A 107,673-nucleotide genomic window follows, 5' to 3' on the forward strand; every position below is an offset into this window, starting at 1 on the left:
AGGTCGTCGAGCGGCACGTCGAGGGCCTGGCTGAGGCCGACGACGGTGCCGAACGCGGGTGCGGACAGCCGCCCCGCCTCGATCTTGCGCAGCGTCTCGGGTGAGATGCCGGCGGCCAGGGCCACCTCGACCAGGCTACGGCGGCCGCGTGCGGCCCGCAGGGCGGTGCCGAGGCGCTGGCCGGCGGCGATCTGCTCGGCGGTGAGGGGCTGGCGAACCATGGCAGCAGGATAGCCCTTTCGGCGGCGCCGGGGAGGTGCGTGGTATAAAAATACCGGTATAGAAATACCGGGGAGGGAGTCTGTCGTGATCGAGCTGAAGTCCGCCGAGGAGATCGGACGGATGGCGGTGACCGGCCAGTTCGTCGGCGAACTGCTCACCGAACTGAGCGAGGTGGCCGCGGCCGGAGTCAACCTGATGGACCTCGAACACCACGCCCGCCGCCGGGTCGAGGAGCGTGGCGCCGACTCCTGCTACTGGGACTACGCCCCGTCGTTCGGCCGCGGCCCGTTCCGCAACGTGCTGTGCCTGTCGGTCAACGACGCGGTGCTGCACGGCCTCCCGCACGACTACGTGCTGCGGGACGGTGACCTGGTCAGCATCGACATGGCGCTGGCCATCGACGGCTGGGCGGCCGACTCGGCGTACTCCTTCGTCGTCGGCACCCCCGACCCCGAGGACCTCGAACTGATCGAGGCGACCGAAGTTGCCCTCGAGGCCGGCATCGGCGCGGCCCGGGCCGGCGGCCGGATCGGCGACATCTCCGCCGCCATCGGCGGCGTCGCCCGCTCGTACGGTTACGGCGTCAACGGCGAGTTCGGCGGCCACGGCATCGGCCGGACCATGCACGAGGCCCCGCACGTGGCCAACGACGGCCGGGCCGGCCGGGGCATGAAGCTCGAAGCCGGCCTCACCCTGGCCATCGAGCCCTGGCTCTGCCGCACCACCGACAAGATCAGGTACGACGCCGACGGCTGGACCATCCGCTCCGCCGATGGTTCCCGCACCGCCCACTCCGAACACACGATCGCCGTCACCGCCGAGGGCCCGCGCGTCCTGACCCGCCGGGCCGGGAACTAGGCGAGTGATGACCGGTCTCAACTGTGTGAGTTGAGGCCAGGCGTCGGTAACTTTGACATGTCCTGCTGGCCGACGGGACCATCACGCCCGAGGTCACGACGCTGCCGCTGCTCGACGCGGCCGAGGCGCACCGCCGGCTCGAGAACCGCCGGGTCACCGGCAAGCTCGTCCTCATCCCCTGAGCGGCGCGCCCTGGTCGGACGGGCCGGCCAGGGCGTCGACCAGGCGGCGGGCCGAACCGGCCAGGTTCCAGCGTTCGGCCAGTTCGAGCAGCTTCTCGTCGTCCTGGGGGGCCTTGGGCAGGGTGGCGTCGAAGCCGGGGAGCTTCACGTCCAGGGCCACCTTGCACACCGGCAGCGCACGGCCCAGATACTCGGCCGAGTCCTTGAGTTTGCCGCGCAGGCCCGGGGCGAAGCCGTTGTCGGGGTCGTCCAGGGCGGCCAGGATGTGCTCGACCCCGCCGTACCGGTTGATCAGCCGCGCGGCCGTCTTCTCGCCGACGCCGGGTACGCCGGGCAGCCCGTCGCTCGGGTCGCCGCGCATCGCCGCGAAGTCCGCGTACCAGCGGGCCGGCACGCCGTACTTCTGCCGCACCAGTGTGTCGTCGGCGTCCTCGAGCTTGGCCACGCCCCGCCCGCAGTACAGCAGCCGGGTGCCGCGCTCGTCGTCGACCAGCTGGAACAGGTCGCGGTCGCCGGAGACGACCTCGACCGGGGCGGGCTGGGTCGCGGCCAGGGTGCCGAGCACGTCGTCGGCCTCGTACCCGTCGACGCCGAAGGCCGGAATGCCGACCGCGGCCAGCACGTCGAGCAGGACCGGGACCTGTTTCTCGAGCGCCGCCGGCACCTCCTCGACGTCGCCGTGGGCCACCCGGTGCTTCTTGTACGAGGGCACCAGCTCGACCCGCCAGGCCGGCCGCCACGACGCGTCCAGCGCGCAGATCAGGCGATCGGGCCGCCGGGTGCGGATCAGCTGGGCGATCATGTCCATGAAGCCCCGGATGGCGTTGACCGGCTCGCCCGCCTTGGTCTGGGCGGCCTTCTCGGGGATGCCGTGGAAGGCGCGGAAGTACAGGCTCGGCGCGTCCACGGCGAGCAACGGCGGTCGGCGTTCAGACATGGCGCCGAGCCTAGTGCCCCCGGAGCCTAACGTTCGTTAAGCTGTGCGGCATGACGGTGGACCGGTTGCTGCCGACGGACGACGCGTATCAACTGCTGGGCCTGGCCGAGGAGATCGCCGACGGGGAGTTGGCGCCACGGGTCGCCGACTTCGAGGAACGCGGCGAATTCCCCCGCGAGGTGGTGCGGACCCTCGGGCGGTCCGGGCTGCTCGGGCTGCCCTACGCCGAGGACGACGGCGGGGCGGGTCAGCCCTACGAGGTGTACCTGCAGGTGCTGGAGGTGCTGGCGGGGCGCTGGCTGGCCATCGGCGAGGCGGTCAGCGTGCACACGCTGTCCTGCTACCCGGTCGCCGTGTTCGGCTCCGAGCGTCAGCGCAAGATGCTGCCCGACCTGCTCGGCGGCGACCTGCTCGGCGCGTACTGCCTCTCCGAGCCGGCCGGCGGGTCGGACGCCGCGTCGCTGACCACCAAGGCCGTCCGCGACGGTGACGACTACGTGGTCAACGGCACCAAGGCCTGGATCACGCACGCCCGGCACGCCGACTTCTACAACATCTTCTGCCGTACGGGCGGGCCCGGCGCGACCGGCATCTCGTGCCTGCTGGCCGACCGTGGCACCCCCGGTCTCGTGCCGCAGGCGGCCGAGCGGACCATGGGCCTACGCTCGTCCGCGCCGGCCCAGATCGTCTTCGACGACTGCCGGGTGCCAGCCGACCGCCTGATCGGCGACGACGGCGCCGGGTTCCGCATCGCCATGCAGGCCCTCGACGCCGGCCGGCTCGGGATCGCCGCCTGCGCGGTCGGCCTGGCCCAGGCCGCGCTGGACCACGCCGTGGCCTACTCGCGGGAGAGAACCCAGTTCGGCCGTCCGATCGGTGACTTCCAGGGCATCGGGTTCACGCTGGCCGACCAGGCCACGCGGATCTCGGCCGCTCGGGCGCTGCTCCTGCACGCCGCCCGGCTCAAGGACCGGGGGCGGCCGTTCCGGATCGAGGCGGCCAAGGCCAAGCTGTTCGCCACCGACGTGGCGATGAAGGTGACCACCGAGGCGGTTCAGGTCCTCGGGGGCGCGGGGTACGTGCGGGACCATCCGGTCGAGCGCTGGTTCCGCGAGGCCAAGATGCTGCAGATCGTCGAGGGTACGAACCAGATCCAGCGCCTGGTGATAAGTCGCGCGCTGGCCAAGGGGGCCGCCCAGTAGGGTGTCGCCGTGGAAGAGATCGACCGGGCGATCGTGGGCGCCCTGACCGCGGACGGCCGCCTGTCGTACACCGACCTGGCCGAGCGGGTGGGCCTGAGCGTCTCGGCCGTGCACCAGCGGGTCCGCCGCCTCGAGCAACGCGGCGTGATCAGCGGCTACGCGGCCAAGGTGTCGTACGAAGCCTTGGAGCTGCCGCTGACCGCCTTCGTGGCGATCCGCCCGTTCGACCCGTCCCAGCCCGACGACGCCCCCGAGCGGCTGGCCCACCTGCCCGAGATCGACTCCTGCTACTCGGTGGCCGGCGAGGACTTCTACCTCCTGCTGGTCCGGGTGGCCGGCCCGGCCGACCTGGAACGCCTGCTGCAAGACATCCGCACGGCCGCCAACGTCACCACCCGCACCACGGTGGTCCTCTCCACGCCCTACGAGAACCGGCCGCCCCAGCTGTCCTGACCGCGGGGCCGTGAGCCGTCCCGGCCGGGACAACCCGGCGGTGGGGCACCGGGGGTGACCCACCGCACAGCCCGCGGGTGGGCCAGGTGCGCGTTCGGTCGTGCGTACCCCATCAAGGGGTTTCTGAGCTACCGTAAAAGAATGCTTCCATGGAATACATCTCGGCTGGCGGCGTTGTTCGATGACGTGGTCAGGGTGGAGATCGAGCTGTGGGACGCCGTCGACCGGCGGCTCCGGGAACGCTTCGGGCTGCCGGTCGGGCGGTTCCAGACGATGCGGGTGATCGCGGCCGGCCGCGACGACCTGCGGGTGCAGGACATCGCCGCGACCATGGCCGTCACCGTCGGCGGGATCAGCAAGCTCGTCGACCGGATCGAGGCGGCCGGGCACTGCGTCCGCACGGCCAACCCGGCCGACCGGCGGTCCTCGTTCATCGCGATCACGCCCGGCGGCCGCGAACTCGTCGATCAGGCCGAGCAGGTGCTGGCCGAGGAACTCACCCGGCTGCTGCCCGCCGACGGTCTCGACGAGCTCGCCACCACGATGGCCACGCTCCGCACCGTGCTGATCGAGAGGAACCCGAGATGAGTGACACCATGCGCGCGATCGTCCTGGACGCCCCCGGGCCACCGGAGGCCCTGGCCGAGCGCCGGTTGCCCATCCCCGAACCGCGACCGGGCCAGGTGCTGATCAAGGTCACCGCGTTCGGCCTCAACCGCTCCGAGCTGCACCTGCGGCTGGGCCTGGCCGAGAACGCCACCTTCCCCCGGGTGCCGGGCATCGAGGCCACGGGGGTGGTGGCGGCCGCGCCGGGCGGCGAGTTCGCCGCCGGGCAGCAGGTGATGGCCATGATGGGCGGGATGGGCCGCTCCTACGACGGTGGGTACGCCGAATACACGCTGGTGCCGGCCCGGCAGGTCGTCCCGTTCCACAGTGACCGCCCGGCGGCCGAACTCGGCGCCATCCCCGAGACGCTGCAGACGGCGTACGGGTCGCTGACCGTGGGACTGGACGCGCGGCGGGGGCAGTCGGTGCTCATCCGGGGCGGCACCTCGTCGGTCGGGCTGACCGCGGCCGTGCTGGCCAAGCACTGGGGGCTGACCGTGCTGGCCACCACGCGCAGTGCGGCCAAGGCCGACGCGCTGCGCGGAGCCGGCGTCGACCACGTGCTGTTCGACGACGGGCGGGTGGCCGACCAGGCGCGGGCGATCCTCCCGGACGGTGTGGACGGTGCGATCGAGCTGGTCGGGGCGCCCACGCTGCGGGACACGTTGCGGGCGGTGCGCGTACAGGGAACGGTCTGCTTCTCGGGGCTGCTCTCCGACGAGTGGATCGTGAAGGACTTCTATCCCATCGACTACCTGCCCACCGGCGTGCGGCTGACCTCCTACTCCGGCGACGCGCCCAACCTGCCCGCGGCCGCGCTGCAGGAGTTCCTGGACGCCGGGCTGCGGGTGCCGGTGGCCAAGGTCTACCCGTTCGAGCGGATCGCCGACGCGCACGACGACATGGAGAACAACCGGGTCGCCGGGAAGCTCGTCGTCACGGTTTGAAGCGGTAGCCGATGCCCGGCTCGGTGATCAGGTACCGCGGCCGGGACGGCTCCGGTTCGAGCTTGCGGCGCAGGTTGGCCAGGTGCACGCGCAGATAGTTGGTCTCGTTCTCGTAGCGCGGGCCCCACACCTCGCGGAGCAGATCGCGCTGGGTGACCAGCTTGTCCGGGTGACGGACCAGCACCTCCAGCATGTGCCACTCGGTCGGGGTCAGGCGCACCTCGGCCCCGGCCGCCGTGGTCAGGCGTTTGGCGCTGAGGTCGACGATGAAGTCGGGGGTGGTGACCACGGCGGCGCCGGGCGCCGGGGCGGCCCTGCGCATCGCCGCGCGCACCCGGGCCAGCAGCTCGTCCATCCCGAACGGCTTGGTCACGTAGTCGTCGGCGCCCGCGTCCAGGGCGGCCACCTTCACCGCCTGGGCGTCACGAGCCGACAGCACGATGATCGGCGTCGTCGTCCAGCCGCGCAGGCCGCGCACCACCTCGACACCGTCCAGGTCGGGCAGGCCCAGATCGACGATGGCCAGGTCCGGCGGCTGCCGGGAGGCCGTTTCGAGCGCGGTACGCCCGTCCACGGCCGTCGCCACCTGGTAGCCGCGCGCGTTCAGGTTGATCCGCAACGCCCGCCGCAGCTGGTCGTCGTCGTCGACCACCAGGATCCGCCCGCTCACCCGGTCGCCTCGCGCAGCACGATCGTCATGGTCAGGCCGCCGCCTTCCGTCCGGGTCGCGGCCAGAGTGCCGCCCTGAGCCTCGGTGAAGCCGCGCGCGATGGCCAGGCCGAGGCCCAGCCCGCCGCCGGTGTGGTCGTCCAGCCGCTGGAACGGCGCGAACGCCGCCTCGAGCCGCTCCGGCCGGATCCCCGGACCATGATCCTCCACCGCCAGGGTGATCCGGCCGCCGGCGGCCCGGCCCCGCACGGTCACCGGCCCGCCGGCGGCACGCGCGTTGGCGACGAGATTGGCCAGGACCCGCTCCAGCAGGCCGGCGTCGGCCAGGGCGGGCGGCAGATCGTCGGGTACGTCGACCAGCACCGGCCCGCCGTCGTCGAGGACCACCTGGGCCACCACCCCGTCCACGGCCACCGGGCGCACGTCGGCGGCGAGCGCCCCCGCCTGCAACCGGCTGACCGCCAGCAGGTTGTCCACGACCCCCGCCAGCCGGTCGGCCGACTCCTCCACGGTGGCCAGCAACTCACCCCGATCCTCGTCGCTGAACGTGACATCGGGCTGGCGCAGACTCGACACCGCGGCCTTGATCCCGGCCAACGGCGTACGCAGATCGTGCCCCACCGCCCCCAGCAACGCCGAACGCAGCCGATCCGTCTCGGCCAGCCGCGCGGCCTCCGCCGCCCGCGCCGCGGTCGCGTCCACGGCCAGCCCGGCGGCCACCGCCACCAGCAGATACACGACCAGCGCGACCAGGTTCTCACTGCCCTGCACGGCCAGCGTCCGATACGGCGGCACGAAGAACCAGTTCACCAGCAGCTCGGCCGCGACCGCCGCGCCGAGCGCCGGCCACAGCCCGCCGAAGGCCGCACCCACGAGCACCGGCACCAGAAACAGCAACACCACCACCGGCAGCGCCAGCGAGTCACGGAACGGCACCATCGCCCCGGTGGCCACACCGAGCGCGCCGACCGCGGCGATCACTCCACCGACCCGGGACCGCTTCACGGCCCGATTCTCTCCCGCCCACCCCGCATCCGGCCCTGTTCCCGCCCGGCCGGCCGGTTCAGGCCGCGGCGCGGTTCTTTTTCGACTCGTACATGGCCACGTCGGCGCGGGCCACCACGTCGTCGGTGGCGAACTCGCCCGGATCCGAGAGGGCGACGCCGATGCTGGCGCTGGGCTGGACCATTGTCTCGCCCACGTCGATCGGCTCGGCCATCGCCGCGGTGATCCGGCGGACCACCGCCCGGGCCTGGGCCTCGTCGGTCAGGTCGGGCAGGACTATCGCGAACTCGTCACCGCCGAGACGGGCGACCAGGTCGGAACCGAGCACGCAACGGCGCAGCAGGTGACCGAAGCCGACCAGCAGCTGGTCGCCGGCGCGGTGGCCCAGGGTGTCGTTGACCTGCTTGAAGCCGTTCATGTCGATGACCAGCACGCCGACATGGGTGCCGTTGCGGGAGGCCCGGGCCAGGGCGCGCGGCAGCTCCTCGTACAGCTGGAAGCGGTTGGCCAGGCCGGTCAGGCCGTCGGTCACGGCCAGGCGGCGGCTCTCCCGGGCGGCGACCATCTGCCGGGCGAAGACCAGCGACGACACGATGAACGCGCCGACGATCAGACCGCCCGACGGGAACGGGTCCCGGACGCCGACGGTCAGCATCAGCAGGGCGTAGCCGGGGATCACGGTCAGGTAGGGCCAGCGGGGCGGACGGGACGACGCGGTGCCCTCGCCGGACCAGCCCAGGCGGTCGGGGCGGCGGCAGTACCAGCACTGCACGTAGGGCGCGAGCATGAACAGGAACATGCCGCCGGTCCAGAGGCTGGTCTGCAGAGCGGACGGGATGAACGGTCCGCCCTGGTTGATCACGTACGCCCGGACGGTGTCGCCGACCAGCACCAGCAGCACCGAGGCGACCAGCACGAGCAGCGGTCGCCGGGCGGCGGGCGCGCCGGGACCGCGCATCAGGACCACGCTGATCCCGAACAGCAGGGCCGCCCCGAACAGCGGGTGCACCACGCTGGGCACGATCTCCCGCCAGGTCGTGGTCCGGTCGTCGACCAGCGCCGGGCTGACCACGTAGAACCACAGCACCATGGCCGAGCCGACGCCGACGAGCGCGGCGTCCAGGCGCAGCTTGGCGCGCTCGGCCGCCGACCCGGGCAGCCGCGCGAAGGCCAGAATGCCGATCAGGGTGGCCGGCTGGATGAGTAGCCGGCCCACGTCGGCCGGACCGGGGAAGGGGCGCCCCGGAAAGATCGCGTACAGCACGATGGTCAGCGGCCACAGGGCGAAGGCCGGCAGCATCAGCCGCCACGCCCGCTTCAGGTGCCGCGGCAGGGCGCGGCCGCGCCGGACGGTACGCAGGGCGAACACCAGCCCGAGCACGGCGAAGGCCAGTTGCGCGCCGCCGGCGACCAGGCCGAACAGCGCCGACTCCGACGACCCGGACAACTGGATCGCGACCAGGGCGAAGCCACCCAGCCCCACGAGCACCACCAGGCCGGCGGTGTCCCAGCCGCGCAGCGGGCTCCCCATGATCCCACTGTTCGGCGGGGCTCCACCGAAGCTGAGGGTCAGTTGCGGTCGAGCTCGTCGAGCAGTCGGTCGAGCTCGGCCAGGGCGGTGCGGGCCAGCTCGTTGTCGTCCTGCTCGGCGACCAGATCGGCCACCCGGGCCCGGGCCGCCCGCGCCTGGGCGGTGGCCACGGCCAGCCGGCGCCGGGCCGACTCCCGGGCCCGCCACTCGGTGACGAAGCCGCCCAGGCCCCAGCCGGCGGCCAGCAGCAGCGCGACGAACAGGAACGTCGGGAGCGACGCGCCCCGCAGGTGCAGGATCACGCCCGTCACGGCGTACCCCGTCAGGCTGAGCAGGACCACGACGGCCCGGCGGCGCCGCAGGTGCGCGCCCACCGAGTAGAGCGCGATCAGCACCCCCCACGTCGCCAGCGACGCCGGGTAGGCCATGGCCTGGCTGACCGCCCAGGCCGCGCCGACCGCCGCGAGCACCTGCGCCGGCCATCTGGTCCGGGCCAGCAGCGGCAACGTCTGGGCCAGGATCAGCAGCACGCCGAGCGCGTCCAGCGGCCGCGACGGCAGCTCGGCGAGCCGGATGCCCACGCCGTCCAGCGCCGGCACGAACGCCAGCGCGGCGAGCAGGAGTACCACGAGTGCCACAGCCGGTTGACATTAGCGTGTCCGAGCCCGCCGCGAGAGGCCCCCGTGTCCGATGATCGGACCCATGACCGCCACGAAGATCCTGCTCGACGAGTCGGAGATGCCGCGCCGCTGGTACAACCTGATCCCCGACCTGCCCTCGCCCCCGCCGCCGGTGCTGCACCCGGGCACGCTCCAGCCGATCGGTCCCGACGACCTCGCGCCGCTGTTCCCGATGGCGCTGATCGAGCAGGAGGTCACGACCGAGCGGTACGTGGACATCCCGCCCGAGGTCCTCGACGTGTACGCGCTGTGGCGGCCGTCCCCGCTCTATCGCGCGCACCGGCTGGAGAAGGCGCTCGGCACCCCGGCCCGCATCTACTACAAGTACGAGGGGGTGTCGCCGGCCGGCTCGCACAAGCCGAACACGGCCGTGCCGCAGGCCTACTACAACGCCTCCGCGGGCATCCGCCGGCTGACCACCGAGACCGGCGCCGGCCAGTGGGGGACGGCGCTGGCCTTCGCGGCCGGACAGTTCGGGCTGGAGTGCGAGGTGTGGCAGGTGCGTGCCTCGTACGACCAGAAGCCCTACCGCAAGATGATGATCGAGACCTTCGGCGGGACGATCCACCCGTCGCCGTCCGACCTGACCGCCGCAGGCCGGGCCGTGCTGGCCGAGCACCCGGACTCGCCCGGCTCGCTGGGCATCGCGATCAGCGAGGCGGTCGAGGTGGCGGCCCAGCACCCGGACACCAATTACGCCCTGGGCAGCGTGCTCAACCACGTGCTGCTGCACCAGACCATCATCGGTGAGGAGGCGCTGCTCCAACTGGCCAAGGCCGGCGACACCCCGGATGTGATCGTGGGCTGCACCGGCGGCGGCTCCAACTTCGGCGGGCTGGCGTTCCCGTTCCTGCGCGAGAAGCTGGCCGGGAACATGTCACCGGTCATCCGGGCGGTCGAGCCGGCCGCGTGCCCGTCGCTGACCAAAGGCACGTACGCCTACGACTTCGGTGACACCGCCGGCATGACCCCGCTGATGAAGATGCACACCCTGGGCCACGACTTCATTCCCGACCCGATCCACGCCGGCGGCCTGCGCTACCACGGGATGAGCCCGCTGCTCAGCCACGTCTACGAGCTCGGGCTGATCGAGGCGGTGGCCAAGACGCAGAAGGAGTGCTTCGAGGCCGGCGTCCGGTTCGCGCGCAGCGAGGGCATCGTGCCCGCCCCGGAGCCGACGCACGCACTCGCGGCCTGTGTCGAGGAGGCGCTGCGGTGCAAGGAGACCGGCGAGGAGAAGGTGATCCTGACCGCGCTGTGCGGGCACGGCCACCTCGACCTGCCCGCGTACGGCCGATTCCTGGCCGGCGACATGGTCGACCACGAGCTGTCGGCCGCGTCACTCGAGGCGTCTTTCGCCGGTCTTCCGGAAATTCCGGTCCGACGTTAAGAATGGGTTATGCGCAATGCCCTGGTGGTCCGCGGCGGCTGGGAGGGGCATCAGCCCGTCGAGGCCACCGAGCTGTTCATCCCGTTCCTCGAGGACAATGATTTCTCGGTACGCGTGTCCGACGCGACATCCGTGTACGCCGAATCCTCGTACCTGGCGACCGTCGATCTGATCGTGCAGTGCGTGACCATGTCGACGATCGAGAAGGACGAGCTCCAGGGCCTGATCGGCGCCGTGGCCGGGGGAGCCGGGTTCGCGGGCTGGCACGGCGGGATCTGCGACTCCTTCCGGGCCAGCTCGGACTACCTGCAGCTGGTCGGCGGGCAGTTCGCGACGCACGCCGCGCGCCTGCCCCCCGACGAGCGCACCGGCGACATGTCCGACAACTACGTCGGCCACCGCGTCAACGTCGTCGCCGGCGAACACCCGATCATGGCCGGGATCAGCGACTTCGACCTCCACACCGAGCAGTACTGGGTGCTCAGCGACGACTACAACGACGTGCTCGCGACCACGACCACCGCGACCCGGCCGTGGGGCGAGTGGTCCCGGCCGATCACCGCCCCGGCCGTCTGGACGCGTCAATGGGGCCGTGGCCGGGTGTTCGTCTGCACACCCGGCCACCGGGTCGAGGTGCTCGAGGACGGCAACGTCCGCACGATCGTCGAGCGCGGCCTGCTGTGGGCGGCCCGATGAGGGTCGGCATCGTCGGCGCCGGCAAGATCAGCGCCCAGTACAGCGAAACCCTGCGCCGCCTGCCGTCCCTGCCGGTCACCGCGGTCGCCGACCTGTCGGCCGAACGGGCCGCCGCCCTGGCCGCCGAACATCCCGGCGCCCGGGTCCTGACCCTGGACGACCTGTGTGCGTCCCCCGACGTCGACGTGGTCCTCAACCTGACCACGCCCGCCGGCCACGCGCCCGTCGCGCTCTCCGCGATCAAGGGCGGCAAGCACGTGTACGGGGAGAAGCCCCTCGCCCCGGCCCTGGACGCGGCCCGGTCCATGATCGCGGCCGCCGCGACCGCCGGCGTGCGGGTCGCCTGCGCTCCCGACACCGTCCTCGGTGCGGGCATCCAGACCGCGCTGGGCGTGCTCGACTCCGGTGTGATCGGCGCCCCGCACGCCGCGACCGCGTTCATGACCACCCCCGGCCACGAACGCTGGCACCCCGACCCCGAGTTCTACTACCAGCCCGGCGGCGGCCCCGTCCTCGACATGGGCCCCTACTACCTGACCACCCTGGTGCACCTGCTCGGCCCGGTCCGCCGGGTCAGCGGCCTCTCCGCCCGCCCCCAGCCGTCCCGCACCATCGGTTCCGGCCCGCGCGCCGGCGCCTCCTTCCCGGTGACGATCAACACCCACACGGCCGGCTTCCTCGAACACGCCAGCGGCGCCGTCACCACGGTCATGTTCAGCTTCGACACGTGGGCCGCCCGCCTGCCGCACATCGAGGTCTACGGCCGCGACGGCTCGCTGTCGGCCCCCGACCCGAACCGCTTCGACGGCGAGGTGCACGTCTACACCCGCGACACCCTGGCCTGGACGACGGTCCCGCAGACGGCCGGCCACACTCCCGGCGGCCGCGGCGTGGGCCTGGCCGACCTGGCCGCCGCGGTCGAGACCGGTACGCCGCACCGCACCGGCGCCGACGTGGCCCTGCACGTCCTCGAGGTGATGCTGGCCCTGGAGTCGAACACGGTCACCGACCTGACCACCACCTGCACCGTCCCCGCCCGCCTGCCCCCGGTCCGACGCTGATGCATATCTGTGCTCAGAGCGGTCAGGGCCGCTCTGAGCACAGATACGCATCACCCGGGCCGGCTCAGGCGTACGCGATCCCCGCGATCTGGGTGTTGAACGGCACGAACGGCGAGTGCAGCCGGTACGCCCGCACGTCGACCCGGCTGAACCCGGCGCCGCGCACCTGGGCGGCCAGGTCCCGTTCGCACGAGCACCCCTCGAACGTCCACGCCCACGGCCGGCGCAGCGCCCGCTGCAGCCCCCGGGTGAGGGTGCCGTCCGGTGCGGCGACATGCTCCACGAACCGGAACGTACCGCCCGGGCGCAGGATCCGCCGCACCTCGGCCAGCACCTCACCCGGGTCGGCCACCGTGCACAGCACCAGCGACGAGATCACCGCGTCGGCCGAGCCGCCGGGCAGGCCGGTCCTCTCGGCCACCCGCTCCCGCAGGTCGAGACGTACGCCGCGGCGCCCGGCCGCGGCCGCCAGCCGCCCGTGCATCGGCCGATTGGGCTCGATGGCGATCAGAGTCGTCCCCGGCGCCAGATACCTGAGGTTGGCGCCGACACCCGCCCCGATCTCGACGACCGTGGACGGCAGATCGGCGTACACCCGCTGCTTGTGCCGGCGCACGCTCCGGTCGATGTACGGCCCCAGCACGCCGAAGAACGCCGCGTTGAACGCCCCGCGCCCCCGGTGCACCTCGAAAGTGGAAACAGTCACGCGAACGACTCTGCCCGTGGCCCGGCCCGCCGGTCAGGCGTGGAACTACCCCACTTCGCGGCTGAACCAGGCCGCGATCTGCGCGCGAGACCGGAACCCGAGCCGCACCCGGATCCGTTCGACGTGCCCCTCGGCCGAGCGCTCGTCGATGCCCAGCCGGGCCGCGATCTCGCGGTTGGTACACCCCTGACTGACCAGCCCCGCCACCTCCCGCTGCCGGGCCGTCAGCCCGTCGGCGCCGCGCCGCCCGACTGGCAGCCCCAGGAACCGCCGCACCACCCGGACCAGCTCGTCCCGATCACCCGCGTACGGCAGGTGCGACCGCCCCGGCAACAGCTCCAGCCGGGCCCCGGCGATCCCTGCCGCGAGCGCCTCGGCCTGCGCCACCGGCGCCGCCCGGTCACCGGTCCGATGCACCACCAGCGTCGGCGCGCGCACGTCCCCGAGCCGATCCGCGACGTCCAGCTCGTAGCTCAGTGCCAGCAGCGCTCGCGCCGTGGCCGCCGTCGAGCAGGCCCGCTGATATCGGGCCAGCTCCGCCCGCGTCGACCGGTCGGCGTCCGGCGCGAAGATGTCGGTCAGCACATCCGACCCCAGCCCCCAGTGCGACTCGACCAGACCGAGCACATGATCGCGTACGCCCGGCGGCGACAACGCGTCGCCCCGGACCCACCCGCCGTACAACACCAGCCGCCGCACCGTCTCCGGATGCCGCGCCGCCCACGCCACCGCGACCGGCGCCCCCATCGACGTACCCATCAGGTCGAACGGCTCGCCCAGCACCCCGGCGACCGCCTCGAGCTGCTCGAGCTCGAACGCCAGCGACGGCGGCCTCGCCACGGCCGGCGACAGCCCGCTGCCGGCCCGGTCGTAGCGAATCAGCCGGCGCCCCTGGGCCAGCGCCTCGTAGAGCGCCCGCTCCGCCCCAGGCCCCCAGCTCAGCTCCAGGTGCGTGAGCCAGCCCATCACGTAGACCAGCGGCCGCCCGGCGCCGGCCGACGCGTACGCCACCGTGGTGCCGTCGGCCAGCCTCACCCGATCGAGTCGCTGCCGCACACCGCGATTGTCGCTCACCCTAGCCGGCGGGCCAGCTCCACGCGCTCGCGCCACCCGCGGCGGATCGCGTCGAGCCGGGTGCGGTGCTCCGCCTCCCAGGGGCCGAGCCGCTGGTCGACGATTCGCATCGCCAGCAGGTACGCGGGCCGCCGGCAGTCGGCGTCGGCGGCGTATCTCGCGTCCATGTCCACGCCCGGCATCAGGAAGTCCTCGCGTACCCCCACGGCGTAGCCGTACTTGACCTTCATACAGCCCGGATAGTCGCGCATGGCCGCGGCGACACCCGGATCCCGCACCACGGCCAGCAGGATGTCGCTGACATCGGGCACCGCGTTCCAGCCGCCGGGTGGTGGAACCGAGGTGTAGCCCTGGCCACCGAACCGGTCGGCGCAACCCTGGAAAACGGCCATGTCCTGGCGGCGGACCTTCGGGTGCGGCAGCCGCGCGTACGCCCGTTCGTTGAGCACGTAGCGACGCGGGCCCGCGGTGAGCGAGTCGATCAGGGACATCCGCCCGGTGCCGTAGCCCAGGTCGGCGTCGGTGAAGTCGCGGTAGAAACTGGCGAACGGCGGCATCCGGTACGGCCGGCTGTGCGCGCGCATGCAGGCCGCGATCCCGCCCTCGATGCGGTGGAAGTTGAGCCTCTCGGCCGCCCGGACCTCCTCGAGATCGCCATAGATCCGGCGGTGCAGGTCGTCGAGCCGCGCGGCGGCCACCGCCACGTCGAATGGCCGGGCGGGTGCGGGTGCCGGTGCCGAGGCCGCCGCGACCACGAGCAGCCATACCGGCAGTGTCCACCAGCGTCGGCCCATGCCCCGTGCAACGACGGGGCGGCGATTCCGGTGCGCGTCAGCGGGTGTAGCCGTGGCGGGCCAGGTGGGCGGCGCCGGGGAGGTAGGCCGCCGGGTCGGACGGCGCGAAGGCGCCGAGGCCGTCGACGTAGCGGTTGAACATGCTGAACGCGGCGGCGATGAGGACCGTGTCGTGGATCTCGGCGTCGGTGGCGCCGGCGTCGCGGGCGTCGGCCACCAGCTGCTCGGTGACCTGGTGGCCGTCCAGGCGGGTGGCCGCGGCCAGGTGCAGCAGGGCGCGGAGCCGGGGGCTGATCGGGGCGGTCGCCGGGTCGGCCAGGACGGCGTCGACTAGCGGGCGCCCCTCGGGGAGGTGTTCGGCGGCCACGGCCGCGTGGGACAGGTGGCAGAAGGTGCAGTCGTTCAGGGCCGACACGTACGCGGCGATCAACTCGCGGTCGCCGGCGTTGTCGCCGCGCAGCAGGGCGTCGGCCAGTTGCATCAGGGCCCGGCCGGTCTCGGGCCGGTAGCGGAGCAGTCCTCGGATGCCGGGTTCGGCGGCCGCGTCACCCAGATCGATGTACGCCATCACCCGACCCTGCCACAGAAACGGTCAGCTCACGCGGAACGTCGTCGTGGTCCAGCGGCCCACGTTGTCGACCATGATCTGGTAGCCGGGCTCGCGGACCTGGAAGCTCGGGAAGTGCCAGCCGTACGGTCCGGTGGTCGCCCCGCGGAGCACGGCCGCGACCCGGCCGGTCGTCGTTACCGTGAGGAGGCGGCCGCCCGGGTGGCGGAACGTGAGCGCCGGGCCGGGGCGGCGTACCCAGGCGGGGTCGAGATGCCAGTGCTGGCGCCAGCGGCCGGAGCCGGCGAAGGAGTCGGAGACGACCATCCGGGCGATCGTCGCGTTCGTCGTCACGCCCCGGGTGTGCGCCCGGCCGTACACGGTGTCCCGCACCACGAAGACGTGGCGGGTCGGCTCGAACGTGCTGGTGATCGTCGACCGGCCGCCGCGCACCACCGCGCCACCGGACGGCACCGCGACGTTCTGGCCGTCGGGGCGGGTCTGATAGAGGGTGTACGGCACGGTGCGGTCGTAGCTGTACCGCCCGGGACCGACCAGAACCCGCACGCCGCGCGTCGACCAGGTGACGCCGCCGGCCCGGTCCTCGTGGCCGTGCGCGCGCCGGGCCGGCCCGTACCGGATCGTGTAGTGCGGCGCGTCGCGGTCGGTCCAGCCCCACCGCCCGATCACCCAGCCCGCCTGGTCGTCGCGGATCGCGCGGTTCGCCTTCAGGTCGCGCGGCCGGCCACGGATCTCGTCCGCCTCGCCGACCTGCGAGATCTTCCCGTCCGGCTCGGTCATGAAGGCGAAGGCGCGGTAGGCCAGGTCGACCGTGGTGCGGATGCGCCGCTGCGCGGCCGGATAGCCGGTCAGCTCGGCGGCGGCCTGGTTCCACAGGGTGGCGTTGGTCAGCTGGTACATCGAGGACTGTTCGAGCGACACGCCCTGCCGGGAGAAGGCCTGTGGCGCCTCGGCCAGCAGCCGGTTCACCGCGGTGCGGGTCCAGGCCGGCCGGGGGAGGAGCCGGCCGGCCCGGATCATCTGCAGGTTGGCCATCAGGCCGTGGTTGTGCACCGGGTGGTCGGGCGGGCCGTAGTAGCGGCGGCCGGTGAGCACGCGTACGTCGGCGGTCATGCCGGGGATCAGCGCGGCCGAGCGGGTCAGGGCGAAGAGACAGTTCTCGGCCTCCAACCGGCGCAGGGCGGTGCCCTCGTCCCACCCGTACACGTCGGAGCCTGGGTCGGGGTTCTGCCGGTGGAAGAGCACGGCCTGGCGCACCAGCGCGGCCAGCGACTGCCGCTGTCCGTCGAGGGCGGCGCGGCGGGCGAGCGGGCGCATCCACATCAGGCCCTGGAAGTTCAGCCGCCACGTCGGGTCGGCCACCGGCGGCCGCCGCCATCTGGCCGCCGGGATCGCGCCGACGACGAACGCCCCGGCCGGCGGCAGTACCACCCGGATCGCCCGGCCGTCGGGTACCGGCGTGGCCGCGGCCGGCCCGCAGCGTGGATCGTCCGCGGCCGGAGGGGCGGCCGGTGCCGCCGGTACGGGTGTGACCAGAGCTACCAGCACGGCCACCAAGGCGACGAACATCCGTCCAGCACACCGCGCCGATGCGCCCCGCGCTGAACCTTCGCCGGATTGGGTAGGGGGCGGGGAACGTCGCTGGGCGGCCCGCTCGTTCTGGTCAACAATGCCGGCGGCTGACCTCGGAGGAGAGCGGGCGTCGACGCGGCAGCTGGTCCCGCCGGCCGCCATCGTGCGCGTGGTGCTCGACCTGGTCGCTTCCGGTGCGCCGGGCGCTGTTGTGGAGATGTGGGGCGGACCCTAGCTGATGCCCAGGACGGGGCGGCACTCGTCGGCCCCGGTGAGGGTGATGTCGGTGCGGCGGGTGGTTTCCCAGGTTTCGCGGGTGAGGCGCCACCGCTGGATCTGGGCCGGTTCGCCGCGGCGGGAGTCCCAGTCGACGCCGTTGGGTTCGTAGCCGAGGCCGCGGGAGATGCCGTTGGACGCGGCGTTGTCGGCGAAAGCGTCGCTGCCGGCCTCGCGGGCGCCCAGCCCGGCGAAGGCCAGGTGCAGGATGGCCGAGCGCATCTCCTGGCCGAGCCCGCGCCCGCGGTGGCCCGGCGCCAGCCACGAGAAGCTGGTGACCGTCCCGAACCGGTTGAAGTCGCGGCCGACCAGATCTTGCATGCCGATCGGTTCGCCGTCGACGAGGACGGCGAAGTACAGCCGCCACAGGTCGGGCTTGACCCGGCCGCGGCCGGTCCAGATGCCGCGCAGCCAGCGCCATTCGCGTTCCGGGTTGTCGGAGTACAGCGAGCTCGGGTCGTCGAACGGCCACGGCTCGGCGTCGGCGATCCCGGCCCGGACCAGGGGCACCAGGCGCTCCAGCAGGTCGTCGGAGGCGCCGGCCAGGGTCAGGCGGGGAGTGCGGACCTCGACGTTGAGCGGGGGATAGGTGTGCGTCACGCCCGGACGCTAGCCAGCCCGCCCACCCGGCGCACCCGGTTTCCGAATGATCTCGTCCCGGATGATCCGTCCACTCGGAGACCAGGGGCACCGTCAGGGCCAGGCCGGAGGCGGCTGCGGTCACGGTGGTCAGCCGGACCCCGGCCGGCCGGGGTCCGGCCGCAACCGGGACACGGTCGCGGTCAGGGGAGGTCGGCGCGGGCGCATTCGGTGACGTACGGGAGGTCGAAGCCGGTGTGGCCGACCAGGGCCGGATGGGTGGCGGTGAGCTGGCGGACCTGGGCCAGCAGGGCGGCCCGTTCGTCGGCGGGCAGCAGGATGACGCGGCTGCGGGAGGCGACCAGGTCGAGCAGGGCCTCGGGGCTGACGCGGTCGGTCCAGCGGAACTCGGCGGTCCGTACGGGACCGAAGGGCGGGCCCATGGCCGGGTCGCGGCTCTGGTCGGCGCTGTCGATGATGATGCCGAGGCGGTGTACCCATGCGGCGGCGGACTCGTCGCGGACGTTCCACAGAACGCCGAGGCGGCCGCCGGGGGCGAGCACGCGGGCGATCTCGGGGACGGCGCGGTCGACGTCGACCCAGTGCCAGGCCTGGGCGACCAGGACCACGTCGACGGCGTCGTCGGGGAGTGGGATGTTCTCGGCCGTGCCCTGGTGGGCGTGCACGGCGGGCAGGACCCGGCGCAGTTCCTCGATCATGCCCTGTGACGGTTCGACGGCGGTGACCGGCAGGCCGCGTCCGGCCAGGGCACGGGTCAGCTTGCCGGTGCCGGCGCCCAGGTCGAGCACGCGGGGGCGGCCGGGCGGCAGCAGCCAGTCGAGGGCTTCGGCGGGGTAGCCGGGGCGGCCGCGTTCATAGCTGCGGGCGGCGGGGCCGAAGGAGTTGGCATGGGCGGAACGGGTGAGATCATCCACGCCGCGATCATATATACCAGTATCCTAGGATGCTGTACACGACGTGCCCCAGATCCTTGCGTTTGGACAAGCACCGGACCGGGAACATTTTCGGCAGATCGAGGAGGTCGAAGAAGATGAGCTTCACGGACAAGGTCAAGAACAAGGCCGAGGAACTTGTCGGCAAGGGCAAGGAAGAGGCCGGCGACGCGACCGACAACCCGCGCCTGGAGGCCGAAGGCCGCGCCGATCAGAACGAGGCGCAGGTCAAGCAGGCCGGAGAGCACGTCAAGGACGCCGCCGACGACGTGAAGCGCGCGTTCAGCTGAGCATCGAACGAGAAACGGCCCCGCGGTTCGCGGGGCCGTTTCCTTATTGCGTGACCTGCTTGCGCCACCATTTCTGGCCGGACTCGGGCAGGGTGTCGATCGGGTCGTAATACTCGTAGAGCTTCCCGCTCACGTCGTCGGATTCGATGGACGTGCGGTAGTTCTTGGTCCAGTACGAGATGCCGTGCTCGCGGTCGTAGTCGGCGATCATGTGGACCCAGCGCTTGCCGACGAAAGGCACGTCACACACGATCCGCGGGGTGGCGTACCCGGGCAGGTAGCCCATCATGTCGTGCTGCAGCTGCTGGGCGTGCCAGACCGGGACCCGCCAGTGCTCGGCGTTGGGGATCATGTCGCACATGTAGAAGTAGTACGGCAGGATGCCGGCCTCGCCCTGCAGCGCGAAACACAGGTCGAGCAGGTCGGGGCTGGTGGCGTTCACGCCGCGCATGAGCACGCCCTGGTTGCGGACGTCGCGGACGCCGACCTCGAGCAGCATCCGGGCGGCCCGGGCGACCAGCGGCGTCAGCGAGTTGACGTGGTTGACGTGGGTGTGCACGGCCAGGTTGACGCCGCGGCGTTCGGCGGTGATGGCGACCCGGTTGAGGCCCTCGACGACGTCGCCCTGCAGCCAGTGCTGGGGCAGGCCCATCAGTGCCTTGGTGGCCAGCCGGATGTCGCGGACGGTGGGCACCGAGAGCAGGCCCATGAGGTACGCCTCGAGCTGCTTCCAGGGCACGTTGGCGACGTCGCCGCCGGAGACGACCACGTCGCGTACCCCGGGATGGTCTTTCAGGTATTTGAGGTGGGCGTCGTAGCGGTCGACCGGTTTGAGGGACAGCTTGAGTTTGTCGACGGTGGGGGTGCTGTTGCCGACCAGGTCCATGCGGGTGCAGTGGCCGCAGTACTGCGGGCAGGTGGAGAGCAGTTCGGCCAGCACCTTGGTGGGGTAGCGGTGGGTCAGGCCCTCGGCCACCCACATGTCGTGTTCGTGCAGGCTGTCGCGGGTGGCGTGCGGGTGTGACGGCCAGTCGAGGTGGCGGTCGGTGGCGACCGGGATCATGTAGCGGCGGATCGGGTCGGCGTAGAACGAGGCCGTGTCGGGCACCCGGCCGGGCACCATGGTGTTGATCATCTGGGGCGGGATCAGCATCGACATGGTGGCCAGGCGCTGCTGGTCGGTCTCGAGGTCGGTGTAGAAGCTCTCGTCGACCAGGTCGCCGAGGACGGCGCGTAGTTGCTTGACGTTCTTGACGCAGTGCACGCGCTGCCACTGCGCCGATTCCCACTCGGCCCGGGTGACGTCGCGCCAGCCGGGGAAGCGGGTCCAGTCCGGCTCGACGAGTTCGCGGCGCTGGTACTCGTACGGCTGCATGATCTCGACCGTACTGGAGAATCTCCGGTCTAGAAACTGGCCGGGCGAAGGATTTACGGTATGGAAGCTTGAACACCACATGTTTCGTAGGAGGCTGGGGATGTCGGTGGGTCTGGAACGGGTCGTTGAGCCGGCCGGGGTGCTGCCGCAGGCGGCCTGGCGGCTGGACGCGCGCCCGGAGATCGCCGCCGATGAGGTGCGGATCGGGCTGGAGCGGCTCAATCTGGACGCGGCCAGCTTCCGGCAGCTGTCGGTCAAGCACGGCGGTGACGGTGCGGCGGTGCGGGGCGAGGTTCTCGACATCATCGGTACGCGAGGAAAGATGCAGAACCCGGTGACGGGTTCGGGGGGCATGCTGATCGGCGTCGTCGAGGAGGTCGGCTCCGAGTCGCCGTTGCCGGTCGAGCCGGGCGACCGGGTGGCGACCCTGGTGTCGCTGACGTTGACTCCGCTGGCCGTGACCGATGACCTGCGCGACTGGGACGGGATGAGCGAGCAGGTGCCGGCGCGGGGTCACGCGATTCTGTTCGGCCGGTCGGTGGTCGCGGTGCTGCCTGGGGATCTGCCGGCTGAGCTGGCCCTGGCCGTGTTCGACGTGTGTGGTGCTCCGGCGCTGACCGATCGGGTGGTGCGGGGTTACGACCGGCCGTCGGTGGCGGTGCTGGGCGGGGCCGGGAAGTCCGGTTCGCTGGCGCTGGCCGCGGCGAGGCGGGCTGGTGCGCGTACCGCCGGAATCGTGGTCTCGGCGGCCGAGCGGGACGCGCTGACGAAAGCCGGCCTGGCCGATGTGGTCGCGGTCGCCGACGCCCGTGATCCGGTCGCGGTGTCGGCCGCGGTCGCGGAGGCGTTGGGCGGGCCGGCGACGGTGACGGTGGTGTGTGTGGACGTGCCGGGCTGTGAGCACGGTGCGATCCTGGCCACGGCCGCGGGCGGCACGGTGATCTTCTTTTCGATGGCGACGAGTTTCCCGGCCGCCGCGCTGGGTGCGGAGGGCCTGGCGGCCGATGTGACGATGCTGATCGGGAACGGGTACGTGCCGGGTCACGCGGCGTTCGCGATCGATCTGGTGAGGAGCGTCCCAGCCGTGCGGGAGTTGTTCGAGGCGCGGATCGCGGGACACTGACCGGCATGACTGCGCTCTACACCAACGGCCGTTTCTACTCCGCCGCCGACCCCCGGGCGACCGCGATGCTGGTCGATGGATCCCGGATCGCCTGGCTCGGGGATTCCGCTGATGTGCCCGCCGCCGATCAGGTCGTGGATCTGGACGGTGCGCTGGTGACGCCGGCGTTCGTCGACGCGCATGTGCACGCCACGGACAGCGGGCTGGCGTTCGACGGTCTGGATCTGTCGGGTACCCCGTCGGCTGCTTCGCTGCTGGATGCGGTGGCTGAGTTCGCGTCGTCGAAGCCGGCCGGCGCGGTGGTGCACGGGCACGGCTGGGACGAGTCGACGTGGCCGGTGATGGTGCCGCCGTCGGCTTCCGAGCTGGATCGGGCCGCGCAGGGGCGGCGGGTCTATCTGTCGCAGGCTTCGGTGCATTCGGCGCTGGTGTCGACGTCACTGCTGGGTGAGGCCGAGGGCGTTGACGGGTACGACGCGTCGGGCTGGGTGCGGGAGCATGCGCATCACGCGGTGCGTGCGGTGGCGTTGGGCGCGTTGACGCCGGAGCAGCGGACGGCGGCGCAGCGGACGGCGCTGGCCCGGGCGGCGTCACTGGGGATCGCGGCGGTGCACGAGTGCGGTGGTCCGGGGACGTCGAGCGAGGCCGATTTCCGGTCGGTGCTGGCGTTGTCCGGGCAGGGGTTGCCGCGGGTGTTCGGCTATTGGGGCGAGCTGGGTGGTGCGGCCAGGGCGCGGGAGCTGGGGGCGGTGGGTGCCGGTGGTGATCTGTACGCCGATGGTGCGCTCGGTTCGCGTACCGCCGCGGTCCGTTCTCCTTATGCCGACGGTGATGACTGCGGCCAGGCGTTCCTGACCGCGCAGCAGGTCGGCGAGCATCTGATCGACTGCGTGACGCTGGGGATGCAGGGCGGTTTCCACGCGATCGGTGACGCGGCGATCGACGAGGTGCTGGACGGCTTCGCGATCGCGGCCAAGGCGGTCGGGGTGGATCGGCTGCGCGAGGGCCGGCACCGGATCGAGCACGTGGAGCTGGCCGACAAGGCGATGATCGCCCGGATGGTGGAGTTCGGGGTGGTCGCCAGCGTGCAGCCGGTGTTCGACGCACTCTGGGGTGGCCCGGACCGGATGTACGCGCAGCGGCTGGGTGTGGGGCGGGCGATGGCGACGAATCCGATCGGGCAGTTGTACGCGACCGGGGTGGCGCTGGCGTTCGGGTCGGACTCGCCGGTGACGGCGCTGGATCCGTGGGCGGTGGTGGCGGCCGCGGTGGCGCCCCGCAATCCGGTCTACCGGATGAGTGTGCGGGCGGCGTTCGCGGCGTCGAGCCGGGGCGGGTGGCGGGCGGCCGGGCAGGACGGTGTCGGGGTGCTGGCGCCCGGGCAGGCGGCGACGTTCGCGGTGTGGGAGACGCCGGGCGGGCTGCGCGACGGGCTCCCGTCTCTGGATGCCACGCCGGTGTGTCTTCGTACGGTGCTGGACGGTTCGACGATTTTCGAGAGGTAGGCGTACGTGGCGGGGAAGCTGGATCTGGATCCGCGGCTGGTGCGTAAGGCGCGCCGGTTGGCCGCGCGGGCCGGTCAGCCGGTGGTGGACCTGGCGCGGTCGCACACCACGGTGTCGGTCGAGCGGGCGGTGTTGCGGCTGGCCGGGGTGCAGGGCGCGGATCCGGACGGCATTCCGTGGGTGAACCGGCTGGTCGACGCGGTGGCGGCGGATGTGGGCCTGTCTCACGGTGTGTCGTTGCCCGTCTTCCACGCGCTGCGCGATTTTCCGGACATCACGGTCCTGGCGCAGAAGGCGGCGGCGGGCGCGGTGCGGTTCACCGTTCCTTCTTCGCCTGGCGTCGCGCGCCGGTCGGCCTTGAAGTTCGCGCGGGCCGGTCTGGCGCGGGTCGACCGGCGGCGGGCCGAGCGGGAGCGGTTGATCGGGCGGCTGGGTGACGCGCCGCGCCGGCCGTGGGTGTACCTGATCGTGGCGACCGGTGACATCTACGAGGACATTCCGCAGGCGCAGGCGGCGGCGCGGGCCGGTGCGGACGTGATCGCGGTGATCCGGTCGACCGGTCAGTCGCTGCTCGACTATGTGCCGGAGGGGGCGACGCGGGAGGGTTTCGCCGGCACGTACGCGACGCAGGAGAACTTCCGGTTGATGCGGGCGGCGCTGGACGAGACGTCGAGGGAGCTGGGCCGGTACGTGCGCCTGACCAATTACGCGTCCGGTCTGTGCATGCCCGAGATGGCGGTGATGGCCGGCCTGGAGCGGCTGGACATGATGCTCAACGACTCGATGTACGGCATCCTGTTCCGCGACATCAACCCGATCCGCACGTTCGTCGACCAGCGCTTTTCCCGGCAGGTTCACGCCCGCGCCGGCATCATCATCAACACCGGCGAGGACAACTATCTGACCACCGCCGACGCGGTCGACGAGGCGCACACGGTGACGGTGTCGCAGCTGCTCAACGAGTTCTTCGCGCACGAGGCCGGCCTGCTGGACTGGCAGCTGGGCATCGGTCACGCCTTCGAGATCAACCCCGATGTGCCCGAGTCGTTCCGCCTGGAGCTGGCGCACGCCCTGCTGGCCCGCGAGCTGTTCCCCGACGCGCCGCTGAAGTGGATGCCGCCGACCAAGCACATGACCGGCGACGTCTTCCGCGGCAACCTGCTGGACGGTTTCTTCAATCTGGCCGGCACGATGACCGGCCAGGGCATTCTGCTGGTCGGCATGATGACCGAGGCGGTGGTGACGCCGTGGTTGTCCGACCGTGACATCGCCCTGCAGAACGTCCACTACGTCCTGAACGCCGCGGGCAACCTGCACGAGGATTTCGTGCCGGCCCGCAACGGTTTCATCCAGCGGCGTGCCCACCAGGTCCTGGCCGAGGCCATCGACCTGCTCGGCCGGATTGCCGACGACACCCTGCTCAACGCCATCGCCGACGGCACGTTCGGCATCATGCGCCGCCCCGCCGACCGCGGCAAAGGCCTCGACGGCGTGGCCGAGCACGCCGACGACTACTTCAACCCGGTCACCGAGCTCCTGGAGGCCGCCTCATGACGATCGTCCGGCCGTACGGGGACACCACCGGGGACGGGATGGTGCAGCTGTCGTTCACGCTGCCTATCGCGCAGGACAAGCGGGCTGAAGGGGCGGCTCTGCAGCTGGCGGGCAAGATGGGGATGGATCCGGCGATGCTGGTGCACAGCCGGCCGATGGGGGACGGGTTCACGTTCTTCGTGGTGTACGGGCGGGTGTCGCATCTGGTCGACACCGATCAGGTGCGGGTGGTGGAGCGGGACTTTCCGTTGTTGTCGGCCAAGGAGGTCAACGCGGCGATCAAGCGGCGGCTGCGGCGGCGGCTGTCGGTGGTGGGGGCGTGCATCGGGACCGACGCGCACACCGTGGGGATCGACGCGATTCTGAACCTCAAGGGGATCGCGGGGGAGAAGGGGCTGGAGTCGTACCGTGAGATGGTCGTGCTGAACCTGGGGGCGCAGGTGTCGGTGCCGGATCTGGTCGAGTCGGCTCGTGCGGCGAAGGCCGACGCGGTGCTGGTGTCGCAGGTGGTCACCCAGCGCGACGCCCATCTGCAGAACACGCGGGCCCTGTCGGCGGCGTTCCGTGAGGCGTTGCCGGTCGGGCGGCGGCCGCTGCTGATCGCCGGTGGGCCGAGGTTCGACGAGATGATGGCCGGTGAGCTGGGGGTGGATCGGATCTTCGGTCGCGGTACGACGCCCCGTGAGGTTGCTTCCTATCTGGTGCACGCCGTCGTGGAGGGCGCTCGATGATCACTGTGACGCATCGCCGGTACGTTCCTTACGCGCACGCGCACTATGCCGGGAATCTGGTCGACGGGGCGTACTCGCTGGGCCTGTTCGGTGATGTGGCGACCGAGGTGTGCATCCGGCTCGACGGCGACGAGGGGTTGTTCGCCTCCTACTCGGACGTGCAGTTCAAGGCGCCGGTCCAGGCGGGCGACGTGCTCGAGGTGACTGCGACGGTGCGGAGGATGGGTACGCGGTCCCGCACGATCGATTTCGTCTGCGCCGTGGTGTGCCGTGGCACCGGCGGCTCGGCGGCCGAGGTGTTGCCCGAGCCGATCGTGGCCGTGACGGCGAAGGGCACGGTCGTCGTTCCCCCGAAGGCGTGACCCGGGCCGTCTGCGTCGACGTCGGGTCGACGTACACCAAGGCCTGTCTTGTCGATCTCGGCGGTGGTGGCCTGATCAGCCGGGCCGAGGTGCCGACCACCGCGACCACCGACGTCCTGGCCGGCCTGAGCGCGGCGGTTGATCGACTCGGTGGTTCGGGTGAGACGTACGTCTGCTCGTCCGCCGGTGGTGGGCTGCGCCTGGCCGTCGTCGGGTACGAGGAACTGGTCACCGCCGCGGCCGGGCAGCGCGTCGGCCTGTCCGCCGGGGCCAAGGTGGTGCACGTGGCGGCGGGCCTGCTCGACGGCGCCGCGGTGGCCGCGTTGAAAGCCTCCCGCCCGGACGTGATCCTGCTGGTCGGCGGCACCGACGGCGGTGACGGGGAAGTCCTGGCCCACAACGCCCGGCGGCTGGCCACCGCCCGCCTGCGCCGGCCCGTCGTGGTCGCCGGCAACGCCGAGGTCGCCCCGGCCGCCGGCGACCTGCTGGCCGGGCGGGGCCTGCCGGTCACGGTCACCGCCAACGTGCTGCCCCGCATCGGTGTTCTCGAGCCGGGCCCGGCTCGGGCGGCGATCCGCGAGGTGTTCCTGCGGCACGTGATCGGCGGCAAGGGTTTGTCCCGCGGCCCCCGGTTCGCCGGGCTGGTGCGGGCGGCGACCCCGGACGCCGTGCTGGCCGGGGTGGAACTGCTGGCCGATCGGCTCGGTCAGGGTGTGCTGGTGGTCGACGTGGGCGGGGCGACCACCGACGTCTACTCGGCGCTGGTGCCGGACGCCGAGCTGGAGACCGGGCCGCGGCGGGATGTGGCCGGCACGATGTGGCGGCTGCGCACGGTCGAGGGTGATCTCGGGGTGGCGGTCTCGGCGCCCGGGACGGTGGCCGCGGCCACCGCGGAACGGCTCGCCGCTCCCGAGCCGGGCGATCCGGTCGCGCTGGCGTCGGCGGCGGCCACTGTGGGGGTACGTCGGCACGCGCGCGGCCGGGCGTTGCGTGACGTGCGTCTCGTCGTCGGATCGGGTGGAGTTCTGCGCCACGGCGGCGGCCAACGCGTTCTGGAATCGGTCTTAAGCGACATCGCGGGCGGCTGGGCTCCTCCGGATCGGGCCCGTCGGATGATCGACAGCGACTACGTGCTGGCCGCCGCGGGGCTTCTGGCCGCCGAACATCCGCAGGCCGCGGCCGGTCTGGTGAACGACTGGTGAACCGTACGGGTATGGATGCGTGACACGCCGAGGAACGCGACACGCCCAGGTGCGAGACGCGGTGTTGACAGGCGGGCGGGGGTCGGACGTACCGTCGTCAGGTCCCAACGCGGGACTCGGTTGTTGTTCGCTCCGTTCCTTCGCTCACTGGCCGCCGGGCCCTCCCTCAGGGGCCACGGTGCACGCCAGGTCCAGGGGGTGGGGGTCGGCGGGGCGGCGCGAACCAGCCGTTGTTCCGGCGTGGGCCAGGGGGTCGACCTGGGGGCCAGTAGACAACGGCGCGGCGCGGGCAGCCAGCTCGTCGGCACGTCGGTCCGAAGGTTGTTCAGTCGCCCGCTGCCACGTCGTCCGCGGCGGGGACCATTGGATCAATCGGGGCGTGGTCGTGGCGGCCACGCCCCGATTCGTGCCTGTAGCCTTCCGGCGTGGAGTTGACGCTGCAACCACCCGTTCCCCAGGCCCCGGTTCCGCCGGTGGCCGAGCCGCCCGCGGTGCCGCTGCGGCTGTGGATGTCGGTGGTGCTCGCGGTGCTGGCCGGGGCCTCGATCCTGCTCGCCCTGCCGCCCTACGGCCTGTGGCCACTCGCCCCCGCCGGGGTCGCCCTGCTCGCGGCGGCCACCCACCGGCGGCGGCTGCGCGGCGGTTTCGGCGTCGGCCTGCTCGCCGGGGCGGTGTTGTTCCTGCCGCTGCTGTGGTGGACCACGTTCGCCGGCGGCTGGCTGCCCTGGGTCATCCTGTGCACCTCACAGGCCGGCTTCGTCGGGCTGCTGGGCCTGGCGTCGGCCTGGACCAGCCCGCTGACCGACCGGTGGCGGGGCCTGTGGCCGGTGCTGACCGCGATCCTGTGGACGGCGATGGAGGCGTTGCGCGACCGGGCGCCGTTCGGCGGCTTCCCGTGGGGGCGGCTGGCGTTCAGCCAGGGCGACGCGCCCGCGCTGCGGCTGGCCGCCTACGGTGGCGCCCCACTTGTCACCTTCGCCGTCGCCGCGGCCGGCGGGGTGCTGGTGGCCCTGCTGTGGCGCCGCCGGCCGGCCGTGACACCCGTCCTCGCGTACCTCATCGCCGGGGTTGTCGTGGTCGGCGGCCCGGCGCTGCTGCCGGTGGCCGAACCCGGCGGCGCGACCAAGCTGGTGGCCGTCGTGCAGGGCAACGTGCCCCGCCTCGGCCTCGACTTCAACGCCCAGCGCCGCGCCGTGCTCGACAACCACGTCCGCGCCACCCTCGAGCTGGCCAACGAGGTGGCCGAGGGCAAGCAGCGCCGCCCCGAGCTGGTCGTCTGGCCCGAGAACTCCAGCGACATCGACCCGCTGCGCAACCAGGACGCGGCCCAGCAGATCGCCGGCGCCGCCCGGGCCATCGGGGTCCCCATCCTGGTCGGTGCGGTGCTGCGCGGCGACAAGCCGAACGAGGTGAAGAACGCCGGCATCCTGTGGGACCCGGTCACCGGGCCGGACAACGCGCAGACCTACATCAAACGGCACCCGGTCCCGTTCGCCGAGTACATGCCGTTGCGCCCGATCGCCCGGTTCGTCGCCGGCGACAAGGTCGACCTGGTCCGCGACATGGTCGCGGGGGATCACGCGGGGGTTATCGACAGCGGTTCGGTCACCGTCGGCGACGTGATCTGTTTCGAGGTGGCGTACGACGGGATCGTGCGCGACGTGGTCACCGGCGGCGGGCAGATCCTGGCCGTGCAGACCAACAACGCCACCTTCAACGAGGCCGAGGCCCGTCAGCAACTGGCCATGGTGCAGCTGCGCGCGGTCGAGCACGGCCGGCCCGCCCTGATGGTGTCCACCGTCGGGGTGTCCGCGTTCGTCGACACCGAGGGCCACGTGCGGGCCGACACCGGGTTCAACGTGCCCGCGGTGGTGCTGCGTGACATGCGCCTGAGCGCAACGACTACGCTAGCCACGCGCTCGGGTCACTGGCCCGAGATGGCGGTCTGCGCACTGGCCGTCATTGCCCTGGCCGGGGCGTTGCCGTTGCGCCGCCGACGACGGCGGGTGGCGGTCGCCTCGGCGACCAGCCCGGAGTCGACGAACGCGGAGGAACGGTGACCGAGGCGGCAGGATATCCGGGGATCGGACGGGTCCTCGTGATCATCCCGACCTACAACGAGGCGGAGAACATCCGGTTGATCGTCGACCGGGTGCGCAAGGCGGTCCCCTCGGTGGACATCCTCGTCGCCGACGACAACTCGCCCGACGGCACCGGCCGCCTGGCCGATGAGCTCGCCGCGGCCGACGACCACGTGTTCGTGCTGCACCGGGCGGGCAAGGAAGGGCTCGGCGCGGCCTACGTGGCCGGGTTCGCCTGGGCCAAGGACAAGGCCTACGACGTCGTCGTCGAGATGGACGCCGACGGGTCGCACGCCCCCGAGGAACTGCACAAGCTGCTCGACGCGCTGCTCGAGAACGACGCCGTGCTCGGCACCCGCTACATCCCCGGCGGCTCGGTGCACAACTGGCCGATGCACCGGCTGCTGCTGTCGCGTGGCGGCAACATCTACATCCGGATGGCGCTGGGCATGCCGTTCCGGGACGCGACCGGCGGCTACCGGGCGTACAAGATGAAGGTCCTCGACGCCATCGACGTGCCGTCGGTCGCCTCGCAGGGCTACTCGTTCCAGGTCGAGCTGGCCTGGCGGGCGTACCGGCACGGTTTCAAGCTCGTCGAGGTGCCGATCACGTTCACTGAACGCGAACGCGGCGACAGCAAGATGAGCTCCAATGTTTTCCGGGAACAGCTGCTCAGGGTCACCACGTGGGGCCTGCAGGCGCGCCGGGACGGGCTGATGGAACGTCTGGGCCGGCGCCCCAAGCAGGGTGCGAGCTGGCCGTGACCGCGCGCGGGCGTGTCATGCTTGGAGCATGAGACGCCCGGTGCTCACCTTTCTCCCGCTCGGCCTGTTCCTGCTCGCGATCGCCGAGATCGCCGTGTTCGTGGGCGTCGTCCACTGGGTCGGCGCGTTCTGGGCGATGGTGACGCTGGCCGCGACCAGCATCGCCGGTCTGTTGCTGCTGCGTCGCGAGGGCATCCGCGGGTGGCGGGCGTTCCGTTCGGCCGCCGAGGAGGGTCGCCCGCCGGGCGAGCAGGTCACCAACTCGCTGGTCGGGCTGCTGGGGGCGCTGCTGCTGGCGGTGCCCGGGTTCATCAGCTCGATCGCCGGTCTGCTGCTGGTGCTGCCGCCGTTCCGGGCGCTGGCCCGGCACGGGGTGCGCCGGCTGACCGAACGATACGTGTCGACAGCGGTCGCCGGTGACTTCTTCGGCCCGCGCCACGTCCGCGTCCGGCAGGGCGACCCGACCGACTCCCCGTCCACGCCGCCGCCGTCCTCGCCGGCCGGGGTGATCGAGGGCGAAGTCATCCGCTAGGCGCCCGTCTTTCCCGCCGCCCTCGTGCCGGGTCCTCCGCGCTCTCCCGTTCGGGCCTTCGCGCTGGCCTCGCGCTTCGCGCGCCCGCTCCTTCGCGCCGGACCCGCCCTCTGGCCTCGCGCACGGAAAAGCCCCCGTCGTCCTTGACGGGGGCTTTTGCTTGCCGTGCCCGCGGTTACCGGCCGCGCCGGGTGCGTACCTCTTCGAGCCGCTCGTTGAGGATGTCCTCCAGCTCGGAGATGGACCGCCGCTCCAGCAGCATGTCCCAGTGGGTACGCGGCGGCTTCGCCTTTTTCTGCTCCGGCTCGCTGCCGTCCACCAGGCGTGCGATGCTCCCGTCGAACTTGCACTCCCAGGTCGTCGGGACCTCGGCGTCGACGGCGAACGGCACCTCGAACTGGTGGCCCTTCACGCACAGGTATTCGCGGGTCTGCCGGGGAGCCAGTTCCGTATTACGGTCGGACTCGTAGCTGACTGCGCCAAGACGGCTGCCGCGCAGCATGCGTTCGCCCATGATCGGCATTCCCCTCGCTCGTGGTGCTGCTTCCGTTGGTGTAACGAAAGGGACGGTCGCGCGATTCCGCCCGACGCGCCCGTCAAGAGTCGTCGTGTGTCGGAGGTGTTAACGCTTACGAGCGTAGCGGCCCGCACCCCTTACCTGTCACTCAGCGACGACCCGGACGTGGACCTTGGTCCACTTTACGCCATAATGGGCGCTCTCCACATCTTGCGATATTGGTCACTCGGCGACCGGCCGTCCGCCCGTGAGTCACCCTCGCGGTGACCGTGACCTCGGACTTCCCGATCAAGGTCACGGCCGGCCGGATGGGCCACGACGGACACGCGTTGCGATCCGGATACGAAGATCAATTGCCGTCGATCCGACTCGCCGGCCGGTCTCGCGATACTGATCGCTGTGACGATCAAAGCGCTGATCCTCGACTTCGACGGCCTGCTCATGGACACCGAGACCACCCTGCTGCAGAGCTGGGTCTGGGAGTGGCGGCGGCACGGACTGACCCTCGACCCGGCCGGCTTCTTCGCCGATCACGGCGGCGACGCCAATGAGCCACGGTACGCCGCCCTGGCCGCCGCCGTCGGCCCCACCTACGACCGGGAGTCCAGCCACACGCTGCGAATGGCCCACCGCGCCGGGCTCAACGACCGGCTCCGCCCCGCGCCCGGCATCGTCGACTGGCTCGACCGCGCCGCCGGCCGAGGACTGCGGCTCGCCGTGGCCAGCAGTTCCGCCGCCGGCCACGTGATCTCGATGCTGGAGCGGGCCGGGCTGCGGTCGCGGTTCGAGGTGCTGGCCACCGGCGACGAGGTGGCCGCCGCCAAACCCGATCCGGCCGTCTACCTGCTGGCGTTGCGCCGGCTCGGGCTGCCGGGCCGGGAGGCGGTCGGATTCGAGGACAGCCCGCACGGCGTGGCGGCGGCTCAGGCGGCCGGCCTGCGGTGCGTCGCCGTGCCGAACGCGTACGCCGACCCGGCCCGCTTCACGGCCGCCGACCTGCTGCTGTCCAGCGCCGCGGATCGGTCGCTCGACGAGGTTCTGGCGGACCTTCCACCGGCCCCGGCTCAGGCTTGAGGCGACGGTGCCCGCCTTTCGGCCGGTCCGGGCTCGGGGCTGAGCCGGCTCTGGCCGCCCTCCCGCCGAACGGCACCTCCTTGCCGTCTGGCCCGATCCCTCGGCGCGGGAGCGGTGGGGGCGTCGGTGCTGGTGTCGTCGATCGGCGCGGTCCTCGGCCATGGTCAGCGGCGTTCGCCGGTCGCCGGGGAAGGCTCGCGAGGCGTCGCCGGCCGCTCCCGGCGGAGGCGGAACACGGCCAGCAGAAGGACCGGCGCCTCCAGGAACAGGGCGCCGGCCATCGCGGCGCCGATCGCGGCGCCGACGTCGTGGCCGGCTCGCCGGGCCGCGCCGAACAGGGCGACCAGCACCGCGACGCCGAAGGCGGTGCCGCTGTACTGCAGAGCCTGCAGGGCGCCGGAGGCGGAACCGGCCAAATCGCGCGGTACGGCGGTGAGGATCGAGCTCGACAGCGGCACGAAGGTCAGGCCGCCGCCCACGCCCAGCAGCATCAGCGGACCGAGGATGCCGCCGGCGTAGCTGGTGCCGGAGTCGAGGGCGGTCAGCCAGACCGCGCCGGCCAGAAACAGGATGGCTCCGGACAGAACCGCGCCACTGGGGCGCACGCGGGCGAGCAGCCGCGGCACGAGGCGGACGGTCAGCAGCATCGAACCCATGAGCGGGACGAGAGCCAGTCCGGCCCGCACCGGGCTGAGGTGCAGCACGCCTTGCAGGAACTGGGTGAGGAGGAAGAACGTGCCGAACATGGCGGCCGACGCCAAGGCGGCGGCCAGATAGCCGGTGCCGCGGCCCTGGTCGCGCAGCAGCGTCAACGGCAGCACCGGATCGGCCGCTGTCCGCTCCAGCATGACGAAGGCGGCCAGCAGCACGATCGCCGCGGCCAGCGGTGCGATCGCGGGGGCGGTCGCCCAGCCGTGTTCGGCGGCGTTGGTCAGGCCGAGCACCAGGGCGGCCACGCCGATGCCGGACGTCGCGATCCCGGGCAGGTCGAGGGCGCCGGTGGCGCGGGGAGTCTCCGGCAGGCGGCGCCGGGCCAGCAGGAGCAGCGCGACGCCGATCGGCACGTTGATCAGCAGGACGACGCGCCAGCCGGCGCCGGAGGTGAGCAGGCCGCCCAGGACCAGACCGAGGGTGCCGCCGGCCCCGAGGACGGCCGAGAAGACGGCGAGAGCACGGTTGCGGGCCGGACCGGCCGGGAAGGCGAGCATCAGCAACGCCATGGTGTTGGGGCCGGCCAGCGCCGCGCCCGCGCCCTGGGCGGCCCGCAACGCGATGAGCGTCCAGCCGTCGGCGGCCAGCCCTCCGCCCAGCGAGGTCACCGTGAACAGGGCGACGCCGATCAGCACCATCCGCCGCCGGCCGACCCTGTCGCCCAACCGTGCGCCGAGCAGCAGCAGGCCGCCGAACGCGACGACATAGCCGGACTGCACCCAGGACTGGCCGGCCACGTCGAGGCCGAGGTCACGCCCCGCACTCGGTAGCGCGACGGTCATCACGGTCGAGTCGATACCGAACATCAGTTGCACGGCGACTATCAGGATCAAGACCACGCGGCCCCTCCGGTACGCTATCCGGAGGAAGTCTCCGGTGACGCGAACGATACGGAGACTGTCTCCGCTAAGTCAAAGGAGATGTGGTGCGGGCCGACGCGCAACGCAACCGGGAACGCCTGATCGAGGCGGCCCAGGCGGTCTTCAGTGAGCAGGGCGCGGGCGCCTCGCTCGACGAGGTAGCCAAGCGCGCCGGGGTCGGGCCGGGCACCCTCTACCGGCATTTCCCCACGCGGGAGGCGGTGCAGGAGGCCGTCTACCGGGACGCGGTCGAACGGCTGTGCGCGGCCGGCGGCGCGCTCCGCGACGACACCGACGCCCGGCGAGCCCTCGTCGAGTGGATGCGCCTGCTGCTCGATCACATGATCGCCCGGCGGGGGCTGGCCGAGGCCCTGGTCAGCGCCCTGGGCAAGGAGGGCGAGGTCTTCGTGGACAGTCACCGCGCCCTGCACGAGGTCGGCGGCGACCTGGTCGACCGGGCCCGGCGGGCCGGGGTGGCGCGACCGGACATCGACCAGCGCGATCTGTTGTGGATGATCCACGGGATCGCGCAGGCCGGCGTCGGTCCGGATGGGGCGGCGCGCGCCCAGCGGCTGCTGGACATCATGGTCGCCGGCACTCTGTCCCCGGCCCGCGACGCCGACTGACGCCGGGGTGGCCCAAGCGGTCGGCGAGGCCCATGGGCTGAGCGCGGGTGTTGACGGAGGCCGGTGTGAGTGGGCGCGGGGTCCGTGATTGGACATCGGGAAGGGCACGATGAGCAGGTCGACCGGGCCGAGGAGGCGCAGGGCGAACACCGGGGGTGGGGTGGCGAGCCGGTTTCGGCTGGCCGAGGCCGCGGGCGGTGCGTTCCGGCGGCAGGGTCAGGTGTGGGCGGAGGCGCGCGGGGGCGGGGCGGTGCGCGGTTGACCGTTCAGTGCCGCCAGGGCGGAGGCCAGGTCGCTGAACTGGGTGGAGAGCTGGGCCGCGCGCTGGCCGGCGGCGTCAGCCTCGGCTCGGGTGGTAGCCAGGCGGCGTTCCAGGTCGGCGATGTCCTGGGCGGCGGTGCGGCGGTCGCGGTCGGCGGTGGCGGTGAGGTCGGCCAGGGCTCGTTTCGTGTCGTCGCGTTCGGCGGTGACCTGGGCCAGGGCCGTGGTGGCGCGGTCGGTTGCGGCGCGGGCCTCGGTGGCCTCGGAGCGGGCCGCTTCGGTGGCGCGGTGGGCGGTGGCCAGGTCGGCGACGGCGGCGCGGCGGGTGGTGGCGGCGTCCGCCTCGGCCGCGACGGCGGCCGCACGGGCGGTCTCGGCGTCGGATCGGGCGGCGGAAGCCTCGGCGCGGGCGGCGGCGATGTCGGCCTGGGCGGTGGTGAGGGCGCGGCGGGCCTCCGCGGCGTCTGACTCGGCGGTCGTCAAGGCGCGGCGAGCGTCGATGGCGTCTGACTCGGCGGCGGTCAGGGCGCGGCGGGCCTCGGCGGCTTCGGACTTGGCGGTGGCCAGTGCGGCGGTCAAGGCTTGCCGGGCCTCGGCGGCCTCGGAGCGGGCCTGGTCGGCGGCGTGGTGGAAGGACGTGGCGCGTTGGATGGCTTCGGCTAGCTCCGCGCGTACCCCATCGAGGGTCTGGCGGGTTTCGTCGTGGGCCGCGTCGGCCAATGTGGTGCGGTGGCGGGCCTCGTCGCGTTCCGTCTCGGCGGCCTCGGCGCGTTGGTGGGCGAGGGTCGCGCCGCTGGTGGCCTGTTCGAGGTCGCGGCGGGTCTCGTCGCGGTCGGCGTGTGCGGCGGCGATCTGGCGGGAGGTCTCAGCGCGGATCTCGGCGATCTGGCGTTCGACTCCGGCGGGGGACATCTCGGCGTGCAGCGCCTCGGTCAGGGTGCCGACCAGCTGGTCCAGGCGGTCGACGGCCTCCCAGGTGCGGGCCACCTCGCCGGCCAGGCCGGGGGAGGCGCGGTGTCGCATGCGGACGTTGCGGGAGGCGCGCTGGCACTCGCCGTCGTTGTCGCGGCAGTAACGGAACGGACGGCCGGCGGAGGCCCGCTGTGGCACCGGGCGCCCGCAATGGGCGCAGGGCCGGGTGTTCTCTTCCATCGCACCGGGACCCTACTGCCGGGCCGGGCGCTGTGATGGGAGCCGCGCCGACCAACCATTAACGTCCTAGGATGCTCTACACGATGTGCGCCGGGCCACCGCCTCCGTCACGGGTCAAAAACACGAACAAAAAGGAATCAACGACCGCCGCCTTTTGATTTGAGAAACTCCGGAGCCGGGTTCGCTCGCGGTGGAGGAGGGGCGCGTGGGCCGCACGAGGTCAGTCCGTCGGCGCGGTGGATCGTGCCGAGCGTGGTGCGGCGGACGTCGCGATTCCGCGAGGAAGCCGGTCGCGGCTCTCCGCCGTCATCTCCACCTCGCCAGTGAACTCGCCGGCGAGGTGGAGTCAGCGGTGGCGCGGGCTGGGGGCGGAGTGGACGGCGCGGCGTGGGTTCAGTGGTGGTGGTGTTCGTGGACTACGGCGTGGCCTTTGCCTCGGGCGATCATCCAGCGGTTGACGGGGGTGGTGAGGACGAAGGCGACGGCCAGGGACGCGATCAGGGTGATCCAGAAGAGGGTGCTGGTGAGACCGGCGTCCATGGCGCCGGGGATGGCGAGGATGAAGGCGTTGTCGACGAGTTCCATGACGGCGATGGAGACGGTGTCGGCGGCCAGGGCTATGCCGAGGGCGGCTTTGAGGGTGAGGCCGTGGCCGAGGATGCCGCGCATGGTCAGGGCGTAGCCGAAGACGAAGGCCAGGGCGATGGAGAGGATGACGGTGGCGGCGTTGTGCAGGCCGAGGGCGGTGCCGAGGACCATGCCGAGGATTTCGCCGATGGCGCAGCCGGTGAGGCAGTGCAGGGTGGCGGTGGCAGCGGTTTTCCACATGCCGACGAAGGTACCCCCTGGGGGTATCAGACGGGAAGGGTGAGGTGATCGGCGGCACGGTCGAGCTCGAGGCGGAGTGTGCGCAGGTCGTCGCCGACACCGGCGTGCAGGCGGCCGGCGCGGGCCTCGTTCTCGACGCGTTCGCAGACCTCGCTGACGGCGGCGGCGCCGATGTTGCCGGCGGCACCCCTGAGGCTGTGTGCCTCGTCCTCGACGGTTTGCCGGTCGCCGGTGCGGAAGGCTTCTTCGAGGGTGGCGAGGTGGCGTGGGGCGCGGTCGCGGAAGGAGGTGACGAGTCGTTCGACCAGGGCGAGTTCGCTTGCGGTGTGGTCGCCGGCGAGTTCGGTGAGGCGGTCGGCGATGGTGTCGCTCTTGGCGCGGGGCGGGCCGGGGCGGGTGGTGCTGCCGACCCAGCGGGCGAGGGCGGCGTCGAGTTCGGCTGGGTTGACGGGTTTGGCGAGGTAGTCGTCCATGCCGGCGGCGAGGCAGCGTTCGCGGTCGGCGTCCAGGGCGCTGGCGGTCATGGCGATGATCGGGGTGTGCCGGGCGGTGCCTTCCTCGCGGTGGCGGATTTCGGCGGTGGCGGTGAAGCCGTCCATGCGGGGCATGCGGCAGTCCATGAGGATGGCGTCGTAGTCGTGGTGGGCGGATTTGTCGTGGGCTTGGATGCCGTCGCCGGCGATGTCGGTGTCGTAGCCGAGGCTGGTGAGGATGCCGGTGGCGACCATCTGGTTGATGTCGTTGTCCTCGACGAGCAGGATTTTGCCCTTGCCCTTCTGGGTGGGCGGGGTTGGTGGGGAGATCACCGGGACGGGGACGACGGCGGCCATGCTTTGGGCGAGCAGGTCGTAGAGGGCGGAGCGGTGTACGGGTTTGGGCAGGTAGGTGGGTGTTGCGGGGCCGTGGTGGCCGGCGGGTGGGTGTTCGTTGAGGACGATGATGTGTACGGCGGGGATGTGGGGGTCGTCGGTGACGATGCGGGCGAGTCCGGTGGTGTCGACGTCGCCGGGGTCGGCGTCGAGGAGCAGCAGGTCGTAGGGGCGGCCGTGGTCGGCGGCGTCGCGTAGGGCGTGCAGGGTGTCGGTGGCGGTGGCCGCGGTGGCGACGGTCATGCCCCAGCGGCGCAGGTCGTCTTGGAGGGCTTCGCGGTCGGTGCCGGTGCCGCCGAGGAGGATGCGCAGGCCGGTGTTGCCGGTGAGGGTGTCGCGGGTGTCACCGGTGGCGGGTTCGAAGGGGATTTCGACCCAGAAGGTGCTGCCTTGGCCGGGTTCGCTGTCGACGCCGATGGTGCCGCCCATGGCTTCGGTGAGGCGGCGGCTGATGGCCAGGCCGAGGCCGGTGCCGCCGTAGGTGCGGGTGGTGGAGGCGTCGGCCTGGGTGAAGGGTTCGAAGAGGCGTTCGGCGTCGTGGGCGGGGATGCCGATGCCGGTGTCGGTGACTTCGATGCGGACGACGATGGCGTCGGCGCCGGGGTGGGTGGGTTGCCGGTCGGCGCGGATGGTGATGCTGCCTTGGCCGGTGAATTTGACGGCGTTGCCGGCGAGGTTGATGAGGATCTGGCGGAGGCGGCCGCCGTCGCCGCGGACGGCTGGGGGTAGGTGGGGTCCGCGGTGGGTGACCAGGGTGAGGCCTTTGTCGTCGGCGGCGGGGGTGATGAGGGCGGCGGTGTCGGCGAGGATGGCGCGCAGGTCGAAGTCGTGGTCGTCGAGGACGATTTTGCCGGCTTCGATTTTGGAGAAGTCGAGGATGTCGTTGATGACGCCGAGCAGGGCGTTGCCGGCGGTGTGGATGCCGGTGGCGTAGCGGCGCTGGGTGGGGTCGAGGTCGGTGGCGGTGAGGAGGCTGGCCAGGCCGAGGACGCCGTTCATGGGGGTGCGGATCTCGTGGCTCATGGTGGCGAGGAATTCGCTTTTGACGCGGGATTGGGCGAGGGCGTCGTCGCGGGCCTGTTCGGCGGCGTCGGTGGCTTCGCGCAGGCCGGTGACGTCGAGGCTGACTCCGCAGATGGCGTACAGGTCGCCGTGGTGGTCGTGGAGGGGGAATTTGTTGGTCTCGAAGTGGCGGCCGCGGCTGTCGGTTTCGTCGAGGTGGATGGGTCCGTGGTGGGCGCGGGCGTCGGCGGCGCGGAAGAGGGCGGCGTTGGCGGGGTCGATGAGTTCGTCGGTGTGGCCGATGATGGCGCCGGGCTGCAGGCCGAAGGATTGTTCGAAGGTGGTGTTGGCGAGCAGGTAGCGGCCGTCGAGGTCTTTGACGTAGATGAGGGATTGGCTGTTGGCGATGATGGCGCTGAGCATGGCGGCTTGGGCGTCGCGTTCGGCTTCGGCTTGGCTGCGGGCGTCGGCGTCGTGTTCGCGTAGTTCGATGTCGGTGCGGCGTTGTTCTTCGGCGGGTACGACGAACAGGCTGCCGGTGCCGCCGAGCAGGACGGCGTAGTTGCGGCGCAGGGTCCAGTAGTAGATGCCGACGCCGGCGGTGAAGGTGTCCCAGGCGGCGGTGGGCCACAGGCTCCAGCCGGCCATGTCGTGCATGGCGGTCGGCTGGGTCTGGTAGCTGGCCTGCCAGTAGATGGCGGCGTGCAGGGCGTGGCCGACGGCGCAGGAGAAGAAGATGAGGCTGGTGGCGACGGCGAGGCGGTTGGTGCGTAGCTGGCCGGCGCGGATGACCGGGACGAGGATGGCCATGCAGATGGCCGCGTAGGAGCTGGCGATGACGATGTTGCCGGCGAGTGCCCATTGCTGCGCCACGTATGCCTGTTCGGCTGCTGTGGCGCAGCCCTGAGGGTGTTATGTGGTTGCGGGTGGCCGGGTGCGGGTGGTGAGGGCGGCGAAGGTGAGGCCGAGGGTGGTCCACATGATGGCTTGCACGCCCAGGGAGGTGATCCGGAAGTTCCAGAGCAGGCTGGGCGGGAAGGTGGCGGGGACCTCGTCGATGTTGGGGAGCAGGGCGTAGCCGATGGTGACGATGAGCAGGAACGCGCCGAGGCCGGTGAGGAGCCGGAGCCATTCGGGGGTGTGGGGGCGTGGGGCTCGGAAGGCGAGCACGGCGGCGGCGACGGCGGTCACGCCGATGACGAGGATGGCGAGGTAGCTGCCGGTGCGCTGGTCGATGGTGGCGGGGTCGCCGACGGCGGGTGGGTTGGGCGGGTATTTGATCCAGGGTACGAGGACGACGCCGAGTAGTCCGGCGGCGGCGAGGCCGAGGGCGGCGCGGGTGTCGTGGTGGGTGTGCAGGCGGCGGCGGAGCAGGGCGTAGGCGACGGCGAAGAGGCCGCCGAGGGCGACGCCGTAGAGGCCGGTGGCCAGGAAGAGGCCGCCTTTCTGGCCGTCGCGGGAGACCAGGGGTTCTTCGGTGGGGGTGCCGGGGGCGGCCGGTGGTGCGGCGGCTTCCTCGATGGCGATGGCGGCGTCGACCTTGGGTTCGCCGATGGTGTAGGCGAAGACGCCGGCGAGCAGGCCGGCGATGAGGCCGGCGAGCAGGCCGCGTAGGAGGATGGTGCCGAAGCCGGTCGCCTTGGTGGTGGCGGTCAGTGGCACGGGACGCCCAGCAGGTGCCGGCCGTCGTGCATGAGCTCGTGCATGTACATGCCCGAGCGGGAGATGGCGCCCTGGTCGAAGGCGACGAGGTAGGCGAGCAGGAGGGCGCCGGCGACGACGGCGAGGGCGATCCAGAGCAGCCGCGGGGTGATCAGCGGAGCGGTGATCGGCGTGGGGGTCGGCTGTGACATGTGCAGTCTCCTCGCGGGATGACGCGTCCCGTTGAGCGGCCTGCTGACCCGTGAGTGTCCTGGCTCGCCGGTGGCCCGGCTGACAGTGGCGCGACCGCACCGGAATTTCACCGGTTTCCCTCACGTGCCGCAGTTGGTCTCTACAACCTATCGATGGACCCGGCCGGGCGCCAGGGTGGCGGGCGTCGCACCGTGGTGGAAGCCGGTAGCATCCACCCGGATCGTTGAACGGGGGTTCACAGGATGCGGGCTGGGCGGTGGTGGGCCGCGCTGGTGGCGCTGGTGGTGGTGCTGACCCCGGCTCCGGCTCAGGCGCGGGCGGCGCGGTGTGATCAGGTGCCGCGGCCGGGTGCGGTCAATCGTGAGCTTCCGTATGAGGATCAGCTGTACGACCTGCCCCGGCTGGCGTCGCTGGCGTCGGGTGCCGGGGTGCGGGTGGCGGTGGTGGATTCCGGGGTGGACGCGAGGCATCCGCAGCTTGAGGGGCGGGTGGCGGTGGGCCGGGATCTGTTGCACGGCAATCCGGACGGGCGGCAGGACTGTATCGGGCACGGCACGGCGGTGGCCAGCATCATCGCGGCGTCGCCGCAGGTGGGTGTGCCGTTTCATGGGCTGGCGCCGGGGGCGACGATCGTGCCGGTGCGGATCACCGAGAAGGAGACGATCGACGGCAGAGAGGTCGGCAAGGACGGTTCGCCGGCGCAGTTCGCGGAGGCGATCTCGTGGGCGGCGAGCCGTGGTGGCGGCAACGCGCGGGTGATCAATTTGTCGGTGGTGATGACGCGGGACAACGCGGCGGTGCGCCGGGCGGTGGAGCGGGCGGTGGCCGACGGTGTGGTGGTGGTGGCCGCGGCCGGTAATTCCGGTAGGCCGGGTGATCCGAATCTGACGCCGTATCCGGCGGCGTATTCCGGGGTGATCGGGGTGGGCGCGGTCGACGGTAACGGGGTGCGGGCGTCGTTCTCGCAGCACGGGGCGTATGTCGACATTGTGGCGGCGGGCACCGGGGTGACGGCGGCGACGCCGGGTTCGGGGCACGGCGGTTTCGAGGGTACGAGTTTCGCGACGCCGTTCGTGGCGGCGACGGCGGCGCTGATCCTGCAGCGGGAGCCGCAGCTGACGCCGGAGCAGGTGCAGCGGCGGCTGGTCGCGACGGCTGATCCGGCGCCGGGTGGTGGGCGTAGTGACGAGTACGGGTTCGGGTTGCTGAATCCGTACCGGGCGGTGACCGAGACGTTGGGTCCGGAGCGTGTTCCGTCGCCGGTGGCCGCGGCGGACACGGGTGAGGATCCGGCTTCGGTGGCGTTGCGTGCGCGGCGGGAGCGGTCGCAGCAGCGGGCGTTGGTGTTCGGGCTGGCCGGGCTCGGTCTGGTGGCGTTGGTGGCGTTGGTGGGTGCGGTGATCCGGCGGGGGCGGCGCCGCGACTGGCATCCGGCCTGAGGTTCAGGGCTTGGGCTGGATCTCGATCAGGGCGATGCCCGGGTTGGGCAGGTCGAGTTCGAGGGTGAGGGTTCCGTCGGGGCCGGCGGTGAGGGTGCGGGCGGGTTCGGCTTCGTCGAGGCGGTCGTCGGCGGTCAGGGTGTGCCATTGGTCGTCGTCGGGCCAGTCGGCGCCGCCGCCCAGGGCGGCCCAGCGGGCGGCGACGTTGTTGTGCCGTTGGTCGACCCGCCAGGTCCGGGCTTGGCAGTCTGTGCCGGGGGCGTGGCCGGGGACTTGTAGGCGGACGAGCCGGTCGAGGCCGGGCGTGCCGCCGGCCTTGCTCTGGTCGAGGGTGCCGTTCCAGATCAGCACGCTGGTGGTGCCGGGGGCGGAGGTGGCGGCCCAGGCCTGGATGAGGCTGCCGGCGCCGTCGCCGGTGGCCGTGACCGGGAGTTCGGTGTCGCCGAGCCGGTCGAGCAGGCGCAGCGCCCAGTATTTGGGTTTGGCCAGGTTCCCGACGGTGAGCAGCCCGAAGCCGCCGTGGATGAGGCGCTGGGGGCGGCCGAGTTCCTCGAAGTGGTCGGAGATGACCCAGGGGGCGAGGGCGTCAACGCGGCCGGCGGCCGAGCGCATGCCGCGCAGCAGGAACGTGGCCGCGAAGACGGAGTCGTTGATCGGGTGTCCGTGGGTGGCGGTGACGCCCCATTCGGTCCAGAGCAGTGGTTTGCCGCCGGCCAGGGGCCGCAGGTCGAGCGGGGCGGTGCCGTAGACGTGGGTGGACAGGAAGGCGACGTTGTCGCGGGTGGTCTGTTCGGTGATCCAGCCGGCGGCGGCGGTGGCCGGGCCGCCGACGGCCAGTGGGGCGAGGGCGGCGGCGGTGGTGTCGTAGAGGCGCCAGTATTCGTCGGGGGTGCCCGACCAGAACACCGACAGGTTGGCTTCGTTCCAGACCTCGAATTTCCAGTGGCTGATCTCGTCGTGGCCGTAGCGGTCGGCCAGGTGTGCGGCGAACGCGCGGAGGTGGCCGGCCCAGCGGTCCCAGTCGGCCGGGGGCGAGATGATCCCTTCGTACGCGAAGACGGTTTGTGTGGGGTCGCGGGCCAGGTCGGGGGGCATGAAGCCGAGTTCGACGACGGGCCGGTAGCCGAGGGCGAGGATTTGGTCGTAGACGGTGTCGACCTGGTCGAAGGGGGCGGACAGGATGCCGTGGGCGCGGACTTCGGCGATGTGGAGTTCGTGGTGGGCGCGGGCGAGGGCGTCGTGTAGTCCGGTGCCGATCGGGCGGCCGCCGGTGTGGTCGGTGGACAGCAGGTGGGTGAGGTGTTCGGAGCCGATCATGGCGCGCCAGAGGCGGTGGATGGGTGTGCCGGTGGCGCCGATGGTGATCTGGACCTGGGCCGAGGTGTCGCCGTCGGTGACCGGGGCCGGGGCCGACAGTGGGCCCAGGGCGGTGACGGTGGCCAGGGCGGCGACGGCGTAGCAGCCGCCGCGGGTGTCGGTGGTGTCGGCGAAGGGGCCGTGCGGTACGGCGAGGACGTCGCCGCCGCCGAAGTCGGCCACCGTGAACGGGCCGTCGGCGGTGTCCGCGCGGTAGACGGCGTAGCCGATGGCGCCGGGCACGGGATCCCAGGTGACGGTGACCTGGTCGCGGCCGGTGACCGCCCGCACGGAGGTGGGTGCGGGCAGGTCGGCGGTCCGGGTTTCGCCGGGGGTGCGGTCCTGTGCGCCGCCGGCGCCCATGAGCGCGGCCCAGGCCGCCTGTGCCGGTGACGGTGTCGTCATCGGCCGCCACCGAGCTGGGGGAGTCGTTGCCCGGCGGGCACGTTGAATGTCTCGGCGGCCAGCAGGGGCCGGATTCGTTGTTCGAAGGTGCGGTCGACGAAGGCGTGTTTGAGGACGTCGCCGCCGAGGTGGTTGCCGACCGCGCCCATGATCATGGATTGGTCGAGGGAGAGGTAGCGGTGGGCGACCTGGCCGGTGCCGACGTTGACGGCGTCGTAGAAGCCGCCCGGCCCGTAGGCGTCGAAGTGCGCCGCGAGTCTGGTCAGGTTGGCCACGGCGGGGTGTGGGGCGTACGGCAGGCCGAGGAACGCGGCGTGCGGCGTGACCACCGCGTCGCCGTAGGACGGGGTGGGGCCGGCGGGGCGGCAGGTGCCGAACCCGGCGTCGTAGTTGGTTTTTTGCACGTCGGAGGGGTATCCGCCGGTGTCCATGCCCATGGCGTCGACGCCGTAGACGTCGTAGCCGCCGGCCGGGTCGGAGGCGGGGGAGAAGCCCCAGTAGCCGTACCGGGCGTCGTTGAGGCCGTGTTCGATCTGCCCGGCGACGGTGGCGGGATGGTTGCGGCCCCAGGACCGGGGTCCCCATTGGGCCTCGGGCACGAACAGGTCGGGCATCAGGGCCTCGAACATGTCGCCGCCCCAGGACGGCACGAAGGTGATGCCGCGGTAGCGGTAGGAGCCTTCGTACACGCTGACGCCGCGGTGGGTGGTGGTGAAGCCGTGCGGTTGCATTTCCTGCCACGAGTAGTCGCAGTTGTCGGGCAGGGTGCGCATGGTGTCGTAGTAGGCCTGGGCCGGGATCTGCCCGGCGCCGATGCCCAGGTAGGTGGCGATGCGTGGTTCGGTGACGGTGATGTCGTAGTGGTTGCAGGTGAACCAGACGCCGTTCTGCGGCACCGAGCAGCTGGTGGTCTCGGGTGGCGGTTCGGTGTCCCAGAAGCCGCCGCGGATCAGGCCGCGCGGGCCGATCGGGGTGGTGGCGGCCGGGTTGTAGTAGTAGCCGAAGTTCATTCGCGACAGCACCCGGTCGGCCTTGCCCCGCAGGCTGGGGTAGGCGCCGCGGACCACGCGCAGGGCCGCCGCCAGCCAGCCGTTGTCGACGCTGGACAGGAACGGTGTCACCGGGTGGTGGTCCTCGATCGGCCAGGTCGTGATGACGGCGCCGGTGGCCGGGTCGTACCAGTTGTAGAACATTCCCGACGGTGTGTGGTGGCGCAGGGTGGCCAGGGTGTCGAGGGTTTGTGACACGCGGTGGCGGGCTTCGCGTGCGGAGATGACGCCCAGCCGGTCGGCGGCGACCGCGGACCACAGGTAGCCGCCGATGTTGGTGGGTGAGGTGTAGGGCGAGGGTGCCGACAGGTCGCCGGTGATGTTGTCGGAGACCAGGCCGGTCCGTGGGTCGGTCATCGCGGCCAGCGAGTGCCAGGTGTCCTTGGCCCAGGTTCGCAGTGGGTCGGGTTTGGCGGTGGCGGCGGTCGACGACCCCAAGATCAAGATCAGGGTCATCGCGGGTACGAGCAGACGTCTCATTGTCCGGCACCTCTCACTTGAGTCCGGTGGTGGCGATCCCGCGCATGAAGTGCCGTTGCAGGATCAGGAACACGACGAGCACGGGCAGCACCACCACGACCGCCCCGGCCAGCAGCAGCCCGAAGTCGGTGCGGTTCTGCCCCACGCTGTAGAGCGCAAGCGCGACCGGCAGCGTGTACTTGTCCTCGGTGGTGGCCACGACCAGCGGCCACAGGAAGTTGTTCCAGCTCGACAGGAACGTCAGGATGCCCAGGGTGGCCAGGGCCGGGCGGCACAGCGGCAGCACGATCCGGAAGAAGACGCGCCACTCGCCGGCGCCGTCGACCCGGGCCGCCTCGATCAGGTCGTCGGGGACGGTGGACAGGAACTGCCGCATCAGGAACACGCCGAACGGGCCGGCCAGCAACGGCAGGATCAGCCCGGCGTACGAGTCGGCCAGGCCCAGGTTCGACACCAGCACGAACTGGGGCACGAACAGCACCATCGCGGGCACCATCAGCATGCCCAGCACGATCAGGAACAGCGCCCGCCGGCCGGGGAAGCGCAGTTTGGCCAGGGCGTAGCCGAGCAGGGAGCAGAACAGCAGGTTCCCGGCGGTGACCGCGACCGCGACCAGCGCCGAGTTGGCGAAGTAGAGCGGGAAGTCGAGCCGGGTGAACAGCTGCCGGAAGTTGTCCAGGGTCCATGTGTCGGGCAGCCAGGTCGGCGGCACCCGCCGGATCTCGGCCTCCGGTTTCAGCGCGGCCAGGGCCATCCACAGGAACGGGCCGACGACCACCAGCAGCCCGGCCGACAGCACCCCGTAGAGCGTGGCCCGGGCGACGCGGTCCTGCGGACGCAGCATCGTCAGTCCCTCTCGCCGAGCAGCCGGAATTGCAGCACCGACAGCGCCACGATGGCCACGAACAGCACGTAGCTGGCCGCGGCGGCGTAGCCGTAGTTGCCGAACCCGAACTGGTTGTAGATGTGGTAGGACACCGACAGCGTCGCGTTGAGCGGCCCGCCCTGGGTCATCACGAACGGCTCCTCGAACAGCTGCAGGAACCCGATCGAGGTGATCACCGCGCCGAACAGCAGCGTCGGACGTAAAAGGGGCAGCGTGACGTGGCGGAACTGCTGCCGGCGGCCGGCGCCGTCGAGGGTGGCCGCCTCGTACAGATCTGCGGGGATGCCCTGCAGGCCGGCCAGGAACACCACCATCAGGAACCCGAAGTTGCGCCACACCGCCATCACGATCAGCGACGGCAGGGCGGTCGAGGTGCTGCCCAGCCAGTCCGGGCCGGCGACACCGGCCGCGCGCAGCAGGTTGTCGACCAGGCCGGCGTCGGGGTCGAGCAGGAAACGCCAGATCACCGCGATCGCCACGATCGAGGTGACCACGGGCAGGTAGAAGCCGACCCGGAAGGCCGCCCGGAACCGGATCAGTCCCGAGTTCAGCGCCGTCGCGGCGGCCAGGGCGACCACGATGTTCAGCGGCACACCGAACACCACGAAGATCAGCGTGTTCAGTGCCGCCCGGCCGAACAGGTCGTCGGAGAACAGGCGGGCGAAGTTGTCCAGGCCGACGAAGTTGACGGCCAGGGGGTGGCGCAGGTCGGTGGCGCGCAGGTCGGTCAGGCTCATCACCAGTGAGGCGAGCACCGGCAGGGCCATGAAGACGAGGAACAGGACGGTGAACGGGGCGGCGAAACCCCACCCGGTCCACGCGTTGCGCCGTTGACGCGGCGGCGCCGGGGCGGGGCGGGTCCGCGGGACGGTCACGTCAGCCGCCCGTACCGATGGAGTCAGCCTTGCCCTGCACCGCCTTGACCGCCTGGGCGGGGTCCTCGCCGGCCTTGGCGACCTTCTCCATCTCGGTGTCGAACGCGGCCGCGACCTGCTCCCAGGTCGGGAAGGTCGGCGGGGCCTTGGCGTCGGCGAGCTGCCGGCCGAACACCTTGAGGAACTTGTCGTCGGCCAGCGTCGGGTCCTGCCAGGCCGAACGCACCGCGGGCAGGTCGGTGGTCCGCTGGTACCAGCGGCTCTGCACCTCGGGGCGGGCCAGCCACTGCAGGAACTTCCAGGCGCCGTCGCGGTTCTTGGCGTCTTTGAACACGGCGAGGTTGGAACCGCCGATGAACGAGGTGGCCGACTTCTGTTTCGGCATCGGCGCCACCGCGAACTTGTCGTCGAAACCGGCCCCGCCCTGCTCCTTGATCAGCCCCACGTGCCACGGCCCGGACATGAACGCGCCGATCTCACCGGAGACGAACGCCGGTTCCAGGGCGCCTTCCGGTAGTTCCTTGGGGGCCAGGCCCTCGGTGTAGAACGACTGGTAGTACTTCATCGCGTCGGCCAGTTCCGGAGTGTCGAACGTGTATCTGCTGTCGTCGGCGATGCGGGCGCCGTTGGACCAGGCGAACGGCATCACGTACTGCCACGAGCCGGTCTCGCCGGGCTTGAGGTTGATGCCCCATTTCGCGCCGCCCGCCTTCAGGGCCTTGGCCATCGCCTTGAGGTCGTCCCAGGTGGCCGGCGGTTCCGTGATGCCGGCCGCGCGGGCCAGGTCGGTGCGGTAGTAGATCACCCGGGTCTCGACGTACCAGGGCACGCCGTACGAGGTGCCGTCGACGACCGTGGTGTCCCACGCGCCCGGGAAGTAGGTGTCCCGGCTGAACAGCTCGGCCGGCGCCGGGTCGAGCGCGCCGGTCGTGGCGAACTCGCCCTGCCAGGTGGTGCCGATCATCGAAGCGTCCGGGGTCTGCCGGGCCGCGATGGCCGAGGCGATCTTCTGGTGCGCGGCGTCCCACGGCACGGCGGTCACGTTGACGTGCGCGTCCGGGTTCTGCTTGGTGAACTCGCCGGCGAACGCGCTGAGTTTTTCGCCCTCGGTGCCCATCGCCCACACCGTGATCTCGCCGGTGGCCTTGCCCTCGGCCACCGACCGGGCCTGCTGCCGGCCGCCGCCGGAGTCGCGGCCGCAGCCGGCCAGCACGAGCGCCGCCGCGGCGGCCACGACCGCCGCCTTGCCTATGGGTGAGTTCATTGCTCCTCCGGAGGATGGGGGCCGCAGCTGCGCCGCACGACGAGCTGGGTGGGAAGGACCCGGCGCCGGGGCGCGGGCTGGTCGTCGTGGTGGCGTCCGGCGATGCGTTCGTGCAGCCAGCGCGCGGCGGTCGCGCCCAGCTGCCGCATCGGCTGCGCGACGGTGGTCAGCCCGGCGAACCGGGCCGCCATCAGGTCGTCCCAGCCGGTCAGGGCCACGTCGGCGGGAACGCGTACGCCGTGGTCGGCGGCGGCCAGGTGCACACCCAGGGCGACCTCGTCGTTGGCCGCGACGATCGCGTCCGGCCGGTCGCGCAGCACCGCGGCGGCGGCCCGGCGGCCACTGTCGAGATCGAGGGCGCACGCTACGGGCGCCGGCGCGTCGAGCCCGTGCGCGGCCAGCGCGGCCGACACCCCCGCGTAGCGGCCGGCCACGTCCGGCGCGCCCTCCGGGTCGCCGAGGAACACGAAACGGCGATGCCCGTGGGCCAGCAGATGCTCGGTCAGCGACGCGGCCGTGCCCTCGTTGCGGGTGCGGATCGTGTCCACCCCGGCGACGGGTTCGCGGGCCACCAGCACCAGCGGCAGTCCGGTGGCGGCGATCTGCTCGACGACGTCGTCGCCGGCCGACTGGCTGATGATGGCCAGGCCGTCGACCCGGCCGGCCAGCTCCCGCACGGCCGCGGTGGCGTCGGCGCGGCCGTTGGTGGTCAGGATCAGCACGCTGCTGCCGAACCCGGCGGCGGTCTCCTCGTAGCCCAGGACCACCTCGGCGTAGTACGGGCCGACCAGGTCCGGGAACACGATCCCGTTGGCCGCGTGCCGGCCCTCGGCCAGGGAGCGGCCCGACCGGTTGGGGGTGAACCGCAGCTCGGCCGCGGCGGCCCGCACCCGGGCCCGGGTCTGCTCGGTGACCAGCTCGGAGCCGCGCAACGCCCGCGACACGGTCGCGATCGACACGCCGGCGCGCTGCGCCACCTCGTAGATGGTCGCCGCCTTCGTACCTGTAAGCGCTTTCATCGCCACGCCGCGAACGTAACCCCGGCGACACGAGCCCGAAACCTGCGACGGCCCGCCTCGCGTGTTCTGCGGTTTCCGGCAGAACGTGCGAAGCGGGGCCGCTCTCTGCAAGCGCTTACATTGCTCCGATTCGACTCAGAAGCGCTGGTTGTACTTCGGCGACTTGAACGTCTGCCCGTTCTCCAGCAGCGTCAGCTGTGCGTAGATGTCGTCCTCGTCGTCCTCGAACGGCGGCTGGTCCTCGTTGAGCACCGCGCGGTCCACCGTCGCCTCGAAGTTCGCGCTCAGCCCCCACTCGTCCGACGCGCCGGCCTGACCCTGCTGGTTGAGCGTGTAGACCGAGTGCTCGCCCTCGAACGGCCACGTACTGATGTCGGAGGCGACGATCTCGGCCCGGAACGGCGTCGCGTTGTGGTCGATGTACTGCTGCGCCTGCGCCCGCGACATGTGCGCGTCGATGCCGATCCGCACGTGGTACCGGCCGTCGGGCAGGTGATCGATGGTCAGGCAGACGTTGCTGCCGGTCGCGCCGGTGCACTTCATGTCGGCGTGCGCCGGCGACGCCATCACCCCCAGGGTCACCGCGGCCGCGCCACCGACCGCCAGAACCTTCGCCAGCACACTCTTGCGTTTGTTCACAACCGAACTCCCCTTCGTCGCGGAGGACCCTCGCCTCCTGCCCGAAAGCCTGTCGGCCCCCACCGGCCCGGCCGCCGATCCCGGACGATCCCGGACGCCCACCGTCGGCTCGGCGACAGCGATGTCACGCCCACCCATGATCTGATCGATCGACCATGACCGATCAGCTCGAACCGCCCGACCCCGGCGGCGCACACACCCTCGACGACCTCGCCGCCCGGCTGCGCACCCTGAAGATCTGGGCCGGCGACCCCTCCTACGAGACCATCCGGGCCCGCGTCAGCACCGCCTGGCGCGCCGCCGGCCGACCAGCCGCCGAAGCCGCCGGCAAGAACACCGTCGCCGACTGCTTCCGCACCGGACGCCGCCGGATCAACGCCGACCTGGTCGTGGCCATCGTCGCCGCCCTGCACGACGACCCCGGCTACGTCAACCAGTGGCGCCAGGCGCTACGCGTGATCAGCGGCGAGACCGCCGGCGGCGGGCAGGTCCGGGTCCTCGGCACCCTGCCCCCGTCGGCCGGCGACTTCACCGGCCGGGCCGCCGACCTCACCCGGCTACGGGCCCGGCTGCGCGCCGGGCAGGTCGCGACCATCACCGGGCCGCCCGGCACCGGCAAGACCCGGCTGGCCGTACACACCGGACACGCCCTGCTGCACGCCGGCCACGTCGACCGGGCACTGTTCGTCAACCTGCGCGGCTACCACCCCGACGGTCCGCCGGCCGACCCCGCCGCGGTCCTCGACGGATTCCTGCGGGTGCTCGGCGTACCCGCCGCCCGGATCCCGCACACCCCGGCCGCCCGCCGCGCCGCCGTCCGCGCCGCCGCCGGCGACCGCACCCTGCTGATCCTCGACAACGCCGCCGACGCCGCCCAGATCCAGCCCCTGCTCACCGGCGGACCGGCCCTGATCACCAGCCGCCGACGCCCGGCCGGGCTGGCCGCCACCGTCGCCCTCGGCCCCTTCACCGCGCAGGAATCCGCGGCCTTCCTGGCCCGCGAACTCGCCGGCATCCCGGTCGGCGCCGACCCGCACGCCGCCGCGCGCATCGCCGAACGCTGCGGGCACCTGCCCCTGGCCCTGAGCGTGCTCGCCGCGCACGCCCGCGCCACACCCGGCTGGACCCTCACCGACCACGCCGAACGCCTCGACGAGGTCCGCCCGCACGACACCGTCCTGGCCGCCATCGGCCTGTCCTACCGGCGGCTCACCCCCGACCGGCAGACCCTGCTGCGGCTGGCCGCCCTGCACCCCGGCCCCGACACCGACGAACGCGCGCTGGCCGCCCTGACCGGCGCCGCCCTGCCCGCCACCCGCGCCGCCCTGCTCGACCTGCGCCGCGACCACCTGCTCGACGAACCGGCCCCCGGCCGGTACGCCCTGCACGACCTGATCCGCGCCTACGCCCGCGACCGCTCCGCCGACGAAGACCCGCCCCAGACCCGCCGCGACGCCACCACCCGCCTGCTCGACCACTACGTCACCGCCGCCGCCACGGCCGCCGCCCAACTCAATCCGGCCGAAGCCGACCTGCTGCCCGCCGCGCCACCCGGCCCGCTCACCCCGGCCCTGTCCAGCGTCGGAGCCGCCGTCGCGTGGCTGGACAGCGAACGCGTCACCCTGCTCGCCGCCATGGCCCTCACCGCCGCCCCCGCATGGCACACCCAGGCGATCCAGCTGTCCGCCGCCCTCTCCCGCTACCTCTACGGCGGACACGTGGCCGACGCGTGCACCGTCCACGAGACGGCCATGCACGCCGCCCGGGCCCTCGGCGACCGCCCGGCCGAGGCATGGTCGCGGATCCGGCTCGGCGTCGCCATGCTCACCGCCGGCCGCCTGACCCGGGCCACCGAGCACATCAACGCCGGACGGCGCCTGTTCGCACAGTTCTCCCCGGCCGGCGACGTCACCGGGCAGGCGGCCACGGCCTACCTCGCCGGCGTCGTGCACGCCGCCGAGGGCCGCCTCGAACCGGCCACCCACGACCTGCGCCTGTCCATCGGGTTGTTCCGCGCGACCGACCGCCCGGCGTCGCTGGCACGTTGCCTGACCGCCCTGGCCGGGGTCGAGCGGCGGCAGGGCGACCTCGACACCGCAGCGGCCCACCTGGCCGAATCGGCACGGCTGTCCGCGACCGCCCGCGACGCGCTCACCCTGGCCAAGACCCGGACCGTCCTCGGCGAGGTCGAGACCGGCCGGGGCAACCTCAGCGCCGCGGCCCGCCACCTCGGCGTCGCCACGCGCCTGTGCCGGGCCACCGGGCAACCCGCGTACGAGGCGTGGGCGCTGCACAGCCTGGCCCGGGTCCGGGAACACCAGGGCCGCACCGCCGAAGCCCTGCGGGCCTACCGCGACGCGCTGGACGGCTTCCGCCGGACCGGCCAGCAGGACGGCGAACGGGCGGCATCGCGGGGCCTGGCCGCGGTCGCTCAACCGAGCGCGGTCCCATCATGATCCACGGGGCCGCGCGGCGAGGCGCTCCGCGTCACCGGCCGGCGGCTGCGATCGTCTTGTAGAAGAAGCTGCAGTCGCGCGGCACGCCGGACGGGTCGGCGGCCATCGCCGGGACTATGCCGTAGCGGTGCCAGCCCGCCCGCTGGTAGAGCGACTCGGCGGCGCTCGCGGTCTCGGTGTCGAGCATCAGCAACCTCACCCCGGTGGCGGCGGCGGTGTGCTCAGCCGCGGCGAGCAGCCGGCGGGCCAGGCCACGGCCGCGGTGGGTACGCAGAACGGCGAGCTTGAGCACGTCGGCGCGGTGCCGCTGGTTGGGCTTGTCCGCGTAGGCCAGGGAGATCGTCCCGGCCACGACGCCGTCGTCACGGGCCACCCACACGGCCAGGCCGCCCGCGCCCACCGCGGGCGAGCGGGCCCGCCACCACGCCGTGGCCGCGGGCACGTCGAAACCGGCCAGGAAACCCACCGACGCGCCGTCGTCGACCGCGTCCACCAGCACCGCGGCCAGGGCGGGCAGCTGCTCCTCGAACGACGCCGCGTCCAGCCGCTCGATCACGGCAGCACCGGCCCGACCGCGCGGGTTCTCGATCATGGCAATACCGGCACGATCGGGTACCGCCCGACCGGATTCTCGATCACGGAAGCACCTGCACGATCGCGTACCGCACCGCACGCCCGCCCGGGTTGCGGAACCGGGTGGCGTGCCACAGACGGAACCGGAGGCAGTCACCGGCGGCCAGCTCGTGGGTCGCGTCGCCGTCGGTCAGCGACAGGACGCCGTCCAGGACCCAGACGTGCTGCTCCAGGCCGGGCACGGTCGGGCGGTCGTAGGCCACGTCGGCGCCCGGCTCGAGCACACCCTCGATCAGCTCGGCCCGCAGCCCGGCGTGCGGCGGCGACACCGCGCGGCGGGTGAACCCGGCCCCGCCGTCGCGCCACACCGGCTGCTCGGCCGCCCGCACCAGCGCCGCGGCCGGCGCGGACTCGACCTCGGCCAGCAGCCGCGACTGGGTCATCCCGTACGCCGCGCAGATCCGGCCCAGCAGCGCCGTCGTCGGGCTGACCTCGCCGCGCTCCAGCCGCGACAGCGTCGACCGGCTCACCCCGGACCGGTCGGCCAGAAATTCCAGCGACCAGCCGCGCCCGGCCCGCAAAGATGCGAGGCGGACGGCCAGCCGGTCCTCCACAGCGTCTCCCACATCCGGGATGCTATCCCATATGCGAGAGGACGGTCATGTTCGAGCCGGGACTGGCCCTGTGCGGGGCGTTCTACCGCGAAGTCGTACGGCCGCTGCTCGACCAGCCGCACACGGCCGCGCTGATCGGGCCCGGCTCGGAGGTCCTCGGGTTCGACTCGCCCCGGTCCACCGACCACGACTGGGGGCCGCGGCTGCAGCTGTTCGTGGCGCCGGAACTGGCCGGCGAGATCAGCGCGATGCTCGGCCGGCGGCTCCCAGCGAGCTTCCGCGGATACCCGGTCCGCTTCCCGGCGACCCACGGCACCGACGGGCACCAGGTGTGGGCCGGCCCGCTCGCCGAGTGGTGCGCCCAACGGCTCGGGTTCGACGCGACCCGCGGTGTCACCGACGCCGACTGGCTCGCCACGCCGACCCAGCGGCTGGCCGAGACCACCGCGGGCGCGGTCTACCACGACGGCGACGGCGAACTGACGGCCCTGCGCGACCGGCTCGCCTGGTACCCGGAACACCTGTGGCGCATCGTGCTGGCCGCGCAGTGGACACGGATCGCGCAGGAGGAGGCGTTCGTCGGGCGCACCGCCGAGGCCGGCGACGAGCTGGGCAGCCGGGTCGTCGCCGCGCGGCTGGCCCGCGACGTGATGCGGCTGTGCCTGCTGCTGGAACGGCGTTACCCGCCCTACAGCAAATGGCTGGGCTCGGCGTTCGCGGCGCTACCGGACATCACGGCCACGGCGGCGGCGCTCCGCACGGCGGTCGGCGCCGGCGACGCGGCGCTACGGCAGGAGGCGCTGTGTACGGCGTACGAGCTGACCGGCCACCGGCAGAACCGGCTCGGCCTCGCCCCGGCCGTGGACACGACCCGGCGCATGTATCACGACCGCCCGTACCCGGTCATCGACGCCGGCCGCTTCGCCGCCGCCCTGCACCCGGGGTGGACGCCCGGGGCCGTGGACACCTATGTGGACAGCACCGACGTGCTGGCGCGGCCGGCGCTGACCCGGGCCCTTTCCGGCGCGACCCACCGGGACAACCCGCAGCCGGGCGCGGGGAGGTCTCCCCGCAGCTAGGCCGGCGCCGGACAGCGGCGACTGATCGGCCCGGCGTACCCATCACAGCCGTTGACTTCAGATCTGGGCCGGCACCCGTCACAGCCGTTGGCTTCTGATCTGGGCCGGCACCCGTCACAGCCGTTGACTTCTGATCTGGGCCAGCACCGCCTCGGCCCGCCGGATCGTGCGCTCGACCTCCGCCTCGGTCCGGCCGATCTCGCCCAGCATCTCGGGCAGCCCAGCCGCCGCCAGCATGCCCTTCTCGTTGAGCAACCAGCGGCCCTGCCCGGCCAGCACCGCATGACACATCACGCCGACCGCCCGGAACAGGCAACCCGCCGCGTAGGTCGGATCGTGACCCTTGCGGGACTGCGCGAACAGGAACTCCGCCTCCCACAGCCGGTCGGTCAGCGCGGCCGCCAGCCGCGGCGGGAACACCCGGGTCTCGGCCTGCAACGCGGCCAGCTCACCGGTCGGGTCGGCCAGGATCCGGGCCAGGGCCAGTTCCCCGGCGTACGCGTACGACGCGAACCCCAGCGGATGACCCACCTGGAACCCGAACTCGTAACGCCCCTGCCGGCAGTCGTCCCACACCGCCCGCACCCGGTCCAGGTCGCGGTAGATCCAGTCGACCTTCTCACCGCCGACGCGCAGCCAGCCGCCGCCGTCGACCCACGGCCCCCACCCGCCCGGCCCGGTCAGCTCGGCCGGTTCGTCGGCGAGTTCGCCGGCCAGCGCCCGCAACGCGTCGACATCGAGCGCGCCGCGGTAGTAGATGCCGATGTCATGGTCGGAATCGGGCCGGTGGGTGCCCCGCGCCCGGCTGCCGCCGAGCACCACCCCGACGACCCCGCCGACCGTCGCGATCCTGTCGTGCATCGGCCTAGCATCGTCGATGTGAGCCTGGAAACGGCATTGATTATCCCGGTCCCGGCGGCCGAACCGATCGTCGGCGCGCACCGCGCCCGCTTCGACCGGGCCGCCACCTGGGGCATCCCGGCCCACGTCACCGTGCTGTACCCGTTCCTGCCGCTCTCCGAGATCCGCACCGCCGCGCTGGCCGCCCTGTTCCGCCGCTTCGCGCCGTTCACCGCCCGGTTCGACGAGATCCGCTGGTTCGAGCCACGGGTCGTATGGGCGGCGCCGACACCGGCCGCGGCGTTCCGGGAGCTGACCACGGCCGTCTGGGAGCAATACCCGGCGGCCCCGCCGTTCCGGGGCGAGTTCGCCGACATCGTGCCGCACCTGACCATCGGCCACGACGCGCCCCGCGAGGACCTGCACGCCGCCGGCCAGGATGTCGCGGCGCGGCTGCCGTTCACCGCCGAGATCACGTCGGTCGACCTGGTCGCCGGGCTGACCGGGAGCCGGCCCTGGCAGACCGTGGCCGGCTTCCGGCTGGGTTCCGTCTCTTGAGACGTTCTCGTGTGGCCGGTCGGGACACGGTGGCAGGTCTGGGCGGGTCAGGACATGCGGATGACCTGGCCGGTGAGGTAGCGGGCCCGATGGGTGGTGAGCAGGGTGATGACCTCGGCGACCTCCTCGGGCTGGGCCACGTGCCGCAGCGGGCCGGCCGCGACCGCCGCCGCCTCGACCTCGGGCGTCACCCAGCCGGTGTCGGTGGCCGGCGGATACACCATGTTGGCGGTGACACCGTACGGGCCGAGTTCCTGCGCCGCCGACATCGTGTAGTTCTCCTGGGCCGCCTTGGCCGCGCCGTACGAGACCTCCTGCGGGAAGCCGCCCGGCCCGCCGGAGGTCAGCCCGATGATGCGCCCCCAGCCGGCGCCGCGAGCGAGGTGCCGGCGCGCGAACTCGGCGATCAGCAGGGCCGGCGCGCGGACATCGACACCGAACTGCTGGTCGACGCCGGCGGCGGTGACCGGTCGCAGGGTACGCCCGAACCGGTCGCGCTCGGCCGGCAGGAAGGTGTCGGCGAGCCACCCGCTGGCGTTGTTGACCAGGATGTCGACCGGCCCGAGCTCGGCTTGCGCGCGGTCGAACAGCCGCCCGGGGACGGCGGGGTCGCGCAGGTCGGCCTCCACCGCCACGGCTGATCCGCCGGCGGCGCGGATCTCGTCGGCCACCGCGCCGGCCGAGCGGGCCCGCAGCTCGTGGTAGGTGGCGGGATGCGGGTCCGCGGGTTCCAGGCGCAGGTAGGTCAGCAGGACGGCCGCCCCCTGCGCGGCCAGGGCGCGGGCGGTGGCCGCGCCGATACCCTGGTTGGCGCCGGTGATCAGGGCGACGCGGCCGCGCAGTTCCGGTTCGGTCATGGTTCAGGGTAGATCGGTGATCCTCACCGCGGGTCTGGCCGCGCTGCGGCGAGCGCGCCCAGGTAGGTGTCGAGGGCGGCGGCGCCGGTGAGCATGGCTCGGGCCCGGGCGGTGAGCCGCTGCTGCCAGTCGTCCAGCATGGACTGGACCGGTTCGATGCCGCCGGCCGTGCGGACCTGGGCGATCAGCGGGGCGATCCGGTCCAGCCGGTAGCCGCCGCGGCGCAACTGGTGAACGAGCTGGGCGTCGCGGACGTCGGCCTCGCTGTACACGCGGTAGCCGGTGTGGCGGTCGCGGCGGGGCTGGAGCAGGCCGGCCCGTTCCCATTTGCGCAGCGTGGCGGGGCGCAGGCCGAGTCTGTGGGCGAGCGGCCCGACGAACGTGACGCCGGCGGCGACCGGGACCGGCGCCAGGTCGCGCAGGGCGGCGGCGACGGCGGTGAGGGTGCGGCGGTCGTCGAGCAGCTGCGCGTGGCTCTCGTCGACGATGCGCAGGGCGTCACCGACGATGCCTTGGTTGACGGCTCGCATGATCGTCGCGGCGGTGCGGTGGCCGTGGCCGGGGACGAGGGCCAGGAAGGCGCCCAGTGCGTACCCGTGCTGGGGTTGATAAAGGCGGTAGCCGGTGGGGCTGCGCGTGGCGGCGGGAAGGATGCCCTCGGCCTCGTAGTTGCGCACGGCCTGGGTCGACAGGCCGTGCGCGCGGGCCAGATCAACCGGCTTGAGGCGTACGCCCTCTTGAAGGTTTAGACCGGTCATCTCCAGCTCGCGCCGCGTCGAAGGTTCAACCGTCGGTTCAACGATAGCGTTCATGGTATGGATATCGGAATCAGCCGGCGACCGCGGATCCTAGGCCTGGGCGAGCCCACCCATCAGGAGGATGTGCTGCTGGAACTGCGCAACGACGTGTTCCGGCGGCTGGTCGAGCAGGACGGCTACCGAGTGCTCGCGATCGAGAGCGACTGCCTGCTCGCCACGGCCGTCGACGACTACGTGACCCAGGGCACGGGCACGCTCGACGAGGCGCTCGAGCGTGGTTTCAGCCACGGGTGGGGCGGCGACTCGGCACCCAACCGGGCCCTGCTGACCTGGATGCGGGACGTCAACGCGGATCGGCCGGCCGGTGAGCGGCTGCGGTTCGCGGGCGCCGACGGGCCGCTCGAGATCACCGGGCCGGAAAGCCCACGCGCGGCTCTGACCTGGATCAACGAATATCTGGGGCGGCCCTGCGGGGCGGAGCGGCTGGAGGCGCTGCTGGGCGACGACCAGCGGTGGACCAACCCGGCGACGATGTTCGACCCGACGGCGTCGGTCGGGCAGTCGGCCGACGCGCGGGAGCTGCGGTTGCTGGCCGACGATCTGGTGGCGCGGCTGGAGATGGACACGCCGGGGCTGATCGCGGCGACATCGCGCGACGAGTGGGACCGGGCCCGGCTATACGCGCGGACCGCGCAGGGGCTGCTGCGCTACCACCACGGGATGGCGGACTCGTCGCCGTTGCGGGTGGATCGGCTGCTCGGCGTACGCGACTCGATGATGGCCGCGAACATCCTGGCCGCTGCCGAGTGGGGTCGCACGCTGGTGTTCATGCACAACTCGCACCTGCAGCGCACGAAGAGCTCGATGCGGCTGAACTTCGACCTGCGCCCGCGGTGGTGGTGTGCCGGTGCGCTGCTGGACGCGCGGGTGGGCGACGACTACGCGTTCGTGGCCACGGCCGTCGGCACGATCCGCCACCACGAGGTGGGCACGCCACCACCGGACACGATCGAGGGCATGTTGTACGCGCGGCCGGGCGACCGGTTCCCGGCGGACCCGCGTGAGGTGGCCGCCCAGAACCCGGTCGCCCGGACGTCCGAGTGGTTCGGTTACGCCCCGCTGGACCCGGCCGAGCTGGCCGCCATCGACGGGCTGGTCTTCGTCCGCGACTGCACCGGCAGCTGACCGACCAGCGGGACGGCCGTGGCCAGGGCGATCGCGGCGATGACCACGGTGAACCCGGTCAGGGCGACCGGGAGACTGACCACGAGGGTGGCCACGCCGAGGCCGACGACCGGCACGGTCAGCCCGATGTAGCCGATCAGGAAGATCCCGGCCAGCACCTCGCCGCGGTGGGCGGCGTCGGCCAGCGGACCGGCCACGGCCAGCGCGGCCTTCAGCAGCGGGCCGGCGCCGGCGCCGGCCAGCAGTCCGCCGGCGAAGAACCAGCCGAGCGAGCCGGCCACCACGACCACCGCGGTGAGGGTGACGATGCCGGCCACCAGCAGGCCGGTGGCCAGGCCGATCTGGGCGCGCAGGCTCAGCGGCCGCATCAGGACCTGGGCGGTGACCGCGGCGGCGAACGCGACGAACACCACGAACCCGGCGGTGGCCTTGGAGGTGATGTGCAGCTGGCCGGCGACGAAGCCGGGCACCAGCGAGGTGAACAGGCCCATCACCGCGAAGCCGGCGAACGCGATCCCGCCGGCCCGGAAGAACCGGCCGCGGGCGTGGTCGGGGACGCGGACGCGCTGGGGGCGGTAGGCCGGGCGAACCTCGGGCACCGCGGCGGTCTCCGGGACCAGGGCGACGCCGAGCAGGGCCAGGGCGAGCAGGACGACGAAGACGACGTACGGGGTGACCAGCGGCGCCGGCGCCCACTGGGCCAGCACCCCGGACAGCGCGGCGCCGACCCCGAAGCCGCCGAGGTTGGCGGCGGTGGACACGACCTGGCCACGGCCCGGGTCGGCGCCGGGGCGCGCGGTCAGGTGCAGGTCGAGGATGTGCGCGGTCAGGGTGGCGGTGAGCATGCCGATGCCCAGCCCGGAGACGACCCGCGCGACGATCAGCCCGGGCAGGTCCGGCCAGAGCAGGAACAGGGCGGCGGACAGCAGTTCCAGGGCCACGGCGGGCAGCAGAACGCGCCGGCGGCCGTGGCTGTCGCCCAGGTGCCCGGCGAGGAAGAGGCTGATCACGACGCCGACGGCGTACGCCGCGAACGCGATCGTGACGGCGAAGGTGGAGAATCCGTCGCGCTGCTGGTACAGCGACCAGAGCGGGGCCGGCACCGTGCTGTACGCCATGACGATCAGGAACGAGAGAGCGGCGACCCAGAACCCGCTGGTGCGATTGAGCATGGGCCAACCATGCCGCTGCCGTTTGTGCGCGTCCAACGATAAGATCTGATCCGATTGATCGCGAACGGAGATGAGTGGGTTGGAGCGCCGGCAACTCGAGGTCTTCCTGGCCGTGGCCCGCACCGGCAGCTTCACCCGCGCCGCGGCCGAGTTGCACCTGGTCCAGTCGGCGGTGTCGGCGACGATCGCCGCGCTCGAATCAGACCTGGGCGAGCGGCTGTTCGACCGGACCACCCGCCGGGTGCAACCGACCCCGGCCGGCGAGGCGCTGCTGCCGCGGGCCGCGGAGATCCTGGACGCGTTCCAGACCGCGCGCGACGCCGTCGACGAGGTGCGCGGCGGCCTGTCCGGTTCGGTGCGGATCGGCTACATGACCAATGTGACGCTGTTCGACATCCCGCGCCTGCTGGGCCGGTTCTCCGCCGACCATCCGGCCGTGACCATGCACCTGGCGCCGTCGGCCACCGGCACGGCCGGGCTGGCCGACGGGCTGCGCACCGGCGACCTGGACGTGGCATTCCTGGCCGCCAAACCCGCGGACTATCCCGATCTGCGTATCGACGTGCTGGCGTCCTCGCCGCTGGGGCTGGGCGTGGCGGCCGATCATCCGCTGGCCGGGCGCGACAGCATTCCGCTGGCCGAGGCGGCGGCGCTGCGCTTCGTCGACTTCCGGCCCGGTTTCGCCAACCGGACGCTGGTCGACGCCGAGTTCCGGCGCCGCGGCCTGTGGCGTGACATCGGGATCGAGACGTCCGACACCAACGACACCGCCGCCCTGATCCGCAACGGGCTCGGAGTGGGTTTCCTGCCGCGCTACCTGGTCGAGGACGACCCGACCATCCACTGGATCGTGGTGACCGACGCCGCGTTCGACATGAGCGTCAGCGTGGCGACGGCCCGCGGGCGCACGCGGTGCCGGGCGGCGGTCCGGCTGGCCGACCTGGCCCGCCGCTATGGTCAGTCGCTGTGACCACCTCCGCCGCGCTGGCCGCGGCCGTCGACGAGATGACCCGGGTCCTGTCGCCGCACGTGGACGCCGACTGGACCGTGCCGGCCGGTTCGCTGGAGTGGTCCTGCGTGCAGACGGCCGCGCACATCGGGCACGACCTGACCGCGTACGCGATGCAGCTGGCCACCCTGGCCGACGACGCCTACCTGCCGCTCGACCTGGAGGTCCGCGACGGCACGGCCCCGGCGCAGGTGCTGCGGATCGTCCGGGGCTGCGGCCGCCTGCTCGGCCTGGCCATTGACGCCGCCGCCCCCGGTGCGCGGGCCTGGCACTGGGGTCCGGCCGACGTCACCGGCTTCGCCGCCATGGGCATGAACGAGACGCTGATCCACACCTGGGACATCGCGCAGGGTCTGGGCCTGGCCTGGGAACCGCCCCCGGAGGCGGCCCGGACGATCCTGGGCCGGCTCTTCCCCGCCGCCGCGGCCGACGACCCGGTCGACGCCCTGCTGCGTTGCACCGGCCGCCGCGGCGAAGGCGGCACGGACTGGACCGTCACGGCGGCCCTGGGTCCTGACTCCCCGTGAGCCGCCCCGGTTTCAGCTCCTGGCGACGATCTCGGTGCCGTCGCCGGCGAACTCGTCGAAGCTCATGTTGCCCAGGCTCAGGTTCACGCTCACCTCGACCGCGGCGTCCGGGAGCAGCCGGAACCGGGTCACGAACTCCTGCTCATCCTCGGCGAACGGTGCACCGTCCCAGTCGGTCGTCACGGCCAGCAGCGGATGTCCCGGCCCGCGCATGGCGATATCGTCCGCCACGAAGAACACCGACGTCGTCGTCCGCAATGCCCGCACCAGCTGGCCGGGGGAGAGGCCGGCGTGACGGCGGTCGACGACCGTGAACGGTTCACAGGGCCCGTCACCCCACGGTTTCCGCAGTTCGGCGTGAATCCGTTCCCAGGCGGCGTCGGCGGTGAAGTCTGTCCGGACCACGAGCGCGCTCTGTCCGTCGTACCCGTCGATCTCGATCTCGATCTCGTCGACCGCGCCGTCCGGGACCTCCGCCGACGACGGCAGGACGCCGCCCAGCAGCGGCCCGGCCAGCGCGCCGGCGCTCGGCACCGACCCGGTCGTACGGAAAAGCAGCTCCGTCCGGAACAGTTCGTGGGTGATCTCGGTGTACGCGACGGCGACCTCGGGGATCTTGAGGCCTTTCCGGCGATGGGGGTCGCTGCGGGCCTGCGCCACCAACCTGCCGTTGCGGTGGCGGTTGAATTCGGCGTCGTAGCCGCCTCCGGGCGTGTGCTGACGCACGGCGGTGATCGTGGGGGCGAGGTCGGCCACCGGCAGGTCCGGGTCGTCGCTGAAGATCAGGACGTCTGGTCCGACGGCCACCGCCGCCACGGCCGGCATCCCGCTCCGCCGCAGCTGCCGCCAGGTGGTCTCGGTCGCGGCCACCCCGGCCCGGGCGAGGACGTCCCCGGGTGTGCTGCCGGACCCGACAGCCACGCAGTAGCCGCGGCCCTCGCCCGCCAGGGCCCGGAACCAGGCGGTCAGGGCTTCGTCCTGGGGAATGGCCGGTTCGCGGACCGGATCCCGCCAGATGGTGCGGCCGGCCGACCACCACACCGCCGTGCCGTGCTCGTCGCGGAGTTCGGCCCGGCCGCGGATGACGACGAGTTCGGTTCCCGGCCCGCCGATCTGCTCGATCACGTCGCCACCGTGCCCGCGGATCCGCAGGTAGCCGTCGTCCTCCAGGGCCAGCACAGTGGGACGGTCGTGGAACCACGCCCGGCCCGCGGTCCCGCCCCGGGTGTGCAGACGCGTGTTACGCCCGTCGTGCCACAGCACGGTGGCGCCGTCGTCGCTGGTCAGGGCCTGGCCGTTGAGTGTCTCGCCGCGGCGCATGACCGAGCCTCGGGCGGCCGTGTCGGTGAACGCGCCGCCCGGTCCCTCGCCGGCCGGGGTGCTCCAGACCGCGGCACCGGACGCGTCAACCAGCCTGAGTTCGCCGGTGTCGCGCATCTCCAGCCGCTGGACGCCGCGCCACGCGGTGCCGGTGTGCCACAGCCGGTTGCCGTGATGGTCCCAGGCGACGAGATCGCCTTCCGGGCCGAGACTGATCAGGGTGGAACGCGGTGAGTCGCTGACCCAGAGGTAGCGGCCGGTGGCGTTGTCGCGGACCGTGAGGCTCGGCTCGTAGACCGAGTGCAGGGCCGTGTAGCGGCCGGACGGCGAGGTCAGCGACTGCATCATCAGGGCGCCACCGAGCGGCAGCCACGATCCGCCCGCCTGCCAGCCCGTCCACTCCGCCGGTCTGTTCATGGCTGCCATCCAGTCATGCTTGTGCGGCGGCGCGCCCTCCGTCCGTCGGATCATGTGCGTCCGCCTGCGGATCGTGCGCGTTCGTCGTGGGCCTTCAGCTTTGTGGGGTGTCCTCAGCTTCGTGGTGTGTCCTCAGCGCAGCACCAGCAGGTCCAGGGCGTCGACGACCGGGCCTTCGACGTGGTCGGCGGCGGCGTTGAGCCGGGCCACGCCGGCGGCGTACTCGTCGTCGGAGATCAGCTGCAGCGGGGTGTGCGCGGATCGGCGCAGGCGCGCGGCGAAATCCCGCAGCGAGACGGCCGTACACTGCGGGATCTGCTCGAGCGCGACGGTGCCGAAGCCGACCGCCCCGAACGCCTCCTGGACCACCGCCAGGCTGGGGAAACTGTCCAGGACGCGGATCGCCTCGGTGAAGTAGCGGAACAGTGTGATCGCCTCGTGGCGCCCGGCGAAGGCCGACCGGATCAGCACCGGCCCGCCCGGGCGCAGCACACGCCGGATCTCGCGGGCGGCCGCGGCCAGGTCGGGCACGTGGTGCACGACTGTCGACAGCCACACCCCGTCGACCGAGCCGTCGGGCAGCGGGATGTGCTCGGCCTCGCCGGCCAGCACGTGCGGATGCTCGGACCGGGCGCGCATGGCCTCCGACGGCTCGACGGCGACCACCGAGTAGTCCCGGGTGAACGCTTTCGCCCAGGCGCCAGTACCCGACCCGAGGTCGAGCAGCCGAAACCCGTGCGCCGGAGGCAGATGCCGGCCGACCGCGGCCAGCCACGAATCGAGGGCGGCGGCGGCGAGATGCCGCGTGTCGGCGAAGGCGGCGGCATCCTGCCCGCCGTAAGCGATCCGAGCCATCCTGCGACCCAACCGCTCCCGCACCCTCCACACAAGACCCGCCCGCATTGCTGGCACGCCCGCATTACCGTATTGCCATTACCGATAATCCGTTAATGTCAGAACCGGACAAATCAGACACGCACCATAATGACAGTTATGTTGTTCGTCCGAGGCTCCGCCAGCGAGACGGGCGCTCAGACGTTTTGTCCTGGCTCCGCCTATCTGGCACAGGCTCTGCGCAACTGGCAGAAGCTCCGTGAATCTGGCGTGCGCTGGCGCACATCTGGCCGACCCACCACGAGAACGTGCACTTCTACGGCACCCACTCCGTCGACATCGATGGTGAACTCGCCCAGCTCGACACCGACGGCTACCGGCCCCTGCGGATGGCCGAGACCGGCGGGGCGGGCATCTGACCGTCCTTCACCAGTCACCTGGGACGTGTTCGGCGGATCGCCGCCAGCGTGCGCCGTGGTCCGCCGATCGACTCAGGAGACGGGCACCGTGAGAACGGTCGGGTCCCCTGTGCTCCAGAGGCCCCGGATGCGGCGGTGGCTGATCTGCCAGCCCTGCTCGGTACGCCGGAAGGTGTCGTCATAGGTGCCGCCCAACAGGAACTGCTCTCCACCTCGCACGTGCTGGGCCGTCATCGTGGCGTGGGTGGTGGCGGCGTCGCCGTCGATGCTGACCTCGATGTTGTGCACGGCATGATGGGTCGCATCGAGCGGCCCCAGGAAAGCCCGGGTACCCTCGACGATTTCCGCGCGCCCGCTGGCGGCGGCGCTGACGTAGTCGCCCTGGGCATCCTCGGTGTAGCCGGCCGCGAGCAGGTCCCAGTCCTTGCTGTCCATCGCGCGGGCGGTCCGGCACACGATCTACCGCCGCTGGGAAGGCAAGGACGAGCTGATCCTGGCCGCCATCGCCTGCATCGACTCGGCCGATCTGGGCCCGGACGGCCTGCCGGACACCGGCACACTGCGCTCAGACTTCCTGGCCCTGCTGGACCCGAACTGGATGGGCGGCAACGAGCGGCGCCTACGCATCCTGAGCAGTGTCTCGGCCATGATCACCCGCACCGCCAGGGCCGTGGACGCCGTGACCAAGGCCATCGTCGACCCGTCGACCGCCGCCTACCGGTTCCTGATCCAGCGGGCCGTCGATCGGGGCGAATACGCTCCGCCGCGCAACCTGGCCCGTGACTAACAAGATCCACGAAAACGGCGCTAGCGATGATCTTGACGGCGCGGTGTGTGATCGCGTCTGGGTTGCGTAGTTTGATCGACCATGGTCGATCACGAGGAGAATCCGTTGGCGGGCGACGATCCTGCCAATGAGGGCGAGCTACCCGGGCAGTTGGCCGATGAGTCCGGGGAACCCGGTGAAGACGCTGAGGAGTTTCTCTCCGACGAGCAATCGGCCGCGTACGGCTGTTACACCCGCCCACCGACCGTTGATGAGCTGGATCAGTTCTTCGTACTCGACGACGAGGACCGGAACCTGATCGCGGACAAGCGGGGGGACGCCAACCGGCTGGGCTTCATGCTCCAGTTGACCACGCTTCGGTATCTGGGCAAGTTCCTGGACGACCCACTCGATGTGCCCGCGGTGGTGCTCGACGACGTGTCCGCCCAACTCGGTATCGCCGACCCGTCGTGTGTGAAGGCGTACTCGCAACGGGTGAACACCAAGTGGGAGCATCAGCGCGAGATTCGCCAGCGGGCCGCTGGCGGGGCTATGGAGAGGGCTCGGCTGAGCTGGCGCTGTGGCTCGACCGGCGCTGCTGGAACACCGGCGAGACGAGCGCGCAGTTGTTCTACGGGGCGATCGGCTGGCTGCGGCAGCGCCAGGTCGAGCTCCCGGGGCTGGCCCGGCTGATGCAGGACGTCAGCGGTACCCGGTCTGCCGCCGAGGCCCGGTTGCGGCATGAGCTGGTCAGTCAGATCAACGGGCGGCAGGCCACGTTCCTGCTGAGCTTGCTGGACGTGGACCCGAAGACGAACAAGTCCGCGCTGGAGATCCTGCGGCGCCGGCCGATCGAGCAAACGGTGACCGGGTTGATCAAGGCACTGCGGCGGGTCAGTGAGGTTGTCGGCGCCGACCTGGGCGGTGTGGATGTGACCGTGGTCCCGCAGCGGCGGCTGCGGGAGCTGGCCCGCCGGACGCCGACCCGGACGGCGAGTGGCGCGCGGCGCTGACCCAGCGGTCTCCGCTGGTCAAGAAGTTCTTGCGGTTGTTGGTGGAGACGGTGGAGTTCGGCGCGACGGCCGACTCGGCGAAGATCCTGATCGCGTTTCAGGCGCTGCCGGCTTGGTCGACGCCAACCCGACCAAGCGGGTGCCGCCGGGATGTCTGGACGCCCGCAAGGTCGAGGTGGATGTGGTGCCCGCGGGATGGCGGCCCTTGGTGTTCAAGGACCCTCGCCCCGAGGCACGGTGGACCACAACGGTTACGTGTTCTGTGTGCTGGAGCAGTTCTACCAGCGGCTCAAGCGCCGCGACGTCTTCGCCGCGGCGTCGTCACGGTGGGCGGACCCGCGCGCCCAACTGCTGTCCGGGCAGGTGTGGCAAGCGCGGCGCGAGGAACTGCTGGACTCGATGCAGCTGCCCGAACATCCCGGTGAGCTGCTGGCCGGGTTGTCCGCCGAGCTGGGCGCCACCTGGCAGTACATGGCGGCCCGGGCGCAGGCCGGCGACATCAACGTCGGCAAGGACGGCAGGCTGCACGCCGCCGCGCTGGAGGCCGTCGCGGAACCGGCGTCGTTGAGGGACCTGCGCAACACCGCTCGCAAGATGATGCCCAAGGCCGACATTGGCGACGTCGTGCAGGAAGTCATGTCCTGGCATCCCGAGTTCATTGCCTCCTACACCCCACATCTCCCGCGGCGGGCCGATTTCCGGAGATATGGCCGTCAGCCTCGCGGCGGTACTGACCGCGCAGGCTCTCAACGTCGGCTGGGCCCCGGTGGTCTCGCCCGGCGTGGAGGCGCTGACCCGCTCACGGATCAACCACGTGTACCAGAACTACGTGCGCCCCGAATGCCATGCCGCCGCCAACGCGCCGCTGATCTGGGGCCAGGCCGGTATCCCCACCGCGACGCTGTGGGGCGGCGGCCTGGTGGCCGCGGTGGACGGCACTCGGTTCGTGGTCCCGGTACGCAGCATCGACGCGCGCCCGAACCCGAAGTACTTCGGGCGCAAGAAGGGCGTCACCTGGCTCAACATGATCAACGATCAGGGTGTGGGGACCGCGGGGATCGTGTTGTCGGGAACGCCCCGCGACTCGCTGTACGCGATCGATCTCCTGTACCGCCGTGACGGCGGGGCCCGGCCAGAGGTGTTCATCTCCGATACCGGCTCATACTCGGACATGGTGTTCGGGCTGCTCAAGCTGCTGGGCGTGGACTACCGGCCGGAACTGGCGGGCCTGCCCGACCAGCGGCTGTGGCGCACCGCCCGCGCGGCCGACTACGGGCCGCTCGACACCGCGTCACGGAACCTGATCGACCTGGAGAAGATCAAACGCCACTGGTCCGACATCCTGCGCATCGCCGCGTCTGTGCATGCCGGGGAAGTGGCCGCGTCGGAAGTGATGCGCATCCTGCAACGCGGCGGCAACCCGACCCAGCTCGGCGACGCCCTGGCCCACTTCGGCCGGATCTTCAAAACCCTGCACGTCCTGTCCTATGTTGACCGGGAGCAGTACCGGCGCGACATCAAGCGGATGCGCAACCTGCAGGAGGAGCGCCATCGGCTGGCCAAGTACATCTGCCACGGTCGTCGCGGCGAACTACGCGAGAAGTACCACGCGGGGATGGAGGACCAGCTCGGCACGCTCGGCCTCGTCGTCAACTGCGTCGCCCTATGGAACACCGTCTATCTGGACCGCATCCTGGCCACGCTGCGCGAATCCGGCTACCCGGTGCTCGACGAGGACGTGCTGCGCATCCACCCCTACTGGTACGCCCACATCAACGTGCACGGCCACTACTCGTTCCAACCGCTGCAACTGGCCGACGGTATCGGGCGACGACCGCTGCGAGACCCAGGCAACACCGACCCCGACGAGGAGTGAGCGCGGGCGAAGACCCAGCCGTAGTTCCAGCGAAAACAACGACAAGGGATTGATCTTTATCTGGTATGTCCTCCAACCTCGGCGCCTGCTCGGCCCGACCCTGCGAATCTGTAAGAGCGAAAACATCTCGATCGGATTCGATGGCAGCGGCGACGCCTCCAGCAGGTGCGCAGACCGGCGATGAGCCTGCGGGGCGCCGTCAAGCCGGAAACATTTCCCCACCCGGCTCAATGGCGACCGCGACCCCGATCTCCGCGGTTGCCGCCTTGGCGAGTGCGGCGTCCGCTTCGGCCCGGCTGCCGGTGGGGGGCTGCATGTACTCGCCACGGACGATGACGCCGTCGAAGTCAGGGTCGAGCCCCACCACTGAGTTGATCTTGAAGTTGCCGAACGCCCCCTGACCGGAGCGTCCCGTGAGCGTCATCGCCGCTCGGTCGAGCTCGGCGCTGCTGTACTTGCGCTGCCGGACGGTTGCGGTGATGCCGAGTTGACGCGCCTTGTCCTTGATCTGCTGTTGCATCCGGTTGGCCGGGCCGCTCCAGAGCAGGATCGTCGACAAGGTCGATGCGTTGTTAACCGACTCGATGTAGCCACTGGTTTCGATTCCCGGCTGGGAGATGATCCAGGTCTTTAGTTCGCCCAGCCGTTGTTCCCCGCGTGCGCTGTCAGCCTCGTGTTTCCAAAACGCCGCCTGCTCGGCCGTTTCCGGCGACGCGGGGCCGTCGTCGGCCGCCGCGGTACGCGCAATGCCGAGGCCGCCGGCGACGGCGGATGTGAGTGCCAAGGCAGCGAACGCGAGAAGCCGACGCCGATTCCCGATGCTGGTCGACAACGGGCTGTCCGGTGCCAACGGAGCGGGATATACCGAGTTGTCGGCTTCTTCCTCGAAACTCATGTGTGTCCCTCTCGATGGTTCCGGCCGCCGCTCCAATAATGCTAGCGCCGTTGGCAGCAAACGGTAACGCTCGTTTGGCGGGGTGGTACGAGGCGAAAATGTTGCGCTTGCGCCCGATAAGGATCTGGTGAGCAGTAGGAGGCGAACACCGTCGATGTCGGCGTTTCGCCTCCAGCTCTCATTGCCCCGTCAGCCGGTCACTAGGGATGCGCCGGGGATGGTTCGGATGATGGTGGACATCGCCGTGAAGTAGACGTCATTGCTGCAAATGTTGCGGCCGCCGTCGCGAATCGAGCCGCAGCTTGCCAGGGGCCATCCAACTGCCTGAATCATACCGACAGCGTTCACCCTGGTGCTGGTGACGTTCTTGTAGACGGGGCCGCCACTATCACCTTGAATCGCGCCGATTTTGCCATCGATTCTGTGGGCGAGGATCGTCATGACTTTGCCGTTGCCGGTCTTGTCGTCGAAAGGGACCCTCATTTGCGTTACGATGAGGCTGGCCCCGCCGCCGCAGTGAGTGCCGGAATTGCCGCCGCTAGTGCACACGGTATCACCGATGCTGACGGATTGGAGGCCTGCTACGGTAGCCTTCCCGCTGCCGTTGAATGGGCCGTAGAACATCAGCTTGGATCCGGCTCCCGTCAACACTCGAGCGGCGCCATCGGCCGACGATCGCCAGGTGCTGCCGTACTTGTTGAAGTTCAGTAGGGACGCGTCTCGCGGCTTGTAAGGCGTATTAACGCAGTGCCGAGCGGTCGTCGTGCGGGTGGTGCTGCCGATGCGGATAGCGAAACCGGTCGAGCAGGCATGCCCGCCGGTTCCAATCATGTAACCGCCGGCGTTGAAGGGCGAAGTGTCGTCGCCTCGGGTGGTGCCTCCGGTGGGCGCGAGCGGGGGTGCCTGGTTTCACGTTGACGGCGATGCCCAGATCCTGGGTAGCGGCCTGAGCCAGTTGGCTATCGGTTTGACCGTCGGTGTGCCGACCGGCGACGACGATGCCGTCGAAGTTTGCCGAGATGCCGGCCGCGGCATCGATTACGAAGTTGTCGAAGACTCCTTGTCCGGAGCTTTCACTGACCTGCGCCAGTGCCGCGTCGATCTGCTGGCTGCTGTACTGCCGCTGTTCGACGGTCGCGGTGATGCCGCGGCGCTGTGCCTCGGCGAGAATGCTGGCCTGGGCCGCGTTCGCGGGTCCGTACCACAGCAGCTTCGTCGACTTGGTCGCCGCGTCGTTCACAGACTCGATGTAGCCGCTGTTCTCAATCCCTGGCTGGGTGATGATCCAGTCCTTCAGGTTACTGAGCTCGTTCTGCTTGTCCCAAACCGCCTGGTCGGGGTCAGTCGGCGCTGCCGGCAGTTGGCTGTAGTTGACTTCTACATAGGGCAGCTTCGACGAGTCGGTGTAGTTGTGCGACCAGAACTGCTTGTACTGGTTCGTGGCGGTCTCGTCGGCGGCGCGCAGCCCCATGGTGGGCGTACCAACCTCCTTTTCGACGGCCCGCTGGAAGAAGCCGCTGGCGTCTGCGGTGACCCACCCGTTGTTGCAGCTGGTGGACGTCGACGTGGCGTCCTTGTACTGCCACTCGGGCTGGTCGTCCCAGGACGTGGTGGACGTAATCGGAGAGGTGGTCCAGATCTCCCACGGCGTCTGGCTACAGGTCGTGGAGTATGGGTTGGCGAAATGCAGCAGAGCCGAGTCGACCTGCATGCCCTGCAGCCCGGTCGCCCACCAGGTCACGAACGAGCGAGCGCTCCACGTGCTGTCATACGTTCCCACGAACAGGGAGTCGGCATCCGGCCAGCCGGTGGCCTGGCCCTTGACGACGGTGGTGCTGGTCACCGTGGTAGACCAATCGTAGTATGGGTCGATGGTGACCGGGTAGACCGTGTCCGGGTTGGTCAGCCACGCCTGATCCGGCTTGAGTACCACGTCCACCGGGTCTGCCGCGGCTGCCGGTTTTGCTACATGGTTTTGCTACCGGTTCAGGGGGTGTTTCGCGGCCTGTGCGGCTGCCGATCCGCTCGGGGGCGAAAACGATCGTTATTGCCCCCTGCTGGACGGCGCTGACCCGCCCACCGAGATGATCTTGCCTAACAGGACGTCTCCGAGCGTCGGTCCTCAAGGGCCAATCCAAGATCGGACAACGTCAAGATCATCGCTAACGCCGTTTTCGTGGATCTTGTTAGTCACGGGCCAACCTCGACGCTCTGGCACAGGTGATCCCGTCGATGGCGGCCTACCGAGCGTTCTTCATGCAGCAGGGCGTCGACGAGGAGTTCATGCTCTCGATCATCGACGGCGTCATGCTGGCCGCACTTCGCGAACCATCCGCTGTCAACGGCTGAGGAGCGATGCTGATCGACAGCAACATCTGGCCTCGACATGGCTGCTTTACGCCGCACCGGCCGTGAGGTCGACGACGGACTGGGCCAGCTCGACTCCGACGGCGACCGGCCGCTACGTCTCGCGGGACCGAATGACAGATACATAGAGCCAACGCGCCGAGGTCAGGCTCAGCGTATTTGTCAAAGCCTGGGTTGGAGCCTCGATCATTTGCCCGAAACACACAGCCCGGACGGCCGCCCGGTTCCAGGGAGCGGACGGGCTCTACATCCAGGAGCACCCCGAGGCCGCACCCCGGCCTCGGGGTGCGGCCTCGCCGGCGTACGACTTTCGGTTTCAGTTCTTCTTCGTGGCGGCCTTGGCGTCGATGCCGGCGATCGTGGCTCCGGCGGTGGTGTCGGTGCCGGTCAGGGTGACCGTGGCGCCGAGCGGGAGGTCCTTGAGGGCGACCTTGACGCCGTTGAGCTTGATCGTGGCGTCGGGGTTGACGGCCAGGTTGAGCGTGGCGCCGTCGCCGGACCTGACGGTGATCTTGCCGGTGGCGGCGTCGACGGCGGAGATGGTGCCGGTCAGGTTGAGCTGCCAGCGGGACAGCGCGACCACCGTCTTGGCGACGCGCTTGCCGTTGGTGACGGTGCCGGTGAGGGCGATACGGGCTTTGACCGGCACGGCCGCGAGCGCCACGGTACGCCCGTCCAGCGTGATCTTCGCGTTGTCGGCGACCGTGACGACCTCGTCGGCCAACAGCAGGTGGTCGACGGTGACCGTGCGGGTCGTGGCGTCGACCGCCTTGACCGTGCCCGCGCCGGCCATCGGCCAGCTGGTGGTGGCGTCGACGGTGGTGGCCAGGTTGACGCCGTTGCTGACAGTGCCGTTGACCTTCACGCGGGCGCCGACCGGCAGGCCGGCCAGCTTGGCCGTGGCCTTGTCGATGGTCACGGCCGCCTTCGGTGTCACGGTCACGGTGGTGGAGCCGCCGCCGTTCTCGGCCGCGACGGTCAGCTTGCCGGCCGCGGCGTCGAGCGCGGAGACCGTGCCCTCGGTCGTGAAGGTGCGCGCCGGCGTGCCGGCGGCGGCCTTCACGACCGGGTTCGCCGGGCTCGCGGCCTGGGCCGGGGCGGTGGCCAGGCCGGTCAGGGCGATGCCGGCGACGGCGGCGAGAACGGCGGAACGGTGGCGCAGCTGCATGTCAGGGGCTCCTCGGGGGGTCACATCGGGGTGCACCCTTGATCGGCCGACACGCTCCGTGGTTTAGCGACTACGCAAAGTCAATCAGGGTAGGTAGTCGACCTTGGGGAAGGCGGGGCTGGGACCTTCGAGCAGCCGCTGCCGCCGGTTGCGCAGGTGCAGGTCGAAGAAGGCCAAGGGGTACGCCTGCTGAATGCGTACCCCTTGGCGCGGCGTGAGCTCGCCCTCGCTGATCCCGAGCTGGGCGAGCAGCCAGGGATTGTCGACGTACGAGCCGTGCACCGCCCCTTCGGCCTGTACGTTGAGCCGCCACCCGTGCAGCAACGACCAGAACCGGTCGAGCGGCTCGGTGCCGCGCCGGTACTCCGCCGTCATCAGCATGAACGGCCGGCTCAGGTCGGTGACCAGCGGCTGCGACTCCATCGGGCCGTCGAAGCTGAGGCCGGCCCGGACCCGCGGGTCGACGTTCATCGTCAGGGCGGTCGCGGTGCCGCCCTTCGACCAGCCGAACATGCCGACCCGCCGCAGGTCGAGCGCGGCGCCCAGCCCGGCCGGCAGCTTGCGGCCCTCGGCGTCGGGATTGCGACCGGCCGCGATGTCCTCCACCCGGTCCAGCACGAACCGGATGTCGTGCACGTGGTCCCAGGGCAGAACATGATCGGCGGGTACGCGCAGCCGCCCGCCGGGGAATTCGGTGTACGAGTCACCGTGGTCCACGGTGACGACGAGGTAGCCGTGACTGGCGAGTTCCTGCACCACGGTCGTCGCCTCCGACCGGTGCCCGCCGCTGCCGTGCGAGTAGAGCACCACCGGCCGCCGGCCCAGCGCGTGCAGCACCGGCGTCCCCGCGTGCCCGGCCGTGATGGGTCCGGTGACGGCGTCGGGGTCGAGGTCGTTGTCCACGAGTAGTTCCCGCAGCGGCGCGTCGTCCATCCACGGTGCCGGCGGGTGGCGCCGGGCGTCGCGGCCGGCCGGGTACCAGATGCTCGCCATCACCTCCCGGTCCCGCCCGGCCAGGTGCAGAGAGACGGTGCCGATGGGGTACGGGCCGGTCGGTCGCGGCAGCGTGAGGCGTGACTTGGCCTGCGCGGCGGGTGTCCAGGTGGCGCCGAGCGGGATCGCGGCTCCGGCGGCGAGCGCGGCGTTGAGCAGGTGCCGGCGGGTCAGTGCGGTGGTCATGCGGTTCTCCCCGTTGTGTCGAATTTTCCGTACGCCAATAGGTTTGCATTGGAAACCGGTTGGCACAAGCGTTACGGTGGCTCGGGTCGCCCGGCCAGGCCGGACTCGTAGGCGATGATCACCAGCTGGACGCGGTCGCGGGCGCCGAGTTTGCTCAGCAGGCTGGCCACGTGGGCCTTGGCCGTACCCAGGCTGATCAGCAGGTCGGCGGCGATCTCGGTGTTGGTCCGACCGCGGGCGATGAGGGCGAGAACCTCCCGTTCCCGGTCGGTGACGCCGGTGAGGGTGCGCGACGGGGGCGAGGGTTCGGGGCGGCCGGCGAACTCGGCGATCAGCCGCCGGGTGACGCCCGGGGCGATCAGCGCGTCGCCGGTCGCGACGACCCGGACAGCGGCGACGATGTCGTCGAGCACCATGTCCTTGACCAGGAAGCCGCTCGCCCCGGCGCGCAGCGCACGGTAGACGTTGTCGTCGGTGTCGAAGGTGGTCAGGATCAGCACGGCCGCCGGTGATCCGCCACCGGTGATCATGCGGGTGGCGTCGAGGCCGTCCATGCCCGGCATCCGGATGTCCATGACGACGACGTCGGGCCTTAGCTCCCGGGTCAGCCGCACGGCCTCCGCCCCGGTCCCGGCCTCGCCGACGACGTCGATGCCGGTGGTGTCGGTCAGCACCGCGTTCAGCCCGGCCCGGACCAGCGGCTGGTCGTCGGCCAGCAGCACCCGGATCGTCGCCCCGGGCCCGGGCCGGTGCAAGACCGGCGGCGGCCCATCGGTGACCACGGGACCGCCAGGTGTTTGTGAGTCGGCGGCCGCGAGTCGGCTGGGTGGCTGCCGGTCGGCGGTCATCGGGTCCGCACCGGCATCGGGAGGCGGGCGGTGACCGCGAAGCCGCACGCCGGTCTCGGGCCCGCGGCGAGGTCGCCGTTGAGCAGGCCGATCCGTTCGCGCATGCCGATCAGGCCGTAGCCGTGCCCGTCGCCCGACCCGCCGTGGCCCTCGTCGACGATCTCCACGACGAGTTCGGTGTCGCGCTGGTCGATGGTGACCACACACTCGGGTGTGCCCGCGTGCCGGACCACGTTGGTCACCGCCTCCTGGACCACGCGGTAGGCGGTCAGGTCGACGTCGGCGGGCAACGGCCGCCGCTTTCCGGGCCACCGCACCTCGACCCGCAGCCCGGCTCGCCGCGCGCGCTCGACCAGCCGGTCGAGGTTCGCTAGCCCGGGCGCCCCGCCCAGATCCGAGCCGGTGGCCGAGAACGCCCGGGCGCCGGGCGATGAAAGCGCACCCGCCGGGACGCCGGCCGGCGCGAACTCGCCCGACGCGGCCTCCGGCGTGGCGGCGCGCAGGTCGTCCAGCATGCGGCGCAGCCCGGCCAGGGTTTCCCGGCTGGTGGCCTCGATGGCGTCGAGGGCCTCGTGCGCCGTGGCCGGCTGGGAGTGGAAGACGCGGCTGCCCGCCCCGGCCTGGATCGCGATGACGCCGATCGTGTGGGCGACCATGTCGTGCAGATCGCGGGCGATGCGGGTGCGCTCGGCGGTGATCGCCTGCGCGGCGACCTGTGCTCGCTGGGCCTCGGTCCGCTGGCGGCGCTGACGTTGCGCGTTGCCGACCAGCAGCGCGATCAGCAACGCCATGGTGAGCAGGAGGCGGGACTGCCCCAGGCCGTCGGCGCGCAGCGGGTTGACCGCTACGGCGCCGGCCTCGGCGGCGAACACCAGCAGCGCCGCGGTGACCGAGACCCGCCACGGCCGGCGGGCCGCGATCACGCCCACGGCCACGTCGAGCGTCAAGAACACCAGGTACCGCAGGTCCTGCGGATAGCCGTCCTCCCACGACCGCAACAGGGTGGTCAGCGCGAACCCGGCGACGAGCATCAGCGCCAGGGCCGGCAGCGGCGCCCGGCGCAGCAGCGTCATGGGTAGGACGACGGCCAGCGCGGGCAGCAGGTAGCGCAGGCCGTGCACGAAGTGGTCCTGGCTGCTGTTGGCCAGCGCGGCCACCAGGGCGATCGGGGCGAGGGCGGCACCGGACCAGGCCGGTATCCGGTAGGGGTGCGGCGAGCCGGACATGCGCCTCACCGTAATCGCGAATCGGGCCGTCCGATATTGGTCTGTGGGCGTACGCCTGGGGGCGGAGATCGGCGCGCACAGTGTGGTCTCCGGCCTGATGCGCCGCGAGCGCCGGACCGCAATCGTCGACGGGGTGATCGAACTTCACGAGCTGACCAAGAGGTATGGCCCGTCCACCGCGGTGGACGGGTTGACGCTGACCGTGCGGCCCGGCCGGGTGACGGGGTTTCTCGGGCCCAACGGAGCCGGCAAGTCCACCACGCTGCGCATGGTGCTGGGCCTGACCACCCCCACGGCCGGCACCGCGAGCGTGAGCGGGCGTCCGTTCCGCGGTCACGCCCGCGGGTTGCCGCACGTCGGTGCGCTGCTGGACGCGGGTGACGTCCAAGGTGGACGCAGCGCGCAGGCGCACCTGTGGGCCCTGGCCCGCGGCAATCGTCTGCCCCGCACCCGGGTCGTCGAGGTGCTGGACGAGGTGGGGCTGGCCTCGGTCGCCCGGCGGCGGATCGGCGGGTTCTCGCTGGGCATGCGCCAGCGCCTCGGCATCGCGGCCGCACTGCTCGGTGACCCGCCGGTGCTGCTGTTCGACGAGCCGTTCAACGGCCTCGACCCGGAAGGGGTCCGGTGGGTTCGTGGCCTGTTCCGGCGGCTGGCCGATCAGGGCCGCACGGTGTTCGTCTCCAGCCATCTGATGAGCGAGATGGAGAACACGGCCGACCATCTGGTCGTGATCGGCCGGGGCCGGCTGCTCGCCGACGAGAGCCTGGCCGGCTTCCGCGCCCGTGCCGGCGACGCCACCTCGCTGGAGGACGCGTTCTTCGCCTTGACCGCCGACAGTGTCGAATACCCCGGAGGAGCCCGATGAGCACCGACCTGATCGCCGCCGAGTGGATCAAGCTGTGGTCGCTGCGGTCGACCCGGCTGGGGTTCCTGGCCTGTGCGGTGATCGTGCTGGCGATCACCGCCAACACGGCCGTGGCCGACGTCGGCGACTGGCCGTCGATGAACGCGCAGACCCGGGCGTTGTTCGTGCCGATCTGGTCGTTCCGGGACGCGTTCAACGACCCGTCCGGCATGGTGCTCGCGCTGGCGGCCGGCGGCATCGGCGCTGTCACGGTGGTCGGCGAGTACAGCAGCGGGATGATCCGGACGACGTTCGCGGCGGTGCCGGCCCGGCGGGCGGTGATGGCGGCCAAGGTGATCGTCGTGGCCGCGGTGTTCACCGTTTTCGGTGCGGTCCTGTCGGCGGCGGCGTTCGCGCTGAGCCAGGCCATCCTGTCCGGCGCGGGGATCGGGGTCGGCATCGGCTATCCGGGCGCGGTCCGGGCGGTGGCGGCGTCGGCGTTGCTGGCGCCGGTCTGCGCCCTGATCGGCCTGGGGGTGGGGGCGCTGGTCCGGCACACCGCCACCACGATCGTCGTGGTCGCCGGGTTCCTGCTGCTGGTGCCCCGGTTGTTCGACAGCCGCGCGCACCGGTGGGTCGCCGCGGTGCACGACATGCTGCCCGCGTCGGCCTGGGACCGGCTCACCACCACCGGTGTTGAGTCCGCGCTGAACCTGGACCGGTACCAGCCGAGCATCGCGGGTTCGTGGACGGCGTTCGCCTTCTGGTCGATCGTGGCGGCGGCGGTCACCGTCGTCGCCGCCCAGCGCCGCGATCTCTGAGCGAATCGCGGCGGGCTCCATGTCGCGACTTCTGAGCGGACCGCCGCTCGATCGTGGCGGGCCTCACCGATGAGCGATCGCGGCGACTTCTGAGCGGGCCAGCCGCTCGACCGTGGCGGCGTTCACCATCGTGACCTCTGAGGGGATCCGCCGGGCCGGCGCCTCGCGGCCGGACCCGGCCGGACCCGGTGGGGGCCGGAGCGGTAACCACACGGGGGGATACCGCTCCGGCCCCCACCGGGGGGGGGTGTTGTTGGGCGCGACCATTTACGCAGGTGGAGCGGAGCGACCTCGGCGGGAGCGACGGTCTGCACCACCCACCCTGCTACGACATCGGGCTCTTGATCCTCAGTTGGCGAACCAGGTGAGGGAGCGTCCGTGGCCGTGCGTCCAGGCCAGCGGGCGCCCGTCCAGGGCGAGCACGTTGTGGGCCAGGTTGGCGGGCGCGGGCGGAAGGTCGTCGAAGGGCACCGCGCCGGGGGCCTCGATGGAGATCCAGTGGACCGGGAGTTCGCGGATCAGCGCCAGGAAGCGGTCGCGGTCGGGCTGGGGGACCTGGTAGAGCATCGCGGAGTGGAAGACGACCACGGTCGCTCCCTCGGGGGCCTGGGCGATCAGCTCGGGCAGGGCGTCGAGCAGGTCGGCGCGGATCAGGTGGGGTGGGTCGGTGCGGGCGGTCTCGGCGGCGGCGTGCAGGCGGTCGCGGCGGTCGGTGTGTTCGGGCCAGATCAGGGCGTCGAGCCAGGCCCGGTCGGCGGGGTCGGTGACGTCGAGGGGGTTGCGGTCGCAGCCGGCCCGCCAGACGACCGTCGGCAGGGCGTCGGGCAGGGGCAGGTCGCCGGTGACGGTGCAGTCGAGCAGGGGAGTGCCGGTGCCGATGGTGTGGTCGTTGTAACGGTAGGCGTAGCGGTCGGGGTAGAGGTTGAGGCCGGCCGAGGCGCCCAGCTCGATCAGGGCGAGGGGCTGCGGCAGGGACGCGAGTACGGGCATGAGCAGCGCGCTGCGGCCGGTCTCGTTGGTCTGGGTGGCACGGGCGAGAATCTCGGCCGCGACGCGTTCCCAGTTGGCGGCGACGAAGTCGTGGAACGCGACCGGGTCGTCGACCGGGCCGCCGAGCAGCCGGACCACGCCGAGCAGCAGGTTCGGCTGGCGTTTGGGCTCGGGCAGGGTGGCGATCAGGTCGAGCAGTTCGTCGTCGTCGGCGATGGCGGTGGTCAGCCGGTCGTAGGTGGGTGATTCGCCGCGGGCCTGGCGGACGGCGAAGTCCCAGTACCCGTCGGCGACCACGGCCCGGGCCAGGAACGGGTCGACGGCGGCGCGGAAGGCGGCCGGCTGCTCGACCCACGGGAAGTGCCCAGAGTCGTCGATGGTGACGGCCCGGCCGGCCGGGAACAGTGCGGCCAGGGCGACGGGCTGGGCGGCTCCGGTGGCGCAGTCGGCGGCGCCGGCCACGACCAGGACCGGTGCGGTCACCGCGGCCAGCCGGGCGGCCCAGTCGCCGGGGGCGTCCACACTGAAGTAGGCCCGGTTGGCCGCGAAGTTGGCGATCATGGCCGCGGCGTGGGCCTGTTCGGTCGGACCCCAGCCGGCGTAGGCGACCGGGGCGGTCCGCAGCGTCCAGTCCTGGAAGTCGGCGCCGGGCCCCTGGTCGCGCCGGGCGAGTGCCTCGGCGAAGATCGGATCGTCGCGGCGCGCGTCGATTAGGGCGGGCGCGTCGGACGGCGTGTCGACCAGGTGCCCGGACGGAGGTGTGACCAGCACCAGGGCGCCGACCCGACCGGGGTAGCGGGCGGCGTAGGCCAGGGCGAGCCGCGTACCGGCCGAATGTCCGAGCAGGACCACTCGCTCGAGCTCGAGCCGCTCCCGCAGGGCCTCCATGTCCTCGGCCTGGCGCCAGAACGACCCGCGCTCGATGTCGTCGGGCATCGGCGACGACCCGGTGCCGCGCAGGTGGGGGATGATCAGGCGGAATGGCAGCGCGCCGAGGTCACCGAGGTAGCCGGGGTCGAGGGCGGCTCCGCCGGCCAGGGCGATGACCGGCGTCTGGAAGCCGGGCCGGAAGTCGTCGTAATGCAGCTGCGCCCCGTCGGCGCCCGGATAGGTGGGCATGGCCGGGGAGCTTATCCGGGCCGAACTGACGCTTCGGCCCGGGAAACGTTGATGTACGTCACGGCAACCCGCATTCGCGGAACCCGTCGTCGGCGGCGTCGACCGTGCTGGGCGCGCGCGGCGGGCCGATCTCTGGTCCGGCCGCGGGCGGCGTCAGCCGCCCGCGGCCGGACCATTCACGCACGTGGAGCGCAGCGACCTCGGCGGGAGCAGCGGTCGGCACCACCCACCCGGCTACGACATCACGCTCTTGATCTTGAGGTTCAGTGGCGGGCGGCGACGTCGCGGCCGGCGACGACCGCGGCCTCGTGGGCGGCCTTCTTGAGCAGTTCGGCGGTCTCCAGGAACGGGTCCATGGCCGGGTTGACGCCGGCCAGGGTGAGCTCGCGCTCGATCAGGGTGAGGTCGGCGCCCCACACGTCGGCGACGATGCGCCGCAGGTAGGCGGTGTTGTGGTCCCAGCCCTCGCGGGGTGTGCCGGGGCCGTAGCCGCCGCCCCTGGTGGTCAGCACGATCGTGGGTTTGCCGTCGAGCAGCCGTTCGGCCGACGACTCGGCGCCGGCCAGGACCAGGTCGACCCAGATCTTGACGTGCTGGGAGACGCCCCAGTTGTAGAGCGGCAGGGCGAGGATGGCGGCGTCGGCGTCGCGCAGTTCGGCGGCGACGGTACGCGCGAGCTGCGATGCGGTGCGCTGGGCGTCGGTGCGGGACTCCTCGGGGGTGAAGTTGGCGCCGATCGCGGTGGCCCAGGCATCGGACGGCAGCGGCTCGGTGCCCAGGTGCCGGCGCACGAACGTGGTGTCCGGCCGGACCGCGGTGAACTCCTTCTCGGCCAGGTCGGCGAGCTCGCTGCTGGCCGAGCGGGGGCCCTGGATGCTGGCGTCGATACGCAGAACGGACATGTGTGTTGACTCCCGGGATGGGGGGCTTGAATGTTCAATCTCAGAGTGCTCCTGTCCGCCTTGAATGTTCAAGTCCCCCGGTAGAATGATCCGTGTGAGCAACCCCACGCCGCCGGTCGCATGGCTGACCGATCACGAACGCAACGCCTGGATGATGCTCGCCGGGGTCCTGATGAACCTGCCCGCGGCGATCGACGCCCAGCTCAAGCGCGACTCCGGCCTCAACTTCTTCGAGTACTCGATCCTGGTCGGGCTGTCCCGGCCGATGAACCGCACCCTGCAGCTCACGATGCTCGCCAACACCGCCAGCGGGTCGTTGTCGCGGCTCTCGCACGCCATCAGCCGGATGGAGAAGCAGGGCTGGGTCCGCCGCAAGGTCAACACCGGTGAGGTGCGCTGTGTCGAGGCCACCCTGACCGACGAGGGCATGGATCTGCTGCGCCGGGCCGCTCCGGGACACGTCAACCGGGTCCGCGAGCTGGTCTTCGACGCGCTCAGCGAGGAGCAGGTCGGCCAGCTGTTCGCGATCGCCCGCGTGCTGCACGCCAAGGCCAATCCGGACGGCGCCGAGGCGAGCGAACGGGTCATCGCCGAATATCTGTGACCACGGTCTGTCGAGACGGCGCGACCAGCTTCGTCCCGGGGGTGAGCGACCGAGAACGAGAGGACCACGAGACATGAAGTACCTGCTGATCGTCGACTACCGCCCGGGCGTCATCGACACCCCGATGGAGGAGTGGAAGCCCGAGGAGGTGCAGGCGCACATGGACTACTACACCGCGCTGAACAAGCAGCTGCTGGAGAGCGGCGAGCTGGTCGGCGGGTACGCGCTGCGCCCGCCCGCCACCGCCAAGACGGTCACCTCCGACGGCAGCACCCCGGACGTGATCACCGACGGCGTCTACCCGGAGGCCAAGGAGATCCTGGCCGGCTTCCAGGTCGTCGACGTCGACACCGAGCAACGCGCGCTCGAGATCGCCCGGCTGGTCTCGCAGGTGCCCGGCCCGGGCGGGGTCCCGCTGGCCCAGCCGATCGTCGTGCGCCAGGTGATGCACGAGTTCGCCGAGCAATGAGCGACACCGCCGTCGAGGATCTGCTGCGTGACACCGCGCCGCAGGTCCTCGCGGTGCTGGCCCGCCGTTACGGTGACTTCGCCGCCGCCGAGGACGCCACCCAGGAGGCGCTGATCGCGGCGGCCCGGCACTGGCCCGCCGACGGCGTGCCGGCCAGTCCCCGGGGCTGGCTGATCCAGACCGGCGCCCGCAAGCTGCTCGACCAGTTGCGCAACGAGCAGGCCCGGCGCCGGCGCGAGGAACTGGCCGCGGTGCGCGAGTTGCCGGGCGAAGCGGCCCAGCACGACGACACCCTGACCCTGCTGTTCCTGTGCTGCCATCCGGCGCTGAGCCCGGCCTCGGCGATCGCGCTGACCCTGCGGGCGGTCGGCGGCCTGAGCACCGCCGAGATCGCCCGCGCCTTCCTGGTCCCCGAGGCCACCTTGGCCCAGCGGATCAGCCGGGCCAAGCAGCGCATCCGCGACACCGGCACGGTCTTCGCCGCCCCGGCCGGTGACGAGTTCGAGACCCGGTTGCGGCAGGTCCGGCGGGTGCTCTACCTGATCTTCAACGAGGGGTACGCGGCCAGCACCGGCGCCGCGGTGCACCGCGCCGATCTGGCCGCCGAGGCCATCCGCCTGGCCCGCATGCTCCCGGCCGACCCCGAGTCGATCGGCCTGTACGCGCTGATGCTGCTGACCGACGCCCGACGCCCCGCCCGCACCGACGCCGCCGGTGGCCTGGTCCCGCTGGACGAACAGGACCGCACCCGCTGGGACCGGGCCCGCATCGCCGAGGGCACCGCCCTGCTCGACAGCGTCGCCGGCACCGCCGCGCCGGGCGAGTACCAGATCCAGGCGGCCATCGCCGCTCTGCACGACCGCGCGCCCGGTCCCGCCGGCACCGACTGGCCGCAGATCCACGCCCTGTACGGGATGCTCGACGCCGCCAACCCGGTGGTCGCCCTGAACAAGGCCATCGCCGCCGCCATGATCCACGGCCCCGAGCACGGGCTGGCGCTGATCGCCGAGCTCGAACTGCCCGGCCACCGCCTCGCCGCCACCCGCGCCCACCTGCACGAACGCGCCGGCCATAAGGAGCAGGCGCTGGCCGCCTACAGGCTGGCGGCCGAGCAGGCCACCAGCATCGCCGAACGCGACCACCTCATCCTGCGCGCGTCACGGCTGCGTCACGGCTGATCTGGATGCCATCTTCTTGCGCCAATCGGTTTGCTGTGGAAACCTATTGGCATGAGTGCTGATGCGGTGCCGGCCGGCGGGGATCCTCGCCGTTTGCTGGCCGATTCGCGTGATCTCGCGCGCAAGGTCCGCCTCGATCAGCGGGTGACCTGGGTCGCCCTGCTAGTGCTGGCGGGCGTGACGTTTCTGGCCATCCCGTTCGACTACTTCGGCATGCGGGTCGGCTGCGGCCGGGCCGGCACGGACGGCGGTTGCACGTTCGACCGGCAGGGGGTGCTGTATTTCTGGCCGGCGGCGCTGCTGGTCGCGTACGCGGCGATCGCCCTGCTGTATGTGCGGGTCGCCCGCACCCGGGGGGTGGGTGCCCGGGTGATGCCGTACGTGATCACCGGCGCGGTGCTGACCGTGTTGTTCACCGCGACGTGGCTGGTGTTCCGGGTCCTGGTGGTGGACAAGCAGTTCGTCGTGCTGCCGACCTGGGCGATGGTGCTGGACCGGCTGATCGCGCCGTGGGGCGTCATCGGGCTGGCGTTGCTGGTGCTGGCGCGGCTGGAACGCAACGTGGCGCTGCTCGTGTTCACCGTCGCGTACCTGGCCGTGGTCCTGGTTCCGGTCGACTTCGGTTGGCAGATGCACGCCCACATCCGCGCCAACTGGGTGCCGCAGCAGGTCATCGACGCCACGATGCTGCTGCTCGGCGGGCTCGGGTTCGCGCTGGCCGACCGGCGGCGGCGGTGACCGCCGAGCCCGACGCGCACCCGGCCAACGGCCTCGACGAGGTCGTGCACCAGCGGGTGCGGCTGGGCATCCTGACCATCGCGCACGAGGCGCGGCAGGTGGAGTTCGGCTATCTGCGGACCCAGCTGGAGCTGACCGCGGGGAACCTGTCCAAGCATCTCAGCGTGCTCGAGGCGGCCGGTCTGGTGGATCTGGAGAAGGGGTACGCGGGCAGGCGCGGCCGGACCTGGATCACGCTGACCGAGGCCGGGCAGGCGGCGCTGGCCGAGGAGATCGGGCAGTTGAAGCTGCTCATCGAGCGGGTGGAGAAGCGAGCGGACTGAGTCGCAGCGTCGAGGTGGCGGCGGTGTCGGTGACCATCGAGGCGGCGCCGCCCGCGTACTTGGCCCGGTAGGCGGCGTCGACCGCGTCCCGCTCGGCCAGGCCGATGTCCTCGACCCGGACGCCGGCCTCCAGCCCCGGGACGCGGACGCGGGCGTGACCGGTGCGCAGGACGTGGCCGTACCAGCCGGTGTCGCGGCGGTGCCAGGTCCGCACGTACACCTGGGTGCCGGCGACCACGGCCCAGATCGTGGTCCACCGGCGGCCGAGGATCTCCAGCTCGTACGCCGAGCCGATATCGGCGAGCTGGGCGGGTGACCAGGCGTCCATAATCGGCAGCGTAGCCCGCGCGAAGGAGAACCCGATGACCTCGGTGGTCCGGCACGTCACGATCGACGTCGCCCCGCCTTACGAGCCGTACGAGCTGGCCCGTTTCTGGAGCGAGGTGGTGGGCGCGCCGCTGCATCCCGACAGCGAGCCCGGTGACGACCAGGCGTTGGTGCAGGGTTCGCCCGGGCTGTTGTTCACCCGGGTGCCGGAGGCGAAGACGGTGAAGAACCGCGTACATCTGGATCTGCGGCCCGGCGTGACCCGCGACGCCGAGGTGGAGCGCCTGACCGGTCTGGGCGCGAAGTTGTTCGAGGATCACCGCCGGCCGGACGGCACCGGCTGGGTGACGCTGACCGACCCGGCCGGCAACGAGTTCTGCGTGGAGCGTTCCGCCGCCGAACGCCCGTCAACCTTGGGTTGACGCTTTCATGCCGTCAACTTATGGTTGACGGCATGACTCAACTCGACCCACCCGTGCGGCTCGACGATCTGATCGCGGCCGTCAGCACCAACAACCCATCACCGCTGGACCGGCTGTCCAACGCCGTGCTCCTCGGCGACCACCTCGGCGATCTGGCCGACCACCTGATCGGGCACTTCGTCGACCAGGCCCGCCGCTCGGGGGCCTCGTGGACCGAGATCGGCGCCAGCATGGGCGTGTCCAAGCAGGCGGCGCAGAAACGGTTCGTGCCCAAGGACGTCGACCCGTCGCAGGGCTTCAGCCGTTTCTCCGACGCCGCCCGCGCCGCGGTGGTCGGCGCGCAGAACGAGGCCCGGTCGGGCGGGCACGCCGCAATCGTGCCCGCCCACCTGATTCTCGCACTGCTGGCCCGGCCCGACTCCGAGGCCGGCCGGCTGCTGGCCGGGGCCGGCATCACCCGCGACGACCTGACCCTGCCCGCGCCGGTGGCCGACGTGCCGGCGCTGATCCCGTTCGACCCGCACGCCAAGAAGGCCCTGGAGCTGTCGTTCCGGGAGGCGCTGCGGCTGGGCCAGGAGGGCGTCGGCTCGGGGCATCTGCTGCTGGCCCTGCTGGCCGAGGAGGCCGAGGACGGGCCGCTGCACCGCCTCGGCGTCAAAGGCCCGGACCGGGTCGACGAGGACAACTGACATTTGTCATGGGCGGACCGTGACGCGTGACCTGATCGGGGGCCCGCGTCACGGTCCACAGTGATGGCATGACCATTACGGCAACACCGGTTGCACGCGCCGTCGAGATGGACGGCGTCGTCAGACGATTCGGGGCGGTCACCGCCGTCGACGGGGTGAGCCTGAGCATCCACCCCGGTGAGGTGGTCGCGCTGCTCGGCCCGAACGGCGCCGGCAAGACCACGACCATCGACATGCTGCTCGGCCTGTCCCGCCCGGACCAGGGGCGGATCAGCGTCTACGGAAAGGCGCCGCAGGAAGCGGTGGCGCTGGGTCTGGTCTCGGCCGTCATGCAGACCGGCGGCCTGCTCAAGGACTACACCGTCGAGGAGACGGTACGCCTGAGCGCGGTGCTGTTCGGCCGCGGCCGCGCCGAGGTGGACGCCGCCCTGGCCCGCGCCGGGCTCACCGACGCCCGCAAACGGCTGGTCGGCAAATGCTCCGGCGGCCAGCAGCAGCGGCTGCGGTTCGCCATGGCCCTGCTGCCCGACCCGGAGCTGCTGATCCTCGACGAGCCGACCACCGGCATGGACGTCTCCGGCCGGCACGACTTCTGGTCGGCCATCCGCCAGGACGCGCGCGCCGGGCGCACTGTCATCTTCGCCACCCACTACCTCGACGAGGCCGACGCGTACGCCGACCGGATCGTGTTCGTACGCCGCGGCCGGGTCGTCGCCGACGGCACCGCCGCCGAGGTCAAGGCCCTCGCCGCCGGCCGGACCGTGCGGGCCACCCTGCCCGGCGCGACCCGCGAGGAACTGCTGGCGCTGCCCGGCGCCGAGAACGTCGAGGTGCGCGGCGACCAGATCTACGTGCACGCCCGCGACACCGACCCGGTGGCCCGGCACCTACTGACCCGCACCGCCGCCCGGGACCTGGAGATCACCTCCCGCAACCTGGAAGAGGCGTTCCTCACCCTGACCGCCGAGGAGGCGTCGGCATGACCGTCATCGAAGAACGCACACTGCCCGCGCTGGGCGGCTTCTCCCCGCGGCTGCTGGCGCTCGAGCTGCGCCGGATGGTCCGCAACCGCCGTACGGTGATCTTCACGTTGATCATGCCACCGGTGTTCTTCCTGCTCTTCGGCACCGGCGACAACCTCAAGACCCAGCGGGCCGGCGAGGGCAACGTGACCGGCTACATCCTGGTCAGCATGGCCGTCTACGGCGCGATGCTGGCCGCCACCAGCGGCGGTGCGATGGTCTCGCTGGAACGCGCGGCCGGCTGGTCACGCCAGCTGCGCCTGACCCCGCTGCGGCCGGTCGCCTACATCGCCACCAAACTGAGCCTCGCCATGATCATCGGCGCGGTGTCGGTGCTGGTGGCCATGCTCGTGGGCGCGGTGTCCGGCGCCGAACTGCCGGCCCACGCCTGGATCGAGTGCGCTCTGCTGGCCTGGGTGTGCGCGCTCGTGTTCGCGGCGTTCGGGCTGTTCATGGGCTACCTGCTGCCCAGTGAGAACGTCATGCAGATCCTCGGCCCGGCGCTGGCCGTGCTGTCGTTCGCCGGCGGGCTGTTCGCCCCGGTCGACCAGTTCGGGCACACCTTCGCCACGATCGCCAAGTTCACCCCGGTGTACGGCGTCGGCGAGATCGCCCGCTACCCGCTGGTGCACGACGGGAACCTGTGGGTGGCCGCGGCCAACGTGATCGCCTGGACGGCGGTGTTCGCCGGCGGCGCGATCTGGCGGTTCCGCCGCGACACGGCCCGGGTCTGAGCACCGGCTAGGTTCAACTCCATGAGGCCTTGGCGGCACGGCTGGATCTTCGCGGCCGCGTGGTTGTTCTACCTCAACGAGAACCTGAGCACGCTGCTGCACCACGAGGGCGGCTGGGCCCGCGACCTGGGCCTGGCCGCCCTGGCCGGGTTCGCCGCCGCGTACCTGGGCGGGGTGTGGGTGCTGCGCACCGACCGGCTGCGGGGCACGGCGAACCTCGGCCGGGTCTGGCTGATCCTGCTGACCCAGCTCGCCCTGTTCGGGCTGCAGGTGCCGGCGGCCGGGTTCCACGCGCTGCCCTGCGTCACCTACATCGCGGCCACCGCGGCGATGGCCCTGCCGGTCACCCAGGGCGGGCCGTTCGTGGTGGTGCTGGTGGTCGGCACCGAACTGCTGGCCCGGCTGACGCCCGGCTGGGAGGACAACGGGTACGGGCTGGCCGCGCTGCTCGGCGGGCTGGCCTCGTACGGGATCCGGCTCGCGGCCGAACGGCAGCGCCGGCTGGCCGACACCCAGCAGGAACTGGCCGTGCTGGCCGTGCAGAACGAACGCAACCGCATCGCCCGCGACCTGCACGACATCCTCGGGCACTCGCTGACCGTGGTGACCGTCAAGGCCGAACTGGCCCAGCGGCTGCTCGACGTCGACCTGGAGAAGGCCCGCTCCGAACTGCGCGACCTGGAGGTGCTGGCCCGCGACGCGCTCGCCGACGTGCGCAGCACCGCCCTGGGCGTACGCGGCATCTCCCTGGCCGGTGAGATCGCCGCGGCCAAGGAGGCCCTGGCCGCCGCCGACGTCGAGGCCGCACTGCCGGGAGCGGCCGACGACGTGCCGTCGCGGGTGCGCGAACTGTTCGCCTGGACGATCCGGGAGGCGGTCACCAACATCGTCCGGCACGCCCACGCCACCCGGGCCGAGGTGGTGCTCGATCCGGGCAGCGTCGAGATCCTCGACGACGGCGTCGGGCCGGCGGCGCCGTCCACCGACGGTCAGGGCCTGATCGGCCTGCGCCGCCGGGTGGAACAGCTGGGCGGGACGCTCACCGTCGGCGCCCGCCAGGACAGACCCGGATTCCGGGTACGCGTGGAGGTCCCCTCATGATCAAAGTCCTGCTCGCCGACGACCAGGCCCTGGTCCGAGGGGCGATGGCCGCCCTGCTCGACATGGAACCCGACCTCAAGGTGGTGGCCGAGGTCGGCCGCGGCGACGAGGTCGTCGACGCCGTCCGCGCCCACGACGTCGACGTCGCCCTGCTCGACGTGGAGATGCCCGGCATGGACGGCGTCGCCGCCGCCCGGGCCCTGCGCACCACCGCACCGGCCTGCCGGGTCCTGATGGTCACCACGTTCGGCCGGGCCGGCTACCTGAGGCAGGCGATGTCGGCCGGGGCCAGCGGGTTCATCGTGAAGGACACCCCGGCCCGGCAACTGGCCGACGCGGTCCGCCGGGTGCACGAAGGCCTGCGGGTGGTCGACCCCGGCCTGGCCGCCCAGTCCCTGGCCCAGGGCGACTCGCCGCTGACCGAACGCGAGACCGACGTGCTGCGCGCGGCCCGCGACGGCGGCACGGTCGCCGACATCGCCCGCGAACTGACCCTGTCCGAGGGCACGGTCCGCAACCACCTGTCCTCGGCCATCGGCAAGACCGGCGCCCGGACCCGCGCCGAAGCGGTCCGGCTGGCCGTCGACAACGGCTGGCTGCTGACCTGAAGAACTTTGCCCGTGCGTTTTCGGTTGCACCTTTCCGGCAACCGTGAGTGACCTCTAGCTGCACCCTGCGCAACGAAAAGTTCCCCCCGTCAGCCGGAAAGCGGCGACGACCACGAGGGGGAACCAGCAATGACCGCAGCCAAGACCGTCACCCGCGCCCAGGAAACCCTGATCCGCGACAACATGGCGCTGGTCGGGCACATGGTCCGCGAGATGCTCTTCAAGGTGCCGGCCCACGTGCACCGCGACGACCTCGCCTCGGCCGGCTACGCCGCGCTGGTCACCGCCGCCCAGGCCTTCGACGCCACCCGCGGCATCCCGTTCGGCCGGTTCGCCGCCACCCGCGTACGCGGCGCCCTGCTCGACGAGCTTCGCTCGATGGACTGGGCCACCCGCTCGGTCCGCGCCCGCGCCCGCCGCGCCGAGACCGCCCGCCAGGAACTCACCGTCAAACTGGGCCGCACCCCGACCCAGCCCGAACTGGCCGAACTGCTCGGCGTCGGAGTCAGTGAACTGGCCGGCGTCGACGACGACGTGCAACGCGCCGCCGTCCTCTCGCTGCAGGGCTTCACCACCGGCGCGGCCGAGGACATGGTCACCGAAGCCACCCTCAACCCCGAGGAGACACTGCTGCACCGCGAGCGCATCGGCTACCTGCACGACGCCGTCGCCGTCCTGCCCGAGCGGCTCCGCTTCGTCGTCGAGGCGTCGTACCTGCAGGAACGGCCCCTGTCCGAGGTCGCGGCCGAACTCGGCGTGACCGAGTCACGGGTCTCGCAGCTGCGCACCGAAGCCCTCGCCCTGCTCAAGGACGGCCTCACCACCCACATGGAGCAGCAGGACAACAGCGCCGCCAAGGACGGCGTCGTGGCCCGCCGCCGCGCCGCCTACGCCGCCCAGATCGCCGGCCGCAGCACCATGGCCACCCGCCTGGCCGCCACCGACATCACCGGCGTCCAGATCACCCGCGCCGCCTGAACCCCACCCCAATGGTCGGCAAATCGGGCAAACGTGGCACGGACGCCCGACTTACCGACCACCGGACTAGCCGCGGGCCAGCCACGTCTCGATCGCCTCGACGACCAGGGCGTGGTCGTCAGCCTGGGGGAGACCCGACACCGTCACCACACCGATCACCCCGGCCCCGCGTACCCGGATCGGGAACGCACCACCATGCGCCGCGTACCGCGCCGGATCCACACCCATCCCCGCGTCCAGCTCCTTGCCCTCGGACGCCAGCTGCCGGCCCTTGAGGAACGACGACACCCCATAACGCTGCACCACCCGCACCTTCCGGGCGATCCACTCGTCGTTGTCGGCCACCGACCCCGCCAGCGCCGCGTGGAACAACTGCTGCCCGCCCCGCCGGATGTCGATCGCCACCGGCAACTCCCGCGCCGCCGCCAACTCCACCAGCACCGACCCCAACGACCAGGCATCGGCATGCTCGAACCGGTCGAAGACCAGCCGCCGCTCCTGCTCGGCCAGCCGCGCGATCAGATCGTCGTTCATGGGGCATTCATACCACCCGTGATCCGATCGCCCCCCGGCCGCCGATAAGGTCAGCAACTGTGCGCGTGGCGACCTTCAACCTCCTCAACGGGCGGTCCCTGACCGACGGCGAGGTGCACGCCGAACGCGTCGCCGCCGCCGTCGCCGGCCTCGACGCCGACATCCTCGGCCTGCAGGAGGTCGACCGCGCCCAGCCCCGCAGCGGCCTGCTCGACCTCACCGCCATCGCCGCCGAGGCCATCGGCGCACCCACCCACCGCTTCGCCGCCGCCGTCGCCGGCACACCGGGGGAGACCTGGCGACCCTGGCAGAACGAGGCCGACGACGCCGGCGCCCTCTACGGCATCGCCCTGATCAGCCGCTGGCCGGTCCGCCAGTGGCAGATCCTGCGCCTGCCCGGCGCCCCCGTCCGCTCCCCGGTCTGGATCCCCGGCAAAGGACCGATCCTGCTCAAGGACGAACCCCGCGTCATGATCGCCGCCGTCGTCGACAGCCCCGCCGGCCCGGTCACCGTCGGCTGCACCCACCTGTCGTTCGTGCCCGGCTGGAACGTACGCCAGCTACGCCACGCCGTCCGCGCCCTGCGCGCGCTGCCCGCACCCCGGCTGCTCATCGGCGACCTCAACATGCCCGGCGGCCCGGTCCGCGCCCTCACCGGCTGGAAGACGCTGGTCAAACTGCCCACCTATCCCAGCCCGGCACCACGGGCGCAACTCGACCACATCCTGCTCGACCCGCGCGGCGGCAAAACCCTCGGCGACGTCGTCGAGGTAGGCAACCCGCGGGCCGGCATCTCCGACCACCGACCCCTGCTCGTGCACGTCAGGCAACCCGGGCTCTAGTCAGTCGCGGAGCCGCTTGAAGAAGACGTGCTCCAGACCGTCCTCCGGATCCCACTGCTCACCGATCTTGCGGAACCCGAACTTCGCGATCGTCGCCAGGGAACCCTTGTTGTCGGGCCGGATGCTGGCGCGCACCGCGCGTACCCGCGGATCGTCGTTGACCCGGGCCAGCAGCGACGTGACCATCGCGGTGGCGTAACCACGCCGCCAGAACGCCGGATCCACCGAGTACGCGATCTCCACCGTCGCGTTCTCGTCCGGCGGCCCGTGAAACCCGCCGTGCCCGACCACCTGCCCGGTCACCGCGTCCACGGCCGCCCGCGCCACCCACTCGGCGGCCGCCGGGTCGCGGCGGATGTCGTCGCGCCGGACCCGCCACAGCCAGGCCTCGTCGGCCAGGAACCGCGACATCGGCGTACCGGCGGCAGCGCCGGCCCCGGCCAGGTCACCGTTGATCAGAGCGGTCATGACAGCGGGGGAGAGCTGCACAAAACGTACTTCCGGCACCTCGGCATGATCACACGACGTGCGCGCGGTGAGCAAAACCACGATTAGGTTGTGCGCAACAAGATTGCGGACTACCTTTCTCGTCATGGATGCGGACACCGGCCTCGAACAGATGCTCTGCTTCGAGCTCTACAGCGCCTCCCGCGCCATCACCACCGCCTACCGGCCCGCCCTCGACCAACTCGGCCTCACCTACCCCCAATACATCGCCATGACCGTCATCTGGAAACGCGGCCACCTCACCGTCAGCGAACTCGGCCACGCCCTGCGCCTCGACAGCGGCACCCTCTCACCCCTGCTCAAACGCCTTGAAACAGCAGGCCTCATCCACCGCACCCGCGGCACCCACGACGAACGCACCGTCACCATCGAACCCACCGACACCGGCCGCGCCCTGCAGACCCGCGCCGCCGACCTGCCCCACCGCCTCGCCTGCGCCCTCGACATCACCATCGACGAGGCCATCCAGCTCCACCACCTGCTCAGCCGCATCGGCAACTCCGCACGCACCACCACCATCTGAAAGGCACACCCATGACCGCGCTCTACACCGCCTCCGCCACCGCCACCGGCGACGGCCGCTCCGGACACACCCGCTCCAGCGACGGCGTCCTCGACCTCGACCTCGCCGTCCCCAAGGAGATGGGCGGCCCCGGCGGCGCCCTCACCAACCCCGAGCAGCTGTTCGCCGCCGGCTACGCCGCCTGCTTCCACGGCGCCCTCAAGATCGTCGCCCGCCAGCAGAAGATCGACCTCACCGACACCGCCATCACCGTCGACGTCGGCATCGGCCCCAAATCCGACGGCACCCCCGGCTTCCAGCTCAACGTCGCCATCGAGGCCGAACTCCCCAGCGTCACCCCCGAAAAGGCACAAGAGCTCATCGAGGCCGCCCACCAGGTCTGCCCCTACAGCAACGCCACCCGCGGCAACATCGACGTGGCCCTCACGGTCGCGTAAGACCACCCAGCGCGCGGTTGGTCCGGTTGGCCCGGACAGCCGCGCGCTGCTGCGCCGCCGTCACCTCGATGTAGTTCTGCGACGTGGTCAACGACGCGTGCCCCAGCAACCGCATGATCTCCGACGCGTTCGCCCCGTCCTCGGCCAGCCGCGTCGCGAACGTGTGCCGCAACGCGTGCAACCGCGCCCCCCGCGGCACCCGGTCGTTGATCCCCGCCCGCCGGTACGCCGACGACACCAGATACTGCAAACCGCCCCGCCGCAACGGCGCCCCGTGCCGATCCACCAACAGGGCCTTCTCGCCGCGGGCGACTCGCTTGCGCCGGCTCTCCAGGTACGCCTCCACCACCGCGTCCAACTCCGGCTCGATCGGCACCGTCCGCGGCCGCCCACCCTTACCGGCCACCTCCACCCGCCGCTCACCCGGGCGCCCCACGAACGACCCCGTCCGCAACCCCAGCAGCTCCGACAACCGCAGCCCCGCACACAACGCCAGCGCGATCACCACCAGATCCCGTTCCGGCCACGGGTCACGCTGCCGCTGATCCGGTACGGCCACCGCATTGAGCAACTGCTCCGGCGTGTCCTCACCACGCAGCGGCTTGGGGGAGGGCAGCGCCACCCGCGGCTTGTCCACGGCCGGCATCGGGTTGCCGGCCACCACACCCTCGGTCACCAGGAACGTGAAGAACGCGTTCCAGCTCGACCAGGCCCGGTAGACCGAGGCGGGGGCGCGGGTCGTCGCGAACCGCGCGAACGCCGACCGCAGCAGGCGGGGGGAGAGGTCGGCGATGTCGTTGACCACCGGCATCTGCGCCAGGACCAGAGCGAGATCACGCCGGTACGCCTGCAGCGTGTGCACCGACGGCTTGCGCACCGCCCGGGCGGCCAGGAATTCCTCGACCAACGCGCTGACTGTTTCCTGCTGCATAAGACATATTATGCACCATTTGTACGGATTATTGCCAGCACGAATCTCCTCAAGCCGAGGCCATCACCGCCGATGTCATGAACCGTCCAAGCACGCACCCAAGCCTGGAGGACACCATGATCAGCTTCTACGACGACGGCCCGCCGATGACCGACCGCGGACCGGTCCGCCGCACCGGCAACCGGCCGCCGATGCGCTAAGACCCCGCACGCCGCAACAACAACGCCCGTTCCCGCTCGTTACGGGTCAACGACGCCGCCCGCGCGAACTCCGCCCGAGCCTCGTCGTGCCGGCCCAGCCGCGCCAGAAAATCACCGCGCGCGCTGGGCAGCAGGTGATAGTCGCGCAGAGCGGGGAAGGCCATCAGCTGATCCAGCAACGCCAGCCCCGCCTCCGGCCCGTACGCCATCGACAACGCCACCGCCCGGTTCAGCTCCACCACCGGCGACGGTGACGTCTCGGCCAGCCGCTCGTACAGCGCGGCGATCCGCTCCCAGTCGGTGTCGGCGAACCGCCGCGCCCGCGCGTGACAGGCGGTGATCGCCGCCTGCAACACGTACGGCCCCGGCCGGTCGTCGCCCAGCACCGTCTCGGCCCGCCGCAGCGCGGCCAGCCCACGCCCGATGAGCAGATGGTCCCACCGGGCCCGGTTCTGATCGGCGAGCAGCACCGGCGTCCCGTCCGGCCCGGTCCGCGCACCCACCCGGGACGCCTGGATCTCCATCAGCGCCACCAGCCCGTGAACCTCGGGTTCGCGGGGCGCCAGCCGGGCCAGCACCCGCCCCAGCCGCAGCGCGTCCTCGCACAACCCCGGCCGCATCCAGTCGTCCCCGGCGGTGGCCGCGTACCCCTCGTTGAAGACCAGGTAGATCACCTCGAGCACCGACGACAGCCGCCCGGCCAGTTCCGCGCCCCGCGGCACCTCGAACGGCACCCGCGCGCCGGCCAGCGTTTTCTTGGCCCGGGTGATGCGCTGGGCCACGGTGGTCTCGGGCACCAGGAACGCCCGGGCGATCTCGGCGACGCTCAGCCCGCCCAGCAGCCGCAGGGTCAGCGCGGCCCGGGCCTCGGTCGACAGCATCGGGTGGCAGGCCACGAACATCAGCCGCAGCAGGTCGTCACCGATACCGTCGTCCTCGGCGACCAGTGCCCCGATGTCCGGGCTGGTCTCGGCCTGCTCCCGGCCGACCTCCTCGACCTTGCGCCGGTAGGTTTCCGAGCGGCGGATCTGGTCGATGGCCCGGCGCCTGGCCGTGGTCATCAGCCAGGCGCCCGGGTTGTCCGGCACGCCGTCGGTGGGCCACTGCTCGAGCGCGGCGACCAGGGCGTCCTGGGCGAGTTCCTCGGCGCTGCCGAGGTCGCGGACCAGCCGGGTCAGGCCGGCGACGAGCCGGGGCGCCTCGATGCGCCAGACGGCCTCGATCGCGCGGTGGGTGTCGGTGGGCACGGACCCCAGTTAACCCGCCCGGCTCACTGTTCGGCCGGCCAGGCGGCCTGCGCGTCACGCTGGGCGACGGTCTCGCGTTGTTCCGGGGTCATCGAGTCGCCGAGGTCGTCGGCCGAGATGACCTGCCGGATCTCGATGTTGGTGGGTTCGCCGCCATTGGTCCGCAGGACCGGGCAGCGCTTGAACCAGGCGACGCACTCGTCCAGGGTCTTGGTCTCGACCAGGAAGAACCCGGCGATGAGTTCCTTGGTCTCGGTGAACGGCCCGTCGACCACGGTGCGTGTGTCGCCGTCGAAGTAGATGCGGGCGCCCTTGGTGCTGGGGTGGATGCCTTCGGCGGCCAGCAGCACGCCGGCGTTCATCATCTCTTCGATGAACGCGCCCATGGTGGCGATGTCGTCGCTGGTGGCGGGGCGACCGGCTTCGCTGGCGTCGGTGGCCTTGGTGATGACCATGAACCGCATCGGTGTCTCCTCGTGTTTGGTTGCTCTGTCATCAACGCGTCGAACGGGGCCCGGGTCGTTACGACATCCCGGCCGGATCCCGGCCGGATTCTTTTCCGGCGGCTCTTTGGGAAGGGTGACCGCTCACGCAGGTGGAGCGGAGCGACCCTCGGCGGGAGCAGCGGTCTGTACGCACCGCCCAGCTACGACCGGGGTGTTGTCTCGTCGAGGTAGGTGTAGGCCTCGTCGAGCAGTGCGCGCCATGCGTCCTCGCCGGCCGGGTAGGGCATTTCGACCCATTCGCGCATGGTTTTGCCGCTCATGGTGACGCGGGTGGCGGTGCCGGTGGCTTCGAGCGCGTCGGCGCGGGCCTTGGGGATCTTGACCATGAGGTTGCCGGCGTGGTTGACCAGGCCGAAGACTTTGCCGCGGACGCGTAGGCCGGTGGTGGAGAACATGCGGCCCCAGTCGACGCCGGGCCGGTTCAGGTAGTCGTCGGCGAGTGCTTCGAGTCGTTTGTCGCCGCGTTCGACGGCGTGGTGGTCGATGGGCATCGGGTGTGCTCCTCTCGGGGGCGCTGACGGAACTAGGTTGACATAATATGGATTATCGACCTGGCGGATGATCGATGTGCGGGAGGGTGCTGGTGTGCCGTCCAGTAGCCTTCGTATCCCTCTGGTTTCGGTGATGTCGGCCCGGGCGGCGTGCATCTTCACGGGGAGAGGGTCACATGGCGGAGTTGAGGTGGGCGACCGGGTTCCTGGATTCGCCGTCGCGGGCGGCCGAGGAGTTCTGGTGCGCGGTGACGGGGTCGACCTTGTCGGCGCGGCGTGATGGTGGGCGGTTCGTGACGTTGGTTCCGCCGGACGGGGATGCCTATCTGCGGATGCAGGTGACCGATGCGGGCGGGCCGCCGTCGTGTCATGTGGATCTGCATGGGGTGGCGGTGCCGGCGGGGGCGACGGTGGTTCGTGAACAGGGGGATCTGGTGGTGTGCCGCTCCCCTGCCGGGTTGTCGTTCTGTGTGGTGGCGGCGGGCGGTTCGTATGTCCGGCCGTCCGCGGTCGATGGGGCGTTGGTGGATCAGGTGTGTCTGGATCTGCCGGCTGACGTCTACGAGGCGGAGGCCGCGTTCTGGACGTCGGTGACCGGTTCGGTGCGGCGGGCGTCGGATCTGGCGGAGTTCGAGGTGCTCGAGCGGCGCGAGGGGTTGGCGTTGCGGTTTTTGCTGCAGCGTACGGGCGGCGCGGTGCCGGGGATGCATCTGGATTTCGCCGCCGTTGATGTGGCGGCGACCGTGGCGCGGCATGTGGAGCTGGGTGCGGTGGTGGTGCGGCGGGTGCCGGGGCAGTGGACGACGTTGCGGGATCCGGTGGGGCGTGAGTATTGCGTGACGGCCCGGTCGCCGGTGTTGTCGTAGCCGGGTGGTACAACATAGGCGCATTGGCACAGACGTACGAAGGTGGGGTCGGTTATGGGTCTGTCCGAGGACGATGTCCGAGTGGTCCGTGAGGGGTTGGCGGCGGGCCGCAAGCCGAGGGTGCAGTTCACCGAGTCGGCGGGGCAGATCGTGGGTCAGCTGGGTCAGGTGGTCGGGTTGACCGATCCGGCGGAGTCCGACGACTGGGTGGTGGTGAAGTTCGGGCGTGACGAGTTGCCGTTCTCCCCCGCTGATCTGGTGATCGCGCCCAAGGGTGCGACGCCGCCGCGTAAGAAGGCGCCGGTGGCGGAGCCGGAGTTGCAGGGGCCGCCGATTCTGGAGGATCTTCCCGCGAGTCGTCCGGCGCCGGTGGTCGAGGCGGTGCAGGCTGAGCCGGTGACTGCTCCTGCTCCGCGTAAGCCGGCGCGGCCGGTGAAGGCGAAGACGCCGCCGGGTCTGACCGTGACGTTGGCCTACGCCGAGGGTGAGTGGCTGGTGTCGGCCGCGCAGGGGGCCAAGACGCTGGCGAAGCCTTATGTGATCAAGCCTGCCGAGGCGATGCGGATGGTGTCGCTGGTGGATGTGCCGGGGGTGCAGGAGGCGGTTGAGCAGATCCTGTCGGCCGAACGTAAGGAGGCCGAGCAGGAGGCGGATCGGTTGCGGGCGCAGCTGGCCGAGATCGAGTCGCGGCTGGCGGAGCTGCGCGACGCCGGGTGAGTGACGGGTTGTGGCGGGCGCCGTGGTTGTGGCGGCTGCTGTTGCGGTTCGCGCGGGTGCTGCTGTTTCCGTTGTGCCGGTTGCGGGTGTCGGGGCGGGTGCCGGGTGGTGGGCCGGTGATTCTGGCGGTCAATCATGTGAGCCCGGTGGATCCGGTGGTGATGATGGCGGCGTGTGCGCGGGTGGGTGTGGTGCCGCGGTTCATGGCCACCGGTGGGGTGTTCCGGGCGCCGGTGCTGGGGTCGGTGATGCGGGCGTGTGGGCAGATCCGGGTGGATCGGCGTACGGCGCGGGTGGCTGAGGCGTTGCCGGCCGCGGTGGCGGCGTTGCGGGAGGGGTCGGCGGTGCTGGTCTATCCCGAGGGGCGCATCGGTTTGGATCCGTGGATGTGGCCGGAGCGGGGCAAGACCGGGGCGGCGCGGATGGCGGCGTTGTCGGGTGCTCCGGTGGTGCCGGTGGCGCAGTGGGGCACGCATGCCGTCATGGCGTATGTGGCTCCCCGGCGGCTGCTGCGGTCGTTGGCGTACGCGGTGTGGCATCGTCCGGTGGTGCGGGTCGGTTTCGGTGCCGCCATCGACGTGTCGCGCGACGACCCGCGGGTGGCGACTCGGCTGATCGTGGAGGGCATCGACGCGGTGTTGACGCCGTTGCGGGCCGGTGAGATGCGGGTGCCCCGGTTCGTGGACCGGACCCGGCCGGTGGATTTGTCGCGGGTGCGTCAGCGCAGGACGGCCAGGTAGCTCCAGTCGTCGGGGTCGAGTGGTTGCCGGGTGCCGGTCAGGTTCAGGCCGGTGCCGGTGAGCAGCAGGGCCAGGTCGGCCGGGGTGTAGCAGCGCAGCCGTTGGCTGATCGGCTGGTGCGGGCGGGTGGAGACCCACCAGGTGTCGGTGGCGGTGCAGGTCGGCTGGTCGAAGGTGAGGAGCCGTTCGAGTTCGTTGGGGTAGCCGTCGTCGGGTTGTGCGTCGCGGTGTTCCCGGGTGCCGTGCTGGGCGGCCCAGGCGAACGGGTCGTAGACGTCGATGAGGGCGGCGCCGCCGGGGGCGAGCCAGTCGCGGGCGATGCGGGTGAGCAGCCGCCGCTGGTCGTCGTCGCCGCCGACGCCGAAGCCGTCCCAGTAGGTGACGACGTCGAACCGGCCGCCGGTGTCGGCGGTGTGGAAGTCGCCGCGGATCAGGTCGACGGTGACGTCGTGTTCGGCGGCTAGGCGTGGGGTGTGCCGGGCCCGGTCGGTCAGCTCGATCGCGGTGACGGTGTGGCCGGCCTGGGCGGTGGCGACGGCCGCGCCGCCGTAGCCGGAGCCGAGTTCGAGCACCCGTAACGGCTCGTCGTGGCCGGTGACCTGGCTGATGCGGGCGGCGCGTTGCCGGTCGGTGTCGGTGACGTCGGCTTCGGCGGCGCCCCACCATTCACCGGTTCGCGTGTAAAACTCCCGTACCCATTCCACAGCGGACATGGTTCACCAGCCGGCCGCCGTCCGCATCGCATTTGCGACCTGCCGGATCGTGCCGCCGCCGTCGATCACGAAGTCTTCCACGGCGGCGGCGGCCAGGATCGCGTCCAGTTCGCCGCAGCGTCGCAGGTGCCAGCGCAGCCCTTCGTCGTCGTCGGCGTGCCGGCGCCGCAGCCGTTCCCGTACGGTCGTGAGGTCGACCCGCAGCCGGCCCACGGTGAGCGGCGCGTCCAGGGCGGCCTGGTAGTCGTCGCGGTCGGCGCGGCTCTCGATCACGCCTGCGAGCACGATCCGCCCGCTGAGGTTGGCCGCGACGGCCCGCAGGTTGCGCAGGGTCAGGTGGTGGTTGAACCGGTCGCCGGGCGGCGCCGGCCAGGCCCGCCGGAGCCAGTCGACGTCCAGGACGGCCCCCGGTACGCCGTCGGCCCGCAGCAGGTCGCCGAGCGCGTCGGCCACTGTCGTCTTGCCCGCCCCGACCGTCCCGGAGATCAGCAGCGCCGTGCGGTCCATGCCGACACCCTACGGTGGACCGGTGCCCGTGCTGATCCTGCCGGCGACCTTGTTGGCCGAGGCGCGGGTGGTGCTGCTCCCCCGCCGGGCCGGCAACGTCGCGTCGGCGCGCACGATCGAACGCGACGGCGGAAGGGTGGAATCGGTCCGCGCCGGGGTGTGCCGCTACTGGATCACTCTGTGAGGATCAAGTTCAAGGGCTGGATGTCGTAGCTGGGTGGGTGGTGCTGACCGCAGCTCCCGCCGAGGTCGCTTCGCTCCACCTGCGTGCGTGGTCACCCTCGGCGAAGGCCCGGCGGTAAATCGCTGGGCCTTCGCCGCACGGTGGTGGTAGACAGCGGCTTGTGGAGAACAGCGATCTGCCGCGGCTGATCGGCGTCCGGTCGGCCGCGTCCAGCCTCGATGCGCGGCGGCCGGGCGGTCCTGGGTGGACGCGGCTCGCCCGGCTGCTCGAGCTCGACCGTGCCGGCGATCACCTGCGCCGGAGCGGGGCCGCTCCCCTGGCTTGGACGGGCGCCACGTTCCCGGATTGGCGGCGTGACGTCCCGGCTCGTCTGCTGGTGCCGGATGACGGGCGGCTGGCCGCGTGTGCCCCGTGCCGCCGGCGGGCGCGTAACCGGGGCCGGTTCCTGGCGCCGGGGGCCCGCCGCAACCGCCATCCGAACCGCTCCCACCACCTCTACCGCCGGTGACCGGCCGGTTCCCGCGTACGCGGGGAGGCGGGAGCTATCGGAGGGCGGCGGGCCTGGTGTCGGTGGCGATGTTGGTCGCGGCGGCCAGGATGGTCAGCAGGGGTACCGCCGCCTGTGGGGCGATGTCGTGTTCGCCGGTGTGCCGGCGGGTGATCAGGCCGGCCGCCTCCAGCGGCGCGACGTGTTCGGCGGGCAGGGGGCCGCGGCCGGCGAGCAGGTCGGCCAGGGCGGCCAGGCGGGTGGGGTCGGTCAGGCATCGCAGCACCGCGGCGGTCGGTGTCCAGTCGGTGGGCGGCAGGTCGGCCACGGGGGTCTGGCGGGACCAGAGCAGGTCGCGGCCGGGCAGGTAGCCGGCGTATCCGATGGTGCCGCCGGGGGCTCCGGTGTGGCGCCAGGTGTGCAGGGCTGTCATCAGCGGGTTGTCACTCACCACGGTCTCCTCCGCTAGTCCGTAATTACGGATCAGCGTAGTGAATGGGTCTCGGTGACGTCCAGCCACGCTTCAACCGTGGAGCTGTCGTGATGGCGGATCGACCAGTCGACCTGGCGCAGGCTCATGTGCGCCCAGTACGCCCGCAGCCGCGCCGGGTCGCGTCCACGCAGGACCTCGTCGACCATCGCGACCAGCCGCGGCTGCTCGCGGGCCAGCGTGAACCGCAACGTGACCAGGTCGAACGTCCCGTCGTAGCGGGCCGCGCCGTCCCAGTCGACGACGCCGGTGATCCGGCCGCCGGCCACGAGCACGTTGCGCGGGTGGAAGTCGAAGTGGACCAGGTCGTCGCCGGTGATGTGGGGCAGCGCGGCGCCGACCTCGTGGACGTGGTCGAGCAGGCGGGCGGCTCGGCCCCCGTACCCGGCGAGGGGCTGGTGCAGGCAGAAACCGGGACCGTCACCGCTCAGATGCAGATCGACGGGCCGCGGCCCCGACGGCGCGCTGGACAGCAGGCCGGCCAGCCGGGTGTTGACGTCGATCAGCTGCCGGACCAGGGCGGCGTCGACCGTCGCGGGCGGGGTGCCGGGCAGCCGCTGCTGCACGATCACCCGCCGCCCGTCGACGTGGGCGGTCAGTTCCTGCCGGGCCGTGGGTACGCCGGCCGCGCGGGCCCGGTCGAGCAGCGGTGCGACCCGGGCGTTGCCCTCCGACAGCACCGAACGCCGTCCGTCGGGCCAGCACACGTAGGCGGCGCCGACCTCACCGCCGGGACACGGGCCCTCCACGACCAGCCGCACCCCGGTGATGTCGGCGATCCGCGCGGCGACCGCCTCGGCGTCCAGACGTTGCACCGTGCCGCCGTCACCGACGGTTCTGCCGCCGGCCGGGACGTCGCCGAGGCGATCCCGGCCGCTCACGCCGGCGGCGCGCGGGAGGGTGTCGTCGGCGGGTTCGCCGGTCATCGCTGCTGCTGGGCCCGCTGCCGCAGATAGGCCAGCACCGCCTCGCGGGTGGTGCGCACTCCGAACAGGGCCCGCGCCTCGGCGATGCGCCGGTTCGCGGTGCGCAGGCTCAGATATTCGGCGGCGGCGGCCGCGGCGATCGTGTCACCGGCGGCCAGGCGGTCCAGCAGGGCCCGCTGCTCGGGTACGAGCTCGGCGATCGCGTCCCCGCCGTCGGCGCCGGGGCCGTGCTGGATCGGGCCGAGCCGGCTCAGGTCGTCGACCAGCGCCCGCCCCAGCGGCGACTCGGTGTCACAGATCGCCACGATCCCGGCGCCGCGGGCCGCGGCCAGCACACACAGCTGCAGCGTGTCCTGGTCGCCGATCCGGCCGTGCAGCACCAGCCGGTCGGGGGCGTCCCACGCCTGCTGCGGCAGCGCGAACCCCTCCTGGGTCTGCCACCCGTCGCGGATCAGGCGTCGCAGCACGGTGTCGGCGTCACCGCCGGAGGTCACCACGTGCCGCGGTGCGTCAGGCTGTCGCGTCACCGGCGGACCTCCCCAAGGTCGGGTGTGAAGGCGAGAGCGGCCGCCTCGGTGCGGGTCCGGGCGCCCAGCTTGCGCATCCCGGCCCGGATGTGGGTGTCCACGGTCTCGGCCGAGATGCCCAGTTGCCCGGCGATCCGGCGGGTCGGCTCCCCGGCCGCGACCAGCCGCAACACGTCTACCTCCCGGTTGGTCAGTTTGCTGCCCGAGCGCGGGCTGCGCGTGTCGCGTTGCACGTTGTGCCGGCGCAGCCCGCGGCGGGCCCGCCCGGCCAGCACGGTCAGCCCGGCCGCGTCGGCGAGCCGTTCGGCCGCCAGCAGCGCGTCGATCGCCCGGGCGGGCACGGTCTCGTGCAGGCCGGCGGCGAGCAGGCACCGGATCTGCTCGCGTAGCGCGGTCGGGGTCCACGCGGCGGCGGCCGCCGCGAACCCGGTTCCGGTCGCCCACGCGAGCAGGGTCCGGCGGGCGGCGGCGGGCACGTCGGGCGGGATCGGTGGCGCTTCCTGGGCGCCGAGGTCGTAGGACGCCCAGCGGCCGGTGATCGCGGCCAGCCCGGCCAGCAGCCCCGGCCCGCCGTCACCGCCGCCGGTGGTGGCCCGGTCGGGTTGCCCGTCGAGCCAGGCCGCCTCCCGGCCGACCCAGGCGGTGGCCGGGTGGGCGGGGGCGTCGCCGAGGCGGGCGCGGGCGGCGGCGAGCAGCCCGGTGTCGGCCTCGACGAGCGCGGTCGCCGCGGTCGCGTAGGCGCGGGCGTCGTCCGGCAGGGACCGGTCGGCCAGGTTCGCGGCCCGCCGCAGCACCGCGTCGGGCCCGTCGTCCACCCCCGCCTCACCCACCGTCGTACCACCTGCCGCCGCGCCGCCGCCGCGCCCGTCGCCGGAACCGGAAGCAGCGCCGCCGCCCCCTGACGCCGAGCCACCGGAGACCAGGCTGTCGGGAGCGTTCCCAGCGCCAAGCTGCGACGCCGCAGGTCCAGCGGCAGGCCGGGTGCTGAGGCGGGGGTCACCGCCGGCCTCGGAGACGGCGGGTCGAGAGAAGGCGGACTGGGCGGAGATGGGGTCGGAGGAGGCGGGGTGGGCGGTTGCGGGTGGCAGGGGGGCGCCGTGCAGGGCGATGGCCCAGTCGGCGGCGGCCAGGAAGCGGGTCTCCCACCCGTAGGCCAGGTCGGCGCGGCAGGCCGCCGCGGCGGTGCGGGCGGCGGCCGCGGACTCGGCCAGCCGCCCGTCGGCGGCGAGGGTCTCCACCAGCAGCCACGCCGCGGCGCGGGCGGCCGGTTTGTCGGCGAGGTTGGCGGCGGCGCCGGCCAGCTCGGCGGCCCAGCCGTCGGTGCGGTGCGCGGCGTGCACCGCGGCCAGGGCGGCGGCCACACCGGGCGGCGGTGATGGATGCCGGGCGCTGATCTTGTCGGCGGTGTCCAGGGCCGATGCGGGATCGAGGGCGAGTTCGGCCAGCAGCAGCACCCGGTCGCGGGCGGCGAGCACCGGCGCGGGGGCGGCGTCGGGTACTCGTCCGGCGGTGTCGCGGGCCTGGGCGGGCAGGCCGGCCTGCAGGAGTGCTTCGCCGCGGAGCACGTCGGCGTCGAGGCCGAGGGGTTCACCGGTGTCGAGGACGGCCGCGGCGGCGCGGGGCCGGCCGGCGGTCAGGGCGGCGTCGGCCGCGGCGATGCGTACCCGCGGGTCGATCGGCACCGGCAGGTCGCAGGCGAACAGCAGTAGCGCGGCCCGGTCGCCGCCGCCGGTGGCGTCGGCCGCGGTCAGGGCGGCCCGGAACGCCGCCCGGTGCTCGCCGGCGGCCGCGAGGTGCCGGGCGGCCTCGGCCGGTGGGGTGAGTTCGGCCAGGCGCCGGTGCAGGTCGGTGCGGGCGTCGGCGTCGAGCAGCCCGGCCGCGGTCTCGGCGACGTAGGTGGAGGTGGGTACGAGGCCGTCGCCGGTGTCGTGGACCAGCCCGGCGGCGGTCAGGTCGGCGGCGCCGGGGCCGAGCAGGGCGGCCGGTGCGGGGCGGCCGAGCAGGCCGAGCGCGGCCAGGGCGGTGCGGGCGGGCCGGGGCAGGTCGGCCAGGGCGGTCGCGATGGCGTACGCCACCTGGTCGATGTCGGAGCCGGGCGCCGCGCGGCCCGCCGCGGCCTGCCGGGCCAGCGCGGAGATCGCGAGGGGGTTGCCGCCGGCCCGGTCGGCCACCGCGGCCAGGGTCTGCTCGTCGAGCGGGCCGCCGGCGCGGCGGGCCAGGTCGAGGGCGGCTTCGCGGCCCAGCGGTGGCACGTCGAGGCGGACGGCGCCGGCCAGCAGGGCCTCGTCGAGGCGGTGGGGGGTGCGCAGGGCGGCCAGGACGCGGCAGTGCCGGCCGATCAGCGCGACGGCGGCCAGGGTGGCGGGGTCGGCGTACTGCAGGTCGTCGAGGACCAGCAGGCCGCCCTTGACCCGGGATCGGACCGCCTCGGCGAGCAGGTGCACGTCGTGGCCGGGCAGCCGGGCGCGGACGGCCCGGGACAGGGCGAGGGCGGGTACGCCGCGCAGCATGGCCAGGCCGCCGCCGGTGAACACCGGCCCGGCGGCGCGCGCGGCGGCCGCCCGCAGCACGGTGCTGCGGCCGGACCCGGGCGGCCCGGTGATGATCACCAGGCCGGGGGCGTGCAGCAGTTGGTCCGTGGCCGTGCCGGCCAGGTCCTCAGGGTCCGCCAACCCGTGTCTCCTCCCCCGTCGTGGCACGAACACGGGATCCGCCCCCGGGCCGCCCCTCGTAGGCTGTGCTGCGTCAGGGCGTTCCCGCTCTGACGCCGGCCATTCCTGTGAAGAAAGGCAGTTGTGCCATTGTTGCTGACAGTGTGCTCGGCTGACGAGTCGTCGTGACCGGACCGCTATCCGCCCGCCTGGCCACGCTGTGTGACGAGATCGTCGCATCGACCGGTCCGGACGTTGCTGGGCAGGTACGACACATCGGTGAACGGTTGCATGAGCCGTTGCGGGTGGCGATCGCCGGGCGTCTGAAAGCCGGAAAGTCGACACTTGTCAACGCGTTGATCGGCCGGCGGGTCGCCCCGACCGCGGTCGGTGAGTGCACCCGGGTGGTGACCCGGTTCCGGTACGGGCCGGCCGACCGGGTCGACGTGGTGTGCCGCGACGGGTCCCGGCACAGCCTGCCGCTGGACGACGACGGGATGATCCCGCAGCGTCTCGGTGTGCCGGCCGCCCGGGTGGCCTACGTGGACGTGACCTTGACCAGTGCGAAGCTGCTCGACCTGACGGTGGTGGACACGCCCGGCCTGGCGTCGACCGACGCCCTGGTCTCCGAGCGCGCGGCCGAGGCCGCCGGCACCGCCACGGCACCGTTCGATCTGGACATCGACGCCGACTCCACCTCGGAGGTGGCCGCGGCCGAGGCCGTGGTCTACGTGTTCACCCAGGCCGTGCGGGCCGACGACGTGCGCGCCCTGGAGGCGTTCCGGGCGGCGTCGGCTCGGCTGGCGTCCTCGCCGATCAACGCGCTGGGCGTGTTCGGCAAGGTCGACACCCTGGTCGGTGGGGCCGGTGACCCGTGGCCGGTGGCCGCGCCGCTGGCCGGCGATCAAGGGCGGTTGCTGGCCCGTACGGTCAGCGAGGTCGTCCCGGTGGCCGGCCTGCTCGCCGAGACCGCCGAGACCGGCCGGCTGACCGGCGCCGACGTCGACGCCCTGCGGACCCTGTCGGCCGCCCCCGACCTGGCGGTGCTGCTGGCCTCGGCCGACCTGTTCCGGTCCCGTCCCGCCGACGTGCCCGCCGAACGCCGCGAACGTCTGCTGACCGGGCTCGACCTGTACGGCATCGGCTTCGCGATCGCCCAGCTGCGCGCCGAGCCCGGCCTGAGCGCGTCGGTGCTGCAGCAGCGGCTGCTGGCCGTGTCCGGGTTCCCCCGGCTGCGGCACACCCTGCAGGACGCGTTCCGGTGGCGTTCGGACGCGATCAAGGCCGGCTGGGCTCTGGCCCGGCTGGAACGCCTGGCCGGGCTGACCCGCGACCGCAGCGACCGGGAGACGATCCGCGACGCCGTCGAACGGGTGCTGCGGGAACCCGACTACCACCGGTTGCGGGTCATCGCCGCCGCGCAGCGGGTCGCCACCGGCGACGTGCCGCTGCCGGCCGAGTGGGAACAGGAACTGACCCGGCTGGCCACCTCGACCGACCCGCGGTGGATCCTGCAGCTGCCCGAAGCTCCGGTCGACGCGCTCGCCGAGGCCGCGTTGCAGGCCGCGAACCGGTGGCGGGTGTTCGCCGTGGCCGGCGCCGGCCCGGCCCAGTCCCGGGTCGCGCAGGTCGCCCACCGCGGCTTCTACCTGCTCAGCAAGCAGGTGCGGCCGTGACCGCACAGCGCGGCGAGCTGGAACGCGTGGTCGACGCCGTGCTGGCCTTCGTGCGCCGGGAGGACCCGGACGCCGGCGCCGAGCTGGCCGACCTGCGGCGTACCCGCGTCACCCGCCCGTCGATCGTGCTCGTCGGCGAGACCAAACGCGGCAAGAGCAGCCTGCTCAACGCCCTGCTCGGGGTGCCCGGCCTGTCGCCGGTCGACGCCGCCGTGGCCACCAGCACCTACCTGCATTTCGCCCCGGGAGCGGCGGCGGCCCGGGCGGTGCTGCCCGGCGGCGAGACCGTCGACGTGCACGACCTGGCCGACTGGGCCACCGGTGAAAGGCGGGCCCGCCGCATCGAGGTCACCCACCCGGCGCCGCTGCTGCGCTACGTCAGCCTGCTCGACACCCCCGGCGTCGGCGGCCTCGACCCGGCCCACACCACGGTCGCGCTCGACGCCGTCGACCGGGCCACCGCCCTGCTGTTCGTCGCCGACGCGTCCGCGCCGCTGTCGCAGCCCGAGCTGACGTTCCTGGTCGCGGCCAGCGAACGGGTCAACAACGTGGTGTTCGCCCTGACCAAGGTCGACGCGTTCGGCGGCTGGCGGCGCATCCGCGACGACAACCAGGCCCTGCTGCGTGCCCACGCCCCCCGGTTCGCCGCCGCCCCCTGGTTCCCGGTGTCGGCGCGGCTGGCCGAGCTGGCCCTCGCGCAGCCTCCGGCCGAGCAGTCCACCCTGGCCGACGCGTCGCAGATCGCCGCCCTGCAGCACGCCCTGATCGACCTGGCCGGCCGCGGCCACCAGCTGCAACTGGCCAACGTGCTGCGCAGCGCCCGCGGTGAACTGGCCCGGCTGGCGGCCGCCGCGCAGGCGCGGGTGACCGCGGCCGAGGCCGATCCGGAACAACAGGCGAAGGTACGCGCGGACCGCGCCGCCCTGGCCGCCCGCAAACGCACCGAGTCCCGCCACTGGAGCCTGCTGCTGTCATCGGAGACCCAGCGGGCCCGCACCGAGGTCGTCGGGAAGCTACGCACCCGCGTCGCCGCCGTGCAACAGGACTTCAGCACCCGCATCGACGCGGCGCGCCGCGACACCCTGGCCGCCCTGCCGCAGGACGTCGACGCCGAGTTGCAGGCCGTCGCCGTCGCCCTGTCGCAGGACCTGCGGGACACGTTCCGGCAGGTCGGCGAGACGGTACTGGCCGAGGTGTTCGACGACGCCGACCGCGAGCAGATGCTCACCGGAGTCAACGCCACCCTGCGGCACACCCTGGAGTCGGCGCAGCCACGCGACGGCGCCTCCGACAACGTGCTGATCGCCCTGTCGGCCGGCGGGATCGCGTTCATGGCCGGCCGCGGCGCCATGCTCGGCGCGTCCGTGCTCGGCGCCGGCGGGCTGGCCGCGGGCGGCCTGCTCATCCCGGTCGCCGGCATCGGTCTCGGCCTGGCCGCCGGCGGTTACGTGTTGTACCGGCGGCGGGTGCAGACCGACCGGCAACAGGCCCGGGTCTGGC

Annotated in this window: 118 protein-coding genes, 1 pseudogene and 1 riboswitch (2 of these 120 cut by a window edge); of the genes and pseudogenes, 57 read left to right on the forward strand and 62 right to left on the reverse strand. The window is 72.0% G+C overall.

Going from position 1 to position 107,673, the window contains the following annotated elements; translation table 11 throughout:
- Positions 1 to 221: the 5' portion of a helix-turn-helix domain-containing protein gene (locus ACGFIO_RS05135; RefSeq protein WP_392822204.1), read on the reverse strand. 46 nt of this gene lie to the left of the window's left edge; only the first 221 of its 267 coding nucleotides appear in the window; the start codon lies at positions 219 to 221; its stop codon lies beyond the left edge, outside the window.
- Positions 222 to 306: 85 nt separating this feature from the next.
- Here ACGFIO_RS05135 and map point away from each other — a divergent pair, with 85 nt between their 5' ends.
- Both map and ACGFIO_RS05145 read left to right on the forward strand, forming a co-directional pair.
- Entirely contained in the window at positions 307 to 1,080 is a 774-nt protein-coding gene (map, locus tag ACGFIO_RS05140; protein ID WP_392822205.1) for a type I methionyl aminopeptidase, read from the forward strand.
- Positions 1,081 to 1,145: 65 nt separating this feature from the next.
- Positions 1,146 to 1,262, forward strand: coding sequence for a zinc-binding dehydrogenase (locus tag ACGFIO_RS05145; RefSeq protein ID WP_392822592.1), 117 nt, complete (start codon positions 1,146 to 1,148; stop codon positions 1,260 to 1,262).
- Here ACGFIO_RS05145 and ACGFIO_RS05150 read toward each other — a convergent pair.
- Positions 1,252 to 2,199 carry a 5'-3' exonuclease H3TH domain-containing protein gene (locus tag ACGFIO_RS05150; RefSeq protein WP_392822206.1) on the reverse strand — a complete coding sequence of 316 codons (948 nt, stop codon included), beginning with the start codon at positions 2,197 to 2,199 and terminating at the stop codon, positions 1,252 to 1,254. The two genes, ACGFIO_RS05145 and ACGFIO_RS05150, sit on opposite strands and share 11 nt — an antisense overlap.
- A gap of 50 nt (positions 2,200 to 2,249) precedes the next feature.
- Between ACGFIO_RS05150 and ACGFIO_RS05155 the strand changes: the two genes are divergently transcribed.
- The 4 genes from ACGFIO_RS05155 (at position 2,250) to ACGFIO_RS05170 (ending at position 5,407) form a co-directional block, all read left to right on the forward strand.
- Complete coding sequence (locus ACGFIO_RS05155) at positions 2,250 to 3,401, forward strand: acyl-CoA dehydrogenase family protein (RefSeq protein ID WP_392822208.1); 1,152 nt, start codon at positions 2,250 to 2,252, stop codon at positions 3,399 to 3,401.
- 9 nt (positions 3,402 to 3,410) lie between these two features.
- Positions 3,411 to 3,854: an Lrp/AsnC family transcriptional regulator gene (locus ACGFIO_RS05160; RefSeq protein WP_392822210.1), complete on the forward strand. Its 444-nt coding sequence runs from the start codon at positions 3,411 to 3,413 to the stop codon at positions 3,852 to 3,854.
- 141 nt (positions 3,855 to 3,995) lie between these two features.
- Positions 3,996 to 4,442 (forward strand): MarR family winged helix-turn-helix transcriptional regulator, encoded by a 447-nt coding sequence (locus ACGFIO_RS05165; RefSeq protein ID WP_392822213.1) that lies wholly within the window; start codon positions 3,996 to 3,998, stop codon positions 4,440 to 4,442.
- Positions 4,439 to 5,407, forward strand: coding sequence for a zinc-binding dehydrogenase (locus ACGFIO_RS05170; RefSeq protein ID WP_392822216.1), 969 nt, complete (start codon positions 4,439 to 4,441; stop codon positions 5,405 to 5,407). Before ACGFIO_RS05165 ends, ACGFIO_RS05170 begins: the two co-directional genes overlap by 4 nt.
- Here the strand turns inward: ACGFIO_RS05170 and ACGFIO_RS05175 are convergent.
- Genes ACGFIO_RS05175 through ACGFIO_RS05190 form a run of 4 tightly spaced genes read right to left on the reverse strand, consistent with a single transcriptional unit; the run spans position 5,397 to position 9,250 of the window.
- Entirely contained in the window at positions 5,397 to 6,077 is a 681-nt protein-coding gene (locus ACGFIO_RS05175; RefSeq protein ID WP_392822217.1) for a response regulator, read from the reverse strand. The two genes, ACGFIO_RS05170 and ACGFIO_RS05175, sit on opposite strands and share 11 nt — an antisense overlap.
- Positions 6,074 to 7,081, reverse strand: coding sequence for a DUF4118 domain-containing protein (locus tag ACGFIO_RS05180; RefSeq protein ID WP_392822220.1), 1,008 nt, complete (start codon positions 7,079 to 7,081; stop codon positions 6,074 to 6,076). The genes ACGFIO_RS05175 and ACGFIO_RS05180 overlap by 4 nt, the downstream gene beginning before the upstream one ends.
- A gap of 58 nt (positions 7,082 to 7,139) precedes the next feature.
- Positions 7,140 to 8,612, reverse strand: coding sequence for a diguanylate cyclase domain-containing protein (locus ACGFIO_RS05185; RefSeq protein ID WP_392822222.1), 1,473 nt, complete (start codon positions 8,610 to 8,612; stop codon positions 7,140 to 7,142).
- A gap of 38 nt (positions 8,613 to 8,650) precedes the next feature.
- Positions 8,651 to 9,250 (reverse strand): hypothetical protein, encoded by a 600-nt coding sequence (locus ACGFIO_RS05190; RefSeq protein WP_392822225.1) that lies wholly within the window; start codon positions 9,248 to 9,250, stop codon positions 8,651 to 8,653.
- Between the two features lie 64 nt (positions 9,251 to 9,314).
- Here ACGFIO_RS05190 and ACGFIO_RS05195 point away from each other — a divergent pair, with 64 nt between their 5' ends.
- The 3 genes from ACGFIO_RS05195 to ACGFIO_RS05205 are packed head-to-tail and all read left to right on the forward strand — an operon-like array spanning position 9,315 to position 12,439.
- Positions 9,315 to 10,682 carry a TrpB-like pyridoxal phosphate-dependent enzyme gene (locus tag ACGFIO_RS05195; RefSeq protein ID WP_392822226.1) on the forward strand — a complete coding sequence of 456 codons (1,368 nt, stop codon included), beginning with the start codon at positions 9,315 to 9,317 and terminating at the stop codon, positions 10,680 to 10,682.
- A gap of 9 nt (positions 10,683 to 10,691) precedes the next feature.
- The gene (locus ACGFIO_RS05200; protein WP_392822228.1) at positions 10,692 to 11,378 is read left to right on the forward strand and encodes a ThuA domain-containing protein; all 687 of its coding nucleotides are present in this window, start codon (positions 10,692 to 10,694) and stop codon (positions 11,376 to 11,378) included.
- A complete protein-coding gene (locus tag ACGFIO_RS05205) occupies positions 11,375 to 12,439 on the forward strand; it encodes a Gfo/Idh/MocA family protein (protein ID WP_392822231.1) in 1,065 nt (354 codons plus the stop codon). The genes ACGFIO_RS05200 and ACGFIO_RS05205 overlap by 4 nt, the downstream gene beginning before the upstream one ends.
- 64 nt (positions 12,440 to 12,503) lie before the next feature.
- Here ACGFIO_RS05205 and ACGFIO_RS05210 read toward each other — a convergent pair whose 3' ends face one another.
- From ACGFIO_RS05210 to ACGFIO_RS05240, 7 genes are all read right to left on the reverse strand, one after another.
- The gene (locus ACGFIO_RS05210) at positions 12,504 to 13,145 is read right to left on the reverse strand and encodes a class I SAM-dependent methyltransferase (protein WP_392822233.1); all 642 of its coding nucleotides are present in this window, start codon (positions 13,143 to 13,145) and stop codon (positions 12,504 to 12,506) included.
- Between the two features lie 45 nt (positions 13,146 to 13,190).
- On the reverse strand, positions 13,191 to 14,201 hold the full coding sequence (locus ACGFIO_RS05215) for an alpha/beta fold hydrolase (RefSeq protein WP_392822236.1): 1,011 nt from the start codon (positions 14,199 to 14,201) through the stop codon (positions 13,191 to 13,193).
- A gap of 14 nt (positions 14,202 to 14,215) precedes the next feature.
- Complete coding sequence (locus tag ACGFIO_RS05220; protein WP_392822238.1) at positions 14,216 to 15,013, reverse strand: hypothetical protein; 798 nt, start codon at positions 15,011 to 15,013, stop codon at positions 14,216 to 14,218.
- Positions 15,014 to 15,050: 37 nt separating this feature from the next.
- Positions 15,051 to 15,581 (reverse strand): carboxymuconolactone decarboxylase family protein, encoded by a 531-nt coding sequence (locus ACGFIO_RS05225; RefSeq protein WP_392822240.1) that lies wholly within the window; start codon positions 15,579 to 15,581, stop codon positions 15,051 to 15,053.
- Between the two features lie 24 nt (positions 15,582 to 15,605).
- Entirely contained in the window at positions 15,606 to 17,150 is a 1,545-nt protein-coding gene (locus ACGFIO_RS05230; RefSeq protein WP_392822243.1) for a hypothetical protein, read from the reverse strand.
- Between the two features lie 234 nt (positions 17,151 to 17,384).
- Positions 17,385 to 18,029: a GNAT family N-acetyltransferase gene (locus ACGFIO_RS05235; protein ID WP_392822245.1), complete on the reverse strand. Its 645-nt coding sequence runs from the start codon at positions 18,027 to 18,029 to the stop codon at positions 17,385 to 17,387.
- Positions 18,030 to 18,211: 182 nt separating this feature from the next.
- Positions 18,212 to 18,943 carry a class I SAM-dependent methyltransferase gene (locus ACGFIO_RS05240; RefSeq protein WP_392822248.1) on the reverse strand — a complete coding sequence of 244 codons (732 nt, stop codon included), beginning with the start codon at positions 18,941 to 18,943 and terminating at the stop codon, positions 18,212 to 18,214.
- Positions 18,944 to 19,059: 116 nt separating this feature from the next.
- Between ACGFIO_RS05240 and ACGFIO_RS05245 the strand changes: the two genes are divergently transcribed.
- On the forward strand, positions 19,060 to 19,251 hold the full coding sequence (locus ACGFIO_RS05245) for a CsbD family protein (RefSeq protein WP_392822249.1): 192 nt from the start codon (positions 19,060 to 19,062) through the stop codon (positions 19,249 to 19,251).
- A 43-nt stretch (positions 19,252 to 19,294) separates the two neighbouring features.
- Here the strand turns inward: ACGFIO_RS05245 and ACGFIO_RS05250 are convergent, their stop codons facing one another.
- Positions 19,295 to 20,626, reverse strand: a complete 1,332-nt coding sequence (locus tag ACGFIO_RS05250) for a KamA family radical SAM protein (protein ID WP_392822252.1) — start codon at positions 20,624 to 20,626, stop codon at positions 19,295 to 19,297.
- 100 nt (positions 20,627 to 20,726) lie between these two features.
- On the opposite strand from ACGFIO_RS05250, the gene ACGFIO_RS05255 reads away from it, so the two are divergent.
- The 9 genes from ACGFIO_RS05255 to ACGFIO_RS05295 all read left to right on the forward strand — a co-directional run bounded on the left by ACGFIO_RS05255 (position 20,727) and on the right by ACGFIO_RS05295 (position 30,480).
- The gene (locus ACGFIO_RS05255) at positions 20,727 to 21,749 is read left to right on the forward strand and encodes an L-erythro-3,5-diaminohexanoate dehydrogenase (RefSeq protein WP_392822253.1); all 1,023 of its coding nucleotides are present in this window, start codon (positions 20,727 to 20,729) and stop codon (positions 21,747 to 21,749) included.
- A complete protein-coding gene (locus ACGFIO_RS05260; protein WP_392822594.1) occupies positions 21,746 to 23,254 on the forward strand; it encodes an amidohydrolase in 1,509 nt (502 codons plus the stop codon). Before ACGFIO_RS05255 ends, ACGFIO_RS05260 begins: the two co-directional genes overlap by 4 nt.
- Before the next feature lie 6 nt (positions 23,255 to 23,260).
- A complete protein-coding gene (locus ACGFIO_RS05265) occupies positions 23,261 to 24,808 on the forward strand; it encodes a lysine 5,6-aminomutase subunit alpha (RefSeq protein WP_392822256.1) in 1,548 nt (515 codons plus the stop codon).
- On the forward strand, positions 24,805 to 25,539 hold the full coding sequence (locus ACGFIO_RS05270; protein ID WP_392822258.1) for an OAM dimerization domain-containing protein: 735 nt from the start codon (positions 24,805 to 24,807) through the stop codon (positions 25,537 to 25,539). Before ACGFIO_RS05265 ends, ACGFIO_RS05270 begins: the two co-directional genes overlap by 4 nt.
- Entirely contained in the window at positions 25,536 to 25,901 is a 366-nt protein-coding gene (locus tag ACGFIO_RS05275) for a hotdog domain-containing protein (RefSeq protein ID WP_392822261.1), read from the forward strand. Before ACGFIO_RS05270 ends, ACGFIO_RS05275 begins: the two co-directional genes overlap by 4 nt.
- A complete protein-coding gene (locus tag ACGFIO_RS05280) occupies positions 25,898 to 27,103 on the forward strand; it encodes a glutamate mutase L (RefSeq protein ID WP_392822263.1) in 1,206 nt (401 codons plus the stop codon). Before ACGFIO_RS05275 ends, ACGFIO_RS05280 begins: the two co-directional genes overlap by 4 nt.
- Before the next feature lie 431 nt (positions 27,104 to 27,534).
- Entirely contained in the window at positions 27,535 to 29,163 is a 1,629-nt protein-coding gene (gene lnt, locus ACGFIO_RS05285) for an apolipoprotein N-acyltransferase (protein ID WP_392822596.1), read from the forward strand.
- Positions 29,160 to 29,948, forward strand: a complete 789-nt coding sequence (locus tag ACGFIO_RS05290) for a polyprenol monophosphomannose synthase (RefSeq protein WP_392822265.1) — start codon at positions 29,160 to 29,162, stop codon at positions 29,946 to 29,948. The genes lnt and ACGFIO_RS05290 overlap by 4 nt, the downstream gene beginning before the upstream one ends.
- Positions 29,949 to 29,976: 28 nt before the next feature.
- Positions 29,977 to 30,480, forward strand: coding sequence for an FxsA family protein (locus tag ACGFIO_RS05295; protein WP_392822268.1), 504 nt, complete (start codon positions 29,977 to 29,979; stop codon positions 30,478 to 30,480).
- A gap of 175 nt (positions 30,481 to 30,655) precedes the next feature.
- Here ACGFIO_RS05295 and ACGFIO_RS05300 read toward each other — a convergent pair whose 3' ends face one another.
- Complete coding sequence (locus ACGFIO_RS05300; protein ID WP_392822270.1) at positions 30,656 to 30,994, reverse strand: RNA polymerase-binding protein RbpA; 339 nt, start codon at positions 30,992 to 30,994, stop codon at positions 30,656 to 30,658.
- Positions 30,995 to 31,396: 402 nt separating this feature from the next.
- Between ACGFIO_RS05300 and ACGFIO_RS05305 the strand changes: the two genes are divergently transcribed.
- Positions 31,397 to 32,071: an HAD family hydrolase gene (locus ACGFIO_RS05305; RefSeq protein ID WP_392822273.1), complete on the forward strand. Its 675-nt coding sequence runs from the start codon at positions 31,397 to 31,399 to the stop codon at positions 32,069 to 32,071.
- A gap of 164 nt (positions 32,072 to 32,235) precedes the next feature.
- On the opposite strand, the gene ACGFIO_RS05310 is transcribed toward ACGFIO_RS05305, so the two are convergent.
- Positions 32,236 to 33,621 (reverse strand): MFS transporter, encoded by a 1,386-nt coding sequence (locus tag ACGFIO_RS05310; protein ID WP_392822276.1) that lies wholly within the window; start codon positions 33,619 to 33,621, stop codon positions 32,236 to 32,238.
- Between the two features lie 86 nt (positions 33,622 to 33,707).
- On the opposite strand from ACGFIO_RS05310, the gene ACGFIO_RS05315 reads away from it, so the two are divergent.
- On the forward strand, positions 33,708 to 34,268 hold the full coding sequence (locus tag ACGFIO_RS05315) for a TetR/AcrR family transcriptional regulator (RefSeq protein WP_392822278.1): 561 nt from the start codon (positions 33,708 to 33,710) through the stop codon (positions 34,266 to 34,268).
- Positions 34,269 to 34,484: 216 nt separating this feature from the next.
- Here ACGFIO_RS05315 and ACGFIO_RS05320 read toward each other — a convergent pair whose 3' ends face one another.
- The 5 genes from ACGFIO_RS05320 to ACGFIO_RS05340 form a co-directional block, all read right to left on the reverse strand.
- Positions 34,485 to 35,681, reverse strand: coding sequence for a serine/threonine protein kinase (locus ACGFIO_RS05320; protein WP_392822280.1), 1,197 nt, complete (start codon positions 35,679 to 35,681; stop codon positions 34,485 to 34,487).
- 393 nt (positions 35,682 to 36,074) lie between these two features.
- Entirely contained in the window at positions 36,075 to 36,509 is a 435-nt protein-coding gene (locus ACGFIO_RS05325; RefSeq protein WP_392822282.1) for a DUF4396 domain-containing protein, read from the reverse strand.
- A gap of 26 nt (positions 36,510 to 36,535) precedes the next feature.
- Complete coding sequence (locus ACGFIO_RS05330; protein WP_392822285.1) at positions 36,536 to 39,253, reverse strand: ATP-binding protein; 2,718 nt, start codon at positions 39,251 to 39,253, stop codon at positions 36,536 to 36,538.
- 39 nt (positions 39,254 to 39,292) lie between these two features.
- The gene (locus tag ACGFIO_RS05335) at positions 39,293 to 40,042 is read right to left on the reverse strand and encodes a CbtA family protein (protein ID WP_392822286.1); all 750 of its coding nucleotides are present in this window, start codon (positions 40,040 to 40,042) and stop codon (positions 39,293 to 39,295) included.
- A complete protein-coding gene (locus ACGFIO_RS05340) occupies positions 40,033 to 40,233 on the reverse strand; it encodes a CbtB domain-containing protein (RefSeq protein ID WP_392822288.1) in 201 nt (66 codons plus the stop codon). Before ACGFIO_RS05340 ends, ACGFIO_RS05335 begins: the two co-directional genes overlap by 10 nt.
- Before the next feature lie 54 nt (positions 40,234 to 40,287).
- A riboswitch (cobalamin riboswitch) is annotated at positions 40,288 to 40,352 on the reverse strand.
- A gap of 124 nt (positions 40,353 to 40,476) precedes the next feature.
- Here ACGFIO_RS05340 and mycP point away from each other — a divergent pair.
- On the forward strand, positions 40,477 to 41,673 hold the full coding sequence (gene mycP / locus ACGFIO_RS05345) for a type VII secretion-associated serine protease mycosin (protein WP_392822291.1): 1,197 nt from the start codon (positions 40,477 to 40,479) through the stop codon (positions 41,671 to 41,673).
- A gap of 3 nt (positions 41,674 to 41,676) precedes the next feature.
- On the opposite strand, the gene ACGFIO_RS05350 is transcribed toward mycP, so the two are convergent.
- The 7 genes from ACGFIO_RS05350 to ACGFIO_RS05380 all read right to left on the reverse strand — a co-directional run bounded on the left by ACGFIO_RS05350 (position 41,677) and on the right by ACGFIO_RS05380 (position 49,646).
- Positions 41,677 to 43,434 carry a xylan 1,4-beta-xylosidase gene (locus tag ACGFIO_RS05350; protein WP_392822293.1) on the reverse strand — a complete coding sequence of 586 codons (1,758 nt, stop codon included), beginning with the start codon at positions 43,432 to 43,434 and terminating at the stop codon, positions 41,677 to 41,679.
- On the reverse strand, positions 43,431 to 44,963 hold the full coding sequence (locus tag ACGFIO_RS05355) for a glucoamylase family protein (protein ID WP_392822295.1): 1,533 nt from the start codon (positions 44,961 to 44,963) through the stop codon (positions 43,431 to 43,433). Before ACGFIO_RS05355 ends, ACGFIO_RS05350 begins: the two co-directional genes overlap by 4 nt.
- Before the next feature lie 13 nt (positions 44,964 to 44,976).
- Positions 44,977 to 45,807 (reverse strand): carbohydrate ABC transporter permease, encoded by an 831-nt coding sequence (locus ACGFIO_RS05360; protein WP_392822296.1) that lies wholly within the window; start codon positions 45,805 to 45,807, stop codon positions 44,977 to 44,979.
- A gap of 2 nt (positions 45,808 to 45,809) precedes the next feature.
- Positions 45,810 to 46,724, reverse strand: a complete 915-nt coding sequence (locus tag ACGFIO_RS05365; RefSeq protein WP_392822298.1) for a carbohydrate ABC transporter permease — start codon at positions 46,722 to 46,724, stop codon at positions 45,810 to 45,812.
- Position 46,725: 1 nt separating this feature from the next.
- A complete protein-coding gene (locus tag ACGFIO_RS05370) occupies positions 46,726 to 47,988 on the reverse strand; it encodes a sugar ABC transporter substrate-binding protein (protein WP_392822300.1) in 1,263 nt (420 codons plus the stop codon).
- A complete protein-coding gene (locus ACGFIO_RS05375) occupies positions 47,985 to 49,007 on the reverse strand; it encodes a LacI family DNA-binding transcriptional regulator (protein WP_392822599.1) in 1,023 nt (340 codons plus the stop codon). The genes ACGFIO_RS05370 and ACGFIO_RS05375 overlap by 4 nt, the downstream gene beginning before the upstream one ends.
- Positions 49,008 to 49,142: 135 nt before the next feature.
- Positions 49,143 to 49,646 (reverse strand): hypothetical protein, encoded by a 504-nt coding sequence (locus ACGFIO_RS05380; protein WP_392822303.1) that lies wholly within the window; start codon positions 49,644 to 49,646, stop codon positions 49,143 to 49,145.
- 155 nt (positions 49,647 to 49,801) lie between these two features.
- On the opposite strand from ACGFIO_RS05380, the gene ACGFIO_RS05385 reads away from it, so the two are divergent.
- A complete protein-coding gene (locus tag ACGFIO_RS05385) occupies positions 49,802 to 52,102 on the forward strand; it encodes a hypothetical protein (protein ID WP_392822305.1) in 2,301 nt (766 codons plus the stop codon).
- Between the two features lie 31 nt (positions 52,103 to 52,133).
- Here the strand turns inward: ACGFIO_RS05385 and ACGFIO_RS05390 are convergent, their stop codons facing one another.
- Together ACGFIO_RS05390 and ACGFIO_RS05395 are read right to left on the reverse strand one after the other, a co-directional pair.
- On the reverse strand, positions 52,134 to 52,694 hold the full coding sequence (locus ACGFIO_RS05390; protein ID WP_392822307.1) for a GNAT family N-acetyltransferase: 561 nt from the start codon (positions 52,692 to 52,694) through the stop codon (positions 52,134 to 52,136).
- 43 nt (positions 52,695 to 52,737) lie between these two features.
- A complete protein-coding gene (locus ACGFIO_RS05395) occupies positions 52,738 to 53,301 on the reverse strand; it encodes a helix-turn-helix domain-containing protein (RefSeq protein ID WP_392822310.1) in 564 nt (187 codons plus the stop codon).
- 35 nt (positions 53,302 to 53,336) lie between these two features.
- Here ACGFIO_RS05395 and ACGFIO_RS05400 point away from each other — a divergent pair, with 35 nt between their 5' ends.
- On the forward strand, positions 53,337 to 54,368 hold the full coding sequence (locus ACGFIO_RS05400; RefSeq protein ID WP_392822312.1) for a DUF4037 domain-containing protein: 1,032 nt from the start codon (positions 53,337 to 53,339) through the stop codon (positions 54,366 to 54,368).
- Between the two features lie 114 nt (positions 54,369 to 54,482).
- Here ACGFIO_RS05400 and ACGFIO_RS05405 read toward each other — a convergent pair whose 3' ends face one another.
- A complete protein-coding gene (locus ACGFIO_RS05405; RefSeq protein WP_392822313.1) occupies positions 54,483 to 55,229 on the reverse strand; it encodes a nucleotidyltransferase domain-containing protein in 747 nt (248 codons plus the stop codon).
- An 18-nt stretch (positions 55,230 to 55,247) separates the two neighbouring features.
- On the opposite strand from ACGFIO_RS05405, the gene ACGFIO_RS05410 reads away from it, so the two are divergent.
- Positions 55,248 to 55,766, forward strand: a complete 519-nt coding sequence (locus tag ACGFIO_RS05410; RefSeq protein WP_392822315.1) for a 2'-5' RNA ligase family protein — start codon at positions 55,248 to 55,250, stop codon at positions 55,764 to 55,766.
- Positions 55,767 to 55,813: 47 nt separating this feature from the next.
- Here the strand turns inward: ACGFIO_RS05410 and ACGFIO_RS05415 are convergent, their stop codons facing one another.
- Together ACGFIO_RS05415 and ACGFIO_RS05420 are read right to left on the reverse strand one after the other, a co-directional pair.
- On the reverse strand, positions 55,814 to 56,623 hold the full coding sequence (locus tag ACGFIO_RS05415; protein WP_392822318.1) for an SDR family NAD(P)-dependent oxidoreductase: 810 nt from the start codon (positions 56,621 to 56,623) through the stop codon (positions 55,814 to 55,816).
- Between the two features lie 23 nt (positions 56,624 to 56,646).
- Positions 56,647 to 57,381 (reverse strand): TioE family transcriptional regulator, encoded by a 735-nt coding sequence (locus ACGFIO_RS05420; RefSeq protein WP_392822320.1) that lies wholly within the window; start codon positions 57,379 to 57,381, stop codon positions 56,647 to 56,649.
- A 57-nt stretch (positions 57,382 to 57,438) separates the two neighbouring features.
- Here ACGFIO_RS05420 and ACGFIO_RS05425 point away from each other — a divergent pair, with 57 nt between their 5' ends.
- Positions 57,439 to 58,566, forward strand: coding sequence for an erythromycin esterase family protein (locus tag ACGFIO_RS05425; protein ID WP_392822323.1), 1,128 nt, complete (start codon positions 57,439 to 57,441; stop codon positions 58,564 to 58,566).
- On the opposite strand, the gene ACGFIO_RS05430 is transcribed toward ACGFIO_RS05425, so the two are convergent.
- On the reverse strand, positions 58,491 to 59,738 hold the full coding sequence (locus ACGFIO_RS05430) for an MFS transporter (RefSeq protein ID WP_392822325.1): 1,248 nt from the start codon (positions 59,736 to 59,738) through the stop codon (positions 58,491 to 58,493). The two genes, ACGFIO_RS05425 and ACGFIO_RS05430, sit on opposite strands and share 76 nt — an antisense overlap.
- 70 nt (positions 59,739 to 59,808) lie before the next feature.
- Between ACGFIO_RS05430 and ACGFIO_RS05435 the strand changes: the two genes are divergently transcribed.
- Entirely contained in the window at positions 59,809 to 60,708 is a 900-nt protein-coding gene (locus ACGFIO_RS05435) for a LysR family transcriptional regulator (protein WP_392822328.1), read from the forward strand.
- The gene (locus ACGFIO_RS05440; RefSeq protein ID WP_392822330.1) at positions 60,705 to 61,274 is read left to right on the forward strand and encodes a maleylpyruvate isomerase N-terminal domain-containing protein; all 570 of its coding nucleotides are present in this window, start codon (positions 60,705 to 60,707) and stop codon (positions 61,272 to 61,274) included. The genes ACGFIO_RS05435 and ACGFIO_RS05440 overlap by 4 nt, the downstream gene beginning before the upstream one ends.
- Before the next feature lie 12 nt (positions 61,275 to 61,286).
- On the opposite strand, the gene ACGFIO_RS05445 is transcribed toward ACGFIO_RS05440, so the two are convergent.
- The 3 genes from ACGFIO_RS05445 to ACGFIO_RS05455 all read right to left on the reverse strand — a co-directional run bounded on the left by ACGFIO_RS05445 (position 61,287) and on the right by ACGFIO_RS05455 (position 64,699).
- A complete protein-coding gene (locus ACGFIO_RS05445; protein ID WP_392822332.1) occupies positions 61,287 to 63,011 on the reverse strand; it encodes a DUF6924 domain-containing protein in 1,725 nt (574 codons plus the stop codon).
- A 132-nt stretch (positions 63,012 to 63,143) separates the two neighbouring features.
- A complete protein-coding gene (locus ACGFIO_RS05450) occupies positions 63,144 to 63,866 on the reverse strand; it encodes a class I SAM-dependent methyltransferase (protein ID WP_392822334.1) in 723 nt (240 codons plus the stop codon).
- Between the two features lie 470 nt (positions 63,867 to 64,336).
- Positions 64,337 to 64,699: a nuclear transport factor 2 family protein gene (locus ACGFIO_RS05455; protein ID WP_392822336.1), complete on the reverse strand. Its 363-nt coding sequence runs from the start codon at positions 64,697 to 64,699 to the stop codon at positions 64,337 to 64,339.
- On the opposite strand from ACGFIO_RS05455, the gene ACGFIO_RS05460 reads away from it, so the two are divergent.
- From ACGFIO_RS05460 to ACGFIO_RS05470, 3 genes are all read left to right on the forward strand, one after another.
- Positions 64,689 to 65,051: a TetR-like C-terminal domain-containing protein gene (locus ACGFIO_RS05460; RefSeq protein ID WP_392822338.1), complete on the forward strand. Its 363-nt coding sequence runs from the start codon at positions 64,689 to 64,691 to the stop codon at positions 65,049 to 65,051. The two genes, ACGFIO_RS05455 and ACGFIO_RS05460, sit on opposite strands and share 11 nt — an antisense overlap.
- An 81-nt stretch (positions 65,052 to 65,132) precedes the next feature.
- Positions 65,133 to 65,723 carry a DUF4158 domain-containing protein gene (locus tag ACGFIO_RS05465; RefSeq protein WP_392822340.1) on the forward strand — a complete coding sequence of 197 codons (591 nt, stop codon included), beginning with the start codon at positions 65,133 to 65,135 and terminating at the stop codon, positions 65,721 to 65,723.
- On the forward strand, positions 65,657 to 66,043 hold the full coding sequence (locus ACGFIO_RS05470; RefSeq protein WP_392822342.1) for a hypothetical protein: 387 nt from the start codon (positions 65,657 to 65,659) through the stop codon (positions 66,041 to 66,043). The genes ACGFIO_RS05465 and ACGFIO_RS05470 overlap by 67 nt, the downstream gene beginning before the upstream one ends.
- A gap of 321 nt (positions 66,044 to 66,364) precedes the next feature.
- Here ACGFIO_RS05470 and ACGFIO_RS05475 read toward each other — a convergent pair whose 3' ends face one another.
- Complete coding sequence (locus ACGFIO_RS05475; protein WP_392822344.1) at positions 66,365 to 66,691, reverse strand: hypothetical protein; 327 nt, start codon at positions 66,689 to 66,691, stop codon at positions 66,365 to 66,367.
- A 10-nt stretch (positions 66,692 to 66,701) separates the two neighbouring features.
- On the opposite strand from ACGFIO_RS05475, the gene ACGFIO_RS05480 reads away from it, so the two are divergent.
- A complete protein-coding gene (locus ACGFIO_RS05480; RefSeq protein ID WP_392822346.1) occupies positions 66,702 to 67,919 on the forward strand; it encodes a transposase in 1,218 nt (405 codons plus the stop codon).
- A gap of 199 nt (positions 67,920 to 68,118) precedes the next feature.
- Here ACGFIO_RS05480 and ACGFIO_RS05485 read toward each other — a convergent pair whose 3' ends face one another.
- The 7 genes from ACGFIO_RS05485 to ACGFIO_RS05515 form a co-directional block, all read right to left on the reverse strand.
- Entirely contained in the window at positions 68,119 to 68,814 is a 696-nt protein-coding gene (locus ACGFIO_RS05485) for a hypothetical protein (protein WP_392822347.1), read from the reverse strand.
- 189 nt (positions 68,815 to 69,003) lie between these two features.
- Positions 69,004 to 69,297 (reverse strand): hypothetical protein, encoded by a 294-nt coding sequence (locus ACGFIO_RS05490; protein ID WP_392822350.1) that lies wholly within the window; start codon positions 69,295 to 69,297, stop codon positions 69,004 to 69,006.
- Positions 69,298 to 69,553: 256 nt separating this feature from the next.
- Positions 69,554 to 70,753 carry a hypothetical protein gene (locus ACGFIO_RS05495; RefSeq protein WP_392822352.1) on the reverse strand — a complete coding sequence of 400 codons (1,200 nt, stop codon included), beginning with the start codon at positions 70,751 to 70,753 and terminating at the stop codon, positions 69,554 to 69,556.
- 744 nt (positions 70,754 to 71,497) lie between these two features.
- Positions 71,498 to 72,349, reverse strand: a complete 852-nt coding sequence (locus ACGFIO_RS05500) for a hypothetical protein (RefSeq protein WP_392822354.1) — start codon at positions 72,347 to 72,349, stop codon at positions 71,498 to 71,500.
- An 84-nt stretch (positions 72,350 to 72,433) separates the two neighbouring features.
- On the reverse strand, positions 72,434 to 73,528 hold the full coding sequence (locus ACGFIO_RS05505; protein ID WP_392822356.1) for an alpha/beta hydrolase family protein: 1,095 nt from the start codon (positions 73,526 to 73,528) through the stop codon (positions 72,434 to 72,436).
- Between the two features lie 71 nt (positions 73,529 to 73,599).
- Positions 73,600 to 74,310 (reverse strand): response regulator, encoded by a 711-nt coding sequence (locus tag ACGFIO_RS05510; RefSeq protein ID WP_392822359.1) that lies wholly within the window; start codon positions 74,308 to 74,310, stop codon positions 73,600 to 73,602.
- A gap of 62 nt (positions 74,311 to 74,372) precedes the next feature.
- Positions 74,373 to 75,602, reverse strand: coding sequence for a sensor histidine kinase (locus ACGFIO_RS05515; protein WP_392822361.1), 1,230 nt, complete (start codon positions 75,600 to 75,602; stop codon positions 74,373 to 74,375).
- 133 nt (positions 75,603 to 75,735) lie between these two features.
- Here ACGFIO_RS05515 and ACGFIO_RS05520 point away from each other — a divergent pair, with 133 nt between their 5' ends.
- Positions 75,736 to 76,467, forward strand: a complete 732-nt coding sequence (locus tag ACGFIO_RS05520) for an ABC transporter ATP-binding protein (RefSeq protein WP_392822601.1) — start codon at positions 75,736 to 75,738, stop codon at positions 76,465 to 76,467.
- Complete coding sequence (locus ACGFIO_RS05525; protein WP_392822364.1) at positions 76,464 to 77,267, forward strand: hypothetical protein; 804 nt, start codon at positions 76,464 to 76,466, stop codon at positions 77,265 to 77,267. The genes ACGFIO_RS05520 and ACGFIO_RS05525 overlap by 4 nt, the downstream gene beginning before the upstream one ends.
- 348 nt (positions 77,268 to 77,615) lie before the next feature.
- Here the strand turns inward: ACGFIO_RS05525 and ACGFIO_RS05530 are convergent, their stop codons facing one another.
- The 4 genes and pseudogenes from ACGFIO_RS05530 to ACGFIO_RS05545 form a co-directional block, all read right to left on the reverse strand.
- Positions 77,616 to 78,554, reverse strand: coding sequence for a DUF2332 domain-containing protein (locus ACGFIO_RS05530; RefSeq protein ID WP_392822604.1), 939 nt, complete (start codon positions 78,552 to 78,554; stop codon positions 77,616 to 77,618).
- A gap of 36 nt (positions 78,555 to 78,590) precedes the next feature.
- Positions 78,591 to 79,376: pseudogene (locus ACGFIO_RS05535) on the reverse strand (alpha/beta fold hydrolase); the annotation flags it as partial.
- Between the two features lie 58 nt (positions 79,377 to 79,434).
- Positions 79,435 to 79,560 carry a hypothetical protein gene (locus ACGFIO_RS05540; RefSeq protein ID WP_392822366.1) on the reverse strand — a complete coding sequence of 42 codons (126 nt, stop codon included), beginning with the start codon at positions 79,558 to 79,560 and terminating at the stop codon, positions 79,435 to 79,437.
- A 79-nt stretch (positions 79,561 to 79,639) separates the two neighbouring features.
- Entirely contained in the window at positions 79,640 to 80,278 is a 639-nt protein-coding gene (locus ACGFIO_RS05545) for an FMN-dependent NADH-azoreductase (RefSeq protein WP_392822367.1), read from the reverse strand.
- Between the two features lie 94 nt (positions 80,279 to 80,372).
- Here ACGFIO_RS05545 and ACGFIO_RS05550 point away from each other — a divergent pair, with 94 nt between their 5' ends.
- The 5 genes from ACGFIO_RS05550 (at position 80,373) to ACGFIO_RS05570 (ending at position 83,590) form a co-directional block, all read left to right on the forward strand.
- Positions 80,373 to 80,882: a MarR family winged helix-turn-helix transcriptional regulator gene (locus ACGFIO_RS05550; protein WP_392822369.1), complete on the forward strand. Its 510-nt coding sequence runs from the start codon at positions 80,373 to 80,375 to the stop codon at positions 80,880 to 80,882.
- 73 nt (positions 80,883 to 80,955) lie between these two features.
- On the forward strand, positions 80,956 to 81,351 hold the full coding sequence (locus ACGFIO_RS05555; protein ID WP_392822371.1) for a YciI family protein: 396 nt from the start codon (positions 80,956 to 80,958) through the stop codon (positions 81,349 to 81,351).
- Positions 81,348 to 82,529, forward strand: a complete 1,182-nt coding sequence (locus tag ACGFIO_RS05560) for an RNA polymerase sigma factor (protein ID WP_392822372.1) — start codon at positions 81,348 to 81,350, stop codon at positions 82,527 to 82,529. The genes ACGFIO_RS05555 and ACGFIO_RS05560 overlap by 4 nt, the downstream gene beginning before the upstream one ends.
- 51 nt (positions 82,530 to 82,580) lie before the next feature.
- On the forward strand, positions 82,581 to 83,267 hold the full coding sequence (locus tag ACGFIO_RS05565) for a hypothetical protein (protein ID WP_392822374.1): 687 nt from the start codon (positions 82,581 to 82,583) through the stop codon (positions 83,265 to 83,267).
- Complete coding sequence (locus ACGFIO_RS05570; RefSeq protein WP_392822377.1) at positions 83,264 to 83,590, forward strand: transcriptional regulator; 327 nt, start codon at positions 83,264 to 83,266, stop codon at positions 83,588 to 83,590. The genes ACGFIO_RS05565 and ACGFIO_RS05570 overlap by 4 nt, the downstream gene beginning before the upstream one ends.
- Here the strand turns inward: ACGFIO_RS05570 and ACGFIO_RS05575 are convergent.
- Positions 83,559 to 83,918: a DUF2255 family protein gene (locus ACGFIO_RS05575; RefSeq protein WP_392822380.1), complete on the reverse strand. Its 360-nt coding sequence runs from the start codon at positions 83,916 to 83,918 to the stop codon at positions 83,559 to 83,561. The two genes, ACGFIO_RS05570 and ACGFIO_RS05575, sit on opposite strands and share 32 nt — an antisense overlap.
- A 34-nt stretch (positions 83,919 to 83,952) precedes the next feature.
- On the opposite strand from ACGFIO_RS05575, the gene ACGFIO_RS05580 reads away from it, so the two are divergent.
- The 7 genes from ACGFIO_RS05580 to ACGFIO_RS05610 all read left to right on the forward strand — a co-directional run bounded on the left by ACGFIO_RS05580 (position 83,953) and on the right by ACGFIO_RS05610 (position 89,471).
- A complete protein-coding gene (locus ACGFIO_RS05580) occupies positions 83,953 to 84,339 on the forward strand; it encodes a VOC family protein (RefSeq protein WP_392822382.1) in 387 nt (128 codons plus the stop codon).
- A 32-nt stretch (positions 84,340 to 84,371) separates the two neighbouring features.
- A complete protein-coding gene (locus tag ACGFIO_RS05585; protein ID WP_392822385.1) occupies positions 84,372 to 85,028 on the forward strand; it encodes a Clp protease N-terminal domain-containing protein in 657 nt (218 codons plus the stop codon).
- Between the two features lie 68 nt (positions 85,029 to 85,096).
- Positions 85,097 to 86,011: an ABC transporter ATP-binding protein gene (locus tag ACGFIO_RS05590; RefSeq protein ID WP_392822387.1), complete on the forward strand. Its 915-nt coding sequence runs from the start codon at positions 85,097 to 85,099 to the stop codon at positions 86,009 to 86,011.
- Positions 86,008 to 86,784 (forward strand): ABC transporter permease, encoded by a 777-nt coding sequence (locus ACGFIO_RS05595; RefSeq protein ID WP_392822388.1) that lies wholly within the window; start codon positions 86,008 to 86,010, stop codon positions 86,782 to 86,784. The genes ACGFIO_RS05590 and ACGFIO_RS05595 overlap by 4 nt, the downstream gene beginning before the upstream one ends.
- 21 nt (positions 86,785 to 86,805) lie before the next feature.
- Positions 86,806 to 87,885: a sensor histidine kinase gene (locus ACGFIO_RS05600; RefSeq protein WP_392822391.1), complete on the forward strand. Its 1,080-nt coding sequence runs from the start codon at positions 86,806 to 86,808 to the stop codon at positions 87,883 to 87,885.
- Positions 87,882 to 88,493 (forward strand): response regulator, encoded by a 612-nt coding sequence (locus ACGFIO_RS05605; protein WP_392822393.1) that lies wholly within the window; start codon positions 87,882 to 87,884, stop codon positions 88,491 to 88,493. The genes ACGFIO_RS05600 and ACGFIO_RS05605 overlap by 4 nt, the downstream gene beginning before the upstream one ends.
- Before the next feature lie 129 nt (positions 88,494 to 88,622).
- Positions 88,623 to 89,471, forward strand: coding sequence for a sigma-70 family RNA polymerase sigma factor (locus ACGFIO_RS05610; protein WP_392822396.1), 849 nt, complete (start codon positions 88,623 to 88,625; stop codon positions 89,469 to 89,471).
- 66 nt (positions 89,472 to 89,537) lie between these two features.
- Here ACGFIO_RS05610 and ACGFIO_RS05615 read toward each other — a convergent pair whose 3' ends face one another.
- Positions 89,538 to 90,005 (reverse strand): heme-degrading domain-containing protein, encoded by a 468-nt coding sequence (locus ACGFIO_RS05615; protein ID WP_392822398.1) that lies wholly within the window; start codon positions 90,003 to 90,005, stop codon positions 89,538 to 89,540.
- Positions 90,006 to 90,064: 59 nt separating this feature from the next.
- Between ACGFIO_RS05615 and ACGFIO_RS05620 the strand changes: the two genes are divergently transcribed.
- Positions 90,065 to 90,847, forward strand: a complete 783-nt coding sequence (locus ACGFIO_RS05620; protein WP_392822401.1) for an endonuclease/exonuclease/phosphatase family protein — start codon at positions 90,065 to 90,067, stop codon at positions 90,845 to 90,847.
- Here the strand turns inward: ACGFIO_RS05620 and ACGFIO_RS05625 are convergent, their stop codons facing one another.
- The gene (locus tag ACGFIO_RS05625) at positions 90,848 to 91,354 is read right to left on the reverse strand and encodes a GNAT family N-acetyltransferase (RefSeq protein WP_392822403.1); all 507 of its coding nucleotides are present in this window, start codon (positions 91,352 to 91,354) and stop codon (positions 90,848 to 90,850) included. It lies immediately after the preceding gene.
- Positions 91,355 to 91,439: 85 nt separating this feature from the next.
- On the opposite strand from ACGFIO_RS05625, the gene ACGFIO_RS05630 reads away from it, so the two are divergent.
- Both ACGFIO_RS05630 and ACGFIO_RS05635 read left to right on the forward strand, forming a co-directional pair.
- Positions 91,440 to 91,877 (forward strand): MarR family winged helix-turn-helix transcriptional regulator, encoded by a 438-nt coding sequence (locus tag ACGFIO_RS05630; protein ID WP_392822405.1) that lies wholly within the window; start codon positions 91,440 to 91,442, stop codon positions 91,875 to 91,877.
- An 11-nt stretch (positions 91,878 to 91,888) separates the two neighbouring features.
- Complete coding sequence (locus ACGFIO_RS05635; protein WP_392822406.1) at positions 91,889 to 92,314, forward strand: organic hydroperoxide resistance protein; 426 nt, start codon at positions 91,889 to 91,891, stop codon at positions 92,312 to 92,314.
- On the opposite strand, the gene ACGFIO_RS05640 is transcribed toward ACGFIO_RS05635, so the two are convergent.
- Positions 92,301 to 93,245: a tyrosine-type recombinase/integrase gene (locus ACGFIO_RS05640; RefSeq protein ID WP_392822408.1), complete on the reverse strand. Its 945-nt coding sequence runs from the start codon at positions 93,243 to 93,245 to the stop codon at positions 92,301 to 92,303. The two genes, ACGFIO_RS05635 and ACGFIO_RS05640, sit on opposite strands and share 14 nt — an antisense overlap.
- A gap of 77 nt (positions 93,246 to 93,322) precedes the next feature.
- Between ACGFIO_RS05640 and ACGFIO_RS05645 the strand changes: the two genes are divergently transcribed.
- Entirely contained in the window at positions 93,323 to 93,445 is a 123-nt protein-coding gene (locus ACGFIO_RS05645; RefSeq protein ID WP_392822410.1) for a hypothetical protein, read from the forward strand.
- Here ACGFIO_RS05645 and ACGFIO_RS05650 read toward each other — a convergent pair.
- The 3 genes from ACGFIO_RS05650 to ACGFIO_RS05660 all read right to left on the reverse strand — a co-directional run bounded on the left by ACGFIO_RS05650 (position 93,442) and on the right by ACGFIO_RS05660 (position 95,689).
- Positions 93,442 to 94,692 (reverse strand): RNA polymerase sigma factor, encoded by a 1,251-nt coding sequence (locus tag ACGFIO_RS05650; RefSeq protein WP_392822411.1) that lies wholly within the window; start codon positions 94,690 to 94,692, stop codon positions 93,442 to 93,444. The two genes, ACGFIO_RS05645 and ACGFIO_RS05650, sit on opposite strands and share 4 nt — an antisense overlap.
- Before the next feature lie 23 nt (positions 94,693 to 94,715).
- Complete coding sequence (locus ACGFIO_RS05655) at positions 94,716 to 95,156, reverse strand: YciI family protein (protein WP_392822413.1); 441 nt, start codon at positions 95,154 to 95,156, stop codon at positions 94,716 to 94,718.
- A 182-nt stretch (positions 95,157 to 95,338) separates the two neighbouring features.
- A complete protein-coding gene (locus ACGFIO_RS05660; RefSeq protein ID WP_392822415.1) occupies positions 95,339 to 95,689 on the reverse strand; it encodes a TfoX/Sxy family protein in 351 nt (116 codons plus the stop codon).
- Between the two features lie 176 nt (positions 95,690 to 95,865).
- Here ACGFIO_RS05660 and ACGFIO_RS05665 point away from each other — a divergent pair, with 176 nt between their 5' ends.
- The 3 genes from ACGFIO_RS05665 to ACGFIO_RS05675 are packed head-to-tail and all read left to right on the forward strand — an operon-like array spanning position 95,866 to position 98,012.
- A complete protein-coding gene (locus ACGFIO_RS05665; protein WP_392822418.1) occupies positions 95,866 to 96,555 on the forward strand; it encodes a VOC family protein in 690 nt (229 codons plus the stop codon).
- Positions 96,556 to 96,609: 54 nt separating this feature from the next.
- On the forward strand, positions 96,610 to 97,272 hold the full coding sequence (locus ACGFIO_RS05670) for a hypothetical protein (protein ID WP_392822420.1): 663 nt from the start codon (positions 96,610 to 96,612) through the stop codon (positions 97,270 to 97,272).
- Positions 97,269 to 98,012 (forward strand): lysophospholipid acyltransferase family protein, encoded by a 744-nt coding sequence (locus ACGFIO_RS05675; RefSeq protein WP_392822423.1) that lies wholly within the window; start codon positions 97,269 to 97,271, stop codon positions 98,010 to 98,012. The genes ACGFIO_RS05670 and ACGFIO_RS05675 overlap by 4 nt, the downstream gene beginning before the upstream one ends.
- Here the strand turns inward: ACGFIO_RS05675 and ACGFIO_RS05680 are convergent.
- Positions 97,991 to 98,725: a class I SAM-dependent methyltransferase gene (locus ACGFIO_RS05680; RefSeq protein ID WP_392822426.1), complete on the reverse strand. Its 735-nt coding sequence runs from the start codon at positions 98,723 to 98,725 to the stop codon at positions 97,991 to 97,993. The genes ACGFIO_RS05675 and ACGFIO_RS05680 overlap by 22 nt on opposite strands.
- A gap of 3 nt (positions 98,726 to 98,728) precedes the next feature.
- The gene (locus tag ACGFIO_RS05685; RefSeq protein WP_392822427.1) at positions 98,729 to 99,232 is read right to left on the reverse strand and encodes an adenylyl-sulfate kinase; all 504 of its coding nucleotides are present in this window, start codon (positions 99,230 to 99,232) and stop codon (positions 98,729 to 98,731) included.
- Positions 99,233 to 99,254: 22 nt separating this feature from the next.
- Here ACGFIO_RS05685 and ACGFIO_RS05690 point away from each other — a divergent pair, with 22 nt between their 5' ends.
- A complete protein-coding gene (locus ACGFIO_RS05690; protein ID WP_392822430.1) occupies positions 99,255 to 99,416 on the forward strand; it encodes a hypothetical protein in 162 nt (53 codons plus the stop codon).
- A gap of 160 nt (positions 99,417 to 99,576) precedes the next feature.
- Positions 99,577 to 99,924 carry a hypothetical protein gene (locus ACGFIO_RS05695; RefSeq protein ID WP_392822432.1) on the forward strand — a complete coding sequence of 116 codons (348 nt, stop codon included), beginning with the start codon at positions 99,577 to 99,579 and terminating at the stop codon, positions 99,922 to 99,924.
- Between the two features lie 34 nt (positions 99,925 to 99,958).
- On the opposite strand, the gene ACGFIO_RS05700 is transcribed toward ACGFIO_RS05695, so the two are convergent.
- The 4 genes from ACGFIO_RS05700 to ACGFIO_RS05715 are packed head-to-tail and all read right to left on the reverse strand — an operon-like array spanning position 99,959 to position 104,518.
- Positions 99,959 to 100,354, reverse strand: a complete 396-nt coding sequence (locus ACGFIO_RS05700; protein ID WP_392822434.1) for a hypothetical protein — start codon at positions 100,352 to 100,354, stop codon at positions 99,959 to 99,961.
- Between the two features lie 32 nt (positions 100,355 to 100,386).
- Positions 100,387 to 101,319, reverse strand: a complete 933-nt coding sequence (locus tag ACGFIO_RS05705; RefSeq protein ID WP_392822437.1) for a phosphotransferase — start codon at positions 101,317 to 101,319, stop codon at positions 100,387 to 100,389.
- Positions 101,316 to 101,846 (reverse strand): LuxR family transcriptional regulator, encoded by a 531-nt coding sequence (locus ACGFIO_RS05710; protein ID WP_392822439.1) that lies wholly within the window; start codon positions 101,844 to 101,846, stop codon positions 101,316 to 101,318. Before ACGFIO_RS05710 ends, ACGFIO_RS05705 begins: the two co-directional genes overlap by 4 nt.
- Positions 101,843 to 104,518 carry a LuxR C-terminal-related transcriptional regulator gene (locus ACGFIO_RS05715; protein ID WP_392822442.1) on the reverse strand — a complete coding sequence of 892 codons (2,676 nt, stop codon included), beginning with the start codon at positions 104,516 to 104,518 and terminating at the stop codon, positions 101,843 to 101,845. The genes ACGFIO_RS05710 and ACGFIO_RS05715 overlap by 4 nt, the downstream gene beginning before the upstream one ends.
- Before the next feature lie 164 nt (positions 104,519 to 104,682).
- Between ACGFIO_RS05715 and ACGFIO_RS05720 the strand changes: the two genes are divergently transcribed.
- Both ACGFIO_RS05720 and ACGFIO_RS05725 read left to right on the forward strand, forming a co-directional pair.
- Positions 104,683 to 106,173 (forward strand): dynamin family protein, encoded by a 1,491-nt coding sequence (locus ACGFIO_RS05720; RefSeq protein WP_392822445.1) that lies wholly within the window; start codon positions 104,683 to 104,685, stop codon positions 106,171 to 106,173.
- Positions 106,170 to 107,673 carry the 5' portion of a dynamin family protein gene (locus ACGFIO_RS05725; RefSeq protein WP_392822447.1) on the forward strand. The gene runs 299 nt beyond the window's last position, so 1,504 of the gene's 1,803 nt are visible here — the first part of the coding sequence; the start codon lies at positions 106,170 to 106,172; its stop codon lies beyond the right edge, outside the window. Before ACGFIO_RS05720 ends, ACGFIO_RS05725 begins: the two co-directional genes overlap by 4 nt.

The sequence above is a fragment of the Actinoplanes sp. NPDC049265 genome, from assembly GCF_043197135.1.
GTDB lineage: Bacteria > Actinomycetota > Actinomycetes > Mycobacteriales > Micromonosporaceae > Actinoplanes.

What these genes read in the sequence shown, in the direction of transcription:
- ACGFIO_RS05150 (WP_392822206.1), bottom strand. Translation starts at nt 2,199, where the DNA reads ATGTCTGAACGCCGACCGCCGTTGCTCGCCGTGGACGCGCCGAGCCTG.
- ACGFIO_RS05155 (WP_392822208.1), top strand. Translation starts at nt 2,250, where the DNA reads ATGACGGTGGACCGGTTGCTGCCGACGGACGACGCGTATCAACTGCTG.
- ACGFIO_RS05165 (WP_392822213.1), top strand. Translation starts at nt 3,996, where the DNA reads ATGCTTCCATGGAATACATCTCGGCTGGCGGCGTTGTTCGATGACGTG.
- ACGFIO_RS05170 (WP_392822216.1), top strand. Translation starts at nt 4,439, where the DNA reads ATGAGTGACACCATGCGCGCGATCGTCCTGGACGCCCCCGGGCCACCG.
- ACGFIO_RS05185 (WP_392822222.1), bottom strand. Translation starts at nt 8,612, where the DNA reads ATGGGGAGCCCGCTGCGCGGCTGGGACACCGCCGGCCTGGTGGTGCTC.
- ACGFIO_RS05195 (WP_392822226.1), top strand. Translation starts at nt 9,315, where the DNA reads ATGACCGCCACGAAGATCCTGCTCGACGAGTCGGAGATGCCGCGCCGC.
- ACGFIO_RS05200 (WP_392822228.1), top strand. Translation starts at nt 10,692, where the DNA reads ATGCGCAATGCCCTGGTGGTCCGCGGCGGCTGGGAGGGGCATCAGCCC.
- ACGFIO_RS05205 (WP_392822231.1), top strand. Translation starts at nt 11,375, where the DNA reads ATGAGGGTCGGCATCGTCGGCGCCGGCAAGATCAGCGCCCAGTACAGC.
- ACGFIO_RS05220 (WP_392822238.1), bottom strand. Translation starts at nt 15,013, where the DNA reads ATGGGCCGACGCTGGTGGACACTGCCGGTATGGCTGCTCGTGGTCGCG.
- ACGFIO_RS05225 (WP_392822240.1), bottom strand. Translation starts at nt 15,581, where the DNA reads ATGGCGTACATCGATCTGGGTGACGCGGCCGCCGAACCCGGCATCCGA.
- ACGFIO_RS05230 (WP_392822243.1), bottom strand. Translation starts at nt 17,150, where the DNA reads ATGTTCGTCGCCTTGGTGGCCGTGCTGGTAGCTCTGGTCACACCCGTA.
- ACGFIO_RS05245 (WP_392822249.1), top strand. Translation starts at nt 19,060, where the DNA reads ATGAGCTTCACGGACAAGGTCAAGAACAAGGCCGAGGAACTTGTCGGC.
- ACGFIO_RS05250 (WP_392822252.1), bottom strand. Translation starts at nt 20,626, where the DNA reads ATGCAGCCGTACGAGTACCAGCGCCGCGAACTCGTCGAGCCGGACTGG.
- ACGFIO_RS05255 (WP_392822253.1), top strand. Translation starts at nt 20,727, where the DNA reads ATGTCGGTGGGTCTGGAACGGGTCGTTGAGCCGGCCGGGGTGCTGCCG.
- ACGFIO_RS05270 (WP_392822258.1), top strand. Translation starts at nt 24,805, where the DNA reads ATGACGATCGTCCGGCCGTACGGGGACACCACCGGGGACGGGATGGTG.
- ACGFIO_RS05275 (WP_392822261.1), top strand. Translation starts at nt 25,536, where the DNA reads ATGATCACTGTGACGCATCGCCGGTACGTTCCTTACGCGCACGCGCAC.
- ACGFIO_RS05295 (WP_392822268.1), top strand. Translation starts at nt 29,977, where the DNA reads ATGAGACGCCCGGTGCTCACCTTTCTCCCGCTCGGCCTGTTCCTGCTC.
- ACGFIO_RS05300 (WP_392822270.1), bottom strand. Translation starts at nt 30,994, where the DNA reads ATGGGCGAACGCATGCTGCGCGGCAGCCGTCTTGGCGCAGTCAGCTAC.
- ACGFIO_RS05320 (WP_392822280.1), bottom strand. Translation starts at nt 35,681, where the DNA reads ATGGAAGAGAACACCCGGCCCTGCGCCCATTGCGGGCGCCCGGTGCCA.
- ACGFIO_RS05325 (WP_392822282.1), bottom strand. Translation starts at nt 36,509, where the DNA reads ATGTGGAAAACCGCTGCCACCGCCACCCTGCACTGCCTCACCGGCTGC.
- ACGFIO_RS05340 (WP_392822288.1), bottom strand. Translation starts at nt 40,233, where the DNA reads ATGTCACAGCCGACCCCCACGCCGATCACCGCTCCGCTGATCACCCCG.
- mycP (WP_392822291.1), top strand. Translation starts at nt 40,477, where the DNA reads ATGCGGGCTGGGCGGTGGTGGGCCGCGCTGGTGGCGCTGGTGGTGGTG.
- ACGFIO_RS05350 (WP_392822293.1), bottom strand. Translation starts at nt 43,434, where the DNA reads ATGACGACACCGTCACCGGCACAGGCGGCCTGGGCCGCGCTCATGGGC.
- ACGFIO_RS05355 (WP_392822295.1), bottom strand. Translation starts at nt 44,963, where the DNA reads ATGAGACGTCTGCTCGTACCCGCGATGACCCTGATCTTGATCTTGGGG.
- ACGFIO_RS05360 (WP_392822296.1), bottom strand. Translation starts at nt 45,807, where the DNA reads ATGCTGCGTCCGCAGGACCGCGTCGCCCGGGCCACGCTCTACGGGGTG.
- ACGFIO_RS05370 (WP_392822300.1), bottom strand. Translation starts at nt 47,988, where the DNA reads ATGAACTCACCCATAGGCAAGGCGGCGGTCGTGGCCGCCGCGGCGGCG.
- ACGFIO_RS05375 (WP_392822599.1), bottom strand. Translation starts at nt 49,007, where the DNA reads ATGAAAGCGCTTACAGGTACGAAGGCGGCGACCATCTACGAGGTGGCG.
- ACGFIO_RS05385 (WP_392822305.1), top strand. Translation starts at nt 49,802, where the DNA reads ATGACCGATCAGCTCGAACCGCCCGACCCCGGCGGCGCACACACCCTC.
- ACGFIO_RS05390 (WP_392822307.1), bottom strand. Translation starts at nt 52,694, where the DNA reads ATGATCGAGAACCCGCGCGGTCGGGCCGGTGCTGCCGTGATCGAGCGG.
- ACGFIO_RS05400 (WP_392822312.1), top strand. Translation starts at nt 53,337, where the DNA reads ATGTTCGAGCCGGGACTGGCCCTGTGCGGGGCGTTCTACCGCGAAGTC.
- ACGFIO_RS05405 (WP_392822313.1), bottom strand. Translation starts at nt 55,229, where the DNA reads ATGCACGACAGGATCGCGACGGTCGGCGGGGTCGTCGGGGTGGTGCTC.
- ACGFIO_RS05415 (WP_392822318.1), bottom strand. Translation starts at nt 56,623, where the DNA reads ATGACCGAACCGGAACTGCGCGGCCGCGTCGCCCTGATCACCGGCGCC.
- ACGFIO_RS05420 (WP_392822320.1), bottom strand. Translation starts at nt 57,381, where the DNA reads ATGACCGGTCTAAACCTTCAAGAGGGCGTACGCCTCAAGCCGGTTGAT.
- ACGFIO_RS05425 (WP_392822323.1), top strand. Translation starts at nt 57,439, where the DNA reads ATGGATATCGGAATCAGCCGGCGACCGCGGATCCTAGGCCTGGGCGAG.
- ACGFIO_RS05430 (WP_392822325.1), bottom strand. Translation starts at nt 59,738, where the DNA reads ATGCTCAATCGCACCAGCGGGTTCTGGGTCGCCGCTCTCTCGTTCCTG.
- ACGFIO_RS05435 (WP_392822328.1), top strand. Translation starts at nt 59,809, where the DNA reads ATGAGTGGGTTGGAGCGCCGGCAACTCGAGGTCTTCCTGGCCGTGGCC.
- ACGFIO_RS05445 (WP_392822332.1), bottom strand. Translation starts at nt 63,011, where the DNA reads ATGAACAGACCGGCGGAGTGGACGGGCTGGCAGGCGGGCGGATCGTGG.
- ACGFIO_RS05450 (WP_392822334.1), bottom strand. Translation starts at nt 63,866, where the DNA reads ATGGCTCGGATCGCTTACGGCGGGCAGGATGCCGCCGCCTTCGCCGAC.
- ACGFIO_RS05455 (WP_392822336.1), bottom strand. Translation starts at nt 64,699, where the DNA reads ATGGACAGCAAGGACTGGGACCTGCTCGCGGCCGGCTACACCGAGGAT.
- ACGFIO_RS05465 (WP_392822340.1), top strand. Translation starts at nt 65,133, where the DNA reads ATGGTCGATCACGAGGAGAATCCGTTGGCGGGCGACGATCCTGCCAAT.
- ACGFIO_RS05475 (WP_392822344.1), bottom strand. Translation starts at nt 66,691, where the DNA reads ATGCCAGGACATGACTTCCTGCACGACGTCGCCAATGTCGGCCTTGGG.
- ACGFIO_RS05485 (WP_392822347.1), bottom strand. Translation starts at nt 68,814, where the DNA reads ATGAGTTTCGAGGAAGAAGCCGACAACTCGGTATATCCCGCTCCGTTG.
- ACGFIO_RS05490 (WP_392822350.1), bottom strand. Translation starts at nt 69,297, where the DNA reads ATGAGGGTCCCTTTCGACGACAAGACCGGCAACGGCAAAGTCATGACG.
- ACGFIO_RS05500 (WP_392822354.1), bottom strand. Translation starts at nt 72,349, where the DNA reads ATGCAGCTGCGCCACCGTTCCGCCGTTCTCGCCGCCGTCGCCGGCATC.
- ACGFIO_RS05505 (WP_392822356.1), bottom strand. Translation starts at nt 73,528, where the DNA reads ATGACCACCGCACTGACCCGCCGGCACCTGCTCAACGCCGCGCTCGCC.
- ACGFIO_RS05515 (WP_392822361.1), bottom strand. Translation starts at nt 75,602, where the DNA reads ATGTCCGGCTCGCCGCACCCCTACCGGATACCGGCCTGGTCCGGTGCC.
- ACGFIO_RS05525 (WP_392822364.1), top strand. Translation starts at nt 76,464, where the DNA reads ATGAGCACCGACCTGATCGCCGCCGAGTGGATCAAGCTGTGGTCGCTG.
- ACGFIO_RS05545 (WP_392822367.1), bottom strand. Translation starts at nt 80,278, where the DNA reads ATGTCCGTTCTGCGTATCGACGCCAGCATCCAGGGCCCCCGCTCGGCC.
- ACGFIO_RS05555 (WP_392822371.1), top strand. Translation starts at nt 80,956, where the DNA reads ATGAAGTACCTGCTGATCGTCGACTACCGCCCGGGCGTCATCGACACC.
- ACGFIO_RS05560 (WP_392822372.1), top strand. Translation starts at nt 81,348, where the DNA reads ATGAGCGACACCGCCGTCGAGGATCTGCTGCGTGACACCGCGCCGCAG.
- ACGFIO_RS05565 (WP_392822374.1), top strand. Translation starts at nt 82,581, where the DNA reads ATGAGTGCTGATGCGGTGCCGGCCGGCGGGGATCCTCGCCGTTTGCTG.
- ACGFIO_RS05575 (WP_392822380.1), bottom strand. Translation starts at nt 83,918, where the DNA reads ATGGACGCCTGGTCACCCGCCCAGCTCGCCGATATCGGCTCGGCGTAC.
- ACGFIO_RS05580 (WP_392822382.1), top strand. Translation starts at nt 83,953, where the DNA reads ATGACCTCGGTGGTCCGGCACGTCACGATCGACGTCGCCCCGCCTTAC.
- ACGFIO_RS05585 (WP_392822385.1), top strand. Translation starts at nt 84,372, where the DNA reads ATGACTCAACTCGACCCACCCGTGCGGCTCGACGATCTGATCGCGGCC.
- ACGFIO_RS05590 (WP_392822387.1), top strand. Translation starts at nt 85,097, where the DNA reads ATGACCATTACGGCAACACCGGTTGCACGCGCCGTCGAGATGGACGGC.
- ACGFIO_RS05595 (WP_392822388.1), top strand. Translation starts at nt 86,008, where the DNA reads ATGACCGTCATCGAAGAACGCACACTGCCCGCGCTGGGCGGCTTCTCC.
- ACGFIO_RS05600 (WP_392822391.1), top strand. Translation starts at nt 86,806, where the DNA reads ATGAGGCCTTGGCGGCACGGCTGGATCTTCGCGGCCGCGTGGTTGTTC.
- ACGFIO_RS05605 (WP_392822393.1), top strand. Translation starts at nt 87,882, where the DNA reads ATGATCAAAGTCCTGCTCGCCGACGACCAGGCCCTGGTCCGAGGGGCG.
- ACGFIO_RS05610 (WP_392822396.1), top strand. Translation starts at nt 88,623, where the DNA reads ATGACCGCAGCCAAGACCGTCACCCGCGCCCAGGAAACCCTGATCCGC.
- ACGFIO_RS05615 (WP_392822398.1), bottom strand. Translation starts at nt 90,005, where the DNA reads ATGAACGACGATCTGATCGCGCGGCTGGCCGAGCAGGAGCGGCGGCTG.
- ACGFIO_RS05630 (WP_392822405.1), top strand. Translation starts at nt 91,440, where the DNA reads ATGGATGCGGACACCGGCCTCGAACAGATGCTCTGCTTCGAGCTCTAC.
- ACGFIO_RS05635 (WP_392822406.1), top strand. Translation starts at nt 91,889, where the DNA reads ATGACCGCGCTCTACACCGCCTCCGCCACCGCCACCGGCGACGGCCGC.
- ACGFIO_RS05640 (WP_392822408.1), bottom strand. Translation starts at nt 93,245, where the DNA reads ATGCAGCAGGAAACAGTCAGCGCGTTGGTCGAGGAATTCCTGGCCGCC.
- ACGFIO_RS05645 (WP_392822410.1), top strand. Translation starts at nt 93,323, where the DNA reads ATGAACCGTCCAAGCACGCACCCAAGCCTGGAGGACACCATGATCAGC.
- ACGFIO_RS05655 (WP_392822413.1), bottom strand. Translation starts at nt 95,156, where the DNA reads ATGCGGTTCATGGTCATCACCAAGGCCACCGACGCCAGCGAAGCCGGT.
- ACGFIO_RS05660 (WP_392822415.1), bottom strand. Translation starts at nt 95,689, where the DNA reads ATGCCCATCGACCACCACGCCGTCGAACGCGGCGACAAACGACTCGAA.
- ACGFIO_RS05665 (WP_392822418.1), top strand. Translation starts at nt 95,866, where the DNA reads ATGGCGGAGTTGAGGTGGGCGACCGGGTTCCTGGATTCGCCGTCGCGG.
- ACGFIO_RS05670 (WP_392822420.1), top strand. Translation starts at nt 96,610, where the DNA reads ATGGGTCTGTCCGAGGACGATGTCCGAGTGGTCCGTGAGGGGTTGGCG.
- ACGFIO_RS05680 (WP_392822426.1), bottom strand. Translation starts at nt 98,725, where the DNA reads ATGTCCGCTGTGGAATGGGTACGGGAGTTTTACACGCGAACCGGTGAA.
- ACGFIO_RS05685 (WP_392822427.1), bottom strand. Translation starts at nt 99,232, where the DNA reads ATGGACCGCACGGCGCTGCTGATCTCCGGGACGGTCGGGGCGGGCAAG.
- ACGFIO_RS05705 (WP_392822437.1), bottom strand. Translation starts at nt 101,319, where the DNA reads ATGACCGGCGAACCCGCCGACGACACCCTCCCGCGCGCCGCCGGCGTG.